Below are 115085 nucleotides of genomic sequence, written 5' to 3'. Positions count from 1 at the left end.
GGGCTGGCTACCGCCAGCGCTGCGCCAGACAGGGTCATGCCAAGGGCCAGCCACAAGGCGCCCATGGTGCCGGAGCGGGTGTGACGGAACTCGTGGCGACTCAACATGCTCTGCATCGCTTATTTCCTCTGACCATGTGTCATGACGCCGTTATTCATCCCCGCATCACGATACTTGCCATGGGCCACAGGGTAACCGGCACGGCGCAGGATATAGGCCATCGACTGATCGATATGGCTGAAAAACTTGTACCAACCGGCACAGAGGTAATTCAGACCTGCCTCCCCTTCGTGGGTGCGAATAAAGCGGTTCTTCGGGCACTCCCCATAGCAGGCAAACTGGTAGTCACACTGCTGGCATTGGCGGGTCAGGCTGCGCGATTTGGCAAAGCCGAACGCTTGCTGGGCGGGCGAATACGCCAGCTCACTGAGCGGCTGATGGTGGATATTGCCGATCTTGTACTTGGGATAGACATAGTGGTCACAGGCAAACACATCGCCGTTGGGCTCCATCGCCAGCCCCTTGCCGCAAATCTCCCCCAAGGTACAGAGGGGGTTCTTGCGTCCCATCCAGGTCTCGACACTCGCCTCGAAATATTGCACGAAGACCCGCCCCAGATCCTGCTGCACCCACTCATCGAAAATGGTGATGAGAAAATCCCCCCACCCCTCAGCCGAGACGCACCAGGGCTCGACCACCGAATTTTTATGCCAAGGATTGAGGCGCTTGTCCCCCTGCTTGAGTTGCTCCTGCGGTTGCCAGGTCTGGGGCGCGGTGGTGCGAAAACCCTTCTGCTCGACGATGGGGATAAACTGCATCTGGGGCGACTTCACCTCATCACGCAGGAAGCGATAAACCTCCAGCGCATTCTTGCTGGTGAGGTTGTTGACGCAAGTCAGGGTGGCAAACTTCACCTTGTATTTGTGCAACAGCGCCACCGCCGTCATCACCTGATTGAAGGTACCGCGCCCGGCTCGGTTGACCCGATAGGCGTTGTGCAGCAACTCGGGGCCATCGATGCTCAGACCGATGAGAAAGTTGTTGGCGGCCAGAAATTCACACCACTCATCGTTGAGCAGGATGCCGTTGGTCTGCAGATCGTTGGCGATCACCACCCCTTGCGGCTGGTATTTGCGCTGCAACTCGACCACCTTGCGAAAATAGTCGAGCCCGAGCAACGTCGGCTCGCCCCCCTGCCAGGAGAAGATGATCTCGGGGGTATTCTGCCCCTCGATATATTGGCGGATATAGGTCTCAAGGGTCTGCTCGTCCATCTGGGGCGAGCATCCCTTCTTGTATTCCAGCAGATCCTGCTTGCTCAGGTAGTAGCAGTAGGTACAGTCGATGTTACACACGGCCCCGATAGGTTTGGCCATCACATGCATCCGTTTGGATGCCTTGCCGTTGAACTGTGGACCCTGAGTAATCACCATAACTGCACCACCTGCAAAATTGCTGTTTTGAGGCCTGCAGTCTAAAGGCTCCCGCTGTCACACGCTGGTTATACCCCTTATAACCAGCGGATATGGGACCAGGCTAACATTCTGATGTCATAAAAAATCATCGCATCCTACGAGATAAATTGGTCGTATAGTCCCGGTGAGCAAGACAGAAGTGCCTAAGATATCGGGAGCAACCGCCCAATAAACCGCCACCTGCACGGCTCGCCCTTCGTTCTGCCTGCGCTATGGTTTACCATGCACGCAATTGTGGTGCCTGGCACCGCCCACCCAGGCGCTAGCCGCCGTCATCGGATACCTCATCTCGAGCAACATGAGCAAAACAGCACACGCGGGCAACGAGCCAACATTCTACTTCCACGACTACGAGACCTTCGGCATCAGCCCCGCCAAGGACAGGCCGTCGCAGTTTGCCGGTATTCGTACCGATGCGGATTTCAACATCATTGGCGAGCCACTGGTGATTTATTGCAAGCCTCCGGCAGACTACCTGCCAGATCCGGAGGCGTGCCTCATTACCGGTATCACGCCGCAAAAGGCGATGAAGGACGGGCTGTGCGAGGCGGATTTCATTCGCCAGATCCACGAGCAGTTCGCCACGCCGAATACCTGTGTGCTTGGCTACAACAGTATCCGCTTCGATGATGAAGTGACCCGCTACACCCTCTATCGCAACTTTTATGACCCCTATGCCTACAGCTGGCAGAACGGCAACTCCCGATGGGACATCCTCGACATGCTGCGGGCCTGCTATGCCCTGCGGCCGGAGGGGATCGAGTGGGCCTTTGATGATGAAGGCAAACCGAGTTTCCGGCTGGAGAAGCTGACGGTCGCCAACGGCGTCGCCCACGCCAATGCTCACGATGCACTCTCTGACGTACTGGCCACCATCGAGATGGCCAAGCTGGTGAAAAAGGCCCAACCCAAGCTATTCGGGTACCTGTTTGACCTTCGCAACAAGAATAAAGTGAAGGCGCTGATTGACGTGGTGACCATGAAGCCGCTGGTGCATGTCTCCGGCATGTTCTCCCCCTGGCAGGGTTGTGCAAGCTGGGTCTCGCCACTTGCCTGGCACCCCACCAACCAGAACGCGGTGATCATGGTGGATCTGACCCGTGACCCCACCCCGCTCATTGAACTCTCCAGCGAGGAGATCCGCGAGCGCCTCTACACCAAGAAAGAGGAGCTGGGGGATCTGGCGGGCATTCCGGTCAAACTGGTACACATCAACAAGTGCCCGGTGCTGGCACCGGCCGCCACCCTGACGGCGGAGCGCGCCGACGAGCTCGGCATCAATCGGGAGCAGTGCCGCAAGAGCCTGGACCTGCTGCGCGCCCACCCCGAAGTGCGGGAAAAACTGGTGGAAGTATTCAATCAGGAGTTCGCCGGCAGCAATGAGAGCGATCCCGATACCCAGCTCTACGCCGGATTCTTTGGCCATGGCGACAAGTCCACCATGGATCTGGTGCGTGCCACCCCCGCGGATCTGCTGGGTGAGCGGGAGTTCGCCTTTACCGACGCCCGGCTGCCGGAGATGCTGTTCCGCTACCGCGCCCGCAACTGGCCGCACACCTTGAGCGAAGCAGAGCAGAAACGCTGGCGCCTGCACTGCAGCGACTACTTCAGCCGTCGTCTGCCGGACTACGTGCCCCGTCTCGAGGCACTGGCCGAGCAGAACCAGAGTAACGAACGGAACTTTGCGATTCTTAAGAGTCTCTACCACTATCTGGAAGATTTATGAGTTGTGAGTAGTTTCACAATAAATTCTTCCCGCCCGTCCCCTTCTTCAGGTCATAATGACGAAGGGGATTTCCCCAAAAACCAATATCTTGCAGCATCCTGAGCGGATGTCTCCCAAGCAAGAGATCTCTTTGGCCGAACGGAAGCCATTTGCTGATGCCTCGTCACCACGCACTGCTCGGATTACTGGCCCTGCTGCCGCTGGCAGCCAACGCCGCATACCGGTTCGATGTGCCGGATTATCTTGCTCGCCTGCCCGAGCAGACCTATCGCATCGTAGAACAGAACTTCAATACCCTTTATCAGCAGACTGATTTCACTCCCCTGATCACCAACAGCTACTTCAACGGTTCCCATCTCTACAAGTTTGTCGGGGTACCGCTGGCCATCAGCGCACAGTCAGGTTTCCAGCTGGAGGTGTTTGGTCAGGTCTATAACCGCGCTTCGCAAGCCTATATGCACCTGAGCGAGGATATGTCCCTCTATCGGGTGATGCGGGTCGATCTGATGGGGAACCCCAATGATCAGCTGGCCATCGGTTTTGGTCTGGGGGTGCCCATCACCCCGTTGCTGACCCTCAAGGCGATCGCCTCCGGCAGTGACATCCCGGGCTATGGCTCCGCCAAATACGCCATCGGTTTTGAGTGGCGTTACTGAAAAACGTGGCTGATAACCGCTGATTGAAACAATTCAGGCTCCGTGATGGAGCCTGAATTGTTTATGGTGACGCTGTGATCAGGTGTAGCGGATCACCCGCCCCTCGCCCCCTTGCAGGGTGACAGCCGTACCGACTGCCTGTCCCTGCCAAAAATCGGTTCCCCCCTCCGGCAGCAGAAACTCCTGTGGTTGCCCCTCCCAGTTGAACAGGCAGAGCAGAGTGCCGCCCTCGGGCAGGCTCACTTCGCCGCAGGCAAAATCCATCGACTCGAAGCGGGCAGAGGGTGCCCGGGCGGCGCAGAGCGCCAGCAGCTTGCACAGTTGCGCAGCCTGCTCCTCATCGAGATCTTGCAGCCGATCACCGGCCAGCATCATGCCGCCGCTCGCCACCAGTGCAGCCAGATGAAAACTGTATTCAGCCTGGCTCGCCTGCTGGGTCGGCAGATCGCGCAGACAGATGCAGTCGGGATCGAGGGCCCAGAGCTTGTCATTTTGCCAGGCGCGGCAGAAGGCCTCGCGGGCGATCTGGCGATAGCGGTGGCCATTGCGCTCCACGTCATCGCTCACCCGCATGCCGTGCACCAGACCAAGGCTTGGCCAGATGGGGGCGTTGCAACCGAGCAGGAAGGCCCCTTCACCAGCACCACGCAGAATGGCCGCCATGCCGCGTCGATAGGCTTCAACCCGGGTGGCGGCCGGATCGTGGAAACGGCCACCGTGGATGGCGCCCCAGAAGTTGGCATCGAGCTTGAAGTAGTGGATGCCCCACTGCTCGCGCAGGGTACGAAACACCTGCTCAAGGTGCGCTTGCACCTCGGGGTGGGTGCCGTCCAGCACATACCAGGGGGTGCAGCGCCAACCGCCATAAGTCACTCGTTCGGAAGGCAGCGGCAGACCGTCATCCCCCTTCACAAACCAGTCGGGATGATCCTGAAACACCTGCGAGCTTGGTTCGGCAATAAAGGGAGCGACCCAGAGGGCGGGCTCGCAGCCAGCCTGTTTGATCTCGGCAGCCAGTGAAGCAACGCCTTGCTCGAACTTGGCCGATGGTGTGAGCCAGTCGCCCATTTTGGCCTGATAGCCGTCGTCGATCTGCACATAACGCAGGGCCGGGAAGCGCTCGGCACGCACCTGCAGGTTCTCGCGAATATCGGCGGCACTTACCTCGGCGTAGTAGTGATACCAGGAGCACCAACCGCTCGGGCGCTCACTCACCTTGCCGATCAGCGAGCCGTGCTCGACCTCGATCAGCCGTGCCAGCTCGGCCAGCAGCTCCTCGCGCTCCGCCCCTTCGAGGCAGATCAGCGCCTCGCTCTGCCAGTACCCACCGGCCGCAAGTTTTCGCCCTTCGCAATTCATCAGGATCTGCAAGCGACCATCCGGGTAGAGGCGAAACTCCCCGCCAAAACGGTGGCAGCTGGCAAAGGCGAGCAGCAGCCACCCCTTGCCATGCTCCATCAACAACAGGTTATGAATGGTGTGGTAGCCATTGTCATCGGTGATGCGATAGATGCTGGCATCGGGGCAACGGCCGACATGTTGTGGTGATTGCCAGCTGCCCATGGTCTGGGCCAGCATCTGGAATCCTTCGCCATAAATGGCGCTCTCCACCGGCAGGCCAAGCTTGCCATCAAACAGCACCCAGCGCTCAACCGGGGTGGCATCAGCGCCGGTGTTGTCGAGTCGCACCCGACACAGGGGCCCTTCCCACTGACGGGTTTGCAGCAGATGGGGTGGCAACGCAGTATCGTTCGCCATCTGGCGAACTCGGAACAAGAGGGATGTCATCACTACTCCTTGTAGTTCGAAAAGGGTTCTATCAGACAATTTTCAAAAATTGCCAATCAAATCAGCTTCAAACGAACTGATTTCAGTTGTTATTGTTTTAATGCCGCGACCCGACCTCTCTGGTAAACTGCGATTTTTCTTCCCAGTCGATGAGGTTCACGTGATCGCGCAACGCGCCTTGCTGTACTTTCGTGACTTTATGGTCATCGTCGCCTGCCTGCTGGCAGGCAAATCCGTGGCAGCCATCCTGCCGTTTGCCTTTCCCGGCAGCATCATCGGCATGCTGCTGCTGTTTGTGCTGCTCTCCCTGCAACTGATCAAGCTGCACTGGGTTGAGCTGGGGGCAGGCTTGCTGCTGCGCCACATGGGTGTGCTGTTCGTGCCGGTTGCGGTCGGACTGGTGGCCTGGCTTGAGCCCCTGCGCCAATCCTTCGGCGTCATCATGCTCTGCATCGTGCTCGGGATCGTGCTGATCCTCGCCACCGTCGGTCGGCTCTACCAGAGGATGAACAAATGATCTTCTGGCTAGCGATCCCTCTGACCTTGGCGCTCTATTTCGCCACCCGCGCCCTCTATCGCCGCCTGCCCTGGCCCATCATCAACCCTGTGCTGGTGCCGACCGCGGTGATCATCGGCCTGCTGCTCTGGTTTGATCTGCCCCTTGAGCAGTACGAGCGCGGCAGCAGCCCCATTACCATGCTGCTGGAACCCGCCGTAGTGGCGCTGGCGCTGCCGCTCTATCAGCAGGCACGCCAGATCCAGGCCAAGCTCAAGCCCATCCTAATCTGTACCCTCGCCTCCGTCTTGATCTCGGTGTGCACAACCCTGCTGATCGGTCATTTTATGGGCACAGATCCGGCGCTGCTCGCCTCATTGGCGACCAAATCCATCACCACCCCGCTCGCCATGAGCGTCAGCCAGTCCATCGGCGGCATTCCCGCCATCGCGGCCGCCGTGGTAGTCGTGGTGGGGATTGTCGGTGCCCTGATCGGCTACCCGCTGCTTAAAGTGTTCAAAGTGACCGATCCGGAAGCGCAAGGGCTCGCGATGGGGGCCTGTGCCCACGCCATCGGCACAGCTACTTCCGCCGAGAAGGGGATCACCCAGGGGGCCTTTGCATCGCTCGCCATGGTGGTGTGCGGGATCCTCACCGCTGCCGTCGCCCCGCTGCTGTTTGCCATCTATCACTGGCTGATTTGATCGTAGTGTTGACTACAGACTGCCCACCGATTGAGCACCCCGAGGGGCCTGCTGGCCTCTCGGGGTGCGACCTGCCGCACAATTTGCACAAGACAAACGTTTCCATTACCATCCCCCTCCGTTTGCCCGTCAGGGTGTGAGCCTGCTCACACATTTACCCGAGCTTGCTCCCTACAATGGCCGCCCAATTGGCCTTTGAGGACACACTATGCATCCCCGTTTTGCCAAGCCATTCGATACTCTCTCTGCCCCGCTCAAAGCAGCCGTGCAGCCCATGCTGGATAGTGCCGACTTCAATGCCCGCTTCACGCCGGAGCAAGTCGCCACCCTGAAAGCCGCCACAGGTCTCGATGATCGCGCCCTGCGCCTCGCCCTGTTGCCGCTGGCAGCCGCGTGTTCGGTGGCGCCCATCTCCAAGTTTTATGTCGGTGCCATCGCCTGTGGCCTGAGCGGCACCTGGTACTTCGGTGCCAACATGGAGTTCGCGGGGCAAGGTCTGTTCCACTCGGTCCACGCCGAGCAGTCCGCCATCTCCAACGCCTGGCTGGGTGGCGAGACCGGGATCTCTGAAATCACCGTCAACTACACCCCCTGCGGCCACTGCCGTCAGTTTATGAACGAGCTGAGCACCGCCAAGATCCTGAAAGTCTCTCTGCCCGATGACTTGAGCGCCCTGCAATCCTTCCTGCCCCACTCGTTTGGGCCGGCGGACCTCGATATCACGGATGCGCTGATGAGCCCGCAGGATCACGCCGAGCTTGAGCTTCAAAGCGAAGACCCGCTGTGGCAAGCCGCGCTGGCCGCCGCCCGTCAAAGCTACGCCCCCTACAGTCAGGGCTATGCCGCGGTGGCGCTGCAATTTGCCGATGGCCGCATCTTCTCTGGCCGCTACGCCGAGAACGCCGCCTTCAACCCCAGCCTGCCGCCGATGCAGATGGCCTGCGCCCATGCGGTGCTTAACGGCGAAGATCTCGCCACCATCCGCCGCGCCGTGCTGCTGGAGAACAAAAACGGCCAGATCAGCCAGCGTGACTCCGCCCAGTCCACCCTCAAGGCACTGGGCTCCGTCGAGCTGGAGTATCAGGCGGTCTGACCCCGGCTTTGCGCCGATAAACGAAAGCCCCCGCACCTTGGTGCGGGGGCTTTTTTGCTGGGCCGTTTAACCGGGAGCGACCGGTGATCTTCACGGTTTGGCGCGGTTGATCACCCCGTCTGACCGGTTGCTGATCAGACCGGTTTCAGCCGCGCAGTGAAGTGGCGCAGCAGCGGCGGCTCGTAGTCAAAGGTGAGCCCGCGAATGTCGCTGGCCCGCGCCTTCACCGCTATCAGGCAGTCGGCCACATAGTCCATGTGATCCCGGGTGTAGACCCGGCGTGGAATGGTGAGGCGCAACAGCTCGAAGTCCGCCGCCTCCTGCTTGCCGGTGGCGGGATCGCGCCCCAGCAACAGGGAGCCAATCTCCACCCCGCGCACCCCCCCTTCCAGATAGAGCTCGCAGGCGAGCGCATGGGCGGGGAACTGCTCGGCCGGAATATGGGGCAGCAGCTTTTTGGCATCCACAAACACCGCATGGCCGCCGGTGGGGGTCTGGATGGGGATGCCCGCCTCGGCCAACCGCTCGCCGAGATAGGCCACCTGACTGATGCGGTAGGTGAGATACTCCTCATCCATCCCCTCGCGCAGGCCGATGGCGAGCGCCGCCATATCCCGCCCGGCAAGGCCGCCATAGGTGACAAACCCCTCCATCGCCACACAGCGCACCTGTACCGCGCGGAACAGGTCGAGATCCTCTTTAAAGCAACAGAGCCCACCGATATTGACCAGCCCGTCCTTTTTGGCCGACATGGTGAAGATGTCCCCCAGCGCAAACATCTGGCGCACTATCTCCTTGATGCTGCACTTGGCATAGGCCGGATCCCGCTCCTTGATAAACCAGGCGTTCTCGGCAAAGCGGGCGGCATCGATCACCACCGGAATATGGTGGCGACGGGCCAGTTCGGAAACCGCCTCCATATTGGCCATGGAGACCGGCTGACCACCGGCGCTGTTGCAGGTGACCGTGATGATGATACCGGCCACGTTGTCGGCTCCCAGGGTCTCAATGGTGTCGGTCAGGCGGGGAAGATCAAAATCCCCCTTCCAGGCATAAGGGGCCGTGGTGTCGAGGGCCTTCGGGGTGAGCAGGTTGATGGCCCGCGCGCCAGCCAACTCCACATGGGCCTTGGTGGTGTCGAAGTGATAGTTGGAGATAAACACCGGCGCCTTGCCCTTGCAGCGCTTGACCAGCTCGGGGAAGAGGATCTGCTCGGCCCCGCGCCCCTGGTGGGTGGGCATCACATGCTGGTAGCCAAAGATCTCGCGTACCGTGCGCTCCAGCTCGACGAAGTTGCGGCTGCCCGCATAGGCCTCATCCCCCATCATGATGCCGGCCCACTGACGATCGGACATGGCACCGGTACCGCTGTCGGTCAGCAGATCGATATAGACATCTTCGGCCAGCAGCAGGAAGGGGTTCCAGCCAGCAGCCTCGAGGGCAGCACGGCGCTCGGCGCCAGTGGTCTGTTTGATGGGCTCGACCATCTTGATACGAAACGGCTCGGGTATACGACGCATAAAAGACTCCTCACCGGCGCAAGGCCAGTGTGTTTGAAATCGGGATTGGCAAAGAGGCCGGGGCGATCAGGGTCGTCCGGCTGACAAATTCAAACGGCGGGTGCCACCAATCAGCGGTGAGGAAAATCGAAGGTGAGAATGGGATCCCGGGTATACCAGTGGGCGAGCAGGCAAGCTGCCCGGGGCGTAGCTGTCATGATTGGCATCACTCCCCTCCATATCGGTTGTAGACAGTCGGTGGCCAACAAGATCCATTGATGGATGCTGCCAACGGCAGCCTCGCCACGTTAACGGCTGGTTAATTTGCAAACAAGGAGTGCACCGATAGGCTGTGCGCCCGCTCACAAAGTGCACATCTGCGCGGCAAACTGGCAGTGAGGTTGATCCGTCCACGCCCCCGGTTCGTTATTCTCCCTACCCACACGCCACATCCCCCATCAGCCAAGGCCGGAAGCCATCATGCATCGCAAGCCCCATCTGCCCGAGAAGATCTGCCCCGTCTGCCAGCGCCCCTTCAGCTGGCGGCGCAAGTGGGCACGCAGTTGGGAGGAGGTTCGCTACTGCAGCGAGCGCTGTCGCCACGCTCGTCACAGCAGCCAGCAACCTGAGGGGGAGCCAGCCTGATGGAGCTGCGCCTGATTCTCGGCGATCAGCTGAACGCCGCTCACAGCTGGTTTCGCACGCCAGATCCGGCGGTCTGCTATCTGATGGTAGAGGTGCGTCAGGAGACCGACTACTGCCACCACCATCGTCAGAAGGTGCTGGCCTTCTTTGCCGCCATGCGCGCCTTCGCAGCGGCCCTCACCCAAGCGGGCCACCGCGTCTGTTACCTGACCCTTGATGAGAGCGCCCGCTGGCCCGATTTGCCCGGCTTGCTGGAGGCTCAGCTCGAAGCACATCAGGCCAGCAGCTTTGCCTGGCAGAGCCCGGACGAGTGGCGCCTCGCCAGCCAGTTGAAAAGCTGGACGGCTGGCCTTGCCATCCCTGCTACCGAGGTGGAGAGCGAACATTTTCTCACTCCCCGCGATGGCTGGCAGCGTTACCCCCACAGCCGGATGGAGTTCTTCTACCGCGCCCTGCGAAAGCAATACCAAGTGCTGCTCGATGAGCACGGCCACCCCCTTGGCGGGCGCTGGAACTTCGATGACGAGAACCGCGCCAAGCTGCCGGAGCGTCAGCCGATCCCGGAACCCCTCACCTTTGCCAACGAGGTGAGCGAGATTGATGCCATGCTGACCCGCCACGGGGTCAGCACCATCGGCGAGGCGGATGCCAGCAGACTGCCGTGGCCCATCACAAGACGTCAGAGTCGCGAGCTGCTGGCCCATTTTCTCGCCCACTGCCTGCCCCACTTTGGCCGCTATCAGGATGCCCTGAGCGAGCGGGGCTGGAGCCTGTTTCACAGCCGACTGTCGTTTTCCCTCAATAGCAAGATGCTTCATCCGCTTGAGGTGATTCGGGCCGCCGAGACCCATTGGCAGGCCAATCAGGCCACCATCACGTTGGCGCAGGTGGAGGGTTTTATCCGCCAGATCCTCGGCTGGCGCGAGTTTGTCCGTGCCCTTTACTGGGAGAAGATGCCCGACTACCAGCAGACCAATTTTCTCGGGGCCAAGCGGCCGCTGCCCAGCTTTTTCTGGAGCGGCGAAACCAGGATGACCTGCGTGCGTCACGCCATCAACCAATCCCTTGAGCACGGTTACGCCCACCATATCCAGCGGCTAATGGTGACTGGTAACTTTGCCCTGCTGGCGGGGATCGATCCTGACGAGGTGGATGACTGGTATCTCGGCATCTATGTGGATGCCATCGAGTGGGTGGAGCTGCCCAACACCCGTGGCATGAGCCAGTTTGCCGATGGCGGCCTGATGGGCAGCAAGCCCTACGCCAGCAGCGGCGCCTATCTCGAGCGGATGGGCCACTACTGCAAGGGGTGCCACTATCAGGTCAAAGCACGCCACGGTGATGGGAGCTGCCCCTTCAACAGCCTCTACTGGCACTTTCTCTGGCGCAATCGGGACAAACTGGGCGGCAATCCCCGCCTCGCCCTCCCCTATGCCAACTGGGATGGCCAAGCCGCAGCGCAACAGCAGGCCATTCTGGCGACGGCGGAGCAGTACCTGATCAAGCTGGCGCAGTTGTAAGCGGACCATGTCCCCTGGCGCATTCACACTGACAAGAGCGCAGCGATTTACGCTGGCAATCAGGCGCGTCATCGCACCAAACACCAGCCTGTGACCGGCAAGCAGACGGAGATCCCAATCCTGCGCAGAGCAGTTGAATATCCTGTGGCGGCTGATTATGGTGGTGGCCACATCAGGAGATCAGTCAAGGAAAGACGATATGGAGATAGTGGTTCTCGGTGGCGGCGTGATCGGGGTAACCAGCGCCTGGTATCTGGCCAAAGCGGGTCACAAGGTGACTCTGCTGGAGCGACAAGGTGGCGTCGCCCTTGAAACCAGCCATGCCAACGCCGGGCAGATATCCCCGGGTTACGCGGCCCCCTGGGCGGCCCCCGGCATCCCCCTCAAGGCCGCCAAGTGGATGCTGCAAAAGCATGCCCCCTTCACTGTGCGCCCCACTGCCGACCCCTTCCAGCTTCGCTGGATGCTCAGAATGCTCGCCAACTGCACTCCGACCGCCTATGCCACCAACAAGGGACGCATGGTGCGTCTGGCCGAATACAGCCGCGACTGCATGAAGCTGCTGCGTGACGAGCTGAACATCGATTACGAAGGGCGCCAGCTCGGCACCCTGCAACTGTTTCGCAGCCAATCCCAGCTCGATGCCAGTCAGCGCGATATCGAGGTGCTGGAGGAGTATGGCGTCCCCTACCAGTCGCTCGATGCCAGCGGCTGCGAAGCGGCAGAGCCTGCGCTGGCGCGGGTGCGCGGAAAAATCGTCGGCGGCTTGCGTCTGCCCGGCGACGAGACCGGCGACTGCTTCCGCTTCACCAAGGCCCTTGCCCTTGAAGCCGAGAAGCTCGGGGTCAAGTTTGTCTTCAACTGCGACATCGACGAGATTGAGCAAGCCCGTGGCCGCGCCGTGGCGGTGCGGGCGGGCGAGCAGCGCTATCGCGCCGATGCCATCGTCTGTGCGCTCGGCAGTTATGCCACCGGTTTTTTGCGGCCGCTGCTGCGCCCGCTCGGACTGGAGCTGCCTGTCTATCCGGTCAAGGGCTACTCCCTCACCCTGCCGATGATCACTGCCGAGGCCGCGCCGCGCAGTACCGTGCTCGACGAGACCTACAAGGTGGCCATCACCCGTTTTGACGAGCGGATCCGGGTCGGCGGCATGGCGGAGCTGTCGGGCTACAACCTCGCCCTCAACCCGAGGCGCCACGACACTTTGGCAATGGTGGTGGGCGATCTCTTTCCCGAGGGGGGCGATATCAGCCAAGCCGAGTTCTGGACCGGCCTGCGCCCCATGACGCCGGATGGCACCCCACTGGTAGGGCCGAGCCCCATTCCCGGCCTCTGGCTCAATACCGGCCACGGCACATTGGGCTGGACCATGGCGGCCGGTTCGGGTCAGCTGTTGTGCGATCTCATCAGCGGCAGCGAACCCGCCATCAGCGATGAGGGGCTCACCCTGGCCCGTTACGGCTAAGCGCCTAAGCTGTCGGGCTGTTTCACTCGCCAACTACGCCCTCAGACAACAGCAGAGGACGTCCTCAACCGCTTTATTGACAGGCCACCGCCATAAACGGTGGCCTTTTCGTCTGATGTTGACCTTCTCCCTCCCCGTCTGCCTGAGCGGTAGTCTGGCTGCCGGTTAATGCAGCAAACGGCACAGAATATTGCGCAATTCGACTTGCGCAAGCCGCCACAATCCGTAATGTTGATAGACGCATTTTTCGCAGCGCATATTTTTTAAATGACCTGTAAACCGCTTGTAAACAGGCGTCGCCAGACAAGAGGTTACGGGTGTCACCGCGAGTTTCTTTAGCAGCAATCCAGGGTAGGACATTATGAAAAAAGTAGGTTTGGTCGGTTGGCGTGGCATGGTGGGATCGGTTCTGATGAGCCGGATGCAGGAAGAGCAGGATTTCGCCCATATTCAACCTACCTTCTTCACCACCTCCCAGGCCGGTGAGGCCGCTCCCAACTTCGGCGTCGATGCCGGTACTCTGCAGGACGCCTTCGATATCGAAGCGCTGGCCAAGCAGGATATCATCATCACCGCGCAAGGCGGCGACTACACCAAGGATGTCTATCCGCGCCTGAAAGCCGCTGGCTGGCAGGGTTACTGGATTGACGCCGCCTCCTCCCTACGGATGGAGAAAGATGCCGTCATCATTCTGGATCCGGTCAACGGCGACGTCATCGAGCAGGCCCTGAACGATGGCATCAAGACCTTTGTTGGCGGCAACTGCACCGTCAGTCTGATGCTGCTGGCCCTCGGTGGCCTGTTCAAGGCCAATCTGGTGGAGTGGGTGAGCGTAGCTACCTATCAGGCGGCCTCCGGTGGCGGTGCCCGCCATATGCGCGAGCTTGTTACCCAGATGGGGATGCTGCGTGACGAAGTGGCGGTCGAGCTGGCAGACCCCGCCTCCGCCATCCTCGACATCGAGCGCAAGATCACCGAGAAGACCCGCTCTGGCACCCTGCCGGTGGACAACTTCGGCGTGCCGCTGGCCGGTGGCCTTATCCCCTGGATCGACACCAAGCTCGACAACGGCCAGAGCCGTGAAGAGTGGAAGGGTCAGGCCGAAACCAACAAGATTTTGGGTATCGAGAACGCCGTCATTCCGGTGGATGGTCTCTGCGTGCGGATCGGTGCCCTGCGCTGCCACAGCCAGGCCTTCACCATCAAGCTGAAAAAAGATGTGCCGCTGGCGGAGATCGAAGCGCTGCTGGCTGCCCACAACGACTGGGTGAAAGTGATCCCCAACGATCGCGACATCACAGCCCGCGAGCTGACTCCGGCGGCCGTCACCGGCACCCTCAGCATTCCGGTGGGTCGTCTGCGCAAACTCAATATGGGCCCTGAGTATCTGGCTGCCTTTACCGTGGGTGACCAACTGCTGTGGGGCGCCGCCGAGCCGCTGCGCCGCATGCTGCGTATCCTGCTGGCGCGCTAACCTGCCACAGCAGCAGATACAACAAGGGCGGGGAGTCACACTCCCCGCCCTTTTTTATTGCCTGTTTTCGTTACCCGTTTAGCGAGTTCACGGCCTTGACATTACTTGAGCAGGATACGCTGGCAGCCGCTGTAGATCTCGGCCCGCCCGGGGCGGCAAAAGCCCACCAAAGTGAGCCCGGTTTGCTCGGCCCGCTCGACTGCAAGCTCGGTAGCGGCCGAGATGGCGAGCAGGATCTCGACCCCGGCGCTGGCGCACTTTTGTACCATCTCGAAGCTGGCGCGGCTGGTCACCAGAATGGCACCATCACGGCGACCCGTGCGGCACAAGTGACCCACCAGCTTGTCCAGCGCAATATGGCGTCCCACATCCTCGCGGATGGCGAGAATATTGCCCTCCCCGTCCAGATGCACAGCCGCATGGGTGGCGCCGGTGCGCTGACCCAGCAGCTGGAGCGGGCGCAGCGCGCTCAATACCTTGTCGATATGACCCACCGCCAGGCGCTGGCTGTCGGGCAAGCTTGGCTGGGTGCGGATCACCTGCTCCAGACTCTCGCTGCCACAGATGCCGCAGCCGGTGCGCCCCGCCAGCGTGCGCCGCTTCTCTTTGAGGCGATGAACGCAGCGGTTGGCCAGGGTGATATGCAGCTCAATCCCCTGACAGCCATCGATCTGCTCGATGTCGTGGATATCGAGCAGGCTGTCGATGATCCCCTCGGATAGCGAGAAGCCGATGGCGAAATCCTCCAGATCGGAGGCCGAGCACATCATCACGCTGTGGGCGATACCGTTGTAGACCAGCGCCACCGGCGTCTCGGAGGGGAGCGCCATCTCGCTGTCGCAGGTCAAGGTATCGGCGCGGTAGTGCACCACCTCGCGGTGGATGGCGCAACGTGCCAGTTCGTTCTGTTCGCTCGGTTCTCTCTGCTCGTTCTGCTCGCCACGCGCCTCAAGCTCTATGGCCTCTCTCATGGTGCGACCCCGTCAATGATCTCGGGATCTCTGGCCGAAATGCCGAGTCGCTTCATTTTCGAGAGCAAGGTGGTGCGTTTCATGCCGAGGCGGTTGGCCGCCCCCCGCTCGCCAGCGACGATGCCGTTGCAGTCACGCAGGGCAGCGATGATCGCCTCGCGCTCATCAATCGGCCCCTCCTCGGCAAAGAGCGGCGTGGCGGGCTCGTCATACACCAGGGTCTCAATCTTGTGGTAGCCCTTGAGGGGCATCAGCTCATCGGGCGAGAGGTTGAGCACATGGCCGCGGGTCATCACCACGGCGCGCTCGATGACGTTCTCCAGCTCGCGGATATTGCCGTACCAGGGGAGTGACACCAGCATTTTCATGGCATCGGCGGGGATCGAGGTGATGGTGCGGCGCATCCGCTTGGCGATCTTCTTGATAAAGAAATTGACCAAGAGCGGAATGTCCTCGCGCCGCTCCCGCAGCGGCGGCAGCTCGATGGGAAAGACGTTCAGGCGGTAGTAGAGATCGCTTCGAAAGCGCTTGTTCTTGACCATGGAGAGCAGATCGCAGTTGGTGGCGGCCACCAGTCGCACATCCACCGCGATGGGGTTGCTGTTGCCCACCCGCTCCAGCTCGTGCTCCTGCAATACCCGCAAGAGTTTGGGCTGCAAATCCAACGGCATATCCCCCACTTCGTCGAGGAACAGGGTGCCCTTGTGGGCCCGCTCGAAGCGGCCGATGCGCTGGGTCAGGGCACCGGTAAAGGCCCCCTTCTCGTGGCCAAAGAGATCGCTCTCGATAAGGCCGGTGGGAATGGCGGCGCAGTTCACCTTCACCATCTCGTGGTCGTGGCGGGCACTCAGGGCGTGAATCGCCTGGGCGATCAGCTCCTTGCCGGTGCCGGTCTCGCCGAGGATCAGCACGGTACTGTCGCTCTCGGCCACCAGCCGCACCTTCTCCAGCACGCTCTCCATCACAGCGCTCTGGTAGATGATGTGGGGGAACTCCCCCTGCATCTGCGGCTCGTTGATGCGAATGGTCTTCTCGCGGGCCCCCGTGGTGTTGGAGATCTCCTGCTGCGCCTGCACGTTGTTCATGGCAATGGCGGTGCGCGCCGCCACCTGCTCCAGCAAGGAGATATCGATATCGGCAAAAAAGTCGGCGTTGGGATGGGAGAGGATCAACACCCCCAGCAGGTTGCCCCGATAACGCAGCGGCAAAATGCAGGAGCTGTCGGCCTCGGGCGGCAGGATCTGGGAGGTAAAGCGGCAGCGATTGCTGCAGCCGTGGCCGTGTTCGCGATAGACGAAAAACGGCTCGCTGTGGCCAAGGGCCCCCTGCAGGCACTTCTTTTCAAAACAGGAGTGATCGATGATGCCCGGCTGATCGCTCTGGTGCTGATTGACCAGATAGCTTTTGAAGCTGTCGGAGGTCGCGTTGTACTCCGCCAGACACAAGCTGCTGATGCCGAAGTGGTGGTGCAGGATGGCAAACAGGCTCTTGGGCAGCTCGGCGATGCGCACCAGTTTGATCACTGCATTGGTCACATCCACCAGAATTTTGCAACTGTCGCGCTCAAGGCGCAGGGAGTTGGCCTGCTCCAGAGTGCGCTCCTTGTCGAGCACATTCTCCAGCGCAATGGCGATAATGGCAGCCAGCTGGGTCAGCTTGGCGAGGGTCTCCATGGTGAAGCTGTCGAGCTGGGTGTTGATAAACTCGACCCCGCCCAGATGGCTGCGGGCGGTGGTGATGGGGAGCTGGCAGTAGGAGCGCAGCCCCCCGTAGACCCCTTCACGATCCAGCGCCGGGCAGCGATTCTCAAAGCGAGCGGCAGCGAGAATGATGGCCTGTTCCGGGGTCTCTTTGGTAGGACGGGGGGAGAGGTGCAGCTCTGCCTTGGGGCAGACCAGATGCTTTGGGCCGGAATGTCCCATGAAGTAGAAGATGGCCTCCTCGTCCGCACCCATGTTGAGGATCAGGTTGACCCGGGTTACGCCGCCGAAGCTGGCGTCTATCTTGTTGAGTTTGTGGATAAAATCATCGAGCGTCACGGCCGACAGGAGGGATTTGGAGAGCAGGAGGAAACCGTCGTCCCAGATGGGAGAGATCTCGTCCAGGGGGATGGCACTCACATTTAGCATTGCGGCCTCACGTTATATCGATTTAGTCACCAGTCAGGCTGTCCATGCCATCGCATCACGACAAGCACCCGTCACCAAAATAAATAGCCGCAGCCCGTAAAAACGGCTGCCAATAAGAAAAACGGTGACGAAAATTGTCGCATGTTGCAATTCCAGAGTTGTTATTAACGAACGACAACAAAAAGTAACATCGTTATCGGGGGATATATTGGAATGGCAACTCATCATAGATGAGCTCAAATTTCATTACAATCCGATTTAATATATCTGATGGCCATATTTAACCGGTTATTTCATCAGTTCTTGATCTCAATTAAGGCGCCCGAAAAGTGGGCTGCCGTCAACTGTCAGATCTGCCTCTCCTCTTCGCTGGCTGCGGGTTTCGAGATGGCGTTTGCTGCCCATCCATCGGCAATTTACGAAGTGATGATCCGGCTGTGGCAGCACTTCAGGCCACCGAAGATAAAGAGGGCTGACAGGCTCTGGAAGGCCATCAGCAGCCAGCTGGCGTTGTCGGCAAGCTCGGTGGTGACGCTCTGGTGCGTGAGGTAGACCAGCAGGGTGATCACCCCCAGCAGCAGGCCGTTGATCAAGGTGGTGGAGATAAACCCGATCAGCCAGGCACTGGAAATACTCAAGGCAGAAAATACGCTACTCATGGCAAGGCGTGCCGCCATAAAACAGCCGAAAAAACCGAAGCCGAGCAGAAATATCATCTCGTCGCGCCAAATATAGCAACCTATTCCCAGCAATATCGCCGCCAGATAGGTGCCAATATAGAAAAGTCCGAATAAGCGACCAATTTCATGTTGCATCATTTACTCCCCTTTCTTTGGGTAATAAAAGGGTGCCCGACTCGATAAATCCGAGTCGGGTTCCCTTATTTGTGCAGAACGTCCTTTTTTAGGGCGGGTCAGCCTTTGGCTGCGCTGCGCAATTTCGCCTTGAGCGCGCTGTATTCAGTCTGGACGTACACTTCCGCCTCAGGCTGATTGTCGATGCGCTCGATCTTAACCGCGCAGTACTTGTACTCCGGCGTGTGGGAGACGGGATCGACGTGCTCGATGGTGAGCTCGTTGCAGGCCCCGATCCACCACTGGTAGGTCATGTAGACCACCCCGGCGTTGACCCGGTCGTTGTAGTTGGCCCGGGTGATCACCTTGCCACGGCGCGACGAGATCCAGACCAGCGCCTGATCCTTCACCCCGAGCTTTTTGGCATCGCTCGGGTGGATCTGCACATAGCCCGGCTCATCGGCCAGGGTTTGCAGCGCCGAGCAGTTGCCGGTCATGGAGCGGCAGGAGTAGTGACCCACCTCGCGCACGGTGGAGAGCACCAGCGGGTACTCGGCACAGGGCTGTTCCAGCGGCGGCCGCCACTCGGAGGCGATCAGCTGACCCTTGCCGCTCGGGGTGGTGAACACGTTCCCCTCGAACAGAGTGCTGGTGCCCGGGTGATCCTCGGTCGGGCAAGGCCACTGCACGCTCTTGAGATCGGCCATCTTGTCGTAGCTGACCCCGGCATAGAGCGGGCAGAGCGCGCGCATCTCGTCCCAGATCTCTTCGGTGTTGTGGTACTCCATGGGATAACCCATGGCGGTCGCCATCAACGAGAAGATGGCCCAGTCCGGTTTCACGTTCTCAGGGGGCGTCACTGCCTTGTAGAAGCGCTGGAAGCCGCGATCCGCCGAGCTATAGACCCCTTCGTGCTCGCCCCAACTGGTGGCGGGCAGAATGACGTCGGCCATCTCGGCGGTCTGGGTCATGAAGATATCCTGCACGATCACCAGCTCCATCCCCGCCAGAGTGCGGCGGAACTGACCCAAGTCAGCCTCGGTCTGGGCCGGATCTTCACCGAAGATGTAGAAGGCCTTGCACTTGCCCTCCTCCACCTTGTGGCCAAGCTCCGTCAGACGATAGCCGGGCTTTTGAGAGAGGGATTCCACGCCCCACGCCTTGGCGAACTTGGCGCTGATCTCGGGATCGGCCACCGACTGATAACCCGGGAACTGGTGCGGCAGCATCCCCATGTCACAGGTACCCTGCACGTTGTTCTGACCACGTACCGGCCCGCAACCGGTGCCACGGCGACCGAAGTTGCCGGTCAGCAGCGCCAGACCCGCCAGCCCCTTGACCACGTCCACCGCCTGACCGTACTGGGTCACTCCCATGCCCCACAGGATCATGGAAGCAGGCGACTCGGCATAGGTGCGAATGGCGGCGCGGATATCGGCGGCTTTGAGGCCAGTGATCCCCTCCACATATTCCGGGGTGTACTTGGCCACGGTCGCCTTGAAGGTCTCGAACCCTTCGGTGTAGTTGGCGACAAAGGCCTTGTTGTAGAGCCCTTCATTGATCAACACATTGGCGAAGGCGTTAACCAGCGCCATGTTGGAACCGTTTTTGAGCGGCAGCCACTGATCGGCGATGCGAGCGGTCTCCACCATACGGGGATCACACACAATCACCTTGGCCCCGTTTGCCTTCGCCTTGAGGATATGGCGAGCGACGATGGGGTGAGAGTCAGCAGCGTTGTAACCAAACACCAGCAGGCACTTGGTCTCTTGAATTTCGGGAATGGCGTTGCTCATGGCGCCGTTGCCTACAGTTGTCTCCAGACCGGAGACTGAGGGTGCGTGTCACACCCTCGCGCAGTGGTCGACGTTGTTCGTCCCAATCACCGCACGGGCAAATTTCTGCATCACATAGTTGGCTTCATTGCCGGGGCCACGGGCAGAGCCGGTGGTCATGATGGCGTCCGGGCCATATTTTGCCTTGATGGCAGAGAGACGGCTGCTGGCGAACTCGATGGCTTCGTCCCAGGAGACGGCCTCGAACTTGCCACCGCGCTCGCGGCGGATCATCGGGCTCTTGAGACGGGGGGTCAGCAGGTTGGTGTCGTTCAAGAAATCCCAACCGTAATAGCCCTTGAGGCAGAGCTGCCCCTCGTTGGTCCGGCCGTTGGCGCCTTCGGCCCCCACCACCTTGTCGTTTTCAACCAGCAGGTTGATTTTGCAACCGGTGCCGCAATAGGGGCACACGGTAATGACTTTTTTCATGACTCACACTCTTGTTTGTTAACGAAAAACGGCTCGGCAAGCCCGCTCACACCCGCGCCGGCATCGCCAGCAGTGCCTCGGCACTGGCCAGCTGCTTCTGCCGGTTCAGGTTTTCAAGATGCTCCGGCGTGACCAGCCGCAGCGCCTGGGTCGGACACACCTCGACACAGGCCGGACCCGCCTCGCGGTGACGGCAGAGATCGCACTTGAGCGCCTGCGCCTTGGTCTGCGGCCGCTTGAAGAGCGAATCGGCAGTCGGGGGCACCTCTTTGAGCACCACCGCCATGGCGCCGTAAGGACAGGCCACCACGCAGGACTTGCAGCCGATGCAGCGCTCCTGCAACACCTTGACGCAACCATCCTCGCTGACGATGGCATTGTTCGGGCAGGCCATGGCGCACGGCTTGTCTTCACACTGGCGGCAGAGCACCGGCGTGGTCACCTTGCTGCCCACGATCACCTTCAGGCGCGGCTGAAAGTAGCTGTCCTTGGAGACCAGATGTCCATCCTCGATGGCAAGATGCAGGCCGCCCTCCCGCTCAAGGGTCCCGCTGCAAGACCCTGACTGGTGTGAAACGGCGCAGGCCACCTCACAGGTACGACACCCAATACAGAGACTGGGATCTGCAATCACGAAGCTGTTCATAGAGAGGGATCCTAAATGGTTCGTTACACCGGGCCGCCCGCCGACAGGCAAAGAGGCGGCCAGCCCCCCACAAAGCATTTATCAGACCAAAACGGGACAAGGGTGCAATAAAAATTCACAACCATATGAAAATAAAGGAGTAATCAGCAAGAGCAGCTTGCTGTTTACCGCTACTAACGAGGGTGACGACGGGGTGGGAAGTGTGATCGACACGACAAAAGTGACGAGCTCGACACCGGCTGACCAGCCCCTGCCCCAACCGTATAACGGAGCCGTGCGAAGGAGTTTGCAGCCAGGATCGGCCGCCCCAAACCGGGCAAGCGGAGGAACGAAATCCCGGGAGAAAAGCCATGCCAAGGGCCAAAAATGGGCTGTGCAGCACGCAAAAGCCGCTTGCAGCGATGGTAAGTTGTTTGGTTTTGCTATCGATCTGGCAAGCCATCATTAAGTAAAACCGAACAAAAATGGGCCGTTTATTGACTGATTTGTTGAGCCAGAGCCGGTTTTAGGCCCCTGCCCCTTCAGTTTTCTATCCCTCCGGTTAATATGTGCCACTTGGCAACCAGCTCCGATGGGGTCGTATGCGTGCTAATAAGTAATCAAACAAAGTAGATTTGGTACAGAGCATTACATGATGCAGTAGCCAAAATTTTATAAAAAAACCTGACTTTATAGCATGGTGAGATATGGTTTCTATTTCCTTTATATATTCGTTTTTTATATATTTCACATTTGAATTATTTGTGAGACATAAGTCTTTTAAATATGTTTGCTGTAAAAGAAAACTAAGCCTATGGAAATTTAAGACCATGAAAGAGCCATGGATCATTATGAGTCCCGGATATTTGTTTTCTCGCTATTACAAGAATAAAATTGATGGTTTAGAGAAATCGATAAGAAGTAAAATATTAAAACGGTATTTAAAGATCCTAAATAAGATTAACTTATACATCAGTGTTATTGTGTCTAGTTTATTTTTGGCATCGTTTAGTTTTCTTGAATCTCATATTTACTTATTACTTTCTGGATTCATAACTTTCAGGTTTATTTCAAGGGTTTTAGAGATTATTTTTTCATTTACAAATGATGTGCTTTCAAAAACAAACAAAAGCAATCTGACCAAACATGATAGAATTAAATTAGCTGCTTACAGCTACATTGAGCTGTTCTTTATAATGGCTCCAGTTTATATTATAAATGGAACAGCATCAAACTCTCTCGTTGCAATCTCAATGTCATTATCTGTTGGCACGTTAACAAATATTGGGTTGGTTGTCACCAACAATTCTCCTGTTTATGCAAATATTGCCTTTGTTCAGGTTTTTGCAACTATGAGCTTAGTTATTTTTAGTCTCGCAATGTACTTATCTCGGGAGAAATAGAGCCACAGTTCACGGTTGCCATGAAATTTTCAAAAACTCAATTTTAAAAAGTTAACAACCCATTTTTAAATGTCTTATTAAATTGTACCATCGGGTGCAATGAAGAACGTGCATTGTACCTCTTGCGTGTTTTTATTCGCGATGCAATTTACTTCGTTCATTGCACCCTACGGGTGTTATGTTTGCTGGTTATGCTTTGCCCCTTAAGAGGGAAACGTTACATTCATGGAGGATAAATGACATCTCGGGAACTACTTGAGCAAGCGGTACACAGCAGCGCGATTATTCATCAGCCTCACGCGCTAAAAGCCTATTTATCGGCTCAATTTCTTGCTGCACACCTTGGGCAACCGGAATACTTGTGGCAACAAACAGCCAAATTGATTGCCAAGGATGGATTGCTGGTTTCAACGGTACTTACCGATAGTGTGCAGCCTGTCGCTTTCTCCGATTTACGCAGACACCGCATTCTGGCGCGTGGTATCTATCCCGCTGCCTATCAGGCTGTTTCCCAATGGCATGCCGAGTGCGGCTTTCACGATATCTTTAAATTCTATATCGCCAAGGCGGCCAGAAAACCTGAGTATTTATCCCATAATGTCACCATTTTTCTTGCACTCAATGAGATATACAACATCCTTCCTCCCGAGTGGGTGCCTGCATTTTTAAATCGGGTCACGGAGTTTGTCACTGCAACCTTCCCTAATGAAGAAAATAGAGAATGCTGTGAGGTGATCACAACCGGACAACCGGCAACATTAGAGGATGTATTGCATTCCTGTTTGCAGCAGCCCGGCTTTTTTGGCCATAACCTTATCACCCTGGCCTGGATAGTTCGCTGTAAAACCTCGTTATCTGATGCTCAATATAATGCCATGCTAGGCAATCTCAATTTACAAGCCGTTAGTCCCCTTGAAGATCCTGATGATGAACTGGATTTAAACCTGTGGAACTCCTGCGCCACCCATAATGATATTGATGGTTTCAAAGAACAAATATGGTCGTTGGTTTTTGATACCTGCTTTAATCTGCATCAAATTACCTTGGCTGATGCCCTCAGCCTCTTACAGCAGCAATACCCTGAGCATACAGCTGAATTAATAAGGGTGGCCAAGTATCACACCAGAAAATGTGCTGAAATGAGTTCATAAAAATATCACTGTAGGGTGCAATAAGCGTAGCGCATTGCACCTCTTGCTTCTTTCAATATTTGGTGAAATTCACTTCGTTCATTGCACCCTACATTTTCCCCGCCCAAATAAAGACTCCATTGCTCCCCCCCTCCCCTTTGCCATCCTGCCAGCATTTAATTAGTGATTACTTTATCGTCTATTTATTATCCATTTTGGTAAAAGAGAGTAGCCAAACCACTTCGCTTGATAAAACAAACAGTTGCCTTCATTATCGCGGCCTATTTCAATCGCTGGATAATTAATTCTCTTACTCAAATTGAACTTTTGATTATTTATAACTGAGCATAGTCCCGCTGAGTGTGTGTCATTATAAGCTTAATGACAGATGAACAGACTGTGTTACATGACAAGCAGATCACTATTCCGTTAGCGCCCTTTCCCATCGCAATCCATTAATTCTCTCCCGATTAAATATCACTACTCTCCTGGTAGGTCGGGCAGCTGTGCGTTGGCAAACGTGTAAACATCAAACTGACAAGATGAACTCATGAACTGTGATAAACAACAAGCCATGTCCGGCGTCATGCTGGCGGCGATTGGCGTAGTCTATGGCGATATCGGCACCAGCCCGCTCTATACCTTGCGCGAGTGCCTGTCAGGTCAATTCGGGTTCGGCGTCGAGCCGGCCTCCATTCTCGGCTTTCTCTCGCTGATCTTCTGGCTGCTGATCCTGGTGGTGTCGGTCAAGTACCTCTCCTTTGTCATGCGGGCCGACAACGCCGGCGAGGGCGGCATTCTCACCCTGATGTCGCTGGCGACCCGCAACGCCTCCACCCGCTGGACGCCGCTGCTGATCATCCTCGGCCTGATTGGCGGCAGCTTCTTCTATGGCGAGGTGGTGATCACCCCGGCGATGTCGGTGATGTCGGCCATCGAGGGTCTGAGCATTCTCACCCCCGCCCTCGACCCCTATATCGTCACTCTTTCGGTGCTGGTGCTGACCCTGCTGTTCGCCATCCAGAAACATGGCACCGCCATGGTGGGCAAGCTGTTTGCCCCCATCATGCTGATCTGGTTTATGACGCTGGCGGTGCTGGGGCTGCGCGGCATCGTCCACAACCCCGAGGTGCTGGGTGCGCTCAACCCCATCTGGGCGGTGCGCTTCTTTGTCCAGTACCAGACCACCTCCTTCTTTGCCCTCGGCGCCGTGGTGCTGGCCATCACCGGGGTGGAGGCGCTCTACGCGGATATGGGCCACTTCGGCAAAAATCCCATTCGCCTCGCCTGGTTTATCGTGGTGCTGCCCTCGCTGGTGCTCAACTACTTCGGTCAGGGTGCGCTGCTGCTAAGCAACCCCGCCGCCATTGCCAACCCCTTCTTCCTGCTCGCGCCGAAATGGGCGCTGGTGCCGCTGCTGCTGCTGGCAACCATGGCAACGGTGATCGCCTCGCAGGCGGTGATCTCCGGGGTCTTTTCGCTGACCCGGCAGGCGGTGCGCCTCGGTTATCTCTCACCCATTCGCATCGTTCACACCTCCGAGCAGGAGTCCGGCCAGATCTATATTCCGGTCATCAACTGGATGCTCTATATCTCGGTGGTGATCGTCATCATGAGCTTCGAGCACTCCAGCAATCTGGCGGCGGCCTACGGCATCGCGGTGACCGGCACCATGGTGCTCACCTCCATCCTCTCCTGCTCGGTGGCCAAGAACAGCTGGCACTGGAACAAGTATCTGGTGGCCATCCTGTTTGCCGCGCTGCTCTGTATCGACGTGCCGCTGTTTGCCGCCAACCTCGCCAAGATCTTCTCCGGCGGCTGGCTGCCGCTCACCCTGGGCGCGGTGATGTTCACCGTGATGACCAGCTGGAAGAGCGAGCGTTTCCAGCTTATTCGCCGCCTGAACGAGCACGGCAACTCCCTTGAGCCGATGATCGCCTCGCTGGAGAAATCCCCGCCGACCCGGGTGGTCGGCACTGCCGTCTATATGTCGCGAGTGGTCAATGTGATCCCTCATGCGCTGCTGCATAACCTCAAGCACAACAAGGTGCTGCACGAGCGGATCATCCTGCTCACCCTGCGGGTGGAGGATGTGCCCTACGTCCACAATGTGCGCCGGGTCTGCATCGAGCAGCTCTCCCCTACCTTCTGGCGGGTGGTGGCAAGCTACGGCTGGCGCGAGACTCCGAACGTGGAGGAGATCTTCCACCGCTGCAACGCCGAGGGGCTGAGCTGCCGGATGATGGAGACCTCGTTCTTTATGGCCCACGAGTCGCTCATCATGAAAGACCGCCCCTGGTATCTCTATCTGCGCGGCAAGCTCTTTATGCTGCTGCAGCGCAACGCCCTGCGCGCCCCGGATCAGTTCGAGATCCCGCCCAACCGGGTTATCGAGCTGGGATCCCAGGTGGATATCTGATGGCGGGTTGATGGCCTCTTAAAGGCATAGAAAACATCAGCTAATAGAGAGGGAGGCATTGGCCTCCCTCTTCTTTTTCGTTAACCCCGATTACCGCCCCTCATCCCCGGCCCTTCTCCCGCAAGGGGAGAAGGGGGCAAACCACGGCAATTCGAACCAGCTCATTTCCTCTCACACAACAGCCGTAGGGTGCAACAAGCGCACCGCCGTGCACCGCGAACATATTTGATAACGGTGCAATTCACTGCGTTCTTTACACCCTGCTTATGCTGCGTTTTCCAAGGTGACGAACCCTCTTGGGGGCTTCGTCACAAGTGACGAACGTCACAGTTCGACAGCCACATCAGCGCGTTCACTCAACTACGCGAGGATTTTTATTTATTTAAAAACAGCAACTTAAAACCAATTTCGCTGCAAAAACCAATCTGGCCCGTATCTTGCCAACCTGCCCCTACTTTCTCCGTTCGCGACACGACAAGGTAGGCTATGAACCGCTTCGTTATCGCTGACCCCAAGCTTTGTATCGGCTGTGGCACCTGTATGGCGGCCTGCAGCGAGGTACACAAGGCGCAAGGTTTGCAGCAAGCCCCCCGTTTAACCGTTATGCGACATGAGCAGGCGACCATGCCGGTTCAGTGCCGTCACTGTGACGATGCCCCCTGCATCAAGGTGTGCCCGGTCGAGGCAATTCGCCAGACCGGCGATTGCGTGCAACTCAACGAGTCGCTCTGCATCGGCTGCAATCTCTGCGCCGTGGCCTGCCCCTTTGGCGCCATCCAGAGTGGCGGCAGCCGTCCGGTGGCCGTGGCCACCAGTTACGACACCTATATCCCCTGCTCCATCCGCTCCAGCAACCCCTCCACCTCCGCCGGTCTGCGCTGCTTTGGCGAGGATCTGCTGAGCTGGGAGCCGGGCGTGCGCAGCATCGCGGTCAAGTGTGACCTGTGCGAGTTTCGCGCCGAAGGCCCGGCCTGTGTCGGAGCCTGCCCCTCCCAGGCGCTGAAGCTGGTCAATGACGGCGACACCGAACGCGCCGCCCGTATCCGTCGCCAGCAAGCGGCCGACACCAATCCGCAAGGGGCTTCTGCCTTCTCGGCGCCCGCCACGGCGCTCCCTGCATCCGATTTATCCACCACAGAGGGAGCGTGCTGATGTTGTCCCCCCTTGTTATGGCCACGCTCCTGCTCTTTTTGCTGGGCGCTGCCGCCGGTTTGCTGCTGCAAAAGCTGCCCGCACTGGCCAACCGTCTCAATAGCGGTTTTGCCCTGCAGGGCTCGCTCGCGGGTCTGGTCGCCGCCATCCAGATCTTTGCCCAAGGCGCCCCCATCGACGGCCAGCTCTGGCTGCTGGGCTCAGTGCATCTGGATATGCTCTCCGCGCTAATGCTGCTGGTGATTAGCACCGTCGGCGTTGCCGTCGCCCTCTACTCCTTTGCCTATATCCGCGAATATCAGGGCAAAGGGGATGTGGCCATCGGTGCGCTGATGAACCTCTTCCTCTTTGCCATGGTGGGCATGGTGCTGGCCGACAATGCGCTCGGTTTCTTGCTCTGCTACGAGCTGGTGACCCTCACCACCTACTGGCTGGTCAAGACCAACCCGGATGCCGCCAAACAGAGCCGCCTCTACTTGGTGATGAACCATATCGGCATGGCGCTGGTGCTTGTCGCCTTCTGGCTGCTCTGCCGTGAAAGCGGCTCGCTGGAGTTCGCCGCCCTGCGCGAGCACCATCTGGCGGGCGCATTGGCCTCGCTGGTGTTCCTGCTCAGCTTCTGCGGCTTTGGCCTGCGCGCCGGTTTCGTGCCGCTGCACGGCTGGCTGCCGGTGGCCGAGCCCGTTGCGCCGTCCCATATCTCGGCGCTGATGTCCGGCGTCATGGTGAAGCTGGGTCTCTTTGGCATCTTGCGGGTCAGCATCGATTATCTCGGCGCCAGCCAGCTCTGGTGGGGCTATGTGGTGCTGATCTTCGGCGCCTGCTCGGCAGTGCTCGGGGTGCTGTTTGCGCTGGCCGAGCACGATCTCAAGCGGCTGCTCGCCTACCACACGGTGGAGAACATCGGCATCATCCTGATGGGGATGGGCATCGGCATGATCGGCATCGCCAACCAGCAGCCAGCGCTGGTAGTGCTGGGGCTGCTCGGCGCCCTCTATCACCTGCTCAACCACGCCATCTTCAAGAGCCTGCTCTTTATGGGCACCGGCTCTGTGATGTTCCGCCTGCACACCCGTGACATGGACAAGATGGGGGGCCTGGCCAAGCTGATGCCCTGGACCGCGCTGGCGTTCCTCATCGGTGCCATGGCCATCTCGGCGCTGCCGCCCCTGAACGGCTTTGTCAGCGAGTGGTTTATCTACCAATCCCTGCTATCCATGACCAAACTCGGCACCTCTGTCGTCGCGCCGCTCGCGGTAGTGATGCTGGCGGTGACCGGCGCCATGGCGGTGATGTGTTTCGTCAAGGTGTACGGCATCTGCTTCTGCGGTGCCCCGCGCAGTGAACACGCGAGCCACGCCCGCGAAGTGCCGGGGGCCATGGTGGCAGGCACCCTGCTGCTGGCCGCGGTCTGTCTGGTGCTGGGTCTGGGCGCCCCCTGGATTGCCCCCCATATCGCCAGCTATGGTCAGGCACTCGTTGCCAGCCAGATGAGTGTCGCCACCGGCGCCACCCTGCTGCCACTCGATAGCAGCCAGGCGATCCTCTCCCCACCCGTTATCGCCATCACCTTGCTGGGTCTGTTCCTCATCCCGTTGCTGGTACTGGCAATCTTCAAGGGCCCCAAGCTGGGTCGTCGTCACGCTGGCACCCCGTGGGCCTGTGGTTACGCCTATGAGGAGCGCATGAGCCTCACCTCCGGCGGTGTCACCCACACCTTGCGCCAACTCTGCGCGCCGCTCTATCGCAAACAGCCGCAGCTCGATCTGGCCAGCGCCCTGCACGGGGTGAGCGATACCAGCGGGACGACCGGCTGGCTGCTGCACGGCCTTGTGCTGGCGCTCTTTATCCTGATGGCTGTAGGAGTCTGATATGCCTGTTCTTGAAATGCCGAGCTGGGGCATGGTTGCCCTCGCCCTGACCCAGGCCATCGCCATGCTGGCGCTGGCGCCGCTCGCCACCGGTTTCAACCGGGTGCTGCGGGCCAAGATGCACTCCCGTCAGGGGCCGGGCCTGCTGCAGGATTACCGGGATATCGCCAAGCTCCTGCGCCGTCAGGAGGTAACTCCCGAGCCTGCCGGCATCATCTTCAACCTGATGCCTGCGCTGCTGATCGCCGCCCTGTTGCTGGTGGGGATGGCGCTGCCGACCCTGACTCATGAGTCCCCCTTCCCCATCGCCGGGGATCTCATCACCGATATCTATCTGTTCGCCATCTTCCGCTTCTTCTTCTCTCTCTCGGGACTCGACAGCGGCAGCATGTTTGCAGGGATCGGTGCCCGCCGCGAGCTGACCCTCGGCATTCTGGTGGAGCCCATTCTGGTGCTCGCCTGCTTCATCATGGCGATGATGGTGGGCAGCTCGGATCTGGGCAATATCAGCAACTATGTGGCGACCCAGCCGCTGGCCGCGCCGGTTGCTACCCTGCTGGCTGGCGCCGCCTGCGCCTTCGCGGTGTTTGTCGAGATGGGCAAGCTGCCCTTTGACTGCGCCGAAGCCGAGCAGGAGCTGCAGGAGGGACCGCTCACCGAGTACTCCGGTGCGGGGCTGGCCCTGCTCAAGCTCTCCATCGGCCTCAAGCAACTGGTGGTGGTGCAGCTCTTTCTGGTCATTTTCCTCCCCTTCGGCAAGGCGGCCAACTGGAGTCTGCCCGCGCTCATCGGTGCGGCGCTGATCCTCGCCTGCAAGCTGCTGGTGGCCTTTTTTCTGGCGGGCATCATCGAAAACGCCATGGCCCGTACCCAGTTCGTGCGCACCCACAAGCTCACCCGCTACGGCTTGGGGCTGGCCCTGCTGGCGCTGCTCGCCTATCTAGTCGGGATCTGAATCATGCCCGCCAGCACAGCAATTTTTTCCGATTTCATCATTTGTGAATGCTCATTCCCGAACATTAAAGTGAGAACTGCATGACCATCGCCATTTCGGATCGCATCGGCTGCGACTACATCCAGCAGGTGCGAGCACAACTGCCCCACGCCATCGTCGACGAGGAGTGGCAAACCGCCGATCAGGCCACCATTACCGTCAAGCCCACCAGTCTGGTCGAGACGGCCAGCCTGATCTTCCATCAGCTGGGGGGCTGGCTTCCGCTCTCCTTTGCCAATGACGAGCGCAGCCTCAACGGCCACTTCGCCGTCTACCACGTCTTCTCCATGGAGGGCGACACCAAGTGCTGGATCACCGTCAAGGTGCTGGTGGATGCCGATACCCAGGAGTACCCCTCCATCACCCCGACCATTCCGGCGGCGGTGTGGGGCGAGCGGGAGATCCGCGACATGTATGGCCTGCGCGCCATCGGTCTGCCAGACGAACGCCGTCTGGTGCTGCCGGACGACTGGCCGGAGGATATCCACCCCCTGCGCAAGGACGCCATGGATTATCGCCAGCGCCCTATGCCCACCACCGACACCGAGACCTACCCCTTCGTCAACGAGCTCGGCAGTGATGCCAACCGCATCGTGCCGGTCGGCCCGCTGCACATCACCTCCGACGAACCGGGCCACTTTCGGCTTTTCGTCGATGGGGAAGACATCATCGATGCCGACTACCGCCTCTTCTATGTCCATCGCGGCATGGAGAAGCTGGCGGAAACCCGCATGGGCTACAACGAAGTGGCGTTTCTGACCGACCGGGTCTGCGGCATCTGCGGCTTTACCCACAGCGTCGCCTACACCACCTCGGTGGAGAACGCCATGGGCATTCCGGTGCCGGAGCGGGCCAAGATGATCCGCGCCGTGCTGCTGGAGGTGGAGCGCCTGCACAGCCATATCCTCAACATCGGCCTGTCGAGCCACTTCACCGGTTTTGACACCGGCTTTATGCAGTTCTTCCGGGTGCGGGAGAAATCCATGACCCTGGCCGAGCTGCTGACCGGCGCGCGCAAGACCTACGGCCTCAACCTGATTGGCGGGGTGCGCCGCGACATCTTCAAGGAAGATCGCATCAAGGGCGCACAGCTGGTGCGCGAGCTGCGTGATGAGCTCAAACCCCTGGTGGCCATGCTGCTGGATACCGCCAATATCTCCTCCCGCCTCATCGGTATCGGCAAGCTCGAGCCGCAGATTGCCCGCGATTTCAGCTGCGTCGGCCCCATGGTGCGGGCGAGCGGCTTCAAGCGCGACGTGCGTCGGGTCCACGACTTTGCCGGCTACCGCGAGCTGCCGATGGAGATCCAGACCAAGGCGGGTTGCGATGTGCAATCCCGGGTGCTGGTGCGCATCCACGAGCTCTACGACTCCCTCGACATGATTGAGTTTGGTCTTGAGCACCTGCCGGAGGGGCCACTGCTCACCGAAGGGTTCACCTACCAGCCGGGCAAGTTTGCGCTGGGCTTTACCGAGGCGCCCCGCGGCGAGAACGTCCACTGGAGCATGACCGGGGACAACCAGAAGCTGTTCCGCTGGCGCTGCCGCGCCGCCACCTACGCCAACTGGCCCGCTCTGCGCTACATGCTGCGCGGCAATACCGTGGCGGATGCACCGCTCATCATCGGCAGTCTGGATCCCTGCTACTCCTGTACCGACCGGGTGACTCTGGTCGACCCCAAGAAGGGCAAATCCACCGTGGTCTCCTACAAGGAGATCGAGCGCTACGGCATCGATCGCAAAAACTCTCCGCTGAAATAAGGGGTCATCATGATCAAGCTGTTCAAGACCATCCTCAAGGCTGGCACCCCGACCGCCAAGTACCCCTTCGCCCCTTACGAGGTGAACCGGGATTTTCGCGGCAAACCGAAATATCAGGCGGATCAGTGCATCGCCTGCGCCGCCTGCACCAAGGCCTGCCCGGCCAACGCGCTGGTGATGGAAGTGGATATGGAGACCGGCGAACGGCGCTGGGAGATCTCCATGGCGCGCTGCATCTTCTGCGGCCGCTGCGAGGAGGTCTGCCCGACCCGCGCCATCGCCCTCTCCCCCGAGTTCGAACTGGCGGTGACCAACAAGGCGGATCTTTATGAGGAGGCGCGCTTCGCGCTGGCCCCCTGCACCCTGTGCGGCACCTACTTTGCCCCGAGCAAGCTGGTGGCGCTGGTGGAGGACACCCTCAAGCAGGCGGGCACGCCGCTCACTACCCCGGAGCGGCTGCACCACTGCCCCGACTGCAAACGAAAACAGAGCATGCTGAGCCAGCCTGACTCGGCCCTGATCACACCGATAGCCACACAACAGGAGTGGATGTGATGAGCAAGATCAAAGGCATAGAACCGGTTGTCGGCCATGCCCATACCCGCGCCGTGCCGCTGGCACAGGATCCCGAGATCACCAAACTCAAGAAGACCCTGCTCAAAGACATTCGCCGCTCGGCCTATGTCTACCGGGTCGATTGCGGCGGCTGCAACGCCTGCGAGATCGAGATCTTCGCCACCATCACCCCGCTGTTCGATGCCGAGCGTTTCGGCATCAAGGTGGTCGCCTCTCCCCGCCACGCCGACATCCTGCTCTTTACCGGCGCGGTGACCCGGGCGATGCGGGTACCGGCCCTGCGCGCCTACGAGGCGGCACCCGATCCCAAGATCTGCATCGCCTACGGCGCCTGCGGCTGTGACGGCGGCATCTTCCACGACCTCTACTGCGTCTGGGGCGGCACCGACAAAATCGTGCCGGTGGATGTCTATATCCCCGGCTGCCCCCCCACACCGGCAGCCACCATCTACGGCTTTGCGGTGGCGCTCGGTCTGCTGGAACAGAAACTCAAAGCCACCAGCCACGAGGTGCAACCGGGTGAGCGGGTCGAGCTGCGCCACACCGGCATCCCCAATGAAATTCGGGTGATGATCGAGCGCGAAGCGCGCCGCATGGCCGGTTATCGTCAGGGGCGGATCATCGCCGACGAGTTTATGGCCCTGCTCGAAGGGGCGACCCAGCAGGATGTGGATCTGCGCATCCAGAGCTACCTCGATCAGCACGACGATCCGCGCCTCTCGGAGATCGTCAACAACCTCGCAAACGCCTGCCTCAACCGGGCGGCCGGCAAGGGAGAGGCGGTGCATGGCTGACGAGGTTTTTTTCTACCGCTTGTCGCGCAAGTTCGTCGACGAGCAGTTCGACGTCCCCGAGGAAGCCAAAGAGGTGATGTACTACAGCCTCGCCATCGGCCACCACCTCGGCATTGTCGATTGCCTGCGAGCAGACCTGGTCTGCTCGCTGACCGGTTATCGCGACTGGGTGGCCAAGCTGCCAGAGGGGAGCGAAGCACGCCGCAAGATGGAGGGGTTTCTCACCTTTGGCGAGATCACCATCTATCGCGAGCACTGCCATATGCTGGCCTGCGCCTTCGACCGACTGCGCAAAGCCGACAATCTGCTCGATGAGCAGGAGCTGGGCTGGACCAACACCTTTATGGATCAGCTCACCACCCTCTATAACGACCCCCATATGTACCTGATGGTAAGGAGCCGCTGATGGGCTGCAATCTCGTGTTGACCGTGGGCAATGCCATGATGGGGGACGACGGTGCCGGCCCCTATCTTGCCGACAAACTGCAAGCCGCCCCCCTGCCCGGCTGGATCCATATCGACGGCGGCATCGCGCCGGAAAATGTGGTCTACAAGGTGCGGGAGCTGCAACCGGAGCGGGTGGTGCTGGTGGATGCCGCCGAGATCGGCGAGAAGGCGGGAACCCTGCAGGTGATCCCCCCTGAGACCATCGCCGAGATGTTTATCTTCTCGACCCATAATATGCCGCTCAATTTCCTGATCGACGAACTCAAGACCTTTGTCCCCGAGGTGATCTTTGTCGGGGTACAACCGGCCATCGTGGCGTTCTCCTTCCCGATGACCGAGATGGTGAGCGAGGCGATGGATTATCTTTATCAGCATCTTGATGCCGCCAGTGACACCAGTCTGTTAATAGATAAACTGGATCAGTGGAATATTGCCAACGCCAAGCGGTGATTATTTATCGAGTTGTTAACGACCGTTATTGACCGACGGTTACGGCAATGTGATCGAGGCCCGGTGTTAAATTAAAAACATCGGGCTAATTGTGCTGAACTTGATATAAAACAAGGTTCTTTGATTTTTTCAAAAAATCGCTAACCCTCGCTTTTTTATGACAAAAAAAGCGTTGCCAGTCACAGAAATTTGCCACAAAATGGCGACCGTTACGGAAGTTGATGGGGTCTGGTGGCCTCCTCGGTCTTCAAAACCGATGTGAGCCGAGAAGGCTTTGGCAGGTTCGATTCCTGCCTCTTCCGCCAATTTTATCTATTGAACAAACACTCTCTCGCTGAATTTTTCGGCCTGGATGTTATTTCCATTGTTTGTTCAATATGTTTGAAGTAATACCTTAAAAAAGGTGCTTGCCGCTTGCCAATATAATCCGAACTCAGGTTATCTCGCTGGCCAAAAATTAATTTATCAGCATCGATGCAGCATTAATTTATACCCGCTCATTGATGCATCCAGTTTGCACTCATCCGCAAATCGCCAGTAGTGCCATAACCCGTCAGCTCGGCCTCTCTATCGGCAAACCGGTGCGCATCCCGAACCCACGCACTGCACTGGTAATCCCATGCCGAACTCGTCTCACGCGCCAGCCATCCCCCATCGCCAGCCCGCATCAGGTACGGCTGCCGACGATTCACAGCCAGATTCTCAGCAACAGCCCGGCCAGCAACAAACGCGCCGCTTGCCGCAAGTAGAACAGCTGCTGCAGCAACCCTTTCTCACCGGTTTTATCGAAGTGCTGAGCCGCCCGCTAGTGACTCAGGCGGTGCGCGAGACCCTGAGCGAGCTGCGCCAGAGCGAAGATTTTCGCCTGCATGGCGTTGCCCCCGAGCAGATCGAGGCGCTGATTGCCAAGCGCTGCCGGCAGCAGTTGCGCCAGCGTCAGACCCGGGTGATCAACGCCACCGGCACCCTGGTGCATACCAATCTGGGGCGCTCGCCATTAAGTCACGAGCTGTGGGACGAGGTGCGCGACCTCAACACCGGCTACAACAATCTGGAGCTGGATCTCGCCACCGGCAAACGCGGCGGGCGCAAGGGGCTGATCGCCCCCCTGCTCCGTTGCCTCACCCAGGCCGAGGATTCGCTGGTGGTCAACAACAACGCCGCTTCGCTTTTTTTGCTGCTGCAGGAGGTGGCCAAGGGGCGCGAGGTGATTGTCTCGCGCGGCGAGCAGATCCAGATTGGCGGCGGCTTTCGCATCCCCGACATTCTGGCCCTCTCCGGCGCCAAACTGGTGGAGGTGGGCACCACCAATATCACCACCGCCAAAGATTACCTCGATGCCATCACCGATCAGACCGCGCTGGTGCTGATGGTGCACAGATCCAATTTCGCCATTCGCGGCTTTACCGAATCCCCCGATATCGGCGAGGTGGCCCGCGCCCTGCCCGAGCATGTGGTGCTGGCGGTGGATCAGGGCTCCGGCTTGACCAGCGAAGAGTTTGCGCCGGATGAAACCTCGGTGCGCCAGTACATCAAGGCGGGGGCAGATCTGGTCTGCTACTCAGGCGACAAGCTCTTGGGGGGCCCGCAAGCGGGCATCATCAGCGGCCGCAGCGACCTTATCAAGCGGCTGGAAAAGCACCCCATGATGCGCACCTTCCGCCCGAGCCGCATCGTCTACTCCCTGCTCGAACGCCTGCTCATCCACAAGCTCAACAAATCCCCCATCGGTGAGGGTATTGCCCAGCGCACCTTGAGCAACCCGGCCGCCATGCAGGCGAGAGCAGATCAGCTTATGGCCGCCCTGCCCGGCTGCTTTGTGCCGGTCCCCGCCCAGCTGGTGGTGGGCGGCGGCACCTTGCCGGACGAGTTCTACCCGGCCCCTGCGCTCGAATGCACCGACCCGCGTCCGGCCCAGCAGTTGCTCGACGCCCTGCGCGAACTGCCAGTGCCGGTCATCGCCACGGTGCGCCAGCAGAAGGTGCTGCTCAATATGGCGACCCTGCTGCCGACCGAGATGGAACTGCTGATCGCCCAACTCAAGGAATTGCTGCTGCCCACTCCGATCACTGTGACCGAGGAGCCCTGATCCCATGACCCCCTATCGCGCCGTTATCGGTCTTGCCGGCCACGTGGATCACGGCAAGACCCTGCTGATCAAGGCCCTCACCGGCATCACCACCGCCCGAGCCCATGAGCAGGCCATCGGCATGACCCAGGATCTCGGCTTTGCCCACTTCGACGACGGTCAGGGCAACACCATAGGCGTCATCGATGTACCCGGCCACGAGCGCTATATCCGCAACATGGTGGCGGGGCTCTGGAGTCTGGATCTGGTGCTGCTGGTCATCGCCGCCGACGAGGGGTGGATGCCGATGACCGGCGATCACCTGCGCCTGCTCAAGGCGATGGGGGTGCCGCGTCTCTTGGTCTGCATCAACAAGTGCGATCTGGTCTCCCCCGACGAGCTTTTGCTGTTGGAGGAGAGCCTGCTGGAGCGGGTAATGGACGAGAGCGGCATGGTGCCCGACATCGTCAGCGTCAGCGCCAAAACCGGCGCCAATATGGTTGCCCTGCACGCCGCCATCGTGCGCCAGCTTGCCGATCTGCCAGCCTCACACGCTGCCCGCGAACAGAGCGCCCCGCGACTGTATGTGGACAGGGTCTTTACCGCCAACGGTACCGGCACCGTGCTTACCGGCACCTTGCAGCAGGGCAGCCTCAAGGTGGGGGACAAGCTGCGCCTCTACCCTGCCGATCGGGAGGTGCAGGTGCGCTCCCTGCAGGCCTATCACCAGAGCGTCGACGAGATTGGCGCCGTCTGCCGGGTAGCTGTGGGCCTTAAAAAAGTGCCCCACAAGGAAGTGGCCCGCGGTCACTGCCTCACCAGCGCGGCGGGCCAGTGCGAGGCGGCAACCCACCTTATCGTGCGACTCAACACCGAGAGCCTGAGCGACAAGGCGCTACGCACGCAGGAGGTGGAAGTAGCCCTCGGCAGCTGGCATGGCCGGGCCCGTTGTGTGCCGATAAAAGAGGCACCTATAAAAGAGCTGCCCATCAAGGATACCCGGCTGGCGCGGCTGATCTTTACCAGCCCCATCCCCTGCTTCTTTGGCCAGCCGCTTGCCATCATTCGCCACGGCAGCAGCGAACTGCTGCACGGCGCCCGCATCGTCTGGTGCGGCGACATCCATCCCGCCAGACGCAAGGCGCTGCACGCCCTGCTGGGTGAGCTGCCTGATGACTTGGAGCGCTACAACCCTGCAGCCTTGCAGCTGGGGCTCAATGGCTATGTGCTGGCCAGCCGCTTTGACCAGCGGCCAGAGCAGGTCACCCCCCTCGGTGAGTGGCTGCTGGATAACTGCTGGCTGGCCCAAAGCCGCGACCAGCTGCTCGCGACCCTGGCCAGCGAACCGCTTAGCGCCGCCGAGCTGGCAACCCGCTTTGGCATCGCCCTGCCGGTCATGCAAGCCCTGCTCCAGCAGCTCAAGAGCGAGCAGCTAATTCGCCTGCACCATGACAAGTGGCAGCCGGGCTGCGGCGAGTCGGAAGATGATCTGGGGGAAGAGGCACAGCTGGTGCTCAAGGTGGTGCGAGATCAAGGCAAGGAGGGTTATGAGCCCGGTAAACTGGGCCCCGGCGGCGTGGAGCTGGACCCCTTTATCACCCGCAAGCTGCCCGCGGCCCTGCAGCAGGGCTTGCTGCAAAAAGGCGCGTTGCAAAAGCAGTTGCGCAATCTGGCGCGACTCAAGTATCTGGTGCAGCTCGATGGCCCCATCTACTACGACGCCGAGCTTTACAACCAGATGGTCGCCGCCGTGCTGGCGGGCCAGCAGGTGGGAGATCTGATCGACATGGCATCCCTCAAGGAGATCACCGGTTTGTCGCGCAAATACGCCATTCCGTTCTGCCTGCGCATGGAAATGGATGGCTGGGTGCGGCGCGAGGAGAACGAGCGCCGGGTGCTGCGTTTGCCGCAGACTCAAGATGAGATGGAGCCGGCATGAGCGCCACCATCGCCCCCTCTGTGTCTGCCAATCCTGTGGCCAACCGGCTGCGCCGCGAATTTCATATCGACGGCATCGTACAGGGGGTCGGCTTTCGCCCCTTCGTCTATGGGCTGGCGCTGCGCCACGGCCTTGCCGGTTATGTGTTGAACGATGCCAACGGCGTCACCATAGGTGCCGAAGGATCGCCTGAGCAGCTGGCCAGCTTTGCTCGCGAACTGCGGGAACTGGCGCCGCCGCTTAGCCGCATCGATCATTTCAGCGAGCGGGAACTGCCCTTCGCTCATGATCCCGACTTCGATGGCCAATATCATGGCCAGTTTCGAATTAAAGCGAGCCAGCAGCAAAGCGCGGCCACGGTCGCCATCTCGCCGGATCAGGGGATGTGCGAGGCGTGCGCCACGGATGTGGCCAATCCCGCAGATCGCCACCACCACTACCCCTTTACCAACTGCACCCACTGCGGCCCGCGCTACACTATCATCCGACGCCTCCCCTACGACAGACCCCATACCGCCATGGCAGGCTTTGCCATGTGCCGGCGCTGTGCGGCGGCCTATGAAAACCCGCTGGACAGACGCTACCACGCCCAGCCAGTGAGCTGCCCCGAGTGCGGGCCGCATCTGACCTGGCGCAGCGGCCACGGCGATGCGCTGGCCGAGCGCGAGGATGCCCTGCAAGCAGCTGCAAGCGCCCTGCAGGCGGGCAAGCTTATTGCGGTCAAGGGGATGGGGGGTTATCACCTGATGTGTGATGCCCGCAATGAACAGAGTGTGGCCAGATTACGAATGCTCAAGCGGCGCGCGCGCAAGCCGCTGGCGGTGATGATGGGCTCCCTTGCCGAGGCCAAATTGCATGTCACCGGCAGCGAGGCAGAGTGGAAGCTGCTCACCTCTCAGGCCAGACCCATCACCTTGCTGCGCAAGCGCATTAACGATGATCGGCTCTCAGAATCCCGACTGACAACCGCGCCGCTGGCCGAGGGGATCGCCCCCGGCATCCTCTACCTTGGAGTTATGCTCCCCTATACCCCGCTCCATCAGCTGCTGCTGGATGCCTGCGCCATGCCGCTGGTGGCCACCAGCGCCAATGGTCGCGGCAGCCCGATCCTTATCGAATGTGAGGCGGTGGTCAGGGAACTCGGCAGCGAGATTGACGGCATCCTGGATCACAACCGCCCCATCCTGCACCCGTGCGACGACAGTCTGGTGCAGTGGGCAGGCGGGCGGCGCCAGACGTTGCGCCTCGCCCGGGGCTATGCCCCCTGCACTCCCAGCCTGAAAGAGGCGGTCAGGGTGCAGCTCTTGGCGGTCGGGGCGCAACAGAAGAACCAGCTGGCGCTCGCCTTCGGCCGCCAGCGCATCTACAGCCCCTATATTGGCGATCTGCACAGCCTGCCGATGCAGGAGCACTTCGAGCAGACCCTGGCCACCTTTCGCGAACTCTACGATCTCAAGCCAGAACTGCTGGTCTCGGATCGCCACCCCGGCTACCTCAGCCACCAGTGGGCCAAAAGCTATTGCCGCGATCAGGGTGCCACTCACCTCGAGGTGCAGCACCATCACGCCCACCTGCTGGGGGTGATGGCCGAGCACGACATCACGGGCCCGGTGCTGGGGGTTGCCTTTGACGGCACCGGCCTTGGCGATGACGGCACCCTCTGGGGCGGCGAGCTGCTGATCGCAGACGTTCAGGGATTTGAGCGGGTTGCCCACCTCAAACCCTTCAAGCTGATCGGCGGCGAGGCGGCCATCCGCGAGCCGGTGCGCCAGCTGCTGGGACTGCTGTTTGAGTCATATGACGTGGAGCAGATCAGCACCCTCGATATTCCGTTGATCAAGCAACTGCCCCTTAAGCGGATCAGCAACCTGCACCAGCTCTGGTGCCTTGGTCGCAACGCCCCTTACACCAGTTCCATCGGTCGGCTGTTCGATGCGGTGGCGGCGCTCTTGGGGGTGATCGATACCCCCGATTACGAGGGCGAAGCGGGACTCTTGCTGGAGGCGGCTGCCTTGCAGCTGGCACCCGATGAACAGCCCTTTCCCCTCGCCTTTGATCTCAGCCAATCAGCGGAAGGGCCACTGCATATCGAGTGGGCCGAGCTGATCCATACCCTTGTCAGCGAGCGGCGCAAAGGCACCGCCACCGCCAGCCTGGCCGCCGGTTTTATCCGCGCCATCAGCAATCTGGTCATCGCCCTTACCGAACGCTTCCCCGGCTATCCGGTGGCGCTCGGGGGCGGCGTCTTTCAAAACCGGGTGCTGATGGACCAGCTTGTGCCCGCGCTCGAAGCAGCCGGTCGGCAGGTATTGACCAGTGAAACCCTGCCGCTCAATGACGGTGGCATCGCCGCCGGTCAGCTCTGGTTTGCCATCCACCATCTTGCCACGCACCAGCCTGTCACAACCGGTTGTGCCACCTTGTCGGAGTCCTGAAATCCATGTGTCTATCCATCCCCTCTCAGGTGGTGCAACTGCACCCCGAAGATAACTGCGTCACCGTCGATACCCTGGGGGTGCAGCGGCGCGTCAGCTGCATGCTGCTCGAAGAGCCTCTCAACATTGGCGACTATGTGCTGCTCCATATCGGCTTTGTGATGAGCAAGATTGACGAAGAGGAGGCGCAGGCCAGCCTGGAGAGCTTCCGCCAGATGGTGGCCCTGATGCCAGAGCAGGATATCTTGCCATGCTGACCTTGAATGATCTCTTTCAGGGCTTTCGTCAGCCCGAGGTGATCCGCGCCCTCGCCGCCCAGATCACCGAACTGGCCAAATTACTCCCCGAACCGCTGCGGGTGATGGAGGTGTGTGGCGGCCATACCCACACCATCATGAAGTACGGCCTGCACCAGCTGCTGCCCGCCAGCATCGAGTTTGTCCACGGCCCCGGCTGCCCGGTCTGCATCATGCCCAAAGAGCGCATCGATCAGGCTATCGAGCTCGCCCGCCAGCCCAGCGTCATTCTGGTCACCCTGGGGGACATGATCCGGGTACCGGGCTCCAAAGGCACGTTGGCCCAGCAGCGGGCCAAGGGGAGCGATATCCGTCCGGTCTATGACCCCCTCGATGCCCTGCGTATCGCCAAAGAGAACCCGGAAAAAACCGTGGTCTTCTTCGCCATCGGTTTCGAGACCTCCACCCCCATGACGGCCGCCTTGCTGGGTGCCGCTGAAGAGCAAGGGGTCGAGAATCTGCTGTTTCATATCAACCATGTGCTGGTGCCGCCAGCCATTCATGCGGTGATGGCCGACGGGGTGGCCAAGGTGAACGCCTTTATCGGCCCCTCCCACGTCAGCGTCATCACCGGCGCCGATATCTACCTGCCCATCGTCGATCGCTATCAGGTGCCGGTGGTGGTGAGTGGCTTCGAACCGGTGGATGTGATGGAGGCACTCTTGATGATGGTGCGCCAGAAGGTGGAGGGTCGCTACGCGCTGGAGGTGCAGTACAGCCGCGCCGTCACTGCCAGTGGCAATAAAGCCGCCCAGCGGCTGGTCGAGCGCTTTTTCGAGACCCGCGAGCACTTTCGCTGGCGAGGTCTGGGGGATATCAACGCCTCTGCCCTGCGCCTGCGGGATGCCTTTGCCAAGCGCGATGCGGAGCGCCACTTCCAGCTCAATCAGACTCCCATCGATGACCACAAGGCGTGCCAGTGCGCCGATATCCTGCGCGGCCTGGCCAAACCGAACCAGTGCAAAGTCTTTGGCCGGGGCTGCACCCCGACCCAGCCCATGGGCAGCTGCATGGTCAGCTCCGAAGGGGCCTGCAATGCCTACTACCGATATATGGGGATCCAATGAGAGAAATTCAGTTAAGCCATGGCGGCGGCGGCGTGGAGATGAACCAGCTGATCAACCAGCTCTTCTTTCGCCACTTTGGCAACGAGATCCTGTTGCGCGGTGAAGATGCCGCCCTGCTGCCGGTGAACGGCCCCGTCGCCTTCACCACCGACAGCTTTACCGTCTCGCCGCTCTTCTTCGAGGGAGGGGATATCGGCAAGCTGGCCATCGCCGGCACGGTCAATGATCTCGCCATGATGGGGGCCAAGCCCGAGTATCTGAGCTGCAGCTTTATCATCGAGGAGGGTTTCCCCTACGCCGATCTGGCCCGCATCGTCGAGTCGATGGCCGCGGAGCTGGCCAAGAGCGGCGCCCGCATCGTCTGCGGCGACACCAAGGTGGTGCCCAAGGGGGCGGCCGACAAGATCTTTATCAACACCAGCGGGGTCGGCACCTTCCCCCAGCCCGAACAGAGCCGGGGCATCTCGGTACGCAACCTCAAGGCCGGTGATGCCATTCTGGTATCGCGGGATATCGGCAGCCACGGCGCCTGCATCCTGATGGCCCGTGACGCCCTGCAACTGGGATCTGATCTCAAGAGCGACTGCACCACCCTCTGGCCGCAGGTAGAAGCGCTCCTGCAGGCGGGCATTACCCCTCATGCCCTGCGCGACGCCACCCGCGGTGGCCTTGCCGCCGTGCTCAACGAGTGGAGCAGCGCCTCCGGCGTTGCCATCGAGCTGGAGGAGTCCGCCATTCCGGTGTGCGATCCGGTGCGTGGCCTGTGCGAGCTCTACGGCTTCGAGGCCCATGATCTCGCCAACGAGGGAACCATGGTGCTGGCCCTGCCAGCCGAACAGGCGCAGGACGCGCTGGGCATCTTGCGGCAATTCAACCCCGCAGCCAGTCAGATCGGCGTGGTGCAGGCAAGCGATCGCCACAAGGTGATCCTCAACAACCCCTGGGGCAGTCGCCGTTATCTGGAGCTGCCGCAAGGGGAGCTGCTGCCGCGGATCTGTTGATCGGCCATGCCGTTCCGTCAATTACAGGGAGGAGTCACTGCTCCTCTCCATATCGGTTAAGGAGCCACCATGCACGAAATGTCTCTGGCCATGGCCGCCATAGATCTGGCAGCCGAGCAGGCCACCCAGCGGGGTTTTACCAGGGTGACCGCCCTCTGGCTCGAGGTCGGCAGCTTCTCCTGCGTCGACCCGGACACCATTGCCTTCTGTTTCGAGGCGGCCGCCAAGGGCACCGCCGTCGAAGGAGCCCAGCTGCACTTTCAGCATCAGGCGGCAGAGGCCTGGTGTTACGACTGCAACCAGACGGTCACCCTCACCGAGCGCGGGCAGGCCTGTCCCGAGTGCGGCGGATACAAATTACGAGTCGCGCAGGGCGATAGCCTGCGCATCACCGACATCGAGGTAAGTTGATATGTGTAGCGTATGCGGATGCGGCCAAGCGCGGATTGCCGGCCATGAGCACGATCATGAGCATCATCACGAACATGATCATAAGCACGACCATCATCATGCTCATGACGCCCATCACCATCATGATCACGAGCAGAGCGCGCCGCGCACCCTGATCATTCACCACCACTATCACCATCAGGGGGATGTCCATCACCACTACCACGGGGTGCGGGCTCCCATAAGCCATGAGGGGCATGATCAGCCCCATGAGCACCACCAAGATCACCCCCACGACCATCATCATGAACATGCCCACTCTCATGACCACGGCCATTCCCACGCGCATCCCCATGATCACAGCCATGACCATGACCATGACCATGACCATGACCATGACCATGACCATCAGCAGGGTGATCTGCACTACGGCAAAGGGGAAGCGGGATTGTCGGTGCCCGGCATGGGGCAGCGCCAGCTGATCGCCATCGAGATGGATGTGCTGGCCAAGAACAATGCCTTGGCGGCCCATAACCGCGAGCACTTCGACGAGGCGGCCCAGTTGGTGCTTAACCTGGTGTCGAGCCCGGGTTCAGGCAAGACCACCTTGCTATGCGAAACCCTGCGCCAGCTGGCCGACAAGCGGCCTTGCGCGGTGATCGAAGGGGATCAACAGACCAGTGCCGATGCGGATCGCATCCGTGCCACCGGCGTCCCTGCCGTGCAGATCAACACCGGCAAGGGCTGCCATCTGGACGCCAAAATGGTCCACGACGCCTGCCACCAGCTGCCTGCCAATGAAGGGGGCATCCTCTTTATCGAGAACGTCGGCAATCTGGTTTGCCCCGCCAGCTTCGATCTCGGCGAGAAGTACAAGGTGGCGATCCTCTCGGTCACCGAGGGGGAAGAGAAGCCGCTGAAATACCCGGACATGTTTGCCGCCGCCCAGCTGATGGTAATCAACAAGATTGATCTGCTGCCCTACGTCAGCTTTGACGTGGCCCGCTGCATCGAGAACGCCAAACGGGTCAACCCCTATATTCAGGTGATCCAGGTCAGCGCCACCACAGGCGAAGGGATGGATGCTTGGCTCAACTGGCTGGCCACGGCCTGAACATAAACCGGTTAAACGCCGTTGCTAACGGTGGACAGCAAAAGAGGGAGGCTGATGCCTCCCTCTCTTTTATCTGCGCGCTTTGCCAACGGTTCTCTCTGTACAGAATGGCCAGCGACTCATACTCGCGTCCCCTCACCCTGGCCCTCTCCCCAGGGAGAGGGAACCGGTTTGTGGATGCTGGCAATAAGTTCGAAGTACGCGCACTGCGAGCATAACAACCAGCTTGTGCCCCCAAGCTTGGGGAGAGTCACCGTCTGCTCCCTTCTCCCCTTGCGGGAGAAGGGCTAGGGATGAGGGGGAACCAACTCTCAAGCTGCGCTTTCGGTCAGCTCCCCAGATTCGGGCTGCACCTCACCAAAGTGCAGCACCCGGTGGCAGATCTGGCGCAGCAGTGCCTGCTGGTGACTGAAGACAAGCATACCAAGCCCGCGCTGTTCGCACTCAATCATCAACTCCCGCCAGAGCTGGCGCTGAATTTGCGGATCCAGCTGGGCAGTCACCTCGTCGGCAATCAGCAGTCGGGTGCGGGGATCGAGGGCGCGCAGCAGCGCGATGCGGGCCAGCTCACCACCGGAGAGCTGGCCAGGTTTACGACCGAGCCATTCAGGCTTGACCATAAAGCGGGCAAGCATGGCGTCATCAGGGCGCCATACATCCCAGAGCGCCTGCCCGGTGGTGCGATAGGGATTGAAAGTGAGTTCCGGGTGCTGGGGCACCAGCTGGATGGGGTTATAACCTTTTACCTGTTCAGGCACCGGCTGCCCATCCAGCAGGATCTGCCCGCCGGCCCCAACCGGTTGCCAACCGGCCAATACCCGCCCCAACGTGGTCTTGCCATGGCCGCTCGGGGCGGAGATGCCGAGCCGCTCCCCCGCTTTCACCGTCAGCGATAAACCCTGCCAAAGGGGACGTTCCCCCTGGGCGATGGTGAGGTTTTGTACTTCCAACATCAGGAAACCTCCGACACAGAGAAGAGCGCGTTGAACTCCGGCAGCGCCTGCCAGTGGGCTCTGAGCATCTCGCTCCCCTGCCCCTGGCGCAGATGGTGGCAGCTCAAGGTATCGCTCACCTGCCCCTGATGCAGCGCGACTATGCGATCGGCAAAGCGGGCTGCCAGCGCCAGATCGTGGGTCACCCAGAGGATGCCGCTGCCCTGATTGGCCAATTCACGCAACTGGCCGAGCAGCAGACAGGCAAGCCCCTCGTCGAGCCAGGCGGTGATCTCGTCTGCCAGAATGTAGCGGGCACCGCCGAGCGCCGCAGTGCAGGCCAGAATGCGCTTGGCCATGCCGCCGGAGAGCTGGCGCGGGTACCTGTCCAGGGTGGTCGCGGGCAGCTGGTAGCGCAGCAGTTGCTCGCCGAGCCGCTCGCGAGAACCGCTCTGGCCGCAGAGGCGTGCCGCACGTCCCAGCTGACGCTCCACCGTCAACAGTGGATTGAGGGCGCTCACCCCCTGTGGCACATAGCAGAGGGTGTGCCCGCGCAAACGGGCCCTACTGGCATCGCACAGAGGCGTGCCATCGAGGGAGATGGTGCCGCGCATCCGCAGATTGTCCGGCAGCAGAGTCAGAGCGCTTTGCAACAACAGGCTCTTGCCCTCGCCGCTCCCCCCCACCAGCGCCACTATCTCCCCCGGCGCCAGTTGCAGGCTGATATCGGTCAGCAAAGGCCGCCAGCTGCGCCGCCCCAGCCAGGAGTAGTGGGCCGCCTCTATGGTCACCTGATCAAAACTCAGCATGGTTCACTCCTGTGCCACAGCAGCTGTTGCAAAGCGCGGGTAGCCTGATCAAACAGCAGTACCAGCAGCAACAACATCAGTCCCGGGAAGAGGGCCAGCCACCAGCCACCGCCGGCCAGATAACGCAGGGCATCGGCCAGCAGCAGGCCCAGCGAGGCCTCGTGGGCCGCCAGACCAAAGCCGAGAAAGCTCAAGGCCGCGCTGTGCAGCACCGCATGGGGAAACATCAGCAGGGTGCCGATAAACCACTGAGGCAACAGCCCCGGCAACAGGTGAATGCGCCAGCGACGCAGCGCCCCCATCCCCTGACAACGGGCCAGCACCACATAGTCGCTGCAGGCGATCCGCCGCGCCTCGGCACAGAGAATGAGCGCCAGCTTGGGCCAGTGGGTGAGCGCCACCGCCAGGATCACCCCGCGCATGCCGCCCCCCACGGTAAAGCAGATAAGGATCAAGAGCAGCATATGGGGCAGCGCCAGCATGGCGTCGATCACCATTCGCACCGCCGCATCACATCTGGGGTGAACGAGCGATACGCTGGCCGCCACCATTGCCAGCAACCCGCTACAGAGCGCAGTGCTGATGCCAAGTTCCAGACTAGTGAGGGTGCCCTGAAAAGCCCGCAACCAGAGATCCCGCCCCATCTGATCGGTGCCGAACCAGTGGGTCAGCGAGGGAGGTTGCTGGCGCGCCAGCAGATCCATCGGCACATCCTGATGAGAGAGGCTCCAGCCGTAAGTGGCCAGCAGCGCCAATCCGATCAGGGCAAAACCCAGCCGCAGTATCGAGGGAAACGGATTAAACAGCATGCTCGCCCTCCCAACCCCGATTGATGCGCGCCAGCAGCAAACTGGCCACAGTGTTGCCAATAAAGACCAGCAGGGTGCAAAAGAGCACGATTCCCATCAGCAGGGGAATATCGCCCCTGAGCCCCGCATCCACGGTGGCCTGGCCGAGCCCCGGGTAGGAGAAGACCTTCTCGGCCAAGAGCGATCCGCCAATCAGTTCGCCAAGGGAGGCAAACTGCAGGCAGATCGCTGGGGTCAGGGCATGGCGCAGCACATGAAAACGCAGCATGGGCCAGCCGCCATCGCCCTGAGCGCGGGCGTAGCGGATAAAGTCGCTATCCAGCACCTCGGCCACCCGCGCCCGGGTATGCAGGGCAATGTTGCCCACCCCGAGCAGCGCCAGGGTCGTCACCGGCAGCAACAGATGGCGCGCTCGCATAGCCCAATCTGCCTCATCGGCGGAGAGACCCGGCGTCCAGGCGCAGCAGACCGGCAGTAGTGGCCAATGCACCGCAAACAGGGCGAGCAGCAACAGGCCGACCCAGAAGGTGGGCAGGGAGGCGAGCAGGTAGGCGAAGCGGCAGATAAGGCGATCGGGCCAGTGATTGAGATAGCGACCGGCGCAGAGGCCCAGCAGAATGCCGAAACAGCCGGAGAGCAGCCAGGCACCCGCCAGCAGCAGGAAGGAGGCAGCAAAGCGCTGGCCTATTACCTCACCCACAGGTGCGTTATAGAGCATGGAGTAACCGAGATCCCCCTGCAGCACCTGAGTAAACCAGTGCCAATAGCGCAGCCAGAGCGGCTGATCCAGCCCCCAGCGGGCGGCGATGCGGGCGTACTGCTCCGGTGGCACATGGAGCAGATCGTTGCCGATATAGGCCTTGATGGGGTCGATGGGGGAGTAACTCAGCAGCACAAAGGTGGCGACCGAGACCAGACATAACAGCCCTGCCAGACGCAGCAGGGCTTTTAGCAACAGATAACCTGAATGACTCAAGGGCGAACTTAACGGCACGTCCACCGCCAATCCTGCAGGTTGTTGAGGAGTGACCAGCTACCGTGGATTTCCGGCGCCCCCTTGCCAAGATCGATGCAACGGTTGGCGAGATAGGTGTGCTGCACATTGAGCAGCCAGGCCCAGGCGGCATCTCCCTGCACTCCGGCGCCGGTCTTGCCATCCCACTCCACCTGCTGCCAGAACGGCACGGCCGCCTGCCAGTTCGGGGCATCCAGCGCCTGCTTGAGGTGGTCATCTACCACAGGGTTGCTGTAGTAGCCCGGGTTGTAGAACTCCACCCCACCGGAGCCGCTCTGGTAGTGGTGATAGAGCTCCATGGGATCCAGACTCCCCCACCCCATCAGCACCGGATTGGCGTGCATCTCCCGCTCCACCTGCTCCCAGCTGCCGGATTTAAGGCTCACCTCGAGGCCGATGGGTTTGAGCATGGCCCGCACCGCTTCCGCAAGATCCCGGCGGGTGCTGTCACCGCTGGTGTACCAGAGGGTAAAGGCGGCGCGCAGGTCACCCTTGTGGCGAACGCCGTCACTGCCCATTTTCCAGCCCGCCTCGTCTAGCAGGGCATTGGCGTGGGCAGCATCGCCATCCTTGAAGGCGGTGGCTTTGTTTAGCCAGGGCAGGCCTTCTACCGCGCTGTAGGCGGGGATGGCATGCCCCTCCAGCAGCTGGTCGGCCAGCAGTTTGCGGTCGATGGCGTAGTTGATGGCACGGCGCACCGCCACGTCCGAGGTCACATCGTTGCCGATGGGATAACCCTTGGCATCCTTGCCACCAGCAGGCGGAATGGGGAAGACGATGCCGCGGTTCTCCACGCTCGGCCGCACCCAGAGCTTGAGGGAAGCAGACGCGGTTGGCGCCAGTGACGGGGCGATGCGCACCACATCGAGCTGGCTACTCTGGGCGGCGGCATAGGCGCTCTCTTCATCGATAAAGACAAAGACCAGCCGTTTGAAGTCGTTGTTGCCGCCGGCGTAATAGGGGTTCGCCTCCACCACCAGCTGTTGACCGGGCAGGAAGCTCACCAGCCGGTAAGGGCCGGCACCGACCGGCTTTTGGGCATATGCTTTTGCGTCGTAATCCTTCTTCGACACTATGCCCAAGGATCCCAGCACGTTGACGAAGGTGCTCTGGGGGGCACTCAGGGTGATGGCAACTTCGGTGGATGAGAGCACCTTGGCCGAGACAAAGTTGCCCATGTCGATCTTGCCGCCACCCTGAGCTGCGCTGTTGTAGGTGAAGGCCACATCTTCAGCGGTGAGCGGCGCGCCGTTGGAGAATTTCAGGTCAGGCTTGAGGGTAATGAGCCACCCCTTGCCATCCTTGTTCGGGGTCACCGCTTGGGTGAGCACATTCTGCCAACTGAGATCGGCACTATCGCCAGCAATCTGTTTGAGCAGCGGGCTGTGCAGCAGCAGGTAGCTGCCGTGGCTCCAGCCAAGCAGAGGGTCAAACCCTTCGGTGGGTTCAGCTCCGATGGCGAGCTTGAGCTCGGCAGGCACAGGTTGGGCTGCGGCCAGCGCCGCGTGAGAGGCAGTGCCCAGCAGCAGAGTCAACAGGGCGGCAGCACTGGTGCCACAGTAATGGCGAAGGGAATTGCGTGGAACAGTCATGGGGATCCTTCTTGTTTTGTACCACTCACGGATCATCACTCAAAAAAGAGGTGGAATGCGTGTCTGAACATGGGAGTGAGGGGCCAAAATGGCCCCCTATTCTAAACTTGATTTCGCGTGAAACCTAGCGACTATGCCGGTTGAGCACGCCGGGCACCGAATAGCCGTCTGCGACCCAGATCCACGCCGCCAGCCCCTTGCTGCACCGGCAAGGAGAACAGCATCTTGAGGGTGCTGCTCACCAGTGCTCGCCCCTCCTCGGCACCGAGATGGGGATCGAGCGGCGACATCAGGGAGCAAGCCAGCAGCTGTCCCGTCTCGGGCATTTCACCCACCATAAAGGTCATGTTGCCACAGGGGAGCTGCAGGGCGAGCCGATCGCTGTTGCTGCGTACCGGCCAAAGCTGATCCGGCCCCGGCAGCACCACCACGCTCAACATCCAGGGGGTGAGCACGCAGCCGAGCCACTGTCCTTCAAACAGCACGCACTCCGCCACAATGGGCATGGTGGCGTGATAGAAGGGCAACGCCTGCATCTCTTCGCGAGCGATCCGCTCGTACTGGGCTACCAGCAGAGGCGAGGGATTGCTGGCAAAACCGGCAAACTCCTGCGCTGTCTCCGGTACTATCTCCAGCACTCTCTCAGCCTCGCTTAAATGGGACTGCGCCATAGGCCCTCCTGCTCTTGTTCAGCTTTCTCCTGCTCAGAGAGCGCAATGGCGGGCGCACCAACGGCAGCCAGCAGGGTCAAAATCCGATCCGTCGCCTCCCCCATGGCAGCCGCCACCACGGGGGTGAGGCCGATGCGGGGTTCGAGGGATTCAGGCTCGACCCCGATCAGGGTGAGCCGCTTGGGCGACTCCCCCGTCATGTGCAGCGCCGAGAGCACATCCGCCAGCCCCAGCTGATGGGGGGATATCTTGCGACCAAACAGGGTCGGGATCTCCTCATCCTTCAGGGTCACGACGGTGCCCGGTGGATTACCGCTGCGCACCGCATCCACCAGAATGATGTGATCGCGACTGGCCATCGCTTCGAGCAACTCCATGCCGGCGGTACCGCCGTCGAGCAGCTCGATGCCGGGGGCGAAACGGTATTCGCGCCCCAGCGCCTCAACGATGCGCACGCCGACGGCCTCGTCACTCAAGAGCAGGTTGCCCACGCCCAGGATCAGGGTGTTCATCACAGCACCTTCACCTGAGTCGTTTCACCATTTTGGGTATCCACCACATGCACAGCGCAGGACATGCAGGGGTCGAACGAGTGGACGGTACGCACTACTTCCAGCGGCTTGGCCGGATCGGCTACCGGGGTGCCTACCAGAGATTGCTCGTAGGGGCCGGGCTCGTCGTTGAAATTGCGCGGGCCCGAGTTCCAGGTCGATGGCACCACCGCCTGATAGTTCTCGATCTTGCCGCCCTTGATGACGACCCAGTGGGAAAGCATGCCGCGCGGCGCCTCTTCAAAGCCCACTCCGCGAAACTCCTTGTCCGCCGGGATCTCCGCCTTGATATAGGCGGTAGTGTCCCCCTTGCCGATGTTGTCCACCAGCGCCTTCCACTGATTTGACAGGGTATCTTTGAGCACGCAGCAGCGCACCGCACGGCCGATGATGCGGCCCATGGTGGAGTGCAGCTGCTCGGTCTTGATGGCGGAACCGGTCAGCGCCTTGTAGATGCCGTTCAGCTGGTCGAAGTGCGCCACCGTCTCCGGGTGTTTGGCAGCAAGCTTCACCAAGAGGTCTGCGAGCGGCCCCACCTCCACCACCTTGCCGTAGAAGGTGGGGGATTTGACCCAAGAGTATTTGCCGTCATCCTGCCAACCGGTGTAGTTCGGCTCGGTCTTGCCCTCCCACGGCTTGAGAGGCTCGTCATCCTTGTACCAGGCGTGCTTGTTGCTCTCGGCAATGCCATCCATCAGCCAGGCATCCTGATGACTCTCGATGGGGCGATAACCCGCCAGATTGCCATTCTCGATATAGCCGCCCGGCATCAGGAAGCTGCCACCGTTGGCATCGGTGGGCAGCTCCGGCACGCTCAGGTAGTGCTTGGCACCCTGCCCCAGATGCAACCACTCGGGGTAGTGCGCGGCGATGATGGCAGCATCTACCTTGTAGACCTGCTCGATAAACTCGCCAAGCCGGTCGATAAAGCTCTTCACATAGAGCAAGCGCTCCAGGTTGAGCACACTCGGTGCATCCAGATTGATGGGGTTGGCCACGCCGCCCACCGCCAGATTCTGGATGTGCGGGGTCTTGCCGCCGAGAATGGCGACAATGCGGTTGGCATCGCGCTGGCACTCCAGTGCCTGCAGATAGTGGGCCACGGCGATGAGGTTCACCTCCGGGCTCAGCTTCATCGCCTTGTGACCCCAGTAGCCGTTGGCAAAGATGCCAAGCTGGCCGCTCGCTACCAGCGCGCGGATTTTATCCTGCACCTTGGTCAGTTCGTCGGCACTGTTGAGGGACCAGGTCGATACCCCCTTGAGCATGTCCGCCGCTTTTCGCGGATTGGCCTCAAGGGCCGCGGTGATGTCCACCCAGTCCAGCGCGGAGAGCTGGTAGAAGTGGACGATGTGATCGTGGATGTTGTGGGCCGCGATGATGAGGTTGCGGATGTACTGGGCGTTGACCGGCACCTTGGCGCCGATGGCGTTCTCCACCGCCCGCACCGAGGCGATGGCGTGGATGGAGGTACATACCCCGCAGATGCGCTGCACTATCATCCAGGCATCGCGCGGGTCGTTGCCCTTGACGATCTCCTCCATCCCGCGCCACATGGTGCCGGACGACCAGGCTTTGGTCACTTTTCCGCCTTCGATTTCGCAGTCGATACGCAGGTGCCCCTCAATGCGGGTGATGGGGTCTATGGTGATACGTTGGCTCATACGTTGGCTTTCCCTCGGGCCTGATAATCTTGGTGAACACGTTCAAGTGATGGCAGTACCGGCAAGAGCCGGATCAACAGCAAATAGGCACACACCTCGATGGCAACAAAGCCCAGAGAGATCAGCACCTCCTCCGCGGAGGGGAAGTAGTGGTAGCCATTGCCGGGGTTGAAGGCGAGCAAGGAGTAATCCAGTCGCCAGAGGGCGGCGCCCAGCAGCATGCTGAGGGCCCCCAGGAACAACATGCGCGAATCCCGGCGGCTCTTGTCCCAGTGGAACACCAGCAGCGGGAAGATCATCAGCGCAATCTCGCTCCAGAACATGATGGAGTAGCGGTTGAACTCGGAGAGATACTCCGACTTGTCGTGGATGACGATCTCGGCAAAGCGCAGCGCCACAAACAGGATCAGGAAGATGTCGATCACCTGGGTCAGCTTGTAGAAGAGCGACTTCTCGTTGGGGCCCCGCCCCGCCAGTCCCGCCTGCACCAAAGAGCCCTCAAACACCACGATGGAAAAACCCATGATGAAGGCGGTCAGCAGCGAAAAGACCGGCAGCAGCTCGTAGCTTTGCCAGAGCGGATGGATCTTCTCCCCCGCGACGATCATCAAGGATCCCATGGAGGATTGGTGCATGGTGGGCAGCAGAGCCCCCAGCGCCAGCACGAAGAACATGATCTTGTTGAGGCGAATGAGTGACGCCTTCCAACCGAACTTTTCCAGCAATACCGGCGCAAACTCCAGCGCCATCACCCCGATATAGATGGTCATGCAGACCGCCGTCTCAAACAGCACCGAGGAGGTGTTGAAGTGACCGGGCAGGTAGAAGTACGGCAGGTTCCAGTAACGCCCCACGTCGATGGTGATGGAGAGGCCGCCCAGCGAGTAGCCAAACAGGCTCGCCAGCAGGGCCGGTCGCACCAGCGGGTGATACTCGCCCCGGTTGAACACATAGACCGCCCAGGCCAGCGCCCAGCCGCCACAGGCGAAACCGGTACCGATCAAGAGATCGAACGAGATCCAGAGCCCCCATGGGTAGCCGCCATTCAGATCGGTGACCGAGCCCAACCCAAAGACGAGGCGTTTCAAGATCAACATGCCGCACAGCACGGCAAAGGGGGCCAGCACCAGCACAGGCCAGCTGACCAGCTTGCCGCCGAGGGGATACGCCTTGTGGTTACTCATGATCCTTGCCTCCCTTTGTGGTGCCCTGATCCTTGATCTGCGCACTCCCCTGATCATGGCCATCATCATGATGGTGATCGTGACCATTCTTGGTGTTGCGGCGAATGAGCACCGAAAGGCCGGTCAGTACCACCATGGGTAGCACCATCCCCTTGTAGAGGGTGTGCTGGATATGCTCGGAGCGGGCACCGGAGGAGAGCTCCGGCAAGTCGGGCATGTCGAGCTTGGTATAGGGCACCCCGGCCAGCACCAGCACCTGGGTGCCGCCCCCCTCCTTCTCGCCATAGACGTAAGGCTGGTAGTTGGGTACGTCGTGCAGGTAGGGGTCGTTGGCAGAGAGGGTCTGGCGAGGATAGGCATATTCACTGCCTGGGGTCGCCAGCAGGCGACGCTTGGCTTCAGCCATCAGCTCCTCGCGGGTGCCGAAAATGACGGCGCCGGTAGGGCACACCTCGACACAGCCGGGCAACTTGCCCTGATCGATCCGCTCAAGCCCCTTCTGGTTGCAGAGCTCGCACTTGTGGATCGCCCCCAGCGGATTGTCGTAGTCATATTTGGGCACATCGAACGGGCAGCCCACCATGCAGTAGCGACAGCCGGTGCAGACGCTCGGGTCGTAGTGAACGATGCCGGTCTTGGGATCTTTTTTAAGAGCCTGCACCGGACAGACAGAGACGCAGTTGGGATCGACACAGTGCATGCACTGCTTCTTGATGTAGGCGTAGCCATCCACCAGCTGATCCTTGTGCTCGCCAGTGCCGCTCTTCCACACCTGAATGATGTTGTTGGTGTAGGGGGTCAGCTTGTCGTTGTTGGACCAGGTTTGCGCCCCGGCTGGATTGGCCGGGTTGCCGTTGAGGCGCTGACACTCCGCCACACAGGCCTGACAGCCAACGCAGAGGGTGGAGTCGTAGAGCATGCCGAGTGCGCCGGGAATGGGCGGCTTGTTCTTGGCCGCCGCCAGTGCGGTGCCGGGTACGGCTGTGCCCGCCGCCAGCGCGCCGACGGAGGCGAATTTGAGGAAGTTTCGTCTGTTCACGGCTACTCCTCCCGTGATGGGTGCTGCCCGGCTTCGTGGCGTTTCTGCTGGCGACCGAGTTCACGCACCGTCATCAGACTCACCCCTACCAGCACCCCGAGGGCGCCACCGATAAGGCCGGTCGCGGTGGGCGAGGTATAGCCCCCCTCCTGGATCTTCACATCGGGTTTATCCACCCTCGGAGTCGGATTCTCTACCTTGGCGAGCTGGAAGATCCCCTTGCTAAAACCGACCCCCTGCTCGTTACAGCCATAACAGGGGTGACCGATGCCGACCGGCCAGATGCCGCCGCCCACATCGCAGAACTCCAGAGTTGAACAGTTGCCGTAGGTCTCCGGCCCCTTGCAGCCCAGATGGTAGAGACACCAGCCCTGCCGGTGGCCCTCATCACCAAACTCCTTGGCAAAACGCCCTGCGTCAAAGTGCGGACGGCGCTCGCAGTTCTCGTGGATCAGCCGCTCATAGGCAAACAGCGGACGCTTCTTGCTATCCAGCGCCGGCAGCTTGCCGTAGGTGATGTAGTAGGCAACCGTGGTGAGGAAGTTGTGGGGATTGGGCGGGCAACCCGGGATATTGATGATGGGAGTGCTGATATTGCCGAGGGCTTCTTCGAGACTGACGGCACCGGTCGGGTTGCCGCCGCTGGCAGGCACTCCGCCCCAGGCGGCACAGGAGCCGATGGCAATCACCGCAGCCGCGTCGGCGGCAGCACGGCGAATATGGTCGACAATAGGCTCACCGGCCACCATGCAGTAGACGCCGCCATCCTTGAGCGGAATGGAGCCATCCACCACCAGCACATATTTGCCTTTATAACGCTTGATGGCGTTGTGCTTGTTCTCTTCAGCCTGATGACCAAAGGCCGCCGAGAGCACCTCGTGGTACTCCAGCGAAATGGTGTTGAGGATCAGGTTTTCGATGGTGGGGTGCGTGGCGCGCAGCAGCGATTCGGTACAACCGGTGCACTCTTGCGCCCCAATCCAGATCACCGGCGGCCGCTCGGGGCTGGTGAGCGCGGTGGCCATCTTGGCGACGGCATGCTGACTTAATCCCAGGGTTGCGGCCATCCCGGCACACAATTTCATAAAATCACGGCGATTAATCCCATGAGCCGATAAAAAATTATCCTCGACCATTCTACTTATTCCCGTAGTGAGCACTTGTTTGATAAATGCTTAATAGCGGAAATGCTAAGGACTCACCCACCCTGCAGTATTGATCTCTATCAATTTCGACCGGCTTACCCCTATTTTCATAGCGAGCCACATCACAAATGAAATTAATTACCCCCTAAGGGATATTTAGCAAAACCGTAAATTTTATGAACTTAATTGGATATTAAATAATTAATCACCGCATATCCTCTCTTTCACTGTGAGCCAAATTAACATGATTGAAATCTTGGCTATACCGCTCATTTCACAATACTGATGCCCACCAATAAATGATCCGTTGAATATATCTTTACTCATCTCATTGCATATTTCATGCAGTCATCCACGGGACAACCTCCTAACTTTCCTCCCCACACCAGAACTGTCTCACGGCCAGCTGCCACCGGTAGCAAGCACGGCCTGCACGGCACGATTTACCTTCATGTCGGTTGGTTTCAGTTTGCATTTTACCTGCGCTTCAGTGCGACACGTTCTACTGCGAGCCCACACAGCACAACCCCGCTTGTCCTCCCTGACGTTTAACACCGCTTAATGAAAAGATGCCGCCGAGGTATGCATATCAGTATGACCTCCCCCCACTCTTTATTGTCTTGGATGCTGGTGAGTAAAATATCGCGCTCACGGATATGTTTACGCATCATCATGAATCTGCATTCAAATTAATGGTGAGAGAAAAGGCAAGGTGGAAGGCTGCCTTCAACATAGTGTTCATATTTAACTCGAGATACATTCGCTCATCCGGTTACAGATGTTACCGCCCACCTTCACACTATTTACCTTCACGTCACCCCGCTTAATTAACCAGGGCGTAAATATCCATCTCCATCGATATAGATGATAATTATTCTTGTTCAACTGCAGCAAAAAGAAATGAGCGGGGATGATGATGAACATGACAAACGATGAGGGTGTTAATCATCAGCCGAGCAGTGGCTCCAGCCACTACCTTGCCTGATCGAACTCGTTGACAGCCCTGCTCACCTCGTGAAATGCAGCCCGAAGCGGCCGCCGTTGCAGAGAGAAGCTTCCCCCTGACTGCCTCTGATAACCACGCCATGGAGCCTTGTTTCTGGCTGGCCCTACGGACACTTGCCAAGTGCGGAAATTGAACAAAAAAACGAGAAAAATCAAGATAGATAGCCAATTAAAATGACATAATTGACTATAGTTCAATCGAACGTTTGAAAAACGTGACCACTTCACATGGGCCCAGCGCAATGACCACTGAACGGGAACAGTTGATCCGCTCACTGTTTGATGAGTACATCGAGATGTATTCATCACGGGATGATCGGCTCACCACGCGGTTTAGCGACAATTTCAGCGGCTTTGCCGGCAGCAGTGATGTTCTGGTTACCGATAAAGATGAGTGGATCCGGATAACCCGCCGCGATTTTGCCCAGATCCCGGGCAGGATCCGCCTGGAAATACTCGATGTATCCCTGCAAGATCTGGCCGCTGATGTGGTAGCAGTCACCGCCTTCTTTCATATCCATCTACCGAAATCAGAACCTATCCTCTCCCGCAGAACCGCCAGGCTGGTGCTGATTTTTCGACACGAAGCCATGGCGTGGAAAATTGCTCACAGCAGTATCTCCATCCCTTACAGTGCGGCTCGGGAAAGCGAAATTTACCCGATGACCAGTCTGGAGGAGCGCCAACATGAGCTGGAGCTCATTATCGAGCTCAGAACCAAGGAGCTGGCGGAAGCGAACCGGAAACTGGAAGCGCTTAGCAATACCGACGGGCTCACCGACATCGGCAACCGTCGTCTGTTCGACAACTCATTGAACCAGGCCTGGGAGCGCTGTATTCAGACAGAGATGCCGATTGCGCTCATCATGCTCGACATCGATCATTTCAAGCAGTTCAACGACCTCTATGGCCACGTTGCCGGTGACGAGTGCCTTCGATTGCTGGCCCATACCCTGGCGCAATCCGGACGCCGCTCGGGGGAGTTGGTGGCTCGCTACGGCGGAGAGGAATTTGTCATCCTGTTGCCACATGTCGAGCGTCAATCCGCCTATGAAATTGCCCAACATATCCAGCGGCTGATTTTTGCACTCGCGCAGCCACACGCACAAAATGCCACCGGTCTGGTGACCGTTAGCATGGGTGTTGCCTGCCTCAGACCATCGAGTCACTGGCAGCCATCTGAACTGGTAAAACTGACTGATGCTGCGCTCTACACCGCCAAATCATCCGGCCGTAACTGCATCAGAGTGGCGGAGTCACCCAGCCTCCCGCAACCAGTCTGCCCATAAGTCCCTCATACCCCCCCCATCCTCCCCGTGGGGAACCACTGCGCGCTAACCATGCACGGCCAGGCTCAACGCATCCCATCGCAACATACCTTCCCACTGATCCAGTGTGCTTTGATAGGTATCCGCCGCGTTGTAATGGACCATGGCATGCAGGCGAGCATGATGGCCAAGTCGCTTGACCACGTCGGGCATGGCATTGAGGCTGGCCAGCACCCGCGCCAGATCGCCGGGATCGTTTGGCTGATATTTGCGGCAATTCACGTCATCGGTGAGGTGTCGATCCCACCAGGCGCCATCGGCCGGGATCACTACACATAATCCTGCCGCCATGGCCTCCAGAATGGAGAGACCAAACGGTTCCTGATGACTGGTGGAGACAAAAATGCCGCATCGAGATCGGATCTCGTCAAGATTGGCGGGGTTGGCATACCAGTGCGTGTCTGGCAGCTGTGGCTGAGGCTGGCTGCAGGGTTGCAGCGTGCCCTTGGGTTGCAGATAGCACACCATCAGCTCGGGGCGAGCGTCAGGGATCATCTGATGGGCGGCCAGCATGGTCTCCAGCCCCTTCCAGCGCAGCAACGAGGCCGCCCACAAAATACGAGGCCCCCCCAGGGTCGCTTTGGGCCAATCAATCTCGCTCAAACCATTGGTAAATGGCTGCCAGTGTGACGGGAACTCGGTCTCGCCAAGCCGGGCCAGCAATGCCGCCAGGGAGCTGCGGGTTGATTCGAGATAAAAGACAAAATTCGCCCGTTGCAAGGCTCTGGCAGAGAGCCCCGAGCACCCCACAGGGCCATGGATCAGCTGAACCACCCGGCACCGCAACCAGCGGGCAGCCCAGTAACAGCAGAGATCCACCCCCGGCCCGGACGCCGCCACCAGGCACTTCACCTCCCCCAGACGAAACACCAGCCAGAGGATCTGCAGGGTCTGCCACCCCTGTTTGAGCAGATAGCCGATGCCGGACTCCCGCCCCTTCAATATGTGGGGCAGCCAAAGAGGATGATGCTGACAACGGGACCAGGAGTCGGGATCCTGGGTCAACACATGGCATGTGAGCCCGGGCATCCGCTTGGCCAACTCATCGAGCAGCACTTCGGTCGCAACCTTGGAGCCACCGCGAAACGGGATGGGATCCACGACGATGATCTTTCCAAACACCGGCTCAGTTTGCATGCTCATCTTGCTGCTCCCTTACTCTGGCACCTTGCGGCGGCCAAACCCCAGTTGCACTTTTTGCGCCACTCTTGCCATCCCACTCGCCAGCATATTGCGACCTCTGGCAAGGAGTCGTTGCCCCGCCCAATGAATGAGTGGTCGGAAGGGTGTGGGGGCCGTTGCGTGCCAACGACCAGCCAGCGCGGCGTCCCAAACCGCCGTGACCTCGTCAACATAGCGCGCCACCGTGAACAACTGTGCGGCACGCAACTTAGCGGCCCGCCCCATTTCACATCGGCGCTGCGGATTGCTCAATTGCCGCCAGTGATCAGCCATCTCGGCCCAATCCCCCGGGGTTGCCAGCAAGCCGGTCACCCCCTCCTCCACCACTTCGGGGATGCCGCCCACCCGATAGGCACTGACCGGGAGCCCCAACATGCCCGCCTCCGCCAACGTCAGACCAAACACCTCCTCACGGGCTCCGGAGACCAGCAGATCCACCCCGCCCCGCAAGATAGCGGCACTGTCCGGCCGCTCGCCCAAAAAGTGGACCCGCTCGGCCACCCCGAGCTCGACAGCCAACGCCATCAATGCTTCCCGCTCCGGGCCGCTGCCAATAATCAGCAACTGAGCCTCCTCCCCCGATGCCATCAGGGCAGCCAGCGAGCGGATCAGCAGATCAATCCCCTTGCGTTTGATCAGGGAGCCAACGGTGGCGATGATCATATCCCCCGGTGGCAAGCCCAGCATGCCGACGACCGGCCAGTGAGCACCGCCATTCAGGCGAGCGGCATCGACCCCGTTGGGTACCCGGATCAACCGATCGGCCGCGCAGCCATCCTGGCGCCAACCGGTCAACACCGGCTCGCTCACCCCGATCAGCACACTTGCCCGATGGACCCGCAAGCTGAATCTGTCTCTGGGCTGATAACGGGCATGGAGGTGGCACACCAGCGGTACCTGCAACGCCCGACAGACCCCCGCCAGCCACTGACAAGGAGCCGCGCTGTTGGCGTGCACCAGCCCAATCTGCCGTTCGGTGATGAGCTCTCTGGCTCGCCGGGAGAGGCACCGATGGGCCGCAAGATCAAAACGGGGCGCCTGCCATCCCAGCAGCAGGCTGAACGGCTCGACCATGGTTTCTACCCCGAGGGTGGCCACCTCTGCCGCCAGCGTCGGGCTATTGCACCAGAGCAACGGCGTAAAGCGGCTGCGATCGAGGTGGGCCAGCAGATCCAGCAGGCAGCGTTCGCTGCCGCGGATCCAGTCCTCTCCGTAGTGAACCAGCAAAACAGGGGTTGCGTTCATCCTCTTGCTCCCTTTGGTAGCACTGCCGGCAACCGGGTTGCCTCCTGATGATCCTCAGAGGTGGCCTTCACCTCTCTGGCCGCCTGCTGCACGTACTTGATGGCGGCGACGGCCAGCGCCAATTCCAGATAGATGGGCCAGGTAAAGCCCTGGGTCAGGAAGGATCCCGAAATCACAAACCCAACCATGCTGGCCATCACCCCCTGCATCGCAGTGATCACTGCAGGAGGCATGCCAGCAAGCTGGCAACGCCAGCCACCGCGCAGGGTCACCGCCACCATGCCGATAAACAGCGCCAGCCCGACAAAGCCGGTTTCAGCCAGCACCCCGAACCAGGTGGAGTGCACCGCATGATTGAGTCCATCCCAATGGGGGCTGTAGAAGAAGTAGTTGTAATAGAAATTGGACAAGCCCACCCCCACCAGCGGATGGCCCAGCGCCATGCCCCAGGCCGCTTGCCAGGCGTAGATCCGCCCCATGGCCGAGGCATCGACCCCGCTCTCGGCGGCGCCGCCAGATGCCCGATCGCTGATCCCGGCGGCGGCAAACAGCACCACCAGCGCGACCATCCCCATCGAGATCAGCAGGGTTTTCGACTTCACCCGCTGCCAGGCAAACAGGCCGCTGACCGCACACACGCCAAGCAAGCCGCCGCGGCTCTGAGTGGCGATAATGGCGGCCGCAGTCAGCGCAAAGCCGAGCCCACCCAGTAAACGCCCCCCCACCCCATTGCCCTGATTGAGCAGCAAGCTCAGCGAAAAGCCGGCAGGAAAGAGCAGCACCAGCGCCAAATCGTTGGGATCCCCCAGCACAGAGCCCAGCTCGCGCCCTATGGTCACCCGGGTGCCCTCCACCAGCCCAATTCCGCTCGCCTTGTTGTAGAGGGCCACCAGCGCCACCAGACAGCCCGCCACCACAAAGGCGCGCACCGCCAGCGCAAAATCCCCCGGAGTGCGCACCAGCCAGGCGGTGGCCAGGGTCATCAGATAGATCTTGCTGTAGCTGCCGGTCCAGGTGGCGATCGCCTCGCCCCGGTTGCTGGCAAACAGCACACCGATGGAGACCATCACAAAGAAGGCCGTCAGCCAGCTCAGTGCTGGACTCCAGTAGGGCTTGGTCCGGCCGGTCAGCAAAATGTGCCAGACCAGCGCGCCGATGGCTGCCAGCGAGAAGAGCAGCGGGATCTTGAGGGGATAGAGCTGAGGGAACACCTCATGCAGCCGAAAAAAGGAGAAAGTGACAAACCCCAGCACCATCAAGAAGGGCCAGCGCAGGGCAAACCAGATGGCGGGAATGGCAAGGCCGAGCACCGGCAACAGCAAGGGATGGGGAAGCCGCCACCAGAGCAGGGCCAGCACCAGACAAATAGCGCTTGCCCAGATGGCTGGCGTTAGACGAGCCATGATCCTGCCCACCATTGGCCGAGCCAGACCATCGCCAGCGCCCCGAGGGAACTGGCCCAGAGGGTCGAGAGGCGATACGGCAGCGGCAGCAACCGCTGGCTCACCAGATAAAAGGCCAGCGCCCGCACCAGATAGACCAAAAGCAGAGTCCAGATCACCCCGGCAACCCCGAAGGGGGGGATGGCGAGCAGAAAGCCTGCGACCCCAAGAGCGCTGCAGCCCAGATTGATCACCATCTGGGCATTGCTCTTCTCGCCGCTAAAGCAGCCGACATTGAGCAAGTCCGAAACATTGCGCACCGCCATACCCAGCACCAGCAGCGGAATGTAGGCGATCGCCCCGTGATAGCTCTCCGGTGTCAGCCAGCGAATGAGCAAGGGGGCGGTGAGCCCGACAATCCCCGCGGTGACAAACCCCAGCACCGACCCCATCACGCTGTAGTGGGCATTGAGTCGCAGTCCATCCGGTTCGCGCAGCAGCATGAAACGGCGGGGATACCACCAGAGGGCAAAGGGTTGCAGCAGAAGTCCCACTGCCAGCGCCAACTTGCCCGCAACAGCGTAGTAAGCGAGCAACGCCTCTCCCACCACATCGGCCAGCAGCCAGCGATCCAGTCCGCTCAGGGCAAAACCTGCCAGCCCGCTCACCACCAGGGGCAATCCATAGCGCAGCAGCGGCCGATAGTGCTGCCAGTCAAAGCGGATCCCGCTATCTCGCCACTGCCAGAGACTGAGCAGCAGCGCCAGTGCAACGCAGGTCAGGGTGCCGGAGGCCAGCACCCCGCTCACGCCCCAACCGAGCCAGAGCCACCAGCCGGTCAGCACCGACTGGATCACCGCCTTGCCTGCGGTCGCCACGAAAAAGAGCCGGGCCTGATTGCGCATCCGCAGCCATGCAAGTGGCACGCCGATCACCCCTTCAAACGGCAGGGCGCAAAGCACCCAGCGCACATCCGCAAGGCGGGTTTCCACCGGCAGCCAGGCTTGCACCACAGGTGCCAACAGCCAGAGCAGCACCAGACTGGCCAGGGCGATCAGCCAGACCAGACCAAACATGCGGGCCACAACCTGCTGGCGCTCCTGCTCATCTTTCGCCAATCCGGCAAAGCGGTAGAGGGCATCCACCAGCCCGAAGCCCAAAATAAGGGAACCCAGATTGATGAGGGTCAGCAGCACCTCCAGCTGGCCGTATTCACGAGGCAGCAGCAGATGGGTCAGCACCGGCAGCATCAGCAGGGAGATCCCCTTCATCAGGAGCAAGCCGCCGGCGTAATAGAGCATGGCAATCTGGTTCACACCAAGTTTCATAGGGCCTCCCAGCCACCCGAAGCATCCCGCTCCGGATCAGCTACCGCTAATGCAAAGCCCACGCCACTCACTCCCGCCCAGAGACGATAGCTTCTCTGCGCGGCTTAACCGGCCTGAACAAGCCCAGAATGAGACTGGCATTTGCGTTTTGCACAACGCTGGCTGCAAATTGCACCAACCAGCGCAATCTGCCCCTCCTCTTAGCCCCATTTGGCCCGATCACGCTGGGGCCGTCCTGTTGGCCCGATCCCTGCTTTCTGCTTAGCGAGCAACGGACTGCACCAGAGGGAGAGGTCGCCATGAACACCATCAACCTGCACAGGATGAAAAGCTGGGCCAAACAGGGGGAAACACCACTGGCTCGCCGGGTATGGCGACTGGCCAAAAGTGCCCGCCACTGGTCATTCCCCGTGATCCCTCCCCTGCATCGGCTGCTGTATCGGCTCTATCTGCTGGGCAGCAACGCGCTGGCAACCCTGACCCGCACCCTCTGGTGGACCCCCTTGTTTCAATCTCGCCTCACGGCCCCCGCCCCGCGCCTCTATCTCTATGGCGGCATCCCCTATATCAGCGGTCCGGTCACCATCGAAATTGGTGCCGACTGCCGCCTCAGCGCCGCCATGACCATCAGCGGCCGCGCATCGAGCCAGACACCAAGGCTGGTCATTGGCCGCAATGTCGGGATTGGCTGGCAAACCACCCTGGCGGTGGGCAGCAAGATAGTGCTGGGGGATAACGTCAGAATTGCTGGCCGTGCCTTTCTGGCGGGCTACCCGGGGCACCCGGTCAACGCCCGCGATCGCGCCCGGGGCCTGCCGGATCGCGATGAACAGGTGGGGGCCATTGTGCTTGAGCAGGATGTCTGGCTTGGCACCGGGGTGATGGTGATGGCCGGCGTCACCATAGGCGCTGGCACCATTGTCGCCGCAGGCAGCGTCGTCACCCGGGATCTGCCCGCAGGTGTGTTGGCAGCGGGTGTACCGGCCACCGTACTGCGCCCTTTGCAGCCACAGGATCACAGCGACCCCGCACACGCTTCGGAGACCTTTGCATGAAACCACACACACTGCCGCAACTGGTGGTATTGGGAGAGGATTGGGGCCAGCACCCCTCCAGCACCCAACACCTGATCAAGCGTCTGTTGCCCGATTATCAAGTGCTCTGGGTCAACTCCATCGGCATGCGCTGTCCCCGCTTTACCCTCCATGATCTCACCCGTATTGTCCGCAAACTGGGGGCCGTGCTGCGCGGCGCGCGCCATTCTGGCAGCCAATCGGTTGCGCCATCCGAAGCCAGCAGCCCCCGGGTTCTGCCGCCGCTCGCCTTGCCACTGCCGGGCAGTCGTCTGGCGGGCAAAATCAATGGCCACTGGCTGGCGGCGCAGATCCGGCGCCAGTTGCCCGAGCTGGATCGCCCCTTGCTCTGGATCTCCCTGCCCAGCGCCGTCGATCTGATTGGCAAGCTCGAAGAGCGGGCGGTCATCTACTACTGCGGCGATGACTTCTCGGCGCAGGCAGGAGTGGATCATCAGGCCATCGCTCACTGCGAGGCCCGACTGGTGGAAAAAGCGGATCTCATTCTGGCCGCCAGCCCCGCGCTGGCCAGCCGCTTTCCCCCCCATAAAACCCGGCTCCTCAGCCACGGGGTGGATCTCGAGCTGTTTATGCCCCCCAGAGAGCGGCCGGCGGATCTTCCCTCCGGCCGCCCCATTGCCGGATTTTACGGCAGCCTGAGCGACTGGATTGATATCCCCCTGCTGGCAGAGACGGCGGCCGCCCTGCCCCATTGGGATCTGGTGCTGATTGGCCCGGTCCAGACCGATATCTCCCCCCTCAAGGGGCTCCCCAATATCCATCTGCTGGGGCCCCGTCCCCATCACACGCTGGCGGCCTATGCCCAGCACTGGCAGGTGAGTCTGCTGCCCTTTGTCGACAACGCCCAGATCCGTGCCTGCAATCCATTGAAATTGCGCGAGTATCTGGCCGCAGGGCGCCCCATCGTCAGCACCGATTTTCCGGCTCTCGATGGCTATCGGGATCAGATCCAGCTGCCCCACGATGGAGAGAGCCTGGCCCAGGCCATCAACCGGGCCGCCTTTGATCAATCCAATCCGGGCTGGTTTCAGGAGAGTGGCTGGGAGGGGCTCACCCGCAGCGAAGGGCGCCACACGCGCCAACAGCAGGTGGCCCTGCAAAGCTGGGATCACAAGGCTGCCGAGCTGAACAACTGGTTAAAGGGGCTGCCCGGATGAGCAGAGGGCTCTGGCTGGTTATCCTGCTCTGCGCCAATGCAGCGATGGGCGCCACCCGGCTGGAGGGGCAGACCCCGCTGCCCCTAACCAGTAACCAGACACCCCAGCGGCTCGATCTGAGCACCCACAACTGGCCAATAGGCAGCGATGATGAACTGGTGATCGAGGGCCATAATCCCAGCGCCCACCCGCAAACCCTGATCCTGCGTATCGACGATGAGGCCTCGGTCAACTACCGCAGCCGGGTCAATCTGGAGCGGATTGTCGCCCCCGGCCCCTTCACCCAGCGCTTTGCCTTGAGCGAGTGGCGCACCAGCCAACCCAGAGCGCTGGCGTTGGACAAACTCACCAAGCTCTATCTCTTTATGGCCGATAACGCCCCCTCAATGACCATTCACCGCTGGTACTGGCAGCCCGGTCTGACTCTGCCTGAGGGCTCCATTGCGCTGGATCTGGGGGCGGCGGCTGCGCCCCGCTTTACCGGCTTTGAGGCCCTGAGTCCGGGGGATCCCCGGCTGATTGGCCACCCCACCCCCATCTTGCGCCCCTCCGGTGATGCCCTTGTGCGCGATGGACTGCGCAATCTCGACGGAGTGCGACTGGACCTGGCCAAAGGGCGCTACCAGCTCACCCTCTGGCTCGATGACCCCGGTGAATGGGAGTACCTGCCCCACCCCTTCGAGCGCAGCGTGCTGGTCAATGGCGAGCCCATCTGGGCCGAGCAGTGGCAACCGCAGGAGTGGCTCACGCAGCGCTATCTGGCGGGACAATCTCGCGAGGCACTGCCAAACCCGGATCCCTGGCAGCTGTTCGGGGCACGACAGGGCGGCCCCGTTCATGTCACTCTGAACCACCCCGGCGGCCCGATCACTATCACATTGGTGGGTCACTCACCGGATGCCAAATACCTGGCGGGGCTGCTGCTTGCCCCCTATCCGGCCCCCACTAGCAAAGAGGCTCTTCCGAATAGTGGAAAAGATCTCGCCGTATTGGCCGACGCTACCGCAAGCGTGCTGACCAAGCAGCGCCAGCTGTTTTTGGAAAAATGGACTCTGGCCCCCTATTCCCCAGCCCCAGCTTCGCAGCAGCTGAGCCTCACGCCGATTACGGATGCCGCCCCAACCCTGCAGATCGCCCCGCTATCTGCAACCGATGCGTTGAAGCAAGCTGCGCAACCGGTGCTGGCCGCCCGTGGCAGCCAGCTGTTGCTGGAGTTTGCCATCCACGCCGCCACCGACGATCCGGCCCCATTGCTGGTGATCCAGCCCCCCGAACAGGCAGGATCGCCGCTGGCGCTGACCCCCTATTACGGCAAGTGGCATCTGGTTCGCCCGCAGGCGAGCGGCACCCTGCTAGCCCCCTCGGATCAGGAGCTGGTCGAGGGGATCGCCGGACTCACCCTGCTGGCAGGCGTACCTCGGCGTCTGGTACTGCAGATCACCGTCCCACGCGATGCGCCTGCCGGTCACTATCTGGGCAATATTCAGCTGCTCAGCCAGCAGCAACTGGTGCAGTTACCGCTGACTATCGAGGTGCTGCCGCTGACTCTGCCCGCGGCCAGCAAGCCGGTCGGCATCTATGTCGAAGCCCCCCCGTATCTGAATTGGCTGAACCCCGACCCCGAGGCGCTAAAGCAGCAGATCGCAGAGGCCAGTCGCTGCGATCTGGAGCGGCTCGCCAAACTCGGGATCAGCGGCCTTTCACCCGCCCTGCCACAGGATGAGGCGGGGATGCGGGAGATCATGGGAGAGGCGGCCGGGCTCGGCTTTGTGCCGCCCCTGCTGGCCTATACCCCGCTCAAGCGCTGGGGGAGTGACCCTGCCAGCCAGCTTGATCAGTGGCAGGCGCGGCAACAGGCACTGACCGCCAGCGGCTTGCCCCCGCTGGCATGGAGCCTGTTTGATGAGCCGGATCTCGCCACCCTGCCCGCCATCACCAGCCTGGCGCGGGAGATGAAACGGCGGGATCCGGCGGTGATCCGCGCAGGCCACTTCAATCATCCGGGTCAAGTTGGTCTGCTGGCAGAGGTGGAGATTGCCCTGATCAACGCAGGTTTTGGCGCCGACAAGGCCGATGTGGCCCGGGTGCGCCAACACAAGGTCACCACCTGGTTTTACAATCTGGGCACCCCGAGAGCCGCCGGGTTCTATCTGTGGCAAAGCGGCGCCGAGGGCTATTTGCAGTGGCATGGCCGCATGCCCACCGCCCTGCCCTATGACCCCACCGATGGGCGGGAGAGCGACTTTATGCTGCTCGGCCCGCAAGCCTGCGAGGCGCACCGCCTCTCTCACGATCTGTTGCTGTTGCAGCAAGCCATCGAAGATCTGCGCTGGCTCGCCTGGCTGGAGCAGGAGGCCCGCTATCAGGTGGAAGCCGCCCTGCTGCTGGAGCGTCTGCGGGATCAGCTGCCGACCCGCTGGCAGGTGGCAGAGCAACAGCCCTCTGCCGCCTGGATCCAGTGGCGCCGCGAGATTGAACAACTGGCCAAGGGATTGAAAACATTGCAAACTGGTGCCAACTCATCCTCCTGAAGTGACTGCGTATGGCCAACCAGACTCCCCGCTCCACAGCCAAAGACAGCGCCCTGCGCCGCCTGTTGCCTCTGATGCTGCCGCTGCTGTTCCTCACCGGTTGCGCCCGTCAGGAGCCGGTCAATGAGACCCTGCCGATCCTCAACCAGTTGCGGGAACAACAGCTGGCCGAACAGCCCCAACTGCAACTGCAGTACCAGCAAGCGGAGACGCAACTGCCAGCGGCTCAGGAGCAGCTGCTGCATCAGTTTTTAGGACGCAAGGATCCGGCCCGAATTGCGCTGGTAAGCGGCCCCGGGCTGCAAACCGACATGCTGGAGAGTGCGCGGATGGCGAGCGTGCGGCTGACTGCCCTCACCCGCTTGCTGGGAGCTCGCGCCATTGAACTGGAGCCCCGCTATGACCCCATGCTGGCCCCCAATACCTTGCTGATCCGCATTCTGCCAAACGGTGAATCGGGGGCGGTCACCCCAGCGGCGGCGCAATAAGGCCGAGGCAAGAGGTTGGCAAAGCCACCCGATAGAGGGGATAAGGGGCCAGCCCCCACAACTTGCGCCAACCCTGGGTAAGACGGTACGAGAGCAGCGGCGGGCTCTGGTGCAGCTCGCCTAAAAACATCACCCCCTGACTCATCCCTTCACCCGCCAGCGTCACTGACATCGCCTCGCTATCCGGCGCCACCAGCATGGCCTGCAGCAGGCCATCACAACGAGGATGGGCCAGCTGATAGCTGACATAGGTGCCGCCCAATACTGGCGTAGCCACCCGCAAGCGCCATCCCAACTGGACCAGCTCCAGCAGCATGGGCTTGGCTCCCTCGTTAACTGCCCGGTTCTGATAACGCCAGCCCATGGCGGCAGCACTGAGCAGCGCCACCAGCAACAGCAACAGATATCCCCTAGATAGATGCATCACGGCGTCCCCGGATAAAGAGGATGGTCATCACCAACAACATGATGGCCCACTGGTAGAGCTGGGCCAGCGAGCCGGTATGCAGCCAGCCGTACCAGCGCAGATCCAGACTCATCAGCACCAACCGCAGCTGATTGGCCCCGATATAGAGCAGACAAACCAGCAGCAACATGGGCCACTGCCGGTAGAGGGGCCGATCCGGCGCCAGCCAGGAGCAGGAGACCAGCCAGGAGAGCATCACCAGATAGAGCTGAGAAAACGAGGAACACCCCTTGAGCACAATCAGCGCATGGCCCCCCAACCGCTCGATGCGATTGCCATCAAGGCGAGTCTCCCAGCCAAGCAGTTGCAACCACTGGCCCACCCCCCAGGCATCGAGCGCCAGCACAGGGCCGGAGAGCAACGCAAACACCTGCTGCCCCCACAACACCGCCACGGTAAAGGCGAGCACAATCTGCAACACCGCCCGCTCATCGCCACTCTGATGACGGCGCCACAGCGAGGCCACCAGCAACAGACAGGCCAGCGCCTTGCAACTGGCGCTGGGGATCAGGATCAGCAGGATGAACAGGGCGAGCGCCAGTGGATGCGGGCGCCAGCTCGGTGCAACCCGCGATGCAATTTGCCACCAGATAGCAATCAGCAACACCACCAGCAGGTTGAAGTGGCCCATATTGAGCCACACCATGCCCCACTGATTGGCCAAACCAAGTAGCAGCCAGTTGGGTGCCCACTGCCAGGGACGGATCTCCATCGCAACTCCTGCCGGTTATCAGCGCTTTTGACCGCTGTCGCAAGTTCCATGCCTGCCCTGCCTCACCCGGACCAAGCCAAGTCAGAGGATGCAACAAAGCTGGCACGCTTTATTCATTCCCCCTGCTGGCACTAGCGCCAAGGAGAAGGAGTGGGCAATGAAACTCAAACCGTTGGCAGGGCTGCTGGGGATGTTGTTGGTGACCTCCCCCGCATACGCCTTGACCGAAGTCGATACCGAACTGCAACTGCTGATGGATGTGTCGGGCAGCGTCAGTTCATCGGAATTCAATCTGCAATTACAGGGCTATGTGGACGCCTTTTACAGTCAGGATGTACAGAGCGCCATCCTCGACACCAGTGGCGACAAGCTGGGGTCCATTGCGGTACAGATGGTGATGTGGAGCGGCTCGACCCAGCAGAGCGTGATGACCGACTGGTTCCACCTCTACGACATGACCTCCATCAACAACTTCGCCGCCACCCTGGATGCCCTGGTCCGCCCCTATGCGGGGATGACGGCCCCCGGTTCGGCCATGGCCTTTGGTGCCCAGCAGTTTGATACCAACAACTACACCGCCGCCCGCCAGGTGATGGATGTGTCAGGTGACGGTATCCAGAACAACGGGCTGGATACCTCTACCGTGCGGGATCAACTGCTCGCCTCCGGCATCGATACCATCAACGGCATCACCATAGGTCAGGACTATGCCGATGGGGTACTGCAAGAGTGGTATGTGGAGAACGTGGCGGGCGGTCAGGATGCATTTGTGATCAATGCCACCACCTTCGCCGACTTTGGTAATGCGCTGGAGCTCAAACTGGCGGCCGAAATTGAGGGGGGCATTATTCCGGAAGGGGCACTGGCCGCCCCCATCGAGGAGATCCCGCTGGCCGCCCAGCTGCTTCTTGGTATGCCGCTACTGCTGGCCTGGCGCTATCAGCGCCGATCTCAGGGCCGTCCGCAGCAAGCCAACTGGCAACAATCGCCAGCTATCGGCTAGTTAATCACCCCGTGTGTTGCGATTAGGGAGCTATGGCTCCCTGATTTTTTGCCGCAAAATCGCTCAAAATACATTCAACTAGATGAAGTAGAAAAAAAGATCATATAGCGTATATAATTTTTATTATTTTCTATAGTTGCAAAAAGTATTTACTAGCAACTTTCCACCCAATTTTCCCCATCATTAAAATACAACTCCACACTCATATTTTCATCCCAGCAATCCGGATGAGGAACAAATGCCAAATAGTAATTAGCATCATTAAAAGAAACAGACCCATTTAATTTATCCAAGGCCCACTGCTGAATTTTAGCGCTTTGAGGAAGAACTAACAGCTTATTTTTTGATCGAGCCATAACCAACTTACTGAAATCTATTATAGATGCACGGCTATTATTTTTTTGAAATTCACTTTCAATAGCCCACTCCATACACTCGACATATACTAGCTGTTTATTTTTTGATGCTGAACATATTGTTCTTACACCTACTACACTAATGTCAAAAAGCAATTCATTTAGTTTGAAATCTTTTTTATTACCAACATAATCTGCTGAAAAAACTCTGTATCCAATCTTGTCATATTCATCTCTGAATGACTCAGCAAGGTATTTCACCCAAGCTTTGCTCCTGATAGAATTAAGAATTCTAGGTTGAACAGAATTAAATTGTTGACTTTCCCTGAATGCTTTATCTAAAGAATTCTCTAATCTCTCTAAAAGCATCAATCCCTCCACCAATACAGAATTAACATTCATAATACAGCTAATTATATTTGCGAAGCGTAATCAAATACGCGAGCAGTCAGGCGTACTATTCAAATACTACATTTGCGTCATTTCCTTTGTTTACTGAAAGATGAAGTACAGGAAATGAAGCCTCGCCAGCAATGCCTCCGATGATTTTTTGTGTTTCTATTGCTGCAAATACGAATATATTCATTTCGCGTAAAGCCCTTATTTCTTTATCCAACGATTTAGATGCATCGATCCTTTCAATTGGCTCTAACTCATTAGCAATTTCAGCCCAATCTTTGACGTTTTGTATAAAGGTAGCAACCAAGTCTAACTCTTCATCAGTGAAATCATTACTATAATCAATGTAGAAACCATATGAACCAGCAGCTAAATTAAATAGCCCCTTCCCTGTACCCATAATTGGCAACTTTAGAGGAATTTTTTCCTTGGTTCTTTTTAATCGTATTTCAGATGTTTCTGGATATTCTTTTAGTCTATCCTCAACCCATCTCTCATGACTAGACTTTATTTCCCTTAATCGTTCCAAAGTATAGGTTTCAACCTGACTATCTATTTGTTTATGATGATTTCTACATAGAAGGATGAGATTTGACACATCATCAATCATATTCCTAGGAAAGGCAAGATTACTTCTTGGCCCTGCTGGAGCACCAGAAATAATATGACATTCTTCTCCGATGACCGATTCACTATCTATTTCATTACCACCCAGAACTAAAACATGCCTACATATAGCACATTTATTTCCAGATTTCCCCCAAAGAACTTTACGATTTTTATCTGAAATTGTCACAGCCCCCCCTTAATTCATAGCATCTTGGTTAAATGACCGAGTAAAACGGTCACAATGCATGAATCAATTAAAATTTTCATTGTTTTTTGTGACACGAAAAGCCATGTTTCCATGCACAGAGAGCTCATTGAGCTTAACTTTTAAATTGGAAATGTGGCCAAATTTTGTTGAGAGCTCTTCGATATATAGATTTCCCAAAGAGTTGAGGACATCAGAGCAAGCTATAAAAGCGGTGTCGTTATAGATCTCTGTCACTACAAACCAATGTTCTGGGTTACAAATAATCACTACTGAATCATCATCAATTAGTGACTGCATATTTTTTCTGTTGGTTTTATAGAGTTTTAATGTAAATACCTCATCGGCAAGATCATTAATAAATCTTTGTGCGACTTTTTCTAGCTTTTCTCCGTCATCATCGAAAGCAAGCGTTCCGACATCTTGGCGAAGAAAAAGCTGAGAATTTGGAAGTAATTCGATTGCATCAGACCAATTTTCAGGTGTAACATTACTATTTAAAGAAATAACTGCATTAGCGATGGAGTATAGAAAACAAGCTCCATCAAGATCTCCCTGAGATTTAATTTTTCGCTTCACTGAACCCCCTACTAAATGTCCTAACAAAAATTTTATAGAATTAGCTATTAATCTAATTGGTAGAACCATCCACCTAATTATGTCCAGTCACACATCATTTCCACCAAAAAAAGTTTAAAAAACTATTTAATTACCAACCAGTTTCTGAATTAAAAACTTAATATCAATATCTTAAGCCTGCCTCACTTGTACCACTGGATAAAACCACAGTCAACAAACGGAAATAGAAAATGAAGCCTATATCTTCTTTTATTGGCTTGCCGCGATGTTTACTCCACCATCCGTACAATATAAAAAAGGCCTTATCACAAGGCCTTTTCAGAAATATCCAGATTCAGGCTGATAGCCCGTTTTTACGGCAATCAACCCGGTTCTGGTGACAAGGGTAACACCTGCCCATCCAGCGCCTGATCACTGTTGGATGGATAGTCCGGCACCGGCTCGCAGTAGGGAATGCGGCTTAGCACCGGCGCCTTGACCAGGGCGGCCAGTTGATCGGAGCGGCGCAGGCTGGCATCAGCCAGTTCGGCCACCAGCGCCAGACCGCAGCCGAGCCCCAGTCCGCCAACAATGCCCGCCAGCAGAAACAGCCAGAGCGGGTAGTTGCTCGGCTTGCTGGGGGCGAAGGGTTTGTCGATCACCTTGATCCGCTCCCCCTGCTCGAAGTTGCCCAGATCGCCGGTCACCTTGGCCTTCTCATAGCGCAGCAGCAAATCCTGATAGAGAGTGCGTTTGACCGCCAGATCCCGCTCCAGCTCGGCGAGTTGGCGCTCGGTATCCCCCAGGGAGTCGACCACCTTGTCCAGCCCATCGAGCTGGCTCTTCAGGCCGGCGGCGTTTTGCTCCGCCTCCGTCAGCTGCGTCTGGGCCAATTGCCACTCGGGCCCGCGGGCCATATCCGGCTGGGATTTGAGCTGCTCAAACTCCTGCTGCAACTGGTCAATCTGATAGCGCAGACTCTGCACCTTGCTGTGCTCGTCGCTGTAGCGAGCCCGCAGCAACACCAGCTCGGTGCGCATCAGCTGCAGCTTCTCATCCAGTTGGCGGGCCAGCTGGCTCTCCTGCCCCAGCGATAGCTGATCGACCCGGGCCTTGGCCTGCTGCAGGGTGATCAGGCTCTCGGCATAGCGCTCCTGCAAACCATAGAGACGGGCGACGTTGGTACTCTGCTGCTGGGGCAAGGCGCTGGCATGCTCCCGTTTAAAGTCGGCGAGCAGCTGCTCGGCTTCTTGCAGTTCGCTGCGGCGGCTGTCGAGCTGGCTTTGCAGGAAACGTTCGGACGATTCCGCCGACTGGCGCCCCTTGCTAAGCAGGTTGAAGAAAAAACGCCGCGAAATAGCTTCGAGCAAACCGGCGCTGTTGGCCGCCGAATCCGCCTTGACCTTTATCTCGATCACCTCATCGCCAATCAGCCGCAGCGAGACGGCACTCGAGAGCCAATCCATGATGGCATCGCGCTGAGCTGGGGGGGTCTCGTCATTGACCAGGCCACGATCCCGCGCTACCCCGTCCAGCACATAACGGCTGCGCAGCAGGGCTTCGAGCACCGCAAAGCGATCCTTGAGACTCTCCTGAGTGATCAGATCCTTGAGGGTCGGGGTCTGGTTGGCATCTTGCGGCACCATAAAGGTGGTGCGGCTCTCATACTCCTTGGGGGTGAGCAGGCCGACCGTCACGCCCACCAGCGGCATCACCAGTACCGGGATCACCAGCAGATAGCGACGGCGCCAGGCTGCAAAGAGAATGATGTAGAGGTTGTAATAGAACTGGACAGGCATGGCATCACTCCCTGAGAAAAGCCCTCCCCCCGCACGATGCAAAGGCAGTGCCACCAGAGGAGCTGATCGTCTCTGTGGGCAGATCGCAAGAGTGGTACAAGATTCGCATTCTCCCGCTATCCGGGGTGTTACCCCTTCCCTTGCCGGAGCGCGAACCATGTTGTCATCAACCCCGTCGCACAAATCCCATCCCCGCAGAAGCTCAATCGTTCAAATCGTGCAGCACCTGCAGCCCGGCGGGCTGGAGACCATGGTGCTCAACCTCACTCAGGCGAGCCCCGCCGAGCAACCGGTGCATATCATCTCCCTCGAAGGGCGCAAAGGGGATGTATTAAGGGCGTGGCCCGCCCTGCGTCCCTTCGCAGGCAATATTCACTGTCTGGATAAGCCCACGGGCTGGTCGCTGGCGACCCTCTGGCGGCTCACCCGGCTGCTGCGCCAACTGAAGCCAGCTGCGGTACATACCCACCATCTGGGGCCCATGCTCTATGGCGGGCTGGCCAGTCGGCTGGCCCGGGTGCCCACCCTGGTACACACAGAGCACGATGCCTGGTATCTCGATGATCCCCATCAGCGCACGCTGGCCCTGTGGGGACTGCGCGCCTTCAAACCCATTCTGGTGGCCGATGCCACGCCGGTAGCCAACCAGCTGCTGGCCAAGCTGGGCCAGCTGTCGCCAACCGTGATCCCGAACGGCATCGATGAACAGCGTTTTGCCCCGGGCGCCGCCGTCCTCGCCCGTCAGGAGATGGGATTGCCGCAAGGGGTCAAACTGATTGGCTGCGCCGCCCGCCTTGAGTCGGTCAAGGGTCACGCCTTGTTGCTGGAGGCGATCCGCGCCCTGCCGCAGGAGGTGCATCTTGCGTTGGCAGGGGTCGGCAGTTTGCAAAATGCGTTGCAACAACAGTGTCAGCAACTGGGGATCGCCCATCGGGTCCATTTTCTGGGGCTGGTCGAAAACATGCCGCGCTTCTATCAGGGGCTGGATATCTTCTGCCTCCCCTCACTGGCGGAGGGGATGCCGCTTTGCGTGCTGGAAGCACAGGCGTGCGGGGTGCCGGTGGTGATGAGCGACGTGGGGGCGGCAAGAGAGATCGTCTGTCAGGCCAGCGGCCATATCCTGTCGGAGCGGGATCCCGGCCGCCTTGCCCAGCTTCTGGCACAAGGGTTGCTGCAGTGCCATAGCCTGCGTGCCGTCACCCGTGAGTTTGTGTGCCAGCAAAGCAGCTTGAGCCGAATGGCTCAGGCCTATCAGCAGCTTTACAGCCGCTGATCAAGCGACCCGATGACCAGAGGAGCATCCCATGGAATGGATCATGATCGTGTTCTGGCTGTGCGCTGTACTGGTGGTCTACCACCATGTCGGCTATCCCCTGCTGCTCAAATTCGGTGGTCGGCAGGCGCGCAAGGTAGCCAATCCACCCCGCCCTCTGGATCGGGGATTCAAAACAGAGGCCGCCGATGAGGCGCTGCCGACCATCACCCTGCTGATGCCGGTCTACAACGAGGCGGCGACCATCGCGGCCAAGCTGCAAAACCTCGCCAGCCTCGATTACCCCGCCGACAAGCTGTGGGTGCATGTGCATTTCGACGGCTGCAGCGACAACAGTTACCCCATTGCGCTAAGCCAGCTCGGTGATCCCGCCCTGCAGCAGTTGCAGATCAGGCTGTTTGATCACCCCCGCAATCGCGGCAAGGTCGCCGTGCTCAACGAGGCCATGACCCGGGTGCACAGCGATCTGGTGGCCCTCACTGATGTCTCGGCCCTGCTGCCCATCGACAGCCTGCTGCTGGCGGTCGCCCATTTTGCTGATCCCAAGGTAGGGGTGGTCGGGGAAGCGTACCGCTTCTGGCAACCGGGCTCCCAGGGCGAGGAGAGTTACTGGCACTATCAAAGCCAGATCAAGCTCTGCGAGTCGGCCCTTGGCGGCATGCTGGGTGCCCACGGGGCCTTTTACATGATGCGCCGGGAGTGCCTCACCCCGCTGGCTGCCGATACCATCAACGACGATTTCATCCTGCCGATGCAGGCCATCGCCAAGGGGTATCGGGCGGTCTATGACAATCGCTGCGCCGCACTGGAGCTGGAAGTTTCCGATGCCGCGCTGGAGGCGACACGGCGCAAGCGGATCGGGGCTGGCAACACCCAGCAGCTGCTGCGGTTGCTGCCCCTGCTGCACCCCAAGTTCGGCTGGGTTGCCTTCAACTTTGCCAGTGGCAAGGGGCTGAGGGTGTTGATGCCGCTCTGCCTGACCCTGCTGTGGCTCTGCGCCATCCCGCTGGCCACCCAATCCCTGCTGTTTCAGCTGTTGCTGGGGCTGCAACTGCTGGGGTATCTGCTGGTCATCTTGATCCAGCTGACCCCTGTGCACCCTTGGCCCAATCTGTTTCGCAAGATCCACTATCTGGTGCTCGGACACTGGTACAACGGCATGGGCACCCTGCGCTACTGCCTGCGCGCCCCCATACGTTTGATGTCACAGGAGAAAGCCGTATGACACACCCCATTCCAAGATTGACCCTGGTGGTCAAACGCAGCATGGATCTGCTCGGTGCCACTCTTGGCCTGCTGCTGACGCTGCCGCTGTGGCCACTGATCATGCTGGCCATCCGGCTCGATAGCCCGGGGCCTGTGTTCTTTCGTCAGCTGCGGATCGGGCGCAGCCACGCCACCCATACCGAGCTCTTTTTCATGATCAAGTTTCGCACCATGCGCGCCGACGCCGAGGCGGCCACCGGGCCGGTCTGGTGTGGCAAGGGGGACAGCCGGATCACCCGCAGCGGCGACTTCCTGCGCAAAACCCGGCTCGATGAGCTGCCGCAGTTTATCAATGTGCTCAAAGGGGAAATGTCGCTGATCGGCCCCCGTCCGGAGCGACCCGGGATCGCCAACCGGCTGGAAGATGCGGTGCCGTACTTTATCGAACGCACCTATGAAGTGGCCCCCGGTATTACCGGTCTGGCACAGGTCAATCAGGGTTACGACGAGTCGCTCGATGATGTGCGCAGCAAGCTGGCGTTCGATCTGGCCTACTCGGTTGCCCTGCTCCACCCCTGGCGCTGGCTGGTGCAGGATGTGCATATCATTGGCAAGACGATCGCCATCATGGTTGGCAAGAAGGGGCGCTAATCCCGCCGCACCAACCTCAACCACATATCAACGCCCATCAGGCCATTGCTACTGCAATGGCCTTTTTTATGGCGCATCCTTGTGGCACGTCCGCGGTGATCACAGAAAAGTCAGCGACCTGATCGCCATCATCTGGCCCCATCCACAGGCCGGATGTCCGCTTGCCCCACCGCAGAAACCCAAGCGTTGCGTGATCACAGAAGCAATCCGCCCCCTGCAACCCCTAACACCGGCACATAAAAAAACGAGTAGCCAGCGGCCACTCGTTTTTGGCGGGTTTCCCCTTGGGGATTCAGGCGCCGTAGACAGCCAGAATATCGGTCACTCTGTTGTTGACGCTGTACCCGCGGGCGATGGTGTTGCGCGCCGCCTGACTCATTTTGCTGCGCACCACCCCATCGCTGCGCAGCCAGTAGTTGACCAGCTCCGCCATATCCCGCACATGGCCGGGCTCCACCAGCCAGCCATTGGATTTATGGTCGATCAGATTGACCAGGCCCCCCACCGCAAAGGTACAAACCGGTATGCCGTGAGCCATCGCCTCCAGGGCCACCAGCGGCAACCCTTCAAAGCGGGAGGTGATGCAGAGCAGGTCGATGTTGTGCCACTCATTGGCCATGTTCTGGAAACCATGAAGCTGGACGCGATCACCATACTGCTGCAACAAGGCACTTTTCATGGGGCCATCCCCGTAGAGATGAAACGCCCCATCCGGGCAGAAGGCGGCCAGCTGGCAGAATGCCTCCGGCCCCTTTTCCGGCGAGAGGCGGCCGACAAAGGCAATCCGGTTGCCAGTTACCGTAGCCGGCGTCGCAGGCATGGGGACGAAGTTGCTGATCACCGTGCTCGGCACAGGCAATTTGCGAGCGATGGGCTCGCTTACTGCAATACACTTCGCAAAACGCGCTGTAGTGCGATCCAGCCAGCTGTAAAACTTCAGCAACCCTTCCCCGTCATCCCCACTGTGAAAGGTCGAGACCACCGATTTACCGGTGAACCAGGCTGTCAGCCGCCCCAGCACCCCGGCCTTGTAGCCGTGGGTATGGATCAGCACCGAAGCAGGCTGGCGGGCCAGACGGCGCATAAAATCGCGGCTGTTTTGGCACACCTCATAGGGCAAGCCCTGTTGTTTGAGCAGGGTCGTAAAGGGGCTCATGCCATGGTTGCTCACCAGCACTATGGTGGGGCGAAATCCCCTGGCCAGCAGATCGTTGGCCAAGTGGATAATGTGAACTTCTATTCCACCGACCTGACGTGCATCGATGGCCAGCCAGATCTGCTGCATGGGTAACATAAGGCCCTCCTCCCGTGGCTCCATGCCACCTGAAATGAGGCGCTGCATAGAGCGGGCCAGTCAGGCAAAGAGGGGCAGGATCAGGCGCCGGGACAGGCGACCAGCAAGAGGGTCATGTCATCGAGGGCGGCATCATTGATGCGTTCATCAAACCAGCGGGCGATGCGATGAGCCAGTTGCTCAAGACCGGGCACCGAAGTCAGGCAGATCTCTTTTAGCTGCGACTCCCAGCGCTGGCGCTCTGCGGCATCACGGCTATCGAGCAGGCCGTCGGTCCAGAACAGCAGGATCTCGCCGGGCTTGAGCTGACGCTCATTGGTCACGAAGTGGGGATCCGGGCGCAAACCGGGCAAGGGGCCGGTCACGCCGACCTGACGGATGGTGCCGGGCCCAACCAGCCAGGGCGCAGGGTGACCCGCGCTGGCCCACTGCACCCGCCCCTCGTTGCCGAGTTCAATGCAGAGGGTGGTGAGCAGGGTAGCCCCGAGGAGCGGATCACTGTGAACAGCATTGGACAAGATGGTCAGCAAGCGGGCGGGGGCGCGCTCCAGATCGTGCGCCGTCAGCAAACCGCGCAGATAACCGGCATAGGCATGGGCGAAGAACTTGGCTTCCGCATCGTGGCCCATCACATCTCCGAGCCACAGCACCCGATCCTTGACCAGCAGAAAGTCCCCGCCCCCCACGGTGGCCGCGCGGGTTTGCAACGCAAGCTGGTATCCCCCTATCGAGGTGGCGGGCAATAACGGGCGCAGCGCCGAGGTCATGCGCTGATCCAGCTGCTCGCCCCATTGCGACTTGAGCTGCTGCGAGCGTTGCAGCACCCGCGAAACCGCCAGCAACAGGTCCTGCTTGGTGATGGGTTTGACCAGAAAGTCATCGATCCCCAGCGCCCCCGCCCGACTCTGGGTCCACTGATCCTGATGACCGGTCAGGAAGATAAAGGGCACCCCCTTCATCTTGGGATCCTTCATCAACTGCTGGCGCAGCCCAAAGCCATCGATCCCCTCCATCTCGATATCGGAGAGCACCAGCGCGGGGGGCTGCTTTCCGAGCGCCAGCAGGGCGGCATGGGAGTCGGCATAACTTTCAACCCGGTAGTGCTCATGGAGATAGGCGGTGAGCAGGGCACGCATCACCTTGTCATCGTCGATCACCGCGAGCACCGGCAGTTGGTTGACCGGGCCCTGCTGGCGAAGGGTCACGCGATTGCGCTCACCGTCGCGAGAGAAGTGCACCTCGGCAAACAGCTGGTGCACCAGCGCCAGCCCGTATCCCCCCTCCTGCAGCTCATCGGGTAACGGCGCACTGGCAAGACCGGGTTGCGGGCCGCCATCATCCTCCAGTATCAGACTCAAGCCCGTTTCATCTGCTGTCAGGGTGAGCCAGAGCTGGGTCGCGGGAGGAACGGTGTGCTTGACGCTATTGGTGGCCAACTCACTGAAACAGAGCAGCCAGTTGGCTTGATCCTTTGGGGAGACCTGAAACAGGGAGAGCCCCTGTGCCAGCCGGTTGCGCAGTTCGCGCACCGACTGCAGGGTTGCCGGAGCAGATCGCAACCAGTCATCCATATCGGGCCTCCATTAGCGGGCGATCAGATCCGGAAATTGAGCAAGGCGCTGCGCCGGCACCAGCGCTTGAGCCATTCGGTCACCCGGTTACTGGGCAGCCGGTTGAGCTCGCGCAAGATCTCGCTGGCCAGCCCCGGGTTGAGCTTGTCGTTATAGACTGCGCCAATCAGATTGGCCTCGGCACGAGTCAGTTTATCCACCGCACTTTGTACCACGGTCGTCGGGGTCACCCCCGCCAGCACCACCAGCAGCGCCCCTTCACAGGCCCCACACACCTGATCGGCCGGAATATTGCCCCGATTGAGGGCGGTGAGCGGCGAGGTATCGAAGATCACCACATCGTAGTGCTCGAGCCAGCGAACCAGCAATTGGCGCAAGGTATCCTTGTTGCGAAAAGCCATCAGATCCTTACCCGGCGCCGGGAGCAGGGACAACGACCGGCCAGTGGCCACCGGCTCGGGCACATCATTAGGCCCCCAGGCAACCGCCGTGGCGCGGCCGGGGTGATAGAGATTGAGGTCCACCAGCAGGGTGCGCAGCCCATCCGCCTCCGAGCGCCTTGCCAGCGCATCGCAGATGGAGCTCACCCCCTCTCCCCCTTCCGACGAGGTGACCGCCAGCGAGCGGATCCCCCGAGCGACCGTCGCCGCGTAGAGGGATTCGAGCTCCAGATATTGAATGGGGATGCTCATATCAAAGCGTCCCGACCAGGGCCACCACCGAGATCGTGGTCAGGATGTCGCGCATGCCATCCATGAAGATGGCCCAGTTGCTGCTTTTGCTATCAGGGATAAAGACGGTGTCCCCTGCACGCAGCACCGGCAACTGGCTAAAGTCGGGCTCTTTGGCAAAGCCGTCGAGATCGAAGCTGCGGGCCTGATCCCCCTGACCACTGGTAGCCATGTTGATCACCACAATCTTCTTGATATAGGCGCTGCTGGTCGGGCCCCCTGCCTCTGCCAGCAGATCCAGCAGGGTCATGGAGGAGTCAAAGCGGTAGCGACCGGGACGGGCAATCGCCCCCAACACCCGAATAGTGTTCTCCTTGGGCTCATCGAGCCAGGGGCGATTCTTCTCCGGCAGGTAGATGGAGTCGCCGGGCAGCACCTTGGGCAGCAAGGTTTCATCGCCGGTTTCAAAGTAGAGGGCAAGATCGAGCTTGCTGACCCGCGCCGTGCTGCCACTGCGATGGGCGATGCGCACATTGCGCAGATCCGCCGCCGCAGTCGGACCATCGGCGGCCGACAGGATGTCGATAAAGCCCATCTGCTCATTGAAGGCATAGCGACCGGGGGCCCCGACCTGACCGAAGATATAGATGGAACTGTCCGGTGACTGGCGCACCCACTGGGACTTGTTGTCACTGGGATCGGTGGGCAGCTCGGGGATCATGATGGTGAATCCGGCCCGGATCTTCGGCAGGCTGGCCAGCGCCCCGCCCTGATGAAGGAACTTGTCGAGATCAAACAGGGTTGGCGTGGCCTGCCCCCCTTCGGCGGTCAGGATCTGCACCTTGGCGATATCGGCCCGCTCGTTGGGGCCACCGGCGTGGGCGATCAGATCCAGCAACGACATCTCGTCAGACCATTCATAACGGCCCGGGATCCGCACCGCCCCCATCACCATCACCGCCCGCCCGGGTGCCACTTTCAACCAGGACTTCTCGTTGATATCAGTTTTTTCCGGCACAAAGATGGCATCACCGGGTTTGACTTGGGGCAGCGCCTTTTGCATCCCTTCGGTATAGGCCTGCAAGTCGATGGGTTCGATCGTGCCATCGGTGCGCAGCAAACGGATCTGGCGACTCTCGGCATAGCGGGTCGGGCCACCGGCATTGGCCAGAATATCGAGGAAGGAGTCCCCTTCCCGCCCCTCATAGGCGCCGGGTTTGAACACCTCGCCCATGATGTAGATGGTGCGCGCTCCCCGTTTTATCTGCTCTTCATCCTTTGGCACGAAGATGGTGGCGCCCGGCGCCAGATTGGGCAGCAGCTTGTTGTTGCCGGAGTCGAGATAGGCTTTGAGATCGAACAGCTCGGGGGCATCACCATTGATCACCCGGATCCGCTCCACCCCGGCAAAGCGAGTCACCCCACCTGCCCGCATCAGCAGATCCACGATGGAGTTGCCGCTCTTGAAACTGAAGGCGCCGGGGCTGTTAACCTCGCCAAATACCTTGATCGCCTTGCCGGTATCGCCATCCCCGCCTGCCGCCAGGGTTGCCGCATCAAAATCTATTTGCACGTTGCCGATCAGCGGAGAGGCGGGTACGAACACCACATCAAGGGATTGCAATGGCGGCAACACGCTGGCATCGCCGGTATCGAGATAACGTTTGTAGTCGAAGCTAGAGACCGTGCTGCCACGCCGCACCTGCATATTGTTGAGCTGGGCACCGGGCACCAGACCGCCAGCGGCATCGAGGGCCATCTGCACGTTGCCATCGGGCGCCAGATCATAACTGCCGGGTTTTTTGACATAGCCCATCACGCTGATCAGCAGCCGCTTCTCCAGCAAGGTGACGGTCAATTGAGAGAGGTTGTTGTAAACAGGTTTGAGGGCGGTGCGGATCAGTTCATCCGCCTGTTGCAGGGTCTTTCCCCCCACCACGACGTTGCCGACCTCAGGCAGTGCAATCTCCCCCTGCTTGTTGATCTGGAAAGGCTGATCAAAAGCAGGCTCACCGGGTTGCACTATGGCCAACCGATCACCGGGAGCCAACAAGGTGGAGGCCAGTAACGGGCAGGTGAACAACAGCAAGAGAACACAGATCAATCCTTCGAGAGCGCCCCGTTTCATAGACATCCTTTTAGTCTGTTACGTCTGCCCCCATTGGCGTAAGGGGAGCCCTGACCAATCAGCACGACAGCCATCCGCTGTTGTCTGTTGCAGCCGCAAACGTACTTGTTGTAGTGATTGTGCCAGCACGGTCTGACGCCAGGCTACATCCGACCAGAGCCGTCCGTGCATATCCCGTTCGATATCAATACGTTGAGATTGTAGTCGTTTCAACTCGGCAGGCATACACCCCTGCAGACTCGCTTGCTTTAATTCCGTCAGCTGCAAGTCGAGTTCCTTCTGACGCTCATCATAACGAGACCAGACCCGCCGTTCATCCTCATTGACCGGAATACGGGTGGGTCTTGCCTCGGCCATGCCGCCATATCCCTCCGGCGGCCACTGCGCGCAACCCGACAGCAGAATGGACGATAGCAGGATACCAACCCGTTTCATGATGCAGCGGCCATCATGCCACGGGAACGCATGTAGGCCTTGATGCTCTCATGGCAGGGGATCACCCGGTCGATATGCAGCATCTCCAGCAGGTCATGGGGTTGACCGGGTCCGCAGACAAGGGCCATCTGATGCCCGTTCATAATCAATCTTTTATAGAGAAATACCAAGGCTCCGATCCCTGACGAGTCGATAAAATGAACATCGCTGATATCGGCCAGGATATCTCCCGGGTGGGTCGAGAGGGTTTCAAACAACGGGCGGAGCTCACTGACGGCCATCGCGTCAAACTCGTTTTCCAGTACCACTACCTGGATATCATTAAGGGTGTAAGTCATGCTTTCCATCGCTAGCTCCTTGTCGATTCTCAGACTATTTGCTGTCACGGCATTCAGCACGTTGCAAATGTTATGCCGGGCAGTGCCACGGCTCTTGTTATCCAAATGATACTCTTTGCGCCTTATTCGCCGACACCCACTCCTCGTTTTGATTGCCAAATTGCAATTGACCTCCCCCGCACGTTGCAAACTGCAATTCACCTGGGCCGAGATCGCCCTATAACAGGCTAAATGGCTGATAATTCAAGCCCATTAGACTGGGCCCGATTATTGCTTGCCTTTGGACACACTTCACAAGCCACCGTTGGCTCGGCCCCCATGCCGCCATATTCCAGGAAGGAGAGATCATGAAAGCAGGCCTTTACATCGCACCACTGTTGGCAGCCCTTTGCGGCACCGCATACGCAGCCCCCTCCCCTGACAGCGCCGTGTTGAAGGTTGAAGGCGCCATCAGCAGCCCCACTCATCAGTCTCTGGCCCTGTGGGACAGCGCCATGCTGGATCAACTACCGGTACACGAAATCAAAACCCATACCCCCTGGTATGACGAAGCCAAGACCTTTCGCGGCCCGCTGCTGCAAGATGTATTGGCCAAGGTCGGGGCAACCGGCAAACAGCTCACCATTACCGCGCTCAATGACTACTCGGTACAGGTGCCGACAAGCGATGCCGAGCAGTATCGGGTCATCCTCGCCCGCACGATCAATGGCAAGCCACTGTCGGTGCGTGACAAAGGGCCGCTGTTCCTTGTCTATCCGTTCGATCAATATCCCGAACTGCAAAACAAGCTCTATTACGGTCGGGCTATCTGGCAGATCAGCGCGATAAAAGTGGAGTAGATCCCATCATGCGTTCCATGGCAGCCAGTCAACGTTTCTTGTTTGTGGTGCTTTGTGTGCTGCTCCTTGCCTTTGCCGGTATTGGTACCATCCAGTACCGGCAATTTCAGGATCTGCAGCGCAGTACCAGCCAGGGCGAAGACAACGTGATGTGGAACTATTTCCAGCTCTATAACGAAGCGCTGCGTTTTCAAAGCTCGCTGCTCCATGAGTCGCAACCGACCTTCCAGCTCAGATACGATATTCTGGTCAGCCGCATGGATCTGGTGTTGGAGAGCAAGGATCGCAGCCTGCTTCAGCAAACAGAGATCTACCAGCAGGCAAGCAAAGCCATTCGATCCTACATCTCTCTGGCGGATATCTGGCTCGGCCCGGAAGCCACCAAGCCGCTCGACAATCTTGCCCATCAGGAGCTGCGCCAACAGCTCGCCTCCCTGCTCCCCCTGCTCCATCAGCTGACCCTGGAGGTTAACCAGCAGGCGACCCTGTTTGATGTGGCGCGTCGCGACAGCGTGAGGGAGCAGATCATCACGACGACACTCATCGCGACCCTGCAATTTGCGCTGCTCTTTGTGCTCGCCCTGCTGATCTGGCGGCAAATGAATATCTCGTTTCTGCAACACAAACTGATGCAGCAGCTCAATGACAAACTGCTGCGGGCAAATCAGGCGGCAGAGGCAGGCACAAGAGCCAAAAGCAGCTTTTTGGCCAACATGAGCCATGAAATTCGCACCCCCATGAATGGCATTCTCGGCATGCTCTCACTGCTGGCCGACCGGGATATGGATCCGAGGGAGCGAGACTATCTGGAGACGGCGCGCGAATCGGCAAACCATCTGCTCGGTCTGCTTAACGACATTCTGGATGTATCCAAGCTGGAAGAGGGCAAGATCGAGCTGCAACTGGCCCCCCATCACTTGCCCCAGCTGCTGGAGGATATCCGGGCCCTGATGCAGAGCAACTGCGATGCGAAAGGGATCAAGCTGACCCTGGCTGTTGCCCCCGATACGCCGGAGTGGTTGATGATCGACCCGCTGAGGGTGCGCCAGATCCTCTTCAACCTGGTGAGCAATGCCATCAAGTTCACCCATCAGGGGGAAGTAAAGATCCATGTTGATAGCACCCTGTTGGAGCAGGATCGCCACTCGATACGCATCTCGATCCAGGACACCGGGATCGGCATGAGCAAAAGTCAGCTAAAGAACCTGTTTCAACGTTTCGCCCAGGCGGATGTCTCGATCACCCGCCAATATGGTGGATCGGGCCTGGGACTTGAGATATCCCGTAACCTCGCACGCCTGATGGGCGGCGATATCTCGGTAGAGAGCAGCGAGGGACATGGCAGTACTTTTACCTACATCTGGCCCGCCAGAGCCACGACCCCATCGATTGTTTGCCTGCCGTCCAAGCCGCTGGATCAGGAGAGCTATCGCATCTTGCTGGTTGATGACAATGCCACCAACCGCAAGGTGATCGGCGCCATGCTCGACTCCGTGGGCCATCAGGTCACATTGGCCGTTCAGGGAGAAGAAGCGCTGGAGAAACTGGGTCACACCGAATTTGATCTGGTGTTGATGGATGTCCAGATGCCAGTGATGGATGGCCTGGTGGCCACCACCCGGATCCGCACCTCCCAGATGCCTTGGGCAGATATCCCCATCATCGCCCTGACGGCTGATGCGATGCCGGAATCCAAGCAATACTATCTTTCCCATGGCATGAACGGGTATATCACCAAGCCCATCAATAAAGAGACGCTACTGAGCGAGATAAACAGACATATTTCCCATGGGCGGCTCAAATACAACGCAGCCATGCGTGTCACCAAGCAATAAAACCGCGGATTCCGGGCTACTGATTGCTCATGTAGGGCAACATTGACCTCTGCAGGCAACTGAATGGGCTTGGGTCTGGAATGCACACAGGAAAGCCGCTTCGCAACAGCTGCACGGGCCGTCGGCTTGTCTCGGGTATGCAGGGATTTGTTGATCTGTACAGATCTAGTAATCCCCTCCCTACAACGTCCAGACCAGAGTGAATGACTATATTTATGTTTTTAATGCATCAATAACCACTCTTAATGCGGGTGAAACATTCCGGTGGGGATAATAGAGGTACAGACCAGCCAAACGGTGACTATAGGGTTTCAATACCTGGATTAAGATGCCGCGCTCAAGTTCATCGCTCACCAATTCCTCTGGCACATAGGCCAGTCCCAGCCCCATTTTGGCAGCAGCCGCCTCCATATAACTGTCAGAGAAGACCCACTGCCCCTGTGGTCGATGCTTAATCGCCTTCCCCTCTTGCCACAGTTCCCATTGATAGAGGCTGCCATCGGCAAATTGGTAAGCGATACAGGGATGTCCCGCCAGATCGGCAGGCGCCTGGGGAAATCCGTATTGAAGAAAATGATCCGGTGTGGCTACCATCACCATCTCCAGATTGGGCGTAATGCGCACGGCCACCATCCCCTCATCCACCTCGTCACCCAGCCGCACGCCAGCATCAAAGCGCTCATCGATGATGTTGACGAAGCGGCTTTCACTGATGAGTTCCAGCCGAATATCGGGATAACGCTGCCTGAAGATGGTCAGCTTGGGAAGCAGCACCTTGTCAATGGCATGTTGGCTGGCGTTGATCCGTACCGTGCCTGAAGGGTTATCACGATAGTGGGCGAGCGTGGCCAGACCCGCATCAAGGGACTGAAAACAGCCCTGCGCCGTGCGGTACAACTGCTCACCCGCTTGGGTTAAGGAGAGGCTGCGGGTGGTGCGCATCAGAAGCTGCACCCCGAGCCGGGCCTCGAGATCCCGAATCGTTCGGCTGACCCCGGACTGGGCAAGCCCCAACCTAGCTGCGGCCTTGGTAAAACTCCCTTCCCGAGCGACCAGCATAAAGACGTGGAGATCGTTGTAATTCTCGCGGCCTGTCATTTTGTTCACCCCCTATATTCCTGTCCGCCACGACCTGAGTCAGGTGCACGTCAGACGTCTTGATTTAGAACAGTTAAGCATTAATGTTATCAAAAAACCGCCTCTAATCATCACTATTAGTTCTAACTAGACTGTGTGTCGTGGTTCACAGAACCAGCCCTCCACCACCAGGACCACGCATCAGAAATCCGATTTCGAGGAACTTTGCCATGAATGTTCTCCCCAAGAAACTGACAGCTATCGCGTCTACCCTGCTGCTGGGCGCCGCATTAACCGGAGTCTCTACATTGAGTCATGCCCAAACAACCAACCCCACTGAACCTGTCTCCATGGTCACCCAATGGGACAAGACCTTCACCCAAAGCGACAAGGTCGATCATCGCAAGGTCACCTTCAAGAACCGTTACGGCATCACTCTCGTGGCTGACCTCTATCTGCCGAAAAACCGGGGAGACGCCAAGCTGGCGGCCATTGCTCTGAGCGGCCCATTTGGTGCCGTAAAAGAGCAGTCGAGCGGCCTCTATGCCCAGACCCTGGCTGAGCGTGGTTTTGTCACGCTGGCGTTTGACCCCTCTTACACCGGTGAGAGTGGCGGCCAGCCGCGTGATGTGGCCTCGCCAGACATCAACACCGAAGATTTCAGCGCCGCCGTCGATTTTCTCGGCCTGCAAAAAGAGGTCGACCGCAACCGTATCGGTCTACTGGGGATTTGCGGCTGGGGTGGCATGGCCCTCAATGCCGCCGCTGGCGACACCCGCATCAAGGCGGTGGCAACCAGCGTGATGTATGACATGAGCCGGGCCATGGGGCATGGGGTGGGCGATGGCAAGGATCGATATTCCACCGCCGATCGCCGCGCCGTGCTGGCATACCTGAATGAACAACGCTGGAAAGACGCGGAAAGTGGCACCTATGCCCATAGCAATCACGACCTCTATGTCGATGACAAGGGAAATGTCACCGCTGCCGCCCGCACCCTGCCAGAGGTTCTGCCGGAAAACCCGCACCCGGTACTCAAGGAGTTCTTCGATTACTACCGTGTACCGCGTGGTTTCCATGCCCGTTCGGTGAACTCCAACGGGGCCTGGACCACTACCATGCCGCTGTCATTCATGAATATGCCGCTGCTGAGCTATGCAAGCGAAATATCCATTCCCACCCTGATCGTGACCGGTGAGCAGGCTCACTCCCGTTACTTTGCCGAAGATGCCTTCAAGGCCGTTGGCAGCAAGCAAAAAGAGCTGGTCGTTGTGCCTGGCGCCAATCATGTCGACCTGTATGACAACCAGGCTGGCAAGATCCCGTTCGCCAAGTTCGAGCAGTTCTTCAAGACCAACATGAAGTAAGCGTCGAAAGCGCGGCGGCCTCTTCGCCGCGTTTTCTCACTGGTTTCGACGCCACCATTCACGTCACATAGGGAGAAGCTCAATGATCAGAGGAGTGTTTGTTGGCGCGATGGCTCTGTTGCTGGGGGTGACCAGCACAGCAACCGCTACAAGTGCTAAGGCTCAGAACAAGGCAGAGAGTATGAACATCAAGATGACGATAGCCAGCCAGATCATCACGGCCACCCTGGAAGATAGTCACAGCGCCCGGGACTTTTTTGCCATGCTCCCCCTGACACTGCCCCTCGAGGATTACGCCGACACCGAGAAGATTGCTTATCTGCCCCGCAAATTGACCACACAGGGCGCCCCAAAAGGCATTGACCCGAACGTGGGGGATCTCACCTATTACGCCCCGTGGGGCAATCTGGCGATCTTCTATCGGGACTTTGGCTATTCGACCGGATTGATTAAGTTAGGGCGCATTGAATCGGGTCTCTCCCACCTGACCATAACCTCGGCCGCCAGCATCACGATCGAAGCAATCGAATAAGCCCATATTTCACTTTCAGGTCATGCCATGAACGTAACATCGTTATCATCACATACACCCGCTGTCGTCAACGAACACTGGTCTGCGGTTGCCGCCATGTCCCTGTGTGTGGCACTGCTCATTGCCGCCGAGTTTATGCCGGTCAGCCTGCTGACGCCGATCGCCACCGATCTAGGTGCCAGCAATGGCATGGCCGGTCTTGTTATTGCCATCTCCGGCCTGTTTGCCGTCCCGACCAGTTTGCTGATCGCACCTCTATCTCACAGGCTGGACCGACGTCATGTGCTCATGGGGCTAGTCGTCGCGATGCTGACCTCTTTAATCGTGATCGCCCTAAGCCCCAACTTTACCGTGCTGATGGTGGCACGCGCTCTGCTCGGGATCGTTATCGGCGGTTTTTGGGCGCTGGCAACCGCCACCATCATGCGGTTGGTCTCCAGCCAATCCGTCCCCAAAGCGTTGGGCATCCTGTATACCGGCAATGCGGTCGCGACCGCCTTTGCGGCCCCCATTGGCAGTTACTTGGGTGGACTGATCGGCTGGCGAGGCGTGTTCTGGCTGCTAGTACCGTTGGTAGTGATCAACCTGCTGTGGATGGTACTTTGCCTGCCTTCCATGCACTCCCAAGCACGCCCGCACAGCGCATTTCGCCTTATGCGCAGACCCAACGTCGCCATTGCCATCATGGGCGTGACGCTGACCTTTGCCGGCGCCTTCAGTGCCTTTACCTATTTTCGCCCCTTCCTGGAGACACGCACCCAGGTCGACCTGCCACAACTCTCGGCGCTGCTGCTGGCTTTGGGGCTGGCCGGTTTTGTCGGCACCACAGCGGTAAGCATGCTGCTGCGCCGTCATCTTTACCGGATGCTGCGCTGGTTGCCACTGGTGCTAGGTGTTATCACCCTGGCGCTGCTGGCGGTGGAGCATCACTTCTGGAGTGTGGCCCTGATGCTGATCCTCTGGGGCGCCCTTAACTCCGCCATTCCGGTCGCCTGGTCAGCCTGGATCACCCAGGGCATCTCAGATTCACCCGAGAGCGGTGGAGGCCTGATGGTGGCAGCTATTCAGCTGGCAATCACGTTGGGGGCTGCCGTGGGGGGGTGGTTACTGGATTCCCTCTCTATCAGTGCCACCTTTATGGGCAGTGCCCTGTTACTCACCGCCGCCTCCATGGTGGTCGGCAATGGCAGCCGACTAAGGCCCATCACGCTTGACCAGTAAGTTGACCCATCCGTTAGCAAATCCATTCGCCATCGCACAGTGCAATTTCACCCAGCGCCTTGATGAAGCAGCCGATGTAGTTCTTCTGGTTGCTGAGTTCTTTCGGTGCCCAGGAGAGGGCCTTCTCTTTCAGATAGCGGTCACTCAAGACCGACAACAGCGGAGCAAGCGGTTTGGCCGCCGGAACAGCAGGCTTGATATTCGGCTGAGGTTGAGGGTTCTCTGGCTCGCTTGTGGGTTGCACAACTGGCTTGGGTCTGGAATGCACACAGGCAAGCAGCTTCGCAACAGCTGCACGGGCCGTCAGCTTCTCTCGGGTATGCAGGAATTTATTGATCTCTTTGCGGCGACCACAGGGGAGCACTGTCACCTTGCGGTAGTACCAGATACCTTGCGGAGAGAGCCAGAGATTCACAGAGAAGACTCCTGATTCATCCACACAAAGTGGATTACCAAGAGGTCTGAAGGGGGAAATTAGCTGTAACTTATTGAATGGCATAAACAAGTGGTGGCCCTACCAGCCACATCCCGGCACTCGAGTCCCCCGCCTTGGCTGCTACCTTCCGGTCCTGACCAGGTCGACGAGTTATCAATGCGAGAGGACCAATAGGACCACCGGCGAGGAGAATAGGCAAACTGGGCGTTCAATGCAACGGCTTTCTACCCTCCAACAGATCGTTTGCCTTATTTTTCAACAATCTGCTGAATGAATCAGCTAAACAGCATAAATTTCGCCCCCACCAGCAGCATCAGCAGGGCAAAGGCCTGCTTGAGGCGTGTGGGTGACAAGCGGTGTGCCAGCTTGGCGCCAATGCGTGCGAACTGGGTACTGGTCAGCACAATGCCCAGCAGGGCGGGCAGATAGATGTAGCCCACACTCCACTCGGGCAGATCGGCATGATCCCAACCCGCATAGAGGTAGCTGAGGCTCCCCGCCAGCGCGATGGGTATGCTGCAGGCTGCAGAGGCCGCTACCGCATTGCGCATTGGCACCGAGTTCCAGCTCAGATAAGGGACAGTGAGCGAGCCACCGCCAATACCAAACAGGGCTGACATCCAGCCAATGATGGTACCGGCAATGCCTGTGCCGAGCGGCCCCGGCATATGGCGCTCCGCTTTGGGTTTAAGGTTGAGCCCCATCTGTAGCGCCATGCTCCAGGCGAAGCAGCCGATAATGATATTGAGGGTGCTGGTGCTGAGCAGATTGGCGGTCATGCCGCCAAGCCAGCCCCCGATCAGCATGCCGGCGCCGAGTCGGCGGATCATCACCCAATCGACGGCGCCCGCCTCCCGGTGGGCCCGCAGCGAGCTGAATCCGGTAAAGATCATGGTGGGCAACGAGGTGCCGAGGGCCAGATGGGTAATGATTTCAGGGTCGATGCCCTGGGCGCGAAAGGTCATAACCAGCACGGGGACAATGATAAGACCGCCGCCGATCCCGAACAGTCCCGCCAGCATACCGGCAAAGGCGCCCAGCAGGAGGTAACCCATAAACAGCATAAAAATTCCTGTGTTAAACAAAACTGGCCGACACGGCCGGGCAACAGTGGATATCTGCATGAAAAAAAAGAGATGGCGGGAGGGCCATCTCTTCATTGTGCCGGTTAGTGCAGTGGAATGGTACCGTCCATCACCTTGTAGAAGGCCAGTACGGCACAGCCGAGCAGGGCCGCCGTCATCCCCTGCTCCAATCGGTTAAGGCCGCGCAGACCGTGATGCTGACGCGCCTTCCAGTAGATGAAGATGCCCGGGCTGTAGAGCAGCGCCACCAGCAACAGGTACTCCACACCGGCAGCGTAGACCAGCCAGCAGCCGTAAACGGTCGCCACCAGGGCCAGCAGCAGATCACGCTTGCGCTGATGAGGTTGACCCTGATAGGTCTCCCCTTTCAATGCCAGCTTCAGGCCATAAGCGCCCGAAAAGACGTAAGGCACCAGCGCCGCCGAGGTAGCGATGTTGACCAGCGCCAGATAGGTGCTGCTCTGGAAGTAGATGATGATCAGGAAGATCTGCACCAGACAGGTAGAGCACCAGAGGGACACCTGCGGCGAGCCGTTCTTGTTCTCCTTGGCAAACCAGCCCGGGAACACACCGGTCTTGCCCGCGATGTAGGGCACTTCAGCGGCCAGCACGGTCCAGCTGAGCAGAGCACCCATCACAGACACCACCAGACCAATGTTGATAAGCCAGGCGCCCCAGGGGCCGACCACGGCTTCAAGGATCATGGCGGTCGAAGGGTTCTTGAGCGCCGCCAGTTGCGGCTGGCTCATGACACCCAGCGAGAACAGGGTCACCATCACGTAAAGCGTCAGGGCGCCGAGCAGCGCCAACACGGTAGCACGACCCACATCCTTGCGATGACGGGCACGGGCAGAGACCACCACGGCCCCTTCAATCCCGATAAAGACCCAGAGGGTCACCTTCATGGTGGACTTGACCTGATCCATCACGGAGCCCAGCTCCATGTTGTTCTGGCCCCAGATATCCAGAGTGAAGGTATCCATGTTGAAGGCCAGCAGGATCGCAACACAGAAGACGATGAGCGGCACCATCTTGGCGATGGTGGTGACGATATTCACCAGCGCAGCAACCTGCACCCCGCGCAGCACCAGCGCATGCACCGACCAGATCAGGATGGAGGCCAGCGTGATGGCGACCGGCGTATTGCCGTCACCGAAGATGACGTTGTCCGGCGTATCGAAGAAGTAGCTCAGGGCGCTGAACACCACGATGGCGTAAGAGACGTTGGCCAGCAGTTGGCAGAGCCAGTAACCCCAAGCGGCGTTGAAACCGATGAAATCGCCGAAACCGGCTTTGGCATAGCTGAAGATACCGCCATCGAGATCGGGGCGGCGCATGGAGAGGTTCTGATAGACCAGTGCGAGACAGATCATGCCCAGACCGGTGATGGCCCAACCCAGGGCGACCGCCCCGGCACTGGCATGCGCAGCAATGTTTTGTGGCAGACTGAAGACCCCGGCGCCGACCATGGAGCCGATCACCAGCGAAATGAGGGCGCCCAGCCCTAGTTTCTTGTCCATTTCAATCCTGTTTATTTAGGCGGCGGCAGAGCGTCCGTATTCATACTGCGCGCAATATGGGAGGGGCTGGGAATCCTGACCCCGTGAAAAAGGCGGCAACTATATTGCATGACTATTCCGACCGCAATCCCTCGTCCCGTCAATCATGCACCGCCTTGACCGCGCGCAATTTTACAGCACTGACCCATATGGCCTGTGAGCTGGCTCAAATTAACCAAGACCCATTGATATTTCTCATTTTTCTGCCAACACAACCTGACTCGCATGGTTCCTATGCATCGCCATTCAGGCACTCTCTGTATAAATAATCTGCATAAAAAAGCCCCGGTGGAAACACCGGGGCCCATTATGTAAATCCCTATAAACGCAAACCGCCATCCAGTTCTATCATCCGTCCCGACAGATAGTCGTTGGCAAAAATAAAGCTCACCGTCTCGGCCAGCTGTTGCGCCTCGCCAAGGGTGCCGACCGGAATGGCCTGCTGCATCCGCGCCATCGCCTCCGGCTTCATCGCCGCCGTCATGTCGGTGGCAAACACCCCGGGGGCAATCCCCATCACCCGAATGCCATGGCGCGCCAACTCCCGCGCCCAGGTCACCACCAGCGAGGCAACCCCCGCCTTGCTGGCGGCATAGTTGCTCTGGCCAATATTGCCAGCGCGGGCGATGGAAGAGATGTTGATGATAATGCCCCCCTGCCCCCCTTGCGCCATCAGCGCCGCCCCCTCGCGACCGCAGAGGAAGGTACCTGTGAGGTTGACGTCAATCACGCTCTGCCACTGGGCCAGCGTCATCTTCTCCACCAGCTCACCCTCTTTCACCTTGATCAGCATGCCATCGCGCAAAATGCCGGCGCAGTTGATAAGACCGTGCAGCACGCCAAAACGCTCCTTGATGCCAGCAAAAACCGACTCAACCTCGGCTTCGCTCGCCACATTGCAGACAAACAGCTCGCACTGGCTATCTTGATCGCACTGACCATTCTGGCAGTGAACCATGGCGGCGGTCGCCTCCAGATCGGCGCGATTGATGTCGAGCAGCGCCAGCGTCGACCCCTGTGCGCCCAGAGCCAGCGCAATGGCCCGTCCCAAGCCACGTCCGGCGCCGGTAATAACGATGACCTTATCTTTGATATCCATCAATGCTCCTTGTAGCTGGTCGAAGAGAGATGCCTTGAAGAGAGGTGGCCCGTCAGGCGGGATCATGTTTATCCAGATAGAGTTCGACGATGCTCGAGAAATCGCGACTCCCCTGCCCCTGAGCGGCATGCAGGTTGAACAGGTTGCGGGCCAGCGCCCCCATGGGCACAGCGCTGTGGCCATGCTCGGCCAGCGCCATGGCGAGCCCCAAATCTTTCACCATCAGCCGGGTCATAAAGCCCCCCTGATAGTTGCGGGCGGCAGGGACATTCTCCATCACCCCGGGCCAGGGGTTGTAGCGCTCCAGACTCCAGTTGTTGCCGGAGCTCTTGCCCATGATGGTGGAGAGCACGGCGGGATCCAGTCCCTCCTTCACCCCGAGGGCCAGCGCCTCGGCGGTACCCGCCATATGGATCGCAAGCAGCATGTTGTTGCACATCTTGGCGATCTGCCCGGCACCCAGCGTCCCGGCGTGAAACAGGTTCTGCCCCATGCAGGCGAGCAGAGGTTTCGCCGCCTCGAAATCTGCCGCGTCGCCGCCAACGATAAAGGTGAGCGTCCCGGCGGCCGCACCGACGACACCGCCCGATACAGGGGCATCGATAAAGCGCAAACCACGGGCGCGGGCTGCCTCCCCGACCTGACGGGCAGAGTCGACATCGATAGTGGAGCAGTCGATCACCAGTGCACCAACCGGCAGGGCTGCCAGCAGATCCTGCCCCTCAGACAACCAAAGGTCGCGCACATGCTCCCCCGCAGGTAGCATGCTGATCACCACCTCGCAGCCGGTCACCGCCTCTCGGGCATCCCCCGCTGCGATACAGCCAGCGGCGATGGCGCGCTCAATGTTTTGATCAACCAGATCAAACACCTGCACCGTGTGCCCGGCCCTGGCCAGATTGGCCGCCATGGGCCCGCCCATGTTGCCGAGCCCGATAAACCCTATCCTTGTCATCCCGCTTGCTCCTTGCGTTGCTGATGGCGGCGTCCGCCGGTTGCCAAGATGTTATTCCTGGCAGGCCAACGGATTGCGCCCCTGCGGCCAGCGATAGAACTCGTCCAGCCATTCCCCCTCCGGTGGCAACTGTTGCCAGCGGGGATCTTTATCCTTGTCGATCAGCAGTGCCCGTACCCCTTCCACAAAATCCCCCTTCAGCACGCAGTTGACCGAGAGGGTCAGCTCCTCGGCAAATACCTCGGCCAGGGAGTAGCGGCGAGCCTGCCAATATTGGCGCCACAAAATGGCGCGGCTGATGGGGCTGCCGGTGCGGCAGATCTGCTGCGCCTGCTGGAGTACCGCCTCCTGTTCATCGAAATGGGCGCTGAACAGCCGCGCCAATACCCCTTGCAACGTGCGTCCCGCCAGCAAGGCATCGATTTTCTGTTGATGGGGTAGCAGCACTGGCGCTGGCAAGCGGGCCACCACCTCACGGTGCAACCCCCTGAACAACTGATCGATCTGCTCACGGGGATCACCACTAGCAGCCCAGTCGAGTACGGCGAGGCGTGACAACAGCGCACTGTGCTCGCCACTGGCGATGGCGTGATCCGCCAGCCCAAGACCGATGGCATCACTCCCGTTGAAGCGGGCGCCAGTCAGACCGAGCCAGAGCCCGAGTCGCCCCGGCATCCGGCTTAAAAACCAGCTTGCCCCCACGTCGGGGTAGAGACCAATGGTCACCTCCGGCATGGCAAACAGGCTTCTTTCGGTGACAACCCGAAAATCGGCTCCGGCAAACAGGCCAATGCCGCCCCCCATGCAGATACCGTCCGCCACGCAGATAAGGGGCTTGCGGTAAGAGTGGATGTGGTGGTCGAGCCGGTACTCCTGCTCGAAAAAGTCGCGGGCATATTCGAACAGTTCCGATCCGCTTGCCTCCTGTTTGCGGTAATAGAAGGAGCGGATATCGCCACCGGCACAAAATGCCTTCTCACCCATCCCCTGCAGCAGTACACAGACGATGGCGGGGTCCTGCTCCCAACGGGTCAGCGTCTGTTGCAGGATCTGGATCATCGGCAGGCTCAATGCGTTGAGAGACGCAGGGCTGTCGAGGGTCAACACCCCGATCTGATGGCCATCTTCGGTGGGATAACAGCTAACCTTGACCGACTCACTCATAAACGGCTCCGTATGGATTTATTCTGTTGGGCCATATTGCCAGCGCGGTAAGCGTTTCTCCAGGAAGGCGGCCACCCCTTCACGCTGATTGGCATCGCTAAAGAGATCGAGAAACAGCGACCGCTCAAGGGGCAAGGCGGCATCCCGCGGGCCACTGCGGCCCTGATTGATCAGGGTTTTGCAGGCGCGCAGAGCGCTCGGGCTCTGGCGCTCCACCAGATGGGCCATCTGGTGCGCGGCCTCCCACGCCTGACCGGTTTTCACCACCTCCTCCACCAGACCCATCTCGTAGGCCAGCGAGGCACTCACCTTCTCACCGCAGAGGATCATCCGCTTGGCCCAGCCCGGCCCCACCAACTCGGTCAGACGTTGGGTGCCACCGGCACAGGGAAGCAAGCCCACCGAGGCTTCCGGAAGTCCCAGCAACGCCTGCTGCTCGGCGATACGGATATCACAGGCCAGCGCCACTTCCAGGCCACCGCCCATGGCATAACCATTGATGGCGGCGATACTGACGCCGTGAAAACGGGCCAGCGCCTCGAAGGCCTTGCCAAAGGCCTCGGCTACTTCGCGGGCCAGCTCGACATTCCCCTCGACAAACATATTGAGGTCGGCACCGGCGCAGAAAAATTTGTCGCCCGCACCACGGATCACCAGCGCCACCACATCGGGACGACTGTCGAGCTCCACCATCATCTGCAAAAAGGCCTGCAGGCTGGCGAGGGTCCAGGTGTTGGCAGGGGGATGGTCGAGGGTGATATAGGCCACGTGGCCATGATATTCGAGTCTGATCCTTGTCATAACATTGTCCTTGTCGATGAAGCTACCGCCATGATGACAGGCTTGAATGACACCAACCTGTGGCTGGCTCACAAAGCCGAAACCGGCATGGCACGGTGCAAATCGGGTGGCAGGCAACACACCCTTGATGCGACCCCCGGTTAGCCCAGCGACAAACCGGGATCGGCCAGCAGGCGGCGCGCGATGATGAGTCGCATCACCTCGTTGGTGCCCTCCAGAATGCGGTGTACCCGTGTATCGCGCAGATAGCGCTCGAGCGGATACTCGCGGATATAACCATAGCCGCCAAAGAGTTGCAGAGCCTCATCACAGATTCGATAACCCACATCGGTGGCAAACCGTTTGGCCATGGCACACCAGGCACTCTTGTCCGGTGCCCCGCGATCCAGCTTGTCGGCGGCCTGACGTACCAGCAAACGGGCGGCAGCCAGCTCGGTCGCCATATCGGCCAGGCGAAACTGCACGCTCTGGAATTCGCTGATCGGGTGACCAAATTGTTGGCGCTGCTGCACATAAGCCAGCGCATCGTCCAGCGCCTGCTGGGCGGTGCCCACCGAACAGGTGGCAATATTGATGCGCCCCCCATCGAGGGCCTCCATGGCGAACTTGAATCCTTCCCCCTCTTCGCCCAACCGATAACAGGCAGGAATGCGAACCCCGTTGAAAACAACCTCCCGGGTCGGCTGGCTGTTCCAGCCCATCTTCTCTTCCGGCTTGCCATAGACGATACCCGCGCTATCTGCCGGCACCATAAAGGCAGAGATCCCCTTCGCACCTTCACCACCGGTACGGGCCATCACCACCAGCACATCGCTGCTGCCTGCTCCCGAGATAAAGACCTTGGTCCCCTCGATGAGGTAGCTGTCACCCTCGCGAGTGGCTCGGGTCTTGAGTGCCGCCGCATCGGAGCCCGCCCCCGGCTCGGTGAGGCAATAGGAGCCCAGCAGCTCGCCACTGGCCAGTTTGGGCACCCACTCCTTGGCAACCTCGGTGGGCAGCCAGCTGCCCAGCATCCAGCTCACCATGTTGTGAATGGTCAGATAAGCCGTGGTCGAGGTACAACCCATGGCGAGACGCTCGAAGATGAGGCTCGCATCGAGACGAGGTAATCCCAATCCGCCAAACTGCTCCGGCGTATAGAGACCGCAAAACCCGAGCCCGGCCGCCTGCTTGATGGTCGGGATCGGAAACTCATGCTCCTTGTCCCAGCGCGCGGCATGGGGTTTGAGCGCCTCATCGGCAAAGGCGGCGGCCGCCTCCACATACGCCTGTTGATCATCGGTCAGGGTAAAATCCATCTTGTCGTTCGCTCCCTTGTTGCCCCGCGCTTATTTTCCTGAGTTAGTGGTTTATGACGCGGCGCCCACACGCTGCGTCAGTCGGATCTGCCACTGTGGCGCTGTTGTCGTGGTAGCTGATGACTCTTTCACTACCACCGCTTTATCGACACACAACAGATTAACAATTGATTTACGTTTACGCTAACGTAAACTTGTGGCAGAAGTGAAGTACAAAAATGGACCGACCACTGCCAGCCGTAACGCCGAGTCAGCCGGTCAAACCAACCTTCCTACCCGATTGTCATATCCGCAAGGAGAGCATGGATGCAGATGGATGAGACCCTGAATGCCCTGACCGAACAGGTTGCGGCCTTCTGCCAGAAAGTGATCGCCCCGCGCGCCAGCGAGATCGATCAGAGCAACGCCTTTCCCCGTGATCTCTGGCCCCGGATGGGTGAACTGGGGCTGCACGGCATCACGGTGGCGGAGGAGTATGACGGGGTGAATCTCGGCTATCTGGCCCACGTGCTGGTGATGGAGCAGGTGAGCCGCGCCAGCGCCTCGGTCGGCCTCTCCTACGGCGCCCACTCCAATCTCTGCATCAATCAGATCCACCGCCACGGCACGGCGGAGCAAAAAGCGCGCTACCTGCCACCGCTGGTGAGTGGCGAGCATGTGGGGGCACTGGCCATGAGCGAGCCGGGCGCCGGGTCCGATGTGGTTAGCATGCGCCTCACCGCGGAGCGCGAGGGCGATCACTTCGTGCTGAACGGCAACAAGATGTGGATCACCAACGGTCCCGATGCCGACACCTTCGTCATCTATGCCAAGACAGATACCAGTGCGGGCCCCAAAGGAATTTCTGCCTTTATCGTTGAAGCCGGCACTCCCGGTTTTTCTACCGCCCAGAAGCTCGACAAGCTGGGGATGCGCGGCTCCAGCACCTGCGAGCTGGTGTTCGACAACTGCCGGGTGCCGCAGGAAAACCTGCTGGGCACCCTGCACGGCGGGGTCAAGGTGCTGATGAGCGGGCTCGATTACGAGCGGGTGGTGCTGGCTGCGGGCCCCCTTGGCATCATGCAGGCCTGCATGGACGTGGTGCTGCCCTATGTGCGTGAGCGCAAGCAGTTCGGTCAAGCCATCGGCGAGTTCCAGCTGGTGCAGGGCAAGCTGGCCGACATGTATACCCGCCTCGCCAGCAGCCGGGCGCTGGTCTACTCGGTGGCGAGCGCCTGCGATCAGGGTCGCACCAGCCGTAAAGATTGCGCCGCAGCCATCCTGTTTGCCGCCGAAAACGCCACCCAGATGGCCCTCGACGCTATCCAGCTGCTCGGCGGCAACGGTTACATCAACGAATACCCCACTGGCCGCCTACTGCGGGACGCCAAACTCTACGAGATCGGCGCCGGCACCTCTGAGATCCGCCGCTGGCTCATCGGCCGCGAGCTGATGGGGGATAACGCATGAGCAGGCTCCACTCCCGTCTCGACACGGCGAGCCCGGAATATACGGCCAATCGGGCCGCTATGCAGGGGCTGGTCGGTGATCTTAATGCCCACATTGCCGAGATCGCCCAAGGAGGCGGCGCGGCCAACAACGCCCGCCATCAGGCCCGCGGCAAGCTGCTGCCCCGCGAGCGCATCAATCAGCTGCTGGACCCGGGCTCCCCGTTTCTCGAACTGTCGGCGCTGGCTGGCTGGCAGGTCTATGACGAGCCGGTGCCCGCCGCCGGCATCATCACCGGCATCGGCCGGGTTTCAGGCCGGCTCTGCATGCTGGTGGTGAATGACGCCACTGTGAAGGGCGGCACCTACTACCCGCTCACGGTGAAAAAGCACCTGCGCGCCCAGGCCATCGCCGAGCGGCTGCGCCTCCCCTGCCTCTATCTGGTGGATTCCGGCGGCGCCTTTCTGCCGATGCAGGATGAGGTGTTCCCCGACCGGGATCACTTTGGTCGCATCTTCTACAACCAGGCCCGCATGTCGGCCCAGAATATCCCGCAGCTGGCGGTGGTGATGGGGCTCTGCACCGCTGGCGGCGCCTACGTGCCCGCCATGGCTGATGAATCCATCATGGTCAGGGAGCAAGCCACCATCTTTCTGGCGGGTCCGCCGCTGGTAAAGGCCGCCACCGGCGAGGAGATCAGCGCCGAGGCCCTGGGCGGCGCCGAAGTGCACTGTGCCCACTCCGGCGTTGCTGATCATATGGCCCGTGACGATGCCCATGCGCTGGCCATCGCCCGCACGCTGGTTACTCATCTGGGTAACGAGCCGATAGAGAGCAGCCCCGGCTACGAGCCCCCCTGCTACCCCATAGAGGAGCTCTACGGTCTGGTGGGCACCAGCCTCAAACGCCCTTACGATGCCCGCGAACTGATTGCACGACTGGTGGATGGTTCTGACTTTGACGAATTCAAGGCGCTGTTCGGCACCACTCTGGTGACCGGCTTTGCTCGTATTTGCGGCATGGAAGTGGGGATCCTAGCCAACAACGGCGTGCTGCACAGCGACAGCGCCCAGAAGGGGGCCCACTTTATCCAACTCTGTAACCGGCGTGCCATCCCGCTGCTCTTTTTGCAGAACATCACCGGTTTTATGGTGGGGAGTAGCGCAGAAAAAGAGGGGATCGCCAAGCACGGCGCCAAGCTGGTCACAGCGGTGGCCTGCAGCCGGGTGCCCAAGATCACCCTGATCGTCGGCGGCAGCTTTGGCGCTGGCAACTACGGCATGTGTGGCCGCGCCTATGAACCCGATTTTCTCTTTAGCTGGCCCAACAGCCGCATCTCTGTCATGGGGGGCGAGCAAGCTGCCGGGGTGCTGGTGCAGGTGCGTCGGGACAAGCTGGCTACCGAGGGCAAAGATTTGAGTGAGCAGGAGGCGGCAGCCATCCGTGACCCGGTGATCGAGCAGTATGAGCGCCAGGGTCACCCCTACTACGCCAGCGCCCGCCTCTGGGATGATGGCGTCATTGACCCGGCCCAGAGCCGCACCGTGCTGGCGCTGGCGCTCGCCGCCTGTCAGGGTGCCCGCATTGAAACCGAGCAGTACGGCATCTTCCGGATGTAAGGAGCAAACCTATGTCAGATCCACTTACTTCCTCAGCGCTTGGCTCTTCAACACAGAACCCGTTTCGGCTGGAGCGGCACGGCCCGCTGGCCGAGCTGGTGCTGTCGCGCCCGGCCCGCCACAACGCCTTTGATGCCGACCTGATGCTGGGGCTGCTCGACTGCCTCGATGATCTGGCCCATCTCCATGGTCATGATCTCGCCGAACGCCCTCACGCCCTGCTGCTACGTGCCGAAGGCAAACACTTTTGCGCGGGCGCCGATCTCAACTGGATGCGCAATCTGGCTCACGCCGATTTTGAGCACAATCGCGAAGACGCCCGGGTATTGGCGCGGCTGATGCAGACCCTCGACGAGCTCCCCTTCCCTACGGTGGCACTGGTACAAGGGGCTGCCTATGGCGGGGCGCTGGGGCTGATCTGTGCCTGCGATATTGTGCTGGCCAGCGATGATGCCCGCTTCTGCCTCTCAGAGGTGAGCCTGGGTCTGGTGCCTGCGGTGATCAGCCCCTACGTGGTACGCACTATGGGGATGCGTCAGGCGCGCCGCTACATGCTCAGTGCCGAGCCGTTCGATGCCATCACCGCCTGTCGGCTCAATGTGGCCCATCAACTCTGCAAGCCGGATCAACTACTGGCGGAGGGACGGGCGCAGGCCCTTCGTCTGTGCCGCAACGGGCCGGAAGCGATGAAAGAGACCAAACGGCTGCTGGCGGCGATAGAGACCCATCCTTCCCGCCTGCACGAAGAGAAAACCGTCGAGACCATCGCCCGGGTTCGGGTGGGGCTCGAAGCCCAGGAGGGGATGCAAGCCTTCTTCGACAAACGTCCTCCCGCCTGGCGTCCCCGTTTCAAGGATGAGACATGACCCATCACACTCAAATTAAGCGCCTGCTGATTGCCAATCGCGGCGAGATTGCCGTGCGCATCATCAACACGGCGAAACGCCTCGGCATTCACACCATCGCGATCTACTCCGATGCCGACGCCCACGCCATGCACACCCGTCTGGCCGATGAGGCCTGGCATTTGGGGCCCGCACCGGCCAGAGAGAGTTATCTCGACACCGGCAAGGTGCTTAAGATTGCCAAAGAGGCGCGCGCCGATGCAATCCATCCCGGTTACGGCTTTCTGTCGGAAAACAGCGACTTTGCCACCGCCTGCGAACAGCGCGGCCTGCGCTTTATTGGCCCAAGCGGCGCCGCCATTCTCGCCATGGGCGACAAATCGGGGGCCAAGGCGCTGATGCAGGCTGCCGGTGTGCCGGTGCTGCCCGGCTATCACGGTACAGATCAGCGGCCGGACTTCTTGCGCGATCAGGCGAGCCAGATTGGCTTCCCGCTGCTTATTAAGGCCGCCAGTGGCGGCGGTGGCAAGGGGATGCGCCGGGTCGATCAGTTGGCCGACTTTGACGAGTCGCTGGCGGCAGTCAAACGGGAAGCCAAGGCTGCCTTTGGTGACGATCTGGTGCTGCTGGAGCGCTATCTGCCACGGGCTCGCCACGTGGAGGTGCAGGTCTTTGCCGATAGCCTAGGCAACGCCATCTATCTGGGGGACAGGGACTGCTCCTTGCAGCGACGCCATCAGAAGGTGATCGAAGAGGCGCCCGCCCCCGACATACCTCCGGATCTGCGCCGCGCCATGGGGGAGGCAGCCGTGGCCGCAGCCAAAGCCATCCACTATCAGGGGGCTGGCACCATCGAATTTCTGCTCTGCAAGGATGAGTTCTTCTTTATGGAGATGAACACCCGGCTGCAGGTAGAGCATCCGGTCACCGAAGCGGTGACCGGGCAGGATCTGGTGGCCTGGCAACTGGCCGTGGCAGAAGGCAAGCCGCTACCACTCACCCAAGAGGAAGTGGTGCTGCGCGGCCATGCAGTGGAGGCGCGCCTCTACGCCGAGGATGTGGCGGCCGGTTTTCTGCCCGCCAGCGGGCCTATCCATTGGCTCCACTGGCCCGTTGGCGTGCGCATCGACACCGGCGTTACCGCTGGCGATGAGGTGAGCTCCTATTACGATCCCATGATCGCCAAGCTGATCGCCCACGGCCAGAACCGCGCCGAAGCGTTCGCCAAACTGGCAGATGCGCTGGCGGCACTGGATCTCGGGCCGCTGGTGCACAACGGCCCGTTGCTGCTGCGCCTGTGTGAAGAGTCCGACGTCCTGGCCATGGGCCACCATACCCAGTGGCCCATTCCCACCACAGCACAGCCCATTCCTGAGCTCGCCTGGCCGCTGGCAACCCTCTGGCTGGCGAGCCGCCCTGCGGGCACCTCCCCCTGGCAGCAAGCCTGCGGATTTCGGCTAGGGCCGGTTCGCTGCTGGACAGCGGCGGTGCGCATCGGTGATGAGCACCGGGTATTGACCCTTCACGATCATGGCGGCCAGTTTGAGTGGCAAGGAGAGACCCGTTGCCACCAAAGAGGTGACGACCATATCCGACTACAACAGGGTGGCGGCTGGCAACAGATCCCCATTCAGACGGTCGCAGGCTCGGAGGCAGCCTTCATCATGACCCTGGGGGGCCAGCGCATCCGTTTCGCAGCCGATGATCGGCAGCACAGCCACCATCATGATCAGACAAATGAGAAGGCGCAGGGCGCCATCGCTCCCATGCACGGCATAGTGGTAGCCGTGATGATCGAACCTGGCCAAACGGTCAGCAAGGGGCAACCCCTGCTGGTGCTGGAGGCGATGAAGGTGGAACACCAGTTGCGTGCAGAGCGGGACGGGGTAATTGAAGCCCTGCAGTGCAAACAGGGCGAGCAGGTAAACCAGGGGGCCGTACTGGTACGCTTTGCCGAAGAGATAGCCATACAGGAGGATCACCCATGAACCGATCACAGGACGTCCGTGACGACAGGGTCAGTCTGGTGGAGATGGGGCCGCGAGATGGCCTGCAAAATGAAGCTGCGCCCCTCTCCCTGGTACAGCGGCTGGAGCTGATCCAGCGCCTTACCGACAGCGGCCTGCAACGCATCGAGGTGGGAGCCTTTGTCTCTGCCAAAAAAGTGCCGCAGATGGCGGACTCCGCAGCGCTGTTCGAGGCACTGCCGCGCAAGGGCTCAACCCGTTACGGTGCCCTGGTGCCCAATCTGCAAGGCTTGCAGGCAGCCATTGCCGCCCGAGCCGATGAGATTGGTCTCTTCACCGCCTGCTCCGACGGTTTTACCCGCGCCAATATCGGCATCAGCGTGGAGGAGTCGCTGGTGCGCTTCGCCCCCTTGGTACAGGAGGCGCGCCGCCTCGGCATCAAGGTGCGCGGCTACCTCTCCACCGTCATCGCCTGCCCGTTCGATGGCCCGACCCGCCCGAAACGGGTCGCCGCCATGGCCGAACAGTTGCTGGATCTCGGCTGCCACGAAATTTCGCTGGGGGACACCATCGGTGTCGGCACTCCGGGCACCGTGGCCCCCATGCTGGATGCGGTGCTGCACGAGATCCCGGCGGGGCGACTCGCGGTCCATTTTCATGACACCTACGGTCAGGGCTTGGCCAACCTGCTACCCGCGCTGGAGCGCGGCATTCGCACCATCGACTGCTCGGTGGCGGGGCTTGGCGGCTGCCCCTATGCGCCGGGCGCCTCCGGCAATGTGGCGTCAGAAGAGGTGGTCTACCTGCTGCACGGCCTTGGCATGACAACCGGGGTGGATCTCGACAAACTGGCGGCCACCGGCCAGTGGGTGAGCGAGCAGCTCGGCCGCGCCAACGGCTCGCGGGTCGGTCAGGCCTTGCACGCCAATGCCGAACGGCTGCGTGCCCGCCTCTGCCAGCCACACGCCCAGCAACAGGAGTCATGATCATGTCCCGTTCCCTGCCCGGCAAGGAGATCACCTACAGCATTTCGGAGCTGGCCCACGAGTTCGATGTCACGCCGCGCACCATCCGCTACTACGAGGATGAGGGGCTGCTCACCCCGCTACGGGAGGGGCAAACCCGCATCTACAGCCATCGAGACAAGATCCGGCTCAAATTGACCCTGCGCGGCAAACGGCTGGGGTTTAGCCTGGCCGAGATCCGCGAGCTGTTCGATATGTACGACACCGACAAATCGAGCAAAACCCAGCTTCACTCCATGATCCAGCTGATCGAGGCAAAACGCGGCGTGCTGCGCCAGCAGCTGGAGGATATCCAGATGGTGATGGCCGAGCTGGAAGCCGCCGAACAGCGCTGTGTTAATTCCCTTAACAGCTTGAAAACTGGCACAGATTAACCGAATCTGGGAGCAAGCTATTGCCCTGGGGATCCCATGAGATATTGGTGCTGGTTTTTGCTCTTGTTCAGCCTCTCTGGCTGGAGCCATCCCCTCATCAAGGTTGGCGGATACCCCTATGCCCCCTTTGTGGTCAAACTCTCAGATTCCCGCTATGAAGGGCTGACGCTGGACCTCATCGCCAAGCTAAACGAGATCCAGCAAGAGGTAAGATTCGTGTTTGTTCCCACCTCGGCCGCCAACCGTTACAAGGCGCTCGATCTGGGCCGTTTCTCGCTGATGCTGTTTGAAGACACCAAATGGGGCTGGGACACCGATAAATTCAAGATGACAGCCCCCTTCCTCGGTGGTGGCGAGGTCTATGTGGCCCTGAACAAAACGGGCCGGGATCAGCGCTTTTTCGATGACCCCTCTCGGCATCATCTCATCGGGGTGACCGGCTACCACTACGGCATCGGCCAGTTCAATGCTGATCCCCTCTACCTGCAGCGCAAGCTCAATATCACCCTGGTCAAAGACAACATCAGCGCCCTGCAAGCGCTACTCAAAGGGCGTGGTGAGGTAGCCATTCTCAACGTTTCCTACCTTAACCAATATCTGCTTTCCCACCCCGACACCGCCGACCAGCTGCTGATCTCGCAAAAATGGGATCAACAGTATCAACACCGAGCCATCCTTCACCCTGAGGCTCCCATTACCCCTGCCCAGCTGGAACAGTGGCTGGCAGCGCTGCAAAAAAAGGGTGAACTGGATCGCCTTTGGACAAAGTACGGCGTACAACAGCACGCAACCCCATGATTACTATCCAGCTTTTCTGTACCATGGCGGGAACCAAATGGGAGTGCACCAAATGAACACCACCGAGCCCGCGTCCCCCAAGCTCCGCTTGCTGCGCTACCTTGCCTACGCTTTCCTGCTGTTTCTTATCCTGATCACTCTGCTGCTGTGGCAAACCCCCCGTCTGGTCCAGCGCTATCTGCCCGGCTGGCTGGCCGAGCACTACGGCCTGCAACTGACGCTGGGGGAGATTGACGTAGGGCTGCGCAACCCTTCTCTCACCCTCGGCGCGACTGCCCTGCTCGATGCCAAACAGCAGCCTATCATCCGTTTTGAGCAGCTCTTTATCACCCCAAACCTGCAAGCCAGCTGGCAGCAGAAAGGGGTCGTGCTTTCCGCCGTCACCCTGACCAAACCCGTGGTGCTGCTGCAACGTCTGACAGACAAAAAAGGGGATGTTCGACTCAATCTGACCGATGCGCTGGCGACCCTGCTCGCCCCTGCACCCTCCCCCGAGCCCGAAACAGCCAGCGCCCCGCTGCTGGTCGATATTGCAAGTGTCAATGTCACTGACGGGAATGTGCGCTATCAGGATCAACGCAAGGAGAGCGAACCCGGCTGGTTGCCGCCTCTCAATCTGGAGAAGGTGACCCTCAAGCTCGATAACCTGCGTACCGAGGCAAACCATCCGACCGCCTATCAGCTGAGCGCCGCCATCAACGGCAAAAGCAGCCTCGCCGCTCACGGCAAACTCGATGTGATGAGCGGCATGGGTCAGGGTAAGGGGAGCCTCAAACAGGTCGACCTGAAACCCTTCGCACCGCTCTGGGCACCCTATCTCAAGCTGGATCTGGCCAAGGGCCACGCCAATGCAGAGGTGGAGTACCTGCTTAAAGAGGGCAAGCAAGGGGTACTGTGGCAATTGTCCAAAGGCAAGCTGACGCTGGACAACTGGCAGCTTAAAAAACACCAGGGCGACGAATTTGCCCGCTTCGGCCAGCTGGCCCTGAGCGAGCTGGCTGTCGATGGCCAGAAACAGTCGCTCCAGATCGGCAAGGTCACTCTGCAACAACCCCTGCTCAAGGCCACCCTCAACCCACAGCTGGAGCTGGATCTGGCTGACTTGCTGATTGAACAGGCCCCCGCCAAGCCCGTCAAAGGGGCCCACGCCGCAAACGAGGTGGCCAACAATGCGGCGCCCAAGTCGGCACAACAAGCAAAGACAGCCGGTAACGGCAAGAAACATGCGCCAGACAAACCCTGGCAGTGGCAGCTCAAGCAGATCGTTATCGACAAGGGCGATCTCACCCTCACCGAATCGAGCAGCGGCAAACCGCTGGCACGCCAGCTCTCCGGCCTCAAGCTGGCGCTGGGGCCACTGGGCAGCAAGGGGGAGCAACCGAGCAAACTGAATCTGGCCACCCACTTCAACCAGAGCAGCCCCCTCGCCTTTGATGGCCAACTGACCCTGACTCCTTTCACCTTAAGCGGCGACATCAACCAGCAGGGGCTACCCCTGACGCTGGCACAGCCCTATCTGGCCGATCTGGTACGCATCAAGGTGCAAAACGGGCTGCTGAGCAGCAAGACCCGCCTTGATCTCGCCACCACCGCCCAGGGAGATCTCAGCAAGCTGACCCTGCAAGGGGGGCTCGATATCAACGGGCTCAAAGTAGTCGATCGGGCAGACAATCAGCGACTGCTGGAGTTCAACACCCTGGCTCTCACCGGTCTGACGTACGACGGCATCAGCCAGCAGATGCGGATCAAGGACATTGCTCTGAACAAGCCCTTCGCCCGCATCGAGATCAACGAAGATGGCACCACCAACCTGCAACAGCTGCTGTTGCCGCAACCAGCGGCAGCAAAAAGTACTGAAGCAAAGGCAGGCAGCAAGGCTCCCGACTTTCGTTTCACCATCGACCAGCTGCGCACCGAGCAGGGCAACCTGCGCTTTGCCGATCGCAGCCTGAGACAAGATTTTGTGGCCGATATCGCCTCGCTGGGCGGCCAAAGTCGCCATATCAGCAATATTCCGGGGCAACGCTCCGATCTCGCCTTCAACGGCAAGGTGGATCGCTATGCGCCAGTGACCATTCGCGGCGGTACCAACCTGCTGGTGGCCAACCCGATCCTCGACATCGCGGTCGCTTTCCACAATCTGGAGCTCACCACCTTCACCCCCTATTCGGGCACCTATGCCGGTTATGCCATCGACAAGGGGCAGCTCTCCATGAAGCTGCACTACAAGCTGGAGGGCAATCGGCTGGAGGGGGATAACGACATCACCATCAAGAAGCTGCAACTGGGCGAGAAGATCAAGAGCGATCAGGCCAAGGATCTGCCGCTGGGGCTGGCCATCGCCCTGCTAAGCGATGCCAACGGGGTGATACAGATGAACCTCAAGGTGAAGGGCGATCTCGATCAACCGGACTTCAGCATCGGCAATATCTTCTGGGATGTGCTGGGCAACACCCTGAGCAAGGCGATCACCTCCCCCTTCTCCCTGCTCGCCTCGCTGGCCGATGGCACCGAAGATCTCGACGAACTTCCCTTCCTGCCGGGGGATCCCGATCTCACTCCCACCCAGCAGGAGAAACTGGTCAAGCTGGCGCAGGCCCTCAAGGATAGACCCAAGCTCAGCATGAACATTCGCGGCAAGGTCAACTTCAACGAGGAGCGCCCCATCCTGCAACGGCAAAAGCTGGAGCGGGTACTGGCCAAGCTCACCGGCAATCAGGCGGATCTCGACCTGCTGGAACAGGACTCAGCCCTGCAAGAGGCGCTGGCCCAGGCCTATGAAGAGCGCTTTGGCGAAGATCTGGATGATCTGGCGGACCGCCTCCATCTGGATGAAGAGAGCGCGGCACTGCGGGCCCAGGCGGTGATCCTGCTGCGGGATCAGCAGCTCATCACCGCCAAATCCCTGCGCAATCTCGCCATGCGCCGGGCGCAAAATACCAAGGAGTTTCTGGTCGACAGCCAGGGGATCGCCCCGGAGCGGCTGTTCGTGCTCGACAGCCAGGTCAAGGAAGAGGACAAGGAAGCCAAAGTGATCCTGACACTGGATCAGTAAGGCCGCCGCACTGCGCAAATGCGTAATAAAAATACAACCCCTCAACTATTTTGACACCTTTTGCTCACCAAACAGCCTGTCTTGGTGAGCATTTGGCCTCTGATGCAAATAATCACGTAGTTTTTTTACGATTTATCCCCCTTGCCCCCTTGCGGGCGCGCCACAGCCTGCCTAAAATCGCGCGTCTTTTGTTAACCCCCACCTCTATTTTTGGAGAACGCCACGTGAGCGAAAAATTGGCCAACCCTGCCCCTCTGGGTCTGATGGGTTTCGGTATGACCACCATCCTGCTGAACATCCATAACGCAGGTTTCTTCCCCATCAGCGCCATGATCCTGGCCATGGGCCTGTGCTACGGCGGCATCGCCCAGATCATCGCTGGCATCATGGAGTACAAGCGTGGCAACACCTTCGGTGTGACCGCGTTCACCTCCTACGGCCTGTTCTGGCTGAGCCTGGTGTTCCTGCTGATCATGCCGACCATGGGTCTGGCCGAAGCCACTCCGCACGCCTACATGGGTTGGTATCTGCTGATGTGGGGCATGTTCACCCTGTTCATGCTGGTTGGTACCATCAACTACCCGCGCGCCAAGCAGTTCGTGTTCGCCTCCCTGACCGTGCTGTTCTTCCTGCTGGCCGCCCGTGACTTCACCGGCAGCACCCTGATCGGCACCATCGCCGGTTTCGAAGGCATCATCTGTGGCGCCAGCGCCATCTACCTGGCCATGGCCACCGTTATTAACGAGCAGTTCGGCCGCACCGTGATGCCAATCGGCGATCACAAGAAAGCCGCCGCAGTACAGCTGAAAGCCGCTGCCTGATAGGCAAGCCACTCAGATTGTGAAAAAGGCACCCTCGGGTGCCTTTTTGCTATTTCGCAAAGCTGACGCTCCTGCACACACATCTCCCTTTTCAGCCCTACATCCGGATATCCGTCTCTAGCTATTCGGCACTCCTGACACACCCATTTGTGGATATATCCATCAACTAAATAAGGCTCTCACGGGCCACCACAAGGGATGCAGTGTGTTTTTTAGTATGAGGGCGTATAGCCACTGCCTTTTTTAGGAACTGATCCACCTAATACTATCAAGTTATTTTAAAGCATCCCGGTTCAATACTTTTTTATCTGCCATCAAAAGGTCATTCACCTTGCTCGACCAAACAGGTTCATATTCTTTATTTTCATTTTTTTTGATAGGCCATACAAAGCCATGTTTATCAAAATCTGCCTTGTCGATTGTTGTCCCCGGTTGTGGAGTTAAAATCTTCACATTCAATTTATTAGCAGCATTTATCACTCGCTCTATGGGTTCTGACCACCCATGTGGAGCCATATTGTAAGCAGCCCAATGAACAGGTAATAAATATTTCCCTCGCAATATTTTATGAGCTATAACGGCTTGCTCTGGTCCTAGGTGTGTATCATGCCACATGGCACTATATGAGCCAGCCTCCATTAATGTTAGATCAAATGGGCCATACTTTTCACCAATAGTGTTAAACTCCCGATGCATCCCCGTGTCACCACTATAAAAGATTGAATTATTACTATCCTTTATGACCCAACTCGACCACAAGGTGTGATTAGATCTTGATAAACGGCCAGAGTAATGGCGTGCCGGTGTTGAAGCAATAAACACCCCATCAATGACTTTTTCTTCCCACCAATCAAATTCAATCACTTGAGCTTCTGGCACCCCCCATTTCATGAGAATGCTCTTGATTCCTAATGGAACAACCCATTTTGTTTTTTTACTTCTAAAGTAGTTCGCTACCTCATAGTCTAGATGGTCATAGTGATCATGCGATATAACGATAAGATCAACTGGAGGTAGCGCATCTAGCCTCATGGAAGGAGAATAAAATCTTTTTGGCCCCAGAACCTTAAATGGAGATGCTCGTTCAGACCATGTCGGGTCAATAAGGACTCGACTCTTTTTGAACTCCAATAATACATTTGAATGCCCAAACCATGTAACTCTCAAACCTGACGATGGTAACGCAACCAAATCTTTGCCATTGCGAATACCATAATCAATAGGCTCCTCAGGAGTTCTAACCTCCTTATTATTAAATAGAAGGTGATACAAGCGTTCTATCGATGAGCTATCATCCTCCTTCATCTCATCAATGTTCTCAAATCCCTTTCCATTCCAATGTTCTGAGTTAATGACTTTCAGGTTATCTTTTGGAGCATCAGTGTCGCCGATAACAATATAGACGGATGTATATATCGACAAGACGACAATGAATATCATGGATAGCAATGCTAAAATAACTTTCACAAAAGCACCTCTAAATAAAAGCAAGTTGAAACTTTTAATATAACAGCAGATTGCATCAACAGGATTAAATTAAACTATTCATGGAAGATAGAATAGACTCAAGACCATTTGTAAAAATTGACTCAGGAATTAACATGGTTAATCCCTGACTACAGGTAGCTACATTAAAAATGTGAGAGTGATGATAAATAAACTTAACTTCGAATTACAGATATTACACTGTTTCTATCTTCCGGTTTTTGTGGACCTATCAATATTGAGTTTTTAACCATTCGATCAATCAAAATAAATTGATCTTCAGTCTGAGCGTGGATCATCGCGATCGGCTTGTCAGCATCGACGCTTTGACCCAGGCGGATAAAGTCGGTCAGACCGACCGCATAATCAAGTTTGTCACCGGCAGCGCGGCGACCACCGCCCATGGCGACCACGGCCAGACCCAGCTCGCGGGTATCCATGGCGGTCACGAAACCGCTGTTGGCCGCGAAGACCGGGCGCACGATGGCGGCTTTGGGCAGGTAAGCGTCGTAACGCTCCATAAAATCGGCCGGGCCACCGAGACCTGTCACCATGCGACCGAAGATCTCGGCCGCCTTGCCGTTATCCAGCACCGCCTGCAGCTTGGCACGGGCATCGCGCTCGTCGCTGGCCAAGCCTGCAGAGATAAGCATCTCGGCGCACAGCGCCATGGTCACTTCGTGGATGCGCGGGTTGCGGTATTCACCGGTCAGGTAGCGCACCGCTTCACGTACTTCCACCGCGTTACCGGCGCTGGAGGCCAGCACCTGGTTCATGTCGGTCAAGAGCGCAGAGGTGCGGCAACCGGCACCGTTGGCCACGGCCACAATGCTCTTGGCCAGCTCTTCGGAGGCTTCGAAGGTTGGCATAAAGGCGCCGGAGCCCACTTTCACATCCATCACCAGCGCTTCGAGCCCGGAGGCGAGCTTCTTGGAGAGGATGGAGCCGGTGATCATGGCGATGGATTCGACGGTGGCAGTGATGTCCCGTACTGCATAGATACGCTTGTCAGCCGGGGCGAGATCGCCGGTCTGACCGATGATGGCGACCCCCGCCTCTTTCACCACTTTCAGGAAACGATCGTTGTCGACCGAGGTCTGGTAGCCGGGAATGGCATCCAGCTTGTCGAGGGTACCGCCGGTATGGCCCAGACCACGACCGGAGATCATCGGCACGAAACCGCCACAGGCAGCGACCATTGGGCCAAGCATCAGAGAGACCACATCACCCACACCGCCGGTGGAGTGTTTGTCGACAATCGGGCCACCCAGATTGAGGTGATCCCAGGTTAGCACCATGCCGGAGTCGCGCATGGCGCAGGTCAGGGCAACCCGCTCATCCATGGTCATGTCTTTGAAGTAGACCGCCATCGCCAGCGCGGCAATCTGCCCCTCACCGATGGTGTTATTGGTAATGCCCTGAACGAAGAATTGAATTTCTTGGGTACTGAGCGCTTCACCGTTGCGCTTCTTGCGAATAATTTCTTGAGGCAAAAACATCTTTCATTCCCTCCGCCATTGCTGGCGTTACACAAGCCTGAATCCTTGCCCGCACACCGCATGGTGGGGGCTAACAGGGCGGACTGCAGTCCGCCCTCTCATCAACCTATTAGTAACCGCTGGTGTTGGCCGGCTTGTCGCCATGCCCCAGAGTGGCCAGCAGACTGGCCAGCAGGCTGGATGCACCAAAGCGGAAGGTACGGGCGGACACCCAGTCGTTGCCGAGGATCTCTTCGGCCATGGCCAGGTACTGACCGGCAACGGCTGCGTCTTTCACGCCACCAGCTGGCTTGAAGCCGACTTTCGGATTCTTGGCCTTGATCACTTCCATCATGATGCGTGCCGCTTCTGGGGTCGCATTGACCGGCACCTTGCCGGTGGAGGTCTTGATGAAGTCGGCACCGGCATCGATACAGATTTCGGAAGCGCGACGGATCAGCGCCTCT

General features: G+C 59.5%; 99 protein-coding genes, 1 tRNA gene, 1 other RNA gene and 1 pseudogene (1 of these 102 running past the window's edge). 52 read left to right on the top strand and 50 right to left on the bottom strand.

The window, feature by feature from the left end; genetic code table 11:
- Positions 1-116, bottom strand: partial view of a tetratricopeptide repeat protein gene (locus AB5Y83_RS16940; RefSeq protein WP_368175588.1) — the start only. Its footprint begins 1000 nt before the window's first position; 116 of the gene's 1116 nt are visible here — the first part of the coding sequence; its start codon is at positions 114-116; its stop codon lies off the left edge, out of view.
- 3 nt (positions 117-119) lie between these two features.
- Positions 120-1433 (bottom strand): anaerobic sulfatase maturase, encoded by a 1314-nt coding sequence (locus AB5Y83_RS16935; RefSeq protein ID WP_368175587.1) that lies wholly within the window; start codon positions 1431-1433, stop codon positions 120-122.
- Between the two features lie 340 nt (positions 1434-1773).
- Between AB5Y83_RS16935 and sbcB the strand changes: the two genes are divergently transcribed.
- Together sbcB and AB5Y83_RS16925 are read left to right on the top strand one after the other, a co-directional pair.
- Entirely contained in the window at positions 1774-3201 is a 1428-nt protein-coding gene (gene sbcB, locus AB5Y83_RS16930; RefSeq protein ID WP_100647259.1) for an exodeoxyribonuclease I, read from the top strand.
- 155 nt (positions 3202-3356) lie between these two features.
- A complete protein-coding gene (locus AB5Y83_RS16925) occupies positions 3357-3857 on the top strand; it encodes a hypothetical protein (protein WP_167569808.1) in 501 nt (166 codons plus the stop codon).
- Between the two features lie 78 nt (positions 3858-3935).
- On the opposite strand, the gene AB5Y83_RS16920 is transcribed toward AB5Y83_RS16925, so the two are convergent.
- Positions 3936-5645, bottom strand: a complete 1710-nt coding sequence (locus AB5Y83_RS16920) for a glycoside hydrolase family 36 protein (RefSeq protein WP_368175586.1) — start codon at positions 5643-5645, stop codon at positions 3936-3938.
- A 160-nt stretch (positions 5646-5805) separates the two neighbouring features.
- On the opposite strand from AB5Y83_RS16920, the gene AB5Y83_RS16915 reads away from it, so the two are divergent.
- From AB5Y83_RS16915 to cdd, 3 genes are all read left to right on the top strand, one after another.
- Complete coding sequence (locus AB5Y83_RS16915; protein ID WP_005333279.1) at positions 5806-6162, top strand: CidA/LrgA family protein; 357 nt, start codon at positions 5806-5808, stop codon at positions 6160-6162.
- A complete protein-coding gene (locus AB5Y83_RS16910; protein ID WP_368175585.1) occupies positions 6159-6845 on the top strand; it encodes an LrgB family protein in 687 nt (228 codons plus the stop codon). The genes AB5Y83_RS16915 and AB5Y83_RS16910 overlap by 4 nt, the downstream gene beginning before the upstream one ends.
- 208 nt (positions 6846-7053) lie before the next feature.
- Entirely contained in the window at positions 7054-7938 is an 885-nt protein-coding gene (gene cdd / locus AB5Y83_RS16905; protein WP_005333283.1) for a cytidine deaminase, read from the top strand.
- Between the two features lie 134 nt (positions 7939-8072).
- On the opposite strand, the gene AB5Y83_RS16900 is transcribed toward cdd, so the two are convergent.
- A complete protein-coding gene (locus AB5Y83_RS16900; RefSeq protein WP_204379734.1) occupies positions 8073-9458 on the bottom strand; it encodes a tryptophanase in 1386 nt (461 codons plus the stop codon).
- 459 nt (positions 9459-9917) lie between these two features.
- Here AB5Y83_RS16900 and AB5Y83_RS16895 point away from each other — a divergent pair, with 459 nt between their 5' ends.
- From AB5Y83_RS16895 to asd, 4 genes are all read left to right on the top strand, one after another.
- Positions 9918-10082 carry a DUF2256 domain-containing protein gene (locus AB5Y83_RS16895; protein ID WP_182937571.1) on the top strand — a complete coding sequence of 55 codons (165 nt, stop codon included), beginning with the start codon at positions 9918-9920 and terminating at the stop codon, positions 10080-10082.
- Complete coding sequence (locus tag AB5Y83_RS16890) at positions 10082-11602, top strand: cryptochrome/photolyase family protein (protein WP_368175584.1); 1521 nt, start codon at positions 10082-10084, stop codon at positions 11600-11602. Before AB5Y83_RS16895 ends, AB5Y83_RS16890 begins: the two co-directional genes overlap by 1 nt.
- 157 nt (positions 11603-11759) lie before the next feature.
- A complete protein-coding gene (locus AB5Y83_RS16885; protein ID WP_368175618.1) occupies positions 11760-13067 on the top strand; it encodes a D-amino acid dehydrogenase in 1308 nt (435 codons plus the stop codon).
- A gap of 361 nt (positions 13068-13428) precedes the next feature.
- Positions 13429-14541 (top strand): aspartate-semialdehyde dehydrogenase, encoded by a 1113-nt coding sequence (gene asd / locus AB5Y83_RS16880; RefSeq protein WP_278166570.1) that lies wholly within the window; start codon positions 13429-13431, stop codon positions 14539-14541.
- Between the two features lie 101 nt (positions 14542-14642).
- Here the strand turns inward: asd and fdhD are convergent, their stop codons facing one another.
- The 5 genes from fdhD to AB5Y83_RS16855 form a co-directional block, all read right to left on the bottom strand.
- Positions 14643-15512 carry a formate dehydrogenase accessory sulfurtransferase FdhD gene (gene fdhD, locus AB5Y83_RS16875; RefSeq protein WP_368175583.1) on the bottom strand — a complete coding sequence of 290 codons (870 nt, stop codon included), beginning with the start codon at positions 15510-15512 and terminating at the stop codon, positions 14643-14645.
- Entirely contained in the window at positions 15509-17641 is a 2133-nt protein-coding gene (locus AB5Y83_RS16870) for a sigma 54-interacting transcriptional regulator (protein ID WP_139459183.1), read from the bottom strand. Before AB5Y83_RS16870 ends, fdhD begins: the two co-directional genes overlap by 4 nt.
- A gap of 416 nt (positions 17642-18057) precedes the next feature.
- Positions 18058-18456, bottom strand: a complete 399-nt coding sequence (locus AB5Y83_RS16865) for a hypothetical protein (RefSeq protein ID WP_120414625.1) — start codon at positions 18454-18456, stop codon at positions 18058-18060.
- A 98-nt stretch (positions 18457-18554) separates the two neighbouring features.
- Entirely contained in the window at positions 18555-20699 is a 2145-nt protein-coding gene (gene fdhF / locus AB5Y83_RS16860) for a formate dehydrogenase subunit alpha (RefSeq protein WP_167565718.1), read from the bottom strand.
- A 46-nt stretch (positions 20700-20745) separates the two neighbouring features.
- Positions 20746-21345 carry a 4Fe-4S dicluster domain-containing protein gene (locus AB5Y83_RS16855; protein WP_043850912.1) on the bottom strand — a complete coding sequence of 200 codons (600 nt, stop codon included), beginning with the start codon at positions 21343-21345 and terminating at the stop codon, positions 20746-20748.
- Between the two features lie 809 nt (positions 21346-22154).
- Here AB5Y83_RS16855 and AB5Y83_RS16850 point away from each other — a divergent pair.
- The 19 genes from AB5Y83_RS16850 to hypA all read left to right on the top strand — a co-directional run bounded on the left by AB5Y83_RS16850 (position 22155) and on the right by hypA (position 43537).
- Positions 22155-22727, top strand: coding sequence for a hypothetical protein (locus AB5Y83_RS16850; protein WP_368175582.1), 573 nt, complete (start codon positions 22155-22157; stop codon positions 22725-22727).
- 236 nt (positions 22728-22963) lie between these two features.
- Positions 22964-23878: a hypothetical protein gene (locus AB5Y83_RS16845; protein WP_368175581.1), complete on the top strand. Its 915-nt coding sequence runs from the start codon at positions 22964-22966 to the stop codon at positions 23876-23878.
- Positions 23879-24407: 529 nt separating this feature from the next.
- Entirely contained in the window at positions 24408-26276 is a 1869-nt protein-coding gene (gene kup / locus AB5Y83_RS16840) for a low affinity potassium transporter Kup (protein ID WP_368175580.1), read from the top strand.
- A 486-nt stretch (positions 26277-26762) separates the two neighbouring features.
- The gene (locus tag AB5Y83_RS16835) at positions 26763-27428 is read left to right on the top strand and encodes a 4Fe-4S dicluster domain-containing protein (RefSeq protein ID WP_167565722.1); all 666 of its coding nucleotides are present in this window, start codon (positions 26763-26765) and stop codon (positions 27426-27428) included.
- On the top strand, positions 27428-29299 hold the full coding sequence (hyfB, locus tag AB5Y83_RS16830; RefSeq protein ID WP_368175579.1) for a hydrogenase 4 subunit B: 1872 nt from the start codon (positions 27428-27430) through the stop codon (positions 29297-29299). The genes AB5Y83_RS16835 and hyfB overlap by 1 nt, the downstream gene beginning before the upstream one ends.
- Before the next feature lies 1 nt (position 29300).
- Complete coding sequence (locus AB5Y83_RS16825) at positions 29301-30254, top strand: respiratory chain complex I subunit 1 family protein (protein WP_206874568.1); 954 nt, start codon at positions 29301-29303, stop codon at positions 30252-30254.
- A gap of 80 nt (positions 30255-30334) precedes the next feature.
- Positions 30335-32053 carry an NADH-quinone oxidoreductase subunit C gene (locus tag AB5Y83_RS16820; protein ID WP_040065714.1) on the top strand — a complete coding sequence of 573 codons (1719 nt, stop codon included), beginning with the start codon at positions 30335-30337 and terminating at the stop codon, positions 32051-32053.
- A 9-nt stretch (positions 32054-32062) separates the two neighbouring features.
- Complete coding sequence (locus tag AB5Y83_RS16815; RefSeq protein ID WP_236374976.1) at positions 32063-32608, top strand: formate hydrogenlyase complex iron-sulfur subunit; 546 nt, start codon at positions 32063-32065, stop codon at positions 32606-32608.
- Positions 32608-33423, top strand: a complete 816-nt coding sequence (locus AB5Y83_RS16810; protein ID WP_005333324.1) for an NADH-quinone oxidoreductase subunit B family protein — start codon at positions 32608-32610, stop codon at positions 33421-33423. Before AB5Y83_RS16815 ends, AB5Y83_RS16810 begins: the two co-directional genes overlap by 1 nt.
- On the top strand, positions 33416-33829 hold the full coding sequence (locus AB5Y83_RS16805; RefSeq protein WP_368175578.1) for a formate hydrogenlyase maturation HycH family protein: 414 nt from the start codon (positions 33416-33418) through the stop codon (positions 33827-33829). Before AB5Y83_RS16810 ends, AB5Y83_RS16805 begins: the two co-directional genes overlap by 8 nt.
- A complete protein-coding gene (hycI, locus tag AB5Y83_RS16800; RefSeq protein WP_203119027.1) occupies positions 33829-34320 on the top strand; it encodes a hydrogenase maturation peptidase HycI in 492 nt (163 codons plus the stop codon). The genes AB5Y83_RS16805 and hycI overlap by 1 nt, the downstream gene beginning before the upstream one ends.
- A gap of 213 nt (positions 34321-34533) precedes the next feature.
- Positions 34534-34625: transfer RNA gene (locus AB5Y83_RS16795), tRNA-Sec, on the top strand.
- A 314-nt stretch (positions 34626-34939) separates the two neighbouring features.
- Positions 34940-36409, top strand: a complete 1470-nt coding sequence (gene selA, locus AB5Y83_RS16790) for an L-seryl-tRNA(Sec) selenium transferase (RefSeq protein WP_368175577.1) — start codon at positions 34940-34942, stop codon at positions 36407-36409.
- Between the two features lie 4 nt (positions 36410-36413).
- A complete protein-coding gene (selB, locus tag AB5Y83_RS16785; RefSeq protein WP_368175576.1) occupies positions 36414-38327 on the top strand; it encodes a selenocysteine-specific translation elongation factor in 1914 nt (637 codons plus the stop codon).
- Entirely contained in the window at positions 38324-40762 is a 2439-nt protein-coding gene (gene hypF, locus AB5Y83_RS16780; protein WP_368175575.1) for a carbamoyltransferase HypF, read from the top strand. Before selB ends, hypF begins: the two co-directional genes overlap by 4 nt.
- Before the next feature lie 5 nt (positions 40763-40767).
- On the top strand, positions 40768-41019 hold the full coding sequence (locus AB5Y83_RS16775; RefSeq protein ID WP_021230224.1) for a HypC/HybG/HupF family hydrogenase formation chaperone: 252 nt from the start codon (positions 40768-40770) through the stop codon (positions 41017-41019).
- Positions 41013-42125 (top strand): hydrogenase formation protein HypD, encoded by a 1113-nt coding sequence (gene hypD, locus AB5Y83_RS16770; RefSeq protein WP_368175574.1) that lies wholly within the window; start codon positions 41013-41015, stop codon positions 42123-42125. Before AB5Y83_RS16775 ends, hypD begins: the two co-directional genes overlap by 7 nt.
- Entirely contained in the window at positions 42122-43126 is a 1005-nt protein-coding gene (gene hypE, locus AB5Y83_RS16765; RefSeq protein ID WP_368175573.1) for a hydrogenase expression/formation protein HypE, read from the top strand. The genes hypD and hypE overlap by 4 nt, the downstream gene beginning before the upstream one ends.
- 69 nt (positions 43127-43195) lie before the next feature.
- Entirely contained in the window at positions 43196-43537 is a 342-nt protein-coding gene (gene hypA / locus AB5Y83_RS16760; RefSeq protein WP_045526958.1) for a hydrogenase maturation nickel metallochaperone HypA, read from the top strand.
- Here hypA and AB5Y83_RS16755 read toward each other — a convergent pair.
- Positions 43515-43871 (bottom strand): hypothetical protein, encoded by a 357-nt coding sequence (locus AB5Y83_RS16755; protein ID WP_368175572.1) that lies wholly within the window; start codon positions 43869-43871, stop codon positions 43515-43517. The two genes, hypA and AB5Y83_RS16755, sit on opposite strands and share 23 nt — an antisense overlap.
- Here AB5Y83_RS16755 and hypB point away from each other — a divergent pair.
- Positions 43758-44630, top strand: coding sequence for a hydrogenase nickel incorporation protein HypB (gene hypB / locus AB5Y83_RS16750; protein WP_368175617.1), 873 nt, complete (start codon positions 43758-43760; stop codon positions 44628-44630). The genes AB5Y83_RS16755 and hypB overlap by 114 nt on opposite strands.
- A 311-nt stretch (positions 44631-44941) precedes the next feature.
- On the opposite strand, the gene AB5Y83_RS16745 is transcribed toward hypB, so the two are convergent.
- The 11 genes from AB5Y83_RS16745 to hybO form a co-directional block, all read right to left on the bottom strand.
- A complete protein-coding gene (locus AB5Y83_RS16745; protein WP_368175571.1) occupies positions 44942-45583 on the bottom strand; it encodes an ATP-binding cassette domain-containing protein in 642 nt (213 codons plus the stop codon).
- Positions 45583-46371: an ATP-binding cassette domain-containing protein gene (locus AB5Y83_RS16740; RefSeq protein WP_368175570.1), complete on the bottom strand. Its 789-nt coding sequence runs from the start codon at positions 46369-46371 to the stop codon at positions 45583-45585. The genes AB5Y83_RS16745 and AB5Y83_RS16740 overlap by 1 nt, the downstream gene beginning before the upstream one ends.
- Positions 46365-47180, bottom strand: a complete 816-nt coding sequence (locus AB5Y83_RS16735; RefSeq protein ID WP_139743663.1) for an ABC transporter permease — start codon at positions 47178-47180, stop codon at positions 46365-46367. The genes AB5Y83_RS16740 and AB5Y83_RS16735 overlap by 7 nt, the downstream gene beginning before the upstream one ends.
- Entirely contained in the window at positions 47170-48180 is a 1011-nt protein-coding gene (locus AB5Y83_RS16730; RefSeq protein ID WP_139494285.1) for an ABC transporter permease, read from the bottom strand. The genes AB5Y83_RS16735 and AB5Y83_RS16730 overlap by 11 nt, the downstream gene beginning before the upstream one ends.
- The gene (locus tag AB5Y83_RS16725; RefSeq protein ID WP_368175569.1) at positions 48165-49787 is read right to left on the bottom strand and encodes an ABC transporter substrate-binding protein; all 1623 of its coding nucleotides are present in this window, start codon (positions 49785-49787) and stop codon (positions 48165-48167) included. The genes AB5Y83_RS16730 and AB5Y83_RS16725 overlap by 16 nt, the downstream gene beginning before the upstream one ends.
- Positions 49788-49918: 131 nt before the next feature.
- Positions 49919-50458, bottom strand: a complete 540-nt coding sequence (gene hybE / locus AB5Y83_RS16720) for a hydrogenase-2 assembly chaperone (protein ID WP_368175568.1) — start codon at positions 50456-50458, stop codon at positions 49919-49921.
- The gene (locus AB5Y83_RS16715; protein ID WP_236354750.1) at positions 50440-50970 is read right to left on the bottom strand and encodes a HyaD/HybD family hydrogenase maturation endopeptidase; all 531 of its coding nucleotides are present in this window, start codon (positions 50968-50970) and stop codon (positions 50440-50442) included. The genes hybE and AB5Y83_RS16715 overlap by 19 nt, the downstream gene beginning before the upstream one ends.
- A complete protein-coding gene (gene hybC / locus AB5Y83_RS16710; protein WP_368175567.1) occupies positions 50970-52673 on the bottom strand; it encodes a hydrogenase 2 large subunit in 1704 nt (567 codons plus the stop codon). The genes AB5Y83_RS16715 and hybC overlap by 1 nt, the downstream gene beginning before the upstream one ends.
- Positions 52670-53857, bottom strand: coding sequence for a Ni/Fe-hydrogenase cytochrome b subunit (gene hybB, locus AB5Y83_RS16705; RefSeq protein WP_058057601.1), 1188 nt, complete (start codon positions 53855-53857; stop codon positions 52670-52672). The genes hybC and hybB overlap by 4 nt, the downstream gene beginning before the upstream one ends.
- Positions 53850-54896 carry a hydrogenase 2 operon protein HybA gene (gene hybA / locus AB5Y83_RS16700; protein WP_368175566.1) on the bottom strand — a complete coding sequence of 349 codons (1047 nt, stop codon included), beginning with the start codon at positions 54894-54896 and terminating at the stop codon, positions 53850-53852. Before hybA ends, hybB begins: the two co-directional genes overlap by 8 nt.
- Positions 54897-54898: 2 nt before the next feature.
- Positions 54899-56032: a hydrogenase 2 small subunit gene (gene hybO, locus AB5Y83_RS16695; protein WP_005351450.1), complete on the bottom strand. Its 1134-nt coding sequence runs from the start codon at positions 56030-56032 to the stop codon at positions 54899-54901.
- Positions 56033-57288: 1256 nt separating this feature from the next.
- Here hybO and AB5Y83_RS16690 point away from each other — a divergent pair.
- Positions 57289-58335 (top strand): diguanylate cyclase, encoded by a 1047-nt coding sequence (locus tag AB5Y83_RS16690; protein ID WP_368175565.1) that lies wholly within the window; start codon positions 57289-57291, stop codon positions 58333-58335.
- A 45-nt stretch (positions 58336-58380) separates the two neighbouring features.
- Here AB5Y83_RS16690 and AB5Y83_RS16685 read toward each other — a convergent pair whose 3' ends face one another.
- From AB5Y83_RS16685 to AB5Y83_RS16670, 4 genes are read right to left on the bottom strand one after another with little or no spacing between them, the layout of a single operon-like run.
- Positions 58381-59517, bottom strand: coding sequence for a glycosyltransferase family 4 protein (locus tag AB5Y83_RS16685; RefSeq protein ID WP_368175564.1), 1137 nt, complete (start codon positions 59515-59517; stop codon positions 58381-58383).
- A gap of 12 nt (positions 59518-59529) precedes the next feature.
- On the bottom strand, positions 59530-60801 hold the full coding sequence (locus AB5Y83_RS16680) for a glycosyltransferase family 4 protein (protein ID WP_330124601.1): 1272 nt from the start codon (positions 60799-60801) through the stop codon (positions 59530-59532).
- Entirely contained in the window at positions 60798-62204 is a 1407-nt protein-coding gene (locus AB5Y83_RS16675; RefSeq protein ID WP_368175563.1) for an O-antigen ligase family protein, read from the bottom strand. Before AB5Y83_RS16675 ends, AB5Y83_RS16680 begins: the two co-directional genes overlap by 4 nt.
- Entirely contained in the window at positions 62192-63511 is a 1320-nt protein-coding gene (locus AB5Y83_RS16670; protein WP_368175562.1) for a lipopolysaccharide biosynthesis protein, read from the bottom strand. The genes AB5Y83_RS16675 and AB5Y83_RS16670 overlap by 13 nt, the downstream gene beginning before the upstream one ends.
- A 299-nt stretch (positions 63512-63810) precedes the next feature.
- Between AB5Y83_RS16670 and AB5Y83_RS16665 the strand changes: the two genes are divergently transcribed.
- The 4 genes from AB5Y83_RS16665 to AB5Y83_RS16650 are packed head-to-tail and all read left to right on the top strand — an operon-like array spanning position 63811 to position 68781.
- On the top strand, positions 63811-64566 hold the full coding sequence (locus AB5Y83_RS16665) for an acyltransferase (RefSeq protein WP_201997830.1): 756 nt from the start codon (positions 63811-63813) through the stop codon (positions 64564-64566).
- Positions 64563-65762 carry a glycosyltransferase gene (locus AB5Y83_RS16660; protein WP_368175561.1) on the top strand — a complete coding sequence of 400 codons (1200 nt, stop codon included), beginning with the start codon at positions 64563-64565 and terminating at the stop codon, positions 65760-65762. Before AB5Y83_RS16665 ends, AB5Y83_RS16660 begins: the two co-directional genes overlap by 4 nt.
- The gene (locus AB5Y83_RS16655; protein WP_368175560.1) at positions 65759-68293 is read left to right on the top strand and encodes a hypothetical protein; all 2535 of its coding nucleotides are present in this window, start codon (positions 65759-65761) and stop codon (positions 68291-68293) included. Before AB5Y83_RS16660 ends, AB5Y83_RS16655 begins: the two co-directional genes overlap by 4 nt.
- 11 nt (positions 68294-68304) lie before the next feature.
- Positions 68305-68781: a hypothetical protein gene (locus AB5Y83_RS16650; RefSeq protein ID WP_368175559.1), complete on the top strand. Its 477-nt coding sequence runs from the start codon at positions 68305-68307 to the stop codon at positions 68779-68781.
- Here the strand turns inward: AB5Y83_RS16650 and AB5Y83_RS16645 are convergent.
- Together AB5Y83_RS16645 and AB5Y83_RS16640 are read right to left on the bottom strand one after the other, a co-directional pair.
- Positions 68759-69205: a hypothetical protein gene (locus AB5Y83_RS16645; protein WP_101530765.1), complete on the bottom strand. Its 447-nt coding sequence runs from the start codon at positions 69203-69205 to the stop codon at positions 68759-68761. The two genes, AB5Y83_RS16650 and AB5Y83_RS16645, sit on opposite strands and share 23 nt — an antisense overlap.
- Entirely contained in the window at positions 69192-69959 is a 768-nt protein-coding gene (locus AB5Y83_RS16640; protein ID WP_368175558.1) for a hypothetical protein, read from the bottom strand. Before AB5Y83_RS16640 ends, AB5Y83_RS16645 begins: the two co-directional genes overlap by 14 nt.
- A gap of 157 nt (positions 69960-70116) precedes the next feature.
- On the opposite strand from AB5Y83_RS16640, the gene AB5Y83_RS16635 reads away from it, so the two are divergent.
- Positions 70117-70962: a DUF1194 domain-containing protein gene (locus AB5Y83_RS16635; RefSeq protein ID WP_236290550.1), complete on the top strand. Its 846-nt coding sequence runs from the start codon at positions 70117-70119 to the stop codon at positions 70960-70962.
- Between the two features lie 152 nt (positions 70963-71114).
- Here the strand turns inward: AB5Y83_RS16635 and AB5Y83_RS16630 are convergent, their stop codons facing one another.
- The 4 genes from AB5Y83_RS16630 to AB5Y83_RS16615 all read right to left on the bottom strand — a co-directional run bounded on the left by AB5Y83_RS16630 (position 71115) and on the right by AB5Y83_RS16615 (position 74888).
- Entirely contained in the window at positions 71115-71687 is a 573-nt protein-coding gene (locus tag AB5Y83_RS16630; RefSeq protein WP_368175557.1) for a hypothetical protein, read from the bottom strand.
- A gap of 88 nt (positions 71688-71775) precedes the next feature.
- A complete protein-coding gene (locus tag AB5Y83_RS16625) occupies positions 71776-72513 on the bottom strand; it encodes an HNH endonuclease signature motif containing protein (protein ID WP_368175556.1) in 738 nt (245 codons plus the stop codon).
- Between the two features lie 63 nt (positions 72514-72576).
- Positions 72577-73179, bottom strand: coding sequence for a hypothetical protein (locus tag AB5Y83_RS16620; protein ID WP_368175555.1), 603 nt, complete (start codon positions 73177-73179; stop codon positions 72577-72579).
- Between the two features lie 293 nt (positions 73180-73472).
- On the bottom strand, positions 73473-74888 hold the full coding sequence (locus AB5Y83_RS16615; RefSeq protein WP_368175554.1) for a GumC family protein: 1416 nt from the start codon (positions 74886-74888) through the stop codon (positions 73473-73475).
- 157 nt (positions 74889-75045) lie between these two features.
- Between AB5Y83_RS16615 and AB5Y83_RS16610 the strand changes: the two genes are divergently transcribed.
- Genes AB5Y83_RS16610 through AB5Y83_RS16600 form a run of 3 tightly spaced genes read left to right on the top strand, consistent with a single transcriptional unit; the run spans position 75046 to position 78018 of the window.
- The gene (locus AB5Y83_RS16610; protein ID WP_368175553.1) at positions 75046-76161 is read left to right on the top strand and encodes a glycosyltransferase; all 1116 of its coding nucleotides are present in this window, start codon (positions 75046-75048) and stop codon (positions 76159-76161) included.
- 31 nt (positions 76162-76192) lie between these two features.
- On the top strand, positions 76193-77386 hold the full coding sequence (locus AB5Y83_RS16605; RefSeq protein ID WP_368175552.1) for a glycosyltransferase family 2 protein: 1194 nt from the start codon (positions 76193-76195) through the stop codon (positions 77384-77386).
- Positions 77383-78018 carry a sugar transferase gene (locus tag AB5Y83_RS16600; protein WP_005333398.1) on the top strand — a complete coding sequence of 212 codons (636 nt, stop codon included), beginning with the start codon at positions 77383-77385 and terminating at the stop codon, positions 78016-78018. Before AB5Y83_RS16605 ends, AB5Y83_RS16600 begins: the two co-directional genes overlap by 4 nt.
- A 292-nt stretch (positions 78019-78310) precedes the next feature.
- On the opposite strand, the gene AB5Y83_RS16595 is transcribed toward AB5Y83_RS16600, so the two are convergent.
- The 6 genes from AB5Y83_RS16595 to AB5Y83_RS16570 all read right to left on the bottom strand — a co-directional run bounded on the left by AB5Y83_RS16595 (position 78311) and on the right by AB5Y83_RS16570 (position 84560).
- Positions 78311-79312 (bottom strand): glycosyltransferase family 4 protein, encoded by a 1002-nt coding sequence (locus AB5Y83_RS16595; protein ID WP_368175551.1) that lies wholly within the window; start codon positions 79310-79312, stop codon positions 78311-78313.
- Positions 79313-79392: 80 nt separating this feature from the next.
- Positions 79393-80883: a SpoIIE family protein phosphatase gene (locus tag AB5Y83_RS16590; RefSeq protein ID WP_368175550.1), complete on the bottom strand. Its 1491-nt coding sequence runs from the start codon at positions 80881-80883 to the stop codon at positions 79393-79395.
- A gap of 23 nt (positions 80884-80906) precedes the next feature.
- On the bottom strand, positions 80907-81575 hold the full coding sequence (locus AB5Y83_RS16585) for a tyrosine-protein kinase family protein (protein ID WP_005360129.1): 669 nt from the start codon (positions 81573-81575) through the stop codon (positions 80907-80909).
- A gap of 1 nt (position 81576) precedes the next feature.
- Positions 81577-83682, bottom strand: a complete 2106-nt coding sequence (locus AB5Y83_RS16580; protein ID WP_005360128.1) for an SLBB domain-containing protein — start codon at positions 83680-83682, stop codon at positions 81577-81579.
- Between the two features lie 18 nt (positions 83683-83700).
- The gene (locus tag AB5Y83_RS16575) at positions 83701-84117 is read right to left on the bottom strand and encodes a hypothetical protein (RefSeq protein ID WP_139442702.1); all 417 of its coding nucleotides are present in this window, start codon (positions 84115-84117) and stop codon (positions 83701-83703) included.
- Positions 84114-84560: an STAS domain-containing protein gene (locus tag AB5Y83_RS16570; RefSeq protein ID WP_368174107.1), complete on the bottom strand. Its 447-nt coding sequence runs from the start codon at positions 84558-84560 to the stop codon at positions 84114-84116. Before AB5Y83_RS16570 ends, AB5Y83_RS16575 begins: the two co-directional genes overlap by 4 nt.
- 242 nt (positions 84561-84802) lie before the next feature.
- On the opposite strand from AB5Y83_RS16570, the gene AB5Y83_RS16565 reads away from it, so the two are divergent.
- Positions 84803-85294 carry a molybdopterin-dependent oxidoreductase gene (locus AB5Y83_RS16565; RefSeq protein WP_043819743.1) on the top strand — a complete coding sequence of 164 codons (492 nt, stop codon included), beginning with the start codon at positions 84803-84805 and terminating at the stop codon, positions 85292-85294.
- Between the two features lie 8 nt (positions 85295-85302).
- Positions 85303-87129: an ATP-binding protein gene (locus AB5Y83_RS16560; protein WP_100653888.1), complete on the top strand. Its 1827-nt coding sequence runs from the start codon at positions 85303-85305 to the stop codon at positions 87127-87129.
- Between the two features lie 213 nt (positions 87130-87342).
- Here the strand turns inward: AB5Y83_RS16560 and AB5Y83_RS16555 are convergent, their stop codons facing one another.
- The gene (locus tag AB5Y83_RS16555; RefSeq protein ID WP_368175616.1) at positions 87343-88227 is read right to left on the bottom strand and encodes a LysR substrate-binding domain-containing protein; all 885 of its coding nucleotides are present in this window, start codon (positions 88225-88227) and stop codon (positions 87343-87345) included.
- Between the two features lie 209 nt (positions 88228-88436).
- Between AB5Y83_RS16555 and AB5Y83_RS16550 the strand changes: the two genes are divergently transcribed.
- The 3 genes from AB5Y83_RS16550 (at position 88437) to AB5Y83_RS16540 (ending at position 91326) form a co-directional block, all read left to right on the top strand.
- Positions 88437-89573: an alpha/beta hydrolase gene (locus AB5Y83_RS16550; RefSeq protein WP_043819738.1), complete on the top strand. Its 1137-nt coding sequence runs from the start codon at positions 88437-88439 to the stop codon at positions 89571-89573.
- 82 nt (positions 89574-89655) lie between these two features.
- Positions 89656-90105 carry a cyclophilin-like fold protein gene (locus AB5Y83_RS16545; protein WP_236284576.1) on the top strand — a complete coding sequence of 150 codons (450 nt, stop codon included), beginning with the start codon at positions 89656-89658 and terminating at the stop codon, positions 90103-90105.
- Positions 90106-90201: 96 nt separating this feature from the next.
- Positions 90202-91326: an MFS transporter gene (locus tag AB5Y83_RS16540; RefSeq protein ID WP_368175549.1), complete on the top strand. Its 1125-nt coding sequence runs from the start codon at positions 90202-90204 to the stop codon at positions 91324-91326.
- A 13-nt stretch (positions 91327-91339) separates the two neighbouring features.
- Here AB5Y83_RS16540 and AB5Y83_RS16535 read toward each other — a convergent pair whose 3' ends face one another.
- From AB5Y83_RS16535 to AB5Y83_RS16495, 9 genes are all read right to left on the bottom strand, one after another.
- Positions 91340-91741, bottom strand: a complete 402-nt coding sequence (locus AB5Y83_RS16535) for a hypothetical protein (protein WP_368175548.1) — start codon at positions 91739-91741, stop codon at positions 91340-91342.
- 97 nt (positions 91742-91838) lie between these two features.
- Positions 91839-91935, bottom strand: an RNA gene (gene ffs, locus AB5Y83_RS16530) — signal recognition particle sRNA small type.
- Between the two features lie 102 nt (positions 91936-92037).
- Positions 92038-92826 (bottom strand): sulfite exporter TauE/SafE family protein, encoded by a 789-nt coding sequence (locus tag AB5Y83_RS16525; protein ID WP_139429629.1) that lies wholly within the window; start codon positions 92824-92826, stop codon positions 92038-92040.
- Between the two features lie 104 nt (positions 92827-92930).
- The gene (arcD, locus tag AB5Y83_RS16520) at positions 92931-94367 is read right to left on the bottom strand and encodes an arginine-ornithine antiporter (RefSeq protein ID WP_005336921.1); all 1437 of its coding nucleotides are present in this window, start codon (positions 94365-94367) and stop codon (positions 92931-92933) included.
- A gap of 358 nt (positions 94368-94725) precedes the next feature.
- Positions 94726-95505 carry an SDR family NAD(P)-dependent oxidoreductase gene (locus AB5Y83_RS16515; protein WP_368175547.1) on the bottom strand — a complete coding sequence of 260 codons (780 nt, stop codon included), beginning with the start codon at positions 95503-95505 and terminating at the stop codon, positions 94726-94728.
- Between the two features lie 52 nt (positions 95506-95557).
- Positions 95558-96460 carry a 3-hydroxyisobutyrate dehydrogenase gene (mmsB, locus tag AB5Y83_RS16510; RefSeq protein WP_368175546.1) on the bottom strand — a complete coding sequence of 301 codons (903 nt, stop codon included), beginning with the start codon at positions 96458-96460 and terminating at the stop codon, positions 95558-95560.
- 51 nt (positions 96461-96511) lie between these two features.
- Positions 96512-97624 (bottom strand): enoyl-CoA hydratase/isomerase family protein, encoded by a 1113-nt coding sequence (locus AB5Y83_RS16505; RefSeq protein WP_368175545.1) that lies wholly within the window; start codon positions 97622-97624, stop codon positions 96512-96514.
- An 18-nt stretch (positions 97625-97642) separates the two neighbouring features.
- On the bottom strand, positions 97643-98425 hold the full coding sequence (locus AB5Y83_RS16500) for an enoyl-CoA hydratase (protein ID WP_005336930.1): 783 nt from the start codon (positions 98423-98425) through the stop codon (positions 97643-97645).
- Between the two features lie 140 nt (positions 98426-98565).
- Entirely contained in the window at positions 98566-99723 is a 1158-nt protein-coding gene (locus tag AB5Y83_RS16495; protein ID WP_257123107.1) for an acyl-CoA dehydrogenase family protein, read from the bottom strand.
- Between the two features lie 306 nt (positions 99724-100029).
- On the opposite strand from AB5Y83_RS16495, the gene AB5Y83_RS16490 reads away from it, so the two are divergent.
- From AB5Y83_RS16490 to AB5Y83_RS16450, 9 genes are all read left to right on the top strand, one after another.
- A complete protein-coding gene (locus AB5Y83_RS16490; protein WP_139407787.1) occupies positions 100030-101172 on the top strand; it encodes an isovaleryl-CoA dehydrogenase in 1143 nt (380 codons plus the stop codon).
- Positions 101169-102770: a carboxyl transferase domain-containing protein gene (locus AB5Y83_RS16485; RefSeq protein WP_368175544.1), complete on the top strand. Its 1602-nt coding sequence runs from the start codon at positions 101169-101171 to the stop codon at positions 102768-102770. Before AB5Y83_RS16490 ends, AB5Y83_RS16485 begins: the two co-directional genes overlap by 4 nt.
- 11 nt (positions 102771-102781) lie before the next feature.
- Entirely contained in the window at positions 102782-103636 is an 855-nt protein-coding gene (locus AB5Y83_RS16480; protein WP_368175543.1) for an enoyl-CoA hydratase-related protein, read from the top strand.
- Positions 103633-105603: a biotin carboxylase N-terminal domain-containing protein gene (locus tag AB5Y83_RS16475; protein ID WP_368175542.1), complete on the top strand. Its 1971-nt coding sequence runs from the start codon at positions 103633-103635 to the stop codon at positions 105601-105603. The genes AB5Y83_RS16480 and AB5Y83_RS16475 overlap by 4 nt, the downstream gene beginning before the upstream one ends.
- Positions 105600-106568, top strand: coding sequence for a hydroxymethylglutaryl-CoA lyase (locus tag AB5Y83_RS16470; protein ID WP_113739405.1), 969 nt, complete (start codon positions 105600-105602; stop codon positions 106566-106568). The genes AB5Y83_RS16475 and AB5Y83_RS16470 overlap by 4 nt, the downstream gene beginning before the upstream one ends.
- 2 nt (positions 106569-106570) lie before the next feature.
- Positions 106571-106981: a MerR family DNA-binding transcriptional regulator gene (locus AB5Y83_RS16465; protein WP_368175541.1), complete on the top strand. Its 411-nt coding sequence runs from the start codon at positions 106571-106573 to the stop codon at positions 106979-106981.
- Between the two features lie 36 nt (positions 106982-107017).
- A complete protein-coding gene (locus AB5Y83_RS16460) occupies positions 107018-107779 on the top strand; it encodes an ABC transporter substrate-binding protein (RefSeq protein ID WP_042052847.1) in 762 nt (253 codons plus the stop codon).
- A gap of 52 nt (positions 107780-107831) precedes the next feature.
- Positions 107832-110834 carry a DUF748 domain-containing protein gene (locus AB5Y83_RS16455; protein WP_368175540.1) on the top strand — a complete coding sequence of 1001 codons (3003 nt, stop codon included), beginning with the start codon at positions 107832-107834 and terminating at the stop codon, positions 110832-110834.
- A 224-nt stretch (positions 110835-111058) separates the two neighbouring features.
- Positions 111059-111655, top strand: a complete 597-nt coding sequence (locus AB5Y83_RS16450) for a GPR1/FUN34/YaaH family transporter (RefSeq protein ID WP_005336948.1) — start codon at positions 111059-111061, stop codon at positions 111653-111655.
- Between the two features lie 273 nt (positions 111656-111928).
- On the opposite strand, the gene AB5Y83_RS16445 is transcribed toward AB5Y83_RS16450, so the two are convergent.
- The 3 genes and pseudogenes from AB5Y83_RS16445 to AB5Y83_RS16435 all read right to left on the bottom strand — a co-directional run.
- Positions 111929-113122, bottom strand: a complete 1194-nt coding sequence (locus tag AB5Y83_RS16445; protein WP_368175539.1) for an MBL fold metallo-hydrolase — start codon at positions 113120-113122, stop codon at positions 111929-111931.
- A gap of 194 nt (positions 113123-113316) precedes the next feature.
- On the bottom strand, positions 113317-114639 hold the full coding sequence (deoA, locus tag AB5Y83_RS16440) for a thymidine phosphorylase (protein WP_110303840.1): 1323 nt from the start codon (positions 114637-114639) through the stop codon (positions 113317-113319).
- A 109-nt stretch (positions 114640-114748) separates the two neighbouring features.
- Positions 114749-115085 (bottom strand): annotated as a pseudogene (locus AB5Y83_RS16435) (deoxyribose-phosphate aldolase); the annotation flags it as partial.

Source organism: Aeromonas sp. R5-4 (assembly GCF_040908215.1).
Lineage (GTDB): Bacteria > Pseudomonadota > Gammaproteobacteria > Enterobacterales > Aeromonadaceae > Aeromonas > Aeromonas veronii.
This window is presented reverse-complemented; position numbering and strand designations above follow the sequence as displayed.

What these genes read in the sequence shown, in the direction of transcription:
- AB5Y83_RS16935 (WP_368175587.1), bottom strand. Translation starts at nt 1,433, where the DNA reads ATGGTGATTACTCAGGGTCCACAGTTCAACGGCAAGGCATCCAAACGG.
- sbcB (WP_100647259.1), top strand. Translation starts at nt 1,774, where the DNA reads ATGAGCAAAACAGCACACGCGGGCAACGAGCCAACATTCTACTTCCAC.
- AB5Y83_RS16925 (WP_167569808.1), top strand. Translation starts at nt 3,357, where the DNA reads ATGCCTCGTCACCACGCACTGCTCGGATTACTGGCCCTGCTGCCGCTG.
- AB5Y83_RS16920 (WP_368175586.1), bottom strand. Translation starts at nt 5,645, where the DNA reads ATGACATCCCTCTTGTTCCGAGTTCGCCAGATGGCGAACGATACTGCG.
- AB5Y83_RS16910 (WP_368175585.1), top strand. Translation starts at nt 6,159, where the DNA reads ATGATCTTCTGGCTAGCGATCCCTCTGACCTTGGCGCTCTATTTCGCC.
- cdd (WP_005333283.1), top strand. Translation starts at nt 7,054, where the DNA reads ATGCATCCCCGTTTTGCCAAGCCATTCGATACTCTCTCTGCCCCGCTC.
- AB5Y83_RS16900 (WP_204379734.1), bottom strand. Translation starts at nt 9,458, where the DNA reads ATGCGTCGTATACCCGAGCCGTTTCGTATCAAGATGGTCGAGCCCATC.
- AB5Y83_RS16895 (WP_182937571.1), top strand. Translation starts at nt 9,918, where the DNA reads ATGCATCGCAAGCCCCATCTGCCCGAGAAGATCTGCCCCGTCTGCCAG.
- AB5Y83_RS16890 (WP_368175584.1), top strand. Translation starts at nt 10,082, where the DNA reads ATGGAGCTGCGCCTGATTCTCGGCGATCAGCTGAACGCCGCTCACAGC.
- AB5Y83_RS16885 (WP_368175618.1), top strand. Translation starts at nt 11,760, where the DNA reads ATGGTGGTGGCCACATCAGGAGATCAGTCAAGGAAAGACGATATGGAG.
- asd (WP_278166570.1), top strand. Translation starts at nt 13,429, where the DNA reads ATGAAAAAAGTAGGTTTGGTCGGTTGGCGTGGCATGGTGGGATCGGTT.
- fdhD (WP_368175583.1), bottom strand. Translation starts at nt 15,512, where the DNA reads ATGAGAGAGGCCATAGAGCTTGAGGCGCGTGGCGAGCAGAACGAGCAG.
- AB5Y83_RS16870 (WP_139459183.1), bottom strand. Translation starts at nt 17,641, where the DNA reads ATGCTAAATGTGAGTGCCATCCCCCTGGACGAGATCTCTCCCATCTGG.
- AB5Y83_RS16865 (WP_120414625.1), bottom strand. Translation starts at nt 18,456, where the DNA reads ATGCAACATGAAATTGGTCGCTTATTCGGACTTTTCTATATTGGCACC.
- AB5Y83_RS16855 (WP_043850912.1), bottom strand. Translation starts at nt 21,345, where the DNA reads ATGAACAGCTTCGTGATTGCAGATCCCAGTCTCTGTATTGGGTGTCGT.
- AB5Y83_RS16850 (WP_368175582.1), top strand. Translation starts at nt 22,155, where the DNA reads ATGAAAGAGCCATGGATCATTATGAGTCCCGGATATTTGTTTTCTCGC.
- AB5Y83_RS16845 (WP_368175581.1), top strand. Translation starts at nt 22,964, where the DNA reads ATGACATCTCGGGAACTACTTGAGCAAGCGGTACACAGCAGCGCGATT.
- kup (WP_368175580.1), top strand. Translation starts at nt 24,408, where the DNA reads ATGAACTGTGATAAACAACAAGCCATGTCCGGCGTCATGCTGGCGGCG.
- AB5Y83_RS16835 (WP_167565722.1), top strand. Translation starts at nt 26,763, where the DNA reads ATGAACCGCTTCGTTATCGCTGACCCCAAGCTTTGTATCGGCTGTGGC.
- hyfB (WP_368175579.1), top strand. Translation starts at nt 27,428, where the DNA reads ATGTTGTCCCCCCTTGTTATGGCCACGCTCCTGCTCTTTTTGCTGGGC.
- AB5Y83_RS16825 (WP_206874568.1), top strand. Translation starts at nt 29,301, where the DNA reads ATGCCTGTTCTTGAAATGCCGAGCTGGGGCATGGTTGCCCTCGCCCTG.
- AB5Y83_RS16820 (WP_040065714.1), top strand. Translation starts at nt 30,335, where the DNA reads ATGACCATCGCCATTTCGGATCGCATCGGCTGCGACTACATCCAGCAG.
- AB5Y83_RS16815 (WP_236374976.1), top strand. Translation starts at nt 32,063, where the DNA reads ATGATCAAGCTGTTCAAGACCATCCTCAAGGCTGGCACCCCGACCGCC.
- AB5Y83_RS16810 (WP_005333324.1), top strand. Translation starts at nt 32,608, where the DNA reads ATGAGCAAGATCAAAGGCATAGAACCGGTTGTCGGCCATGCCCATACC.
- AB5Y83_RS16805 (WP_368175578.1), top strand. Translation starts at nt 33,416, where the DNA reads ATGGCTGACGAGGTTTTTTTCTACCGCTTGTCGCGCAAGTTCGTCGAC.
- hycI (WP_203119027.1), top strand. Translation starts at nt 33,829, where the DNA reads ATGGGCTGCAATCTCGTGTTGACCGTGGGCAATGCCATGATGGGGGAC.
- selA (WP_368175577.1), top strand. Translation starts at nt 34,940, where the DNA reads ATGCCGAACTCGTCTCACGCGCCAGCCATCCCCCATCGCCAGCCCGCA.
- selB (WP_368175576.1), top strand. Translation starts at nt 36,414, where the DNA reads ATGACCCCCTATCGCGCCGTTATCGGTCTTGCCGGCCACGTGGATCAC.
- hypF (WP_368175575.1), top strand. Translation starts at nt 38,324, where the DNA reads ATGAGCGCCACCATCGCCCCCTCTGTGTCTGCCAATCCTGTGGCCAAC.
- AB5Y83_RS16775 (WP_021230224.1), top strand. Translation starts at nt 40,768, where the DNA reads ATGTGTCTATCCATCCCCTCTCAGGTGGTGCAACTGCACCCCGAAGAT.
- hypD (WP_368175574.1), top strand. Translation starts at nt 41,013, where the DNA reads ATGCTGACCTTGAATGATCTCTTTCAGGGCTTTCGTCAGCCCGAGGTG.
- hypE (WP_368175573.1), top strand. Translation starts at nt 42,122, where the DNA reads ATGAGAGAAATTCAGTTAAGCCATGGCGGCGGCGGCGTGGAGATGAAC.
- hypA (WP_045526958.1), top strand. Translation starts at nt 43,196, where the DNA reads ATGCACGAAATGTCTCTGGCCATGGCCGCCATAGATCTGGCAGCCGAG.
- AB5Y83_RS16755 (WP_368175572.1), bottom strand. Translation starts at nt 43,871, where the DNA reads ATGGGGATGCGCGTGGGAATGGCCGTGGTCATGAGAGTGGGCATGTTC.
- AB5Y83_RS16745 (WP_368175571.1), bottom strand. Translation starts at nt 45,583, where the DNA reads ATGTTGGAAGTACAAAACCTCACCATCGCCCAGGGGGAACGTCCCCTT.
- AB5Y83_RS16740 (WP_368175570.1), bottom strand. Translation starts at nt 46,371, where the DNA reads ATGCTGAGTTTTGATCAGGTGACCATAGAGGCGGCCCACTACTCCTGG.
- AB5Y83_RS16735 (WP_139743663.1), bottom strand. Translation starts at nt 47,180, where the DNA reads ATGCTGTTTAATCCGTTTCCCTCGATACTGCGGCTGGGTTTTGCCCTG.
- AB5Y83_RS16725 (WP_368175569.1), bottom strand. Translation starts at nt 49,787, where the DNA reads ATGACTGTTCCACGCAATTCCCTTCGCCATTACTGTGGCACCAGTGCT.
- hybE (WP_368175568.1), bottom strand. Translation starts at nt 50,458, where the DNA reads ATGGCGCAGTCCCATTTAAGCGAGGCTGAGAGAGTGCTGGAGATAGTA.
- AB5Y83_RS16715 (WP_236354750.1), bottom strand. Translation starts at nt 50,970, where the DNA reads ATGAACACCCTGATCCTGGGCGTGGGCAACCTGCTCTTGAGTGACGAG.
- hybC (WP_368175567.1), bottom strand. Translation starts at nt 52,673, where the DNA reads ATGAGCCAACGTATCACCATAGACCCCATCACCCGCATTGAGGGGCAC.
- hybB (WP_058057601.1), bottom strand. Translation starts at nt 53,857, where the DNA reads ATGAGTAACCACAAGGCGTATCCCCTCGGCGGCAAGCTGGTCAGCTGG.
- hybO (WP_005351450.1), bottom strand. Translation starts at nt 56,032, where the DNA reads ATGGTCGAGGATAATTTTTTATCGGCTCATGGGATTAATCGCCGTGAT.
- AB5Y83_RS16690 (WP_368175565.1), top strand. Translation starts at nt 57,289, where the DNA reads ATGACCACTGAACGGGAACAGTTGATCCGCTCACTGTTTGATGAGTAC.
- AB5Y83_RS16685 (WP_368175564.1), bottom strand. Translation starts at nt 59,517, where the DNA reads ATGAGCATGCAAACTGAGCCGGTGTTTGGAAAGATCATCGTCGTGGAT.
- AB5Y83_RS16680 (WP_330124601.1), bottom strand. Translation starts at nt 60,801, where the DNA reads ATGAACGCAACCCCTGTTTTGCTGGTTCACTACGGAGAGGACTGGATC.
- AB5Y83_RS16675 (WP_368175563.1), bottom strand. Translation starts at nt 62,204, where the DNA reads ATGGCTCGTCTAACGCCAGCCATCTGGGCAAGCGCTATTTGTCTGGTG.
- AB5Y83_RS16670 (WP_368175562.1), bottom strand. Translation starts at nt 63,511, where the DNA reads ATGAAACTTGGTGTGAACCAGATTGCCATGCTCTATTACGCCGGCGGC.
- AB5Y83_RS16665 (WP_201997830.1), top strand. Translation starts at nt 63,811, where the DNA reads ATGAACACCATCAACCTGCACAGGATGAAAAGCTGGGCCAAACAGGGG.
- AB5Y83_RS16660 (WP_368175561.1), top strand. Translation starts at nt 64,563, where the DNA reads ATGAAACCACACACACTGCCGCAACTGGTGGTATTGGGAGAGGATTGG.
- AB5Y83_RS16655 (WP_368175560.1), top strand. Translation starts at nt 65,759, where the DNA reads ATGAGCAGAGGGCTCTGGCTGGTTATCCTGCTCTGCGCCAATGCAGCG.
- AB5Y83_RS16650 (WP_368175559.1), top strand. Translation starts at nt 68,305, where the DNA reads ATGGCCAACCAGACTCCCCGCTCCACAGCCAAAGACAGCGCCCTGCGC.
- AB5Y83_RS16645 (WP_101530765.1), bottom strand. Translation starts at nt 69,205, where the DNA reads ATGCATCTATCTAGGGGATATCTGTTGCTGTTGCTGGTGGCGCTGCTC.
- AB5Y83_RS16640 (WP_368175558.1), bottom strand. Translation starts at nt 69,959, where the DNA reads ATGGAGATCCGTCCCTGGCAGTGGGCACCCAACTGGCTGCTACTTGGT.
- AB5Y83_RS16635 (WP_236290550.1), top strand. Translation starts at nt 70,117, where the DNA reads ATGAAACTCAAACCGTTGGCAGGGCTGCTGGGGATGTTGTTGGTGACC.
- AB5Y83_RS16630 (WP_368175557.1), bottom strand. Translation starts at nt 71,687, where the DNA reads ATGCTTTTAGAGAGATTAGAGAATTCTTTAGATAAAGCATTCAGGGAA.
- AB5Y83_RS16620 (WP_368175555.1), bottom strand. Translation starts at nt 73,179, where the DNA reads ATGGTTCTACCAATTAGATTAATAGCTAATTCTATAAAATTTTTGTTA.
- AB5Y83_RS16615 (WP_368175554.1), bottom strand. Translation starts at nt 74,888, where the DNA reads ATGCCTGTCCAGTTCTATTACAACCTCTACATCATTCTCTTTGCAGCC.
- AB5Y83_RS16610 (WP_368175553.1), top strand. Translation starts at nt 75,046, where the DNA reads ATGTTGTCATCAACCCCGTCGCACAAATCCCATCCCCGCAGAAGCTCA.
- AB5Y83_RS16605 (WP_368175552.1), top strand. Translation starts at nt 76,193, where the DNA reads ATGGAATGGATCATGATCGTGTTCTGGCTGTGCGCTGTACTGGTGGTC.
- AB5Y83_RS16600 (WP_005333398.1), top strand. Translation starts at nt 77,383, where the DNA reads ATGACACACCCCATTCCAAGATTGACCCTGGTGGTCAAACGCAGCATG.
- AB5Y83_RS16595 (WP_368175551.1), bottom strand. Translation starts at nt 79,312, where the DNA reads ATGTTACCCATGCAGCAGATCTGGCTGGCCATCGATGCACGTCAGGTC.
- AB5Y83_RS16590 (WP_368175550.1), bottom strand. Translation starts at nt 80,883, where the DNA reads ATGGATGACTGGTTGCGATCTGCTCCGGCAACCCTGCAGTCGGTGCGC.
- AB5Y83_RS16585 (WP_005360129.1), bottom strand. Translation starts at nt 81,575, where the DNA reads ATGAGCATCCCCATTCAATATCTGGAGCTCGAATCCCTCTACGCGGCG.
- AB5Y83_RS16580 (WP_005360128.1), bottom strand. Translation starts at nt 83,682, where the DNA reads ATGAAACGGGGCGCTCTCGAAGGATTGATCTGTGTTCTCTTGCTGTTG.
- AB5Y83_RS16575 (WP_139442702.1), bottom strand. Translation starts at nt 84,117, where the DNA reads ATGAAACGGGTTGGTATCCTGCTATCGTCCATTCTGCTGTCGGGTTGC.
- AB5Y83_RS16565 (WP_043819743.1), top strand. Translation starts at nt 84,803, where the DNA reads ATGAAAGCAGGCCTTTACATCGCACCACTGTTGGCAGCCCTTTGCGGC.
- AB5Y83_RS16560 (WP_100653888.1), top strand. Translation starts at nt 85,303, where the DNA reads ATGCGTTCCATGGCAGCCAGTCAACGTTTCTTGTTTGTGGTGCTTTGT.
- AB5Y83_RS16555 (WP_368175616.1), bottom strand. Translation starts at nt 88,227, where the DNA reads ATGACAGGCCGCGAGAATTACAACGATCTCCACGTCTTTATGCTGGTC.
- AB5Y83_RS16550 (WP_043819738.1), top strand. Translation starts at nt 88,437, where the DNA reads ATGAATGTTCTCCCCAAGAAACTGACAGCTATCGCGTCTACCCTGCTG.
- AB5Y83_RS16545 (WP_236284576.1), top strand. Translation starts at nt 89,656, where the DNA reads ATGATCAGAGGAGTGTTTGTTGGCGCGATGGCTCTGTTGCTGGGGGTG.
- AB5Y83_RS16540 (WP_368175549.1), top strand. Translation starts at nt 90,202, where the DNA reads ATGTCCCTGTGTGTGGCACTGCTCATTGCCGCCGAGTTTATGCCGGTC.
- AB5Y83_RS16525 (WP_139429629.1), bottom strand. Translation starts at nt 92,826, where the DNA reads ATGCTGTTTATGGGTTACCTCCTGCTGGGCGCCTTTGCCGGTATGCTG.
- arcD (WP_005336921.1), bottom strand. Translation starts at nt 94,367, where the DNA reads ATGGACAAGAAACTAGGGCTGGGCGCCCTCATTTCGCTGGTGATCGGC.
- AB5Y83_RS16515 (WP_368175547.1), bottom strand. Translation starts at nt 95,505, where the DNA reads ATGGATATCAAAGATAAGGTCATCGTTATTACCGGCGCCGGACGTGGC.
- mmsB (WP_368175546.1), bottom strand. Translation starts at nt 96,460, where the DNA reads ATGACAAGGATAGGGTTTATCGGGCTCGGCAACATGGGCGGGCCCATG.
- AB5Y83_RS16505 (WP_368175545.1), bottom strand. Translation starts at nt 97,624, where the DNA reads ATGAGTGAGTCGGTCAAGGTTAGCTGTTATCCCACCGAAGATGGCCAT.
- AB5Y83_RS16500 (WP_005336930.1), bottom strand. Translation starts at nt 98,425, where the DNA reads ATGACAAGGATCAGACTCGAATATCATGGCCACGTGGCCTATATCACC.
- AB5Y83_RS16495 (WP_257123107.1), bottom strand. Translation starts at nt 99,723, where the DNA reads ATGGATTTTACCCTGACCGATGATCAACAGGCGTATGTGGAGGCGGCC.
- AB5Y83_RS16490 (WP_139407787.1), top strand. Translation starts at nt 100,030, where the DNA reads ATGCAGATGGATGAGACCCTGAATGCCCTGACCGAACAGGTTGCGGCC.
- AB5Y83_RS16485 (WP_368175544.1), top strand. Translation starts at nt 101,169, where the DNA reads ATGAGCAGGCTCCACTCCCGTCTCGACACGGCGAGCCCGGAATATACG.
- AB5Y83_RS16480 (WP_368175543.1), top strand. Translation starts at nt 102,782, where the DNA reads ATGTCAGATCCACTTACTTCCTCAGCGCTTGGCTCTTCAACACAGAAC.
- AB5Y83_RS16475 (WP_368175542.1), top strand. Translation starts at nt 103,633, where the DNA reads ATGACCCATCACACTCAAATTAAGCGCCTGCTGATTGCCAATCGCGGC.
- AB5Y83_RS16470 (WP_113739405.1), top strand. Translation starts at nt 105,600, where the DNA reads ATGAACCGATCACAGGACGTCCGTGACGACAGGGTCAGTCTGGTGGAG.
- AB5Y83_RS16465 (WP_368175541.1), top strand. Translation starts at nt 106,571, where the DNA reads ATGTCCCGTTCCCTGCCCGGCAAGGAGATCACCTACAGCATTTCGGAG.
- AB5Y83_RS16460 (WP_042052847.1), top strand. Translation starts at nt 107,018, where the DNA reads ATGAGATATTGGTGCTGGTTTTTGCTCTTGTTCAGCCTCTCTGGCTGG.
- AB5Y83_RS16455 (WP_368175540.1), top strand. Translation starts at nt 107,832, where the DNA reads ATGAACACCACCGAGCCCGCGTCCCCCAAGCTCCGCTTGCTGCGCTAC.
- deoA (WP_110303840.1), bottom strand. Translation starts at nt 114,639, where the DNA reads ATGTTTTTGCCTCAAGAAATTATTCGCAAGAAGCGCAACGGTGAAGCG.